Raw genomic sequence first — 101,989 nt, 5'->3', positions numbered from 1 at the left:
ACGAAACGAAGACGTTCCTCCATTTTGGACACCTCTTGCCACGGCATCTACACCTCCCGAAAAACGGAAAGTGTTACCCATGTGTCCGGAACGTTCTGTCACCTATGTCTCAGGTCGGGCACGATCCAATTCAATCCCCCCCCCCCTGAAACCCTGTCGCTCGAACCCCGATCAGAGTTGTTGGTGTCGCACGCGCAGCCGGACCGCCACCGTTATTGCCGACGATGGCAGCAAGCCAATGAGATTTTCTCCGAAGTCAGCGCCCTCGGTCTGCCGGTGATCGACCGTTGTGACGATGATGGCGACGGGGTGATCGACCGGCATTGGCCGCTCGCTTGTGCTGCATGAGTGCAACAGTCCACACGCCAGGCAGATTGGCGGCTCCGGCAAGGTTTTGAACCCGCAGCGGAAAGGGCTAATTTCCCGTTAAAAGTGTTGCCGGGTTGCTTGTCATATTTCCCGATGTTGCTAGTTTCCGGCCCCAACTCCGGGAAGAGGCGCCCGGGAAAAAGACAATAAGTCCGGCGTGGCGGCGCCGGGTAAAAAAGGGCTGCGCTCGAGGAGCGCGGGCAAGGGGTTAACGGGTGACGGATGGCAGCGGCCACACCTCAGGATATGCGCCTGCGCGCAGCGAAATCCCGGCGGCCGGAGTGGGCGCCGGGGCTGGGCCTACACGCAAACGCAACAGCGTGAAGCTCCGGCTCGCGGACGGCTCGGAAAGCGATTGCCGCGCTGGGATCCATCTCGCGCGGGAAGCGCATCTCAGGACGATCTTTCGCGATATTGCCTTCTCCGAAACAAAGGCCCGGGCGATCTTTGACAAGGCCATGGCTGAGCCGGAGCGGTTCGGGCCGATCTATGCCAATGTTCAGACCTAAAATATTGATCTGTATGTCAAATGAATGGGTATCACCTTCAAGGTAACAGCTAGCAAAAGTACACTTCGAGGCATTAATGAGATTTTTAAGCATAATCCTGAGCGCTACCCTGATGAATATCGGCGTAGCGACGTTTTCGCGTGCTAACGAAATCAAAATTGGGTTTGACGCATACGGAGTTTCTTACCTAATCGAGGAAAAAAGAGCTGAAGAACTATTCTATGTAACTCTGGAAGCTTTCTCATACTTAAACGAAGTTGAGTTAATCTATAGAGGTCGCGCCTCAAGAAGTATTTTGGCGATTTCTATACAAGATATTATCTCTAACGGTGAATTCAATTTAGATAAATTAAATAATGTTGACAGCGAGGTAAAGTCGATACTCGAGTTGTTCGAAGCTGGTGAGGAACAGTGCTTGGTCCGCGGCTTTAAGACCCGTGAATTGATGCCCGATAATGCTACGCTTGAGAACTGGAAAACGGTAGTAGTGTTCAATAATAAGAAAAATTCGATAGATGATCAGCTAAAATGCCTCTACATAGGTGTGTTAGTTAGCTTTGGTGTAGATTCAGAAAATATTGGAGCTCTATCCAGGTTAAATTCAAGAGAATTAGCAAAGAAAATTATTGATTTGGAGCTTTGATATGGACGAGAAGTTTGAGCTTAATATTGGTGGATACACAATTAGTATCCATGATCCAAAATATCTACCAAATCCGACATTGGACGCTGGAACGGTAATAGAAACAAAAACCAAAGTCGGAACGAATTTTTCTTCAAATGGAACTTTGTATGTTGATAGATATCAAAAAACCGTTACAAAACAATCATTTAAAGATTATGCGCCTGAAGTAACGACGTCGATAGGCTATGAGGCAGGGTCAAAGGCACTTGGCTCCCTGGGAGGAGCAGTCGATTCAAATGGCGATGTAAGCCTTTCTGTAGATCGTCGAATTGGCGCTGCGACCGCAGGCGTGACCGTTTCCACCAATGGATCAGTGAAAGGGAAAGTTTCCGTCTCTGATGCGGAAGTTGGACTTATGGGCTCCATTCACGGAAAAGCGGAAGCCACCGCTTTAATTTCCAAAGATGACAGGAAACTGGGCGTCTACGGAACCGTGGATGAACTCGGGAATTTGGTAAATGCACCACACAACATTAGCGAATTCGGTAAATTTGTCAGAGATTTTTTTCCGGGGTTAGTTCAGGCAACGAATTCGCATATTACAGACAGTATTATGCGAGGCGTTAGCCCATTTTCCACCTATTCAGGACCACAAAGCAACGGGAACTCGAGCGGGGCAAGTACTGATCACACTAGCGGCAACGATGGTGTATCAGCTGCTGCCACATCTGGGGCAGTTCGCAATGCAACTACCACAACTTCATATTCTGACACTGCAAAATACTTCGGCTCAGACTATGCTGGATACGGATATCGAGGTGTAGGCTCAAACGGGTATCCAGATGCATCCAACCCAAGTGGTTCAGACAACAGAGGTAACCGCGACAGCGGCAACCAAGGCAGCAACAACAACAATGGCGGCGGCGACCACGGAGATACAAACCCCGGTTACGAAGGCGGCGGCAGCCTTTCTGTCGGTGATGTTGGCAGCTACGACGGCCAGGGGGGATCGAGCGGCAGTTCCACGATTGGTGACCATGAGCAAGGCACCTGTTTTTCTGCCGGCACACTGATCCTGCTGGCCGATGGCTCGGAAAAGCCGATTGAACAGATCCAGCTTGAAGACAAGGTGATGGCCTTCGACGGTCTGGGCGCTTTGGAAGCGCGTGAGGTTGTCGATCTCATCGTCCATGACGACCAGCAAGTCTTGAACATCGATGGCATTCACGCCACGCCCAATCACCCGTTCCTGTTGCCGGATGGTTCTTTCAAGCCAATTGGCGATCTCTCCGTTGGCGATATGATCGTCCGTGCGGATGGGGCGTCGCATGTCATCGAAAACATCTCGCAAGCAGAAGGTCTTCATACGGTCTACAACTTCACGGTTGCCGGTTTGCACACCTATGTCGCCGCTGGTTTCCGCGTTCACAACAAGTTTGCTGCTCCAGTGATGCTCGACCTCGACGGCGACGGTCTCGAAGTCACCGCGCTGGACCGCTCAACCGTGTTCCTCGACACCGGCGGCGACGGGTTCCTGCATCGCACGGCCTGGGCCGGCGAAGGCGACGGGGTTTTGTATTTCGACCCGGACGGGCGTGAGGAAATCACCGAAAAACGCCAGTTCGTCTTCACCGAATGGGACCCGACGGCGACCAGCGACCTGGAAGCGCTGGCCTCGGTGTTCGACAGCAACGGCGACGGCGTCCTGAACGCGTCCGATACGGATTTTGCAAAATTCAAGGTGATGGTCACCCTGGCCGACGGCTCGACGGTGTCGAAAACGCTGGCCGAGCTCGGCATCACCGAGATCGACCTGACGGCGGATGCCACCAATATCGAGCTTAGCGACGGCTCGGTGATCACCGGCAAGACGACCTTCACGCGGGCCGACGGCACCACAGGCACGGTCGGCGACATGCTGCTGGCGGCGGAAAAACAGGGCCACCGGGTCACCCAGGAGGAATCCGTCGATGGCTCCGGCACGCGCAGCCTGACCACCACCGCCTATGCCGCCGATGGCAGCAAGGCCTATGAATTCTTCTCCGAGGTCAGCGCCGACGGGCTTTCGGTGACAAACCGCTATGACGATGATGGCGACGGGGTGATCGACCGGATCCAGACCATCGAGACGGTGGTGAATGACGACAACAGCCGCACGGAAACGGAACAGAATTATTCCGGCTCCGACCTTGCAACCGCCGTTCTGACCTCCCGCGAGATCACCACCAAATCCGCCGATCACTTGGTCGAGACCATCGAGCGGGATTCGATGGGCGGCGGCTGGGTCGACCAGCGCGAAACCCGGACGGAGGCCGCCGACGGCAGCCTGACGATTGAGGTCGTAAACCTTGCCCAGGACGAGAGGGTGATCACCAGCACCAGCGAGACGGTGTCGCTGGACGGCTCGGAGCGCATTGACGGACTGGACGCCGATGGCGACACCAAGGCCGACACCATCGAGACGCATCTCGTCGACAAACACGACGATGACAGCCGCACGGAAACCGTCACGGTCACCAACCAGGACGGCTCTCTGCGCTCCAAAACGATCGAAGAGGTCGAGGCCGACAACCGCTCCAAGGTGATCACGCGCGATCTGGACGGTGACGGTCAGATCGACCAGCGCGAGATCCTGGACATCACGGTGACACCGGCGGGCGGCAGCACGTCGCGGCTGGAAATCCGCAACGGCGACGGCTCGCTGAAATCCGCGTCCACGACCGTGACCTCGGACGACGCGCTGACAAAGACCACCAAGCTTGACCGGGACGGCGATGGCGACATCGACCTGACGACCGTGGATGCGACCACGGTCAACGCCGATGGCAGCCGTGAGCGGATCGTCACCGAGCGCAACGGCGACAATTCGATCCGGTCGATGCGCAAGGAAAGCCTCGACGCGGACAAGGTCGGCCAGGAGGTCTTTGCCGATCTCGACCGGAACGGGAGTTTTGAGGCCGACGAGAAGGTGTCTTCCGTCGTGGTCGATACCACCACCCAGGAGCGAACAGCGACCCAGTGGACACGTTCTGATGATGGGTCGGTCCTGGCGAAAGTGACAAGCGTCACCTCCGCCGATGGATTGACCCGGGATACGACGAGCGATCTCGATGGCGATGGCGACATCGACCTGAAGGTCAGCGACGTCACGGTTCAGAACGCTGACGGCTCGTCCACCCGGACGGTGACGACGAAGAACGGCGACAACTCGCTGAGGACCATTGTCGAGACGACAACCAGCGCGGACGGGCTCACCAAAACCGTACGCGAGGATGTCGACGGCGACGGCGTCTTTGAGAAGAAGAGCGTCAACACGCTGGTGCTGGAGGCCGATGGCGGCACCACCCGGACGGCCTCGGCCTATGCCGGCGACGAGACCACGCTTCTGTCGGAGACCGTGACGACGGAAAGCGCTGACCGGCGCACCAGAACCGTGACTGCGGACCGGGACGGCGACGGCAAGATCGACAGCACCTCGGTGCGGGAAAAGGGCACGGATGGCGCGGTGACGCTGACTGTTACTGAAACCGGTTATGACGGAACGGGCTCAGAAGTGGTTCTGGGCAAGACGGTCACCACCACGAGTGCGAATGGCCTGGATATCACAAAGGAAACCGATCTCGACGGCGACCAGGTCACAGATGTCACCCGCCACAGCACCACGACGCTGAATGCCGACGGCAGCAGGACGACGGTGAGCGCCACGAAAAACGGCGACGGCTCGCTTCGCAGCACGTCGACGGTCACCGTCAGCGACGACGGCCTGAAAACGGTGAGCAAAACCGATGCGGACGGCAACGGCACTTTTGAGCGCATTGTCACGGACGAAACGGTTCTGGACGCCGATGGCGGCACCACGCGCACGGTTGAGACCCGGTCGCAATCCGGCCAGCTTCTGAGCCGCACGCAGATCGAGACAAGCGACAACGGTCTGGTGACGGTCAAGAAAACCGACCGGGATGGTGATGGATCGTATGATGTTGTCGAGACCGCGACCACGGTTCTGGAAGCCGATGGCGGCACGGTGACGACGACCGAGTCAAGCGAAGGCGGCGTTCTGCGCGCCCGCACGACCCAAACCGTTACCGACAACGGCCGCTCCAGCGTGACGGAAAGCGACGTCAATGGCGACGGCGAGACGGATGTCAGGACCACGCAGACCGTTGCCATTGATGGCAAAGTGACAAACGTGACCCAGTCCCTTGCCGCGGACGGCACTCTGCAGAGCCAGAGCCGGACGGCGACCAGTGCCGATGGCCTGTCTGTGACAACCTCGCGGGATGCCGACGGCAATGGCGCTTATGAGACCCGCTCGGAATCCGTCCGGGTTCTGAACGCGGATGGTTCAACCACGACAACAGTGAGCGCCAAGGCGCAGAACGGCGCGCTTGAGAGCCGCGTCGCGGAAACCGTCAGCGCCGACGGTCTGACCACCACCCGTGCTCAGGACTTTGACGGCGACGGCAAGAATGACGAGACCTCCGTGCGCAAGGCGGTGATCGGTGCCGACGGCACCATCACCACCACCGAGACCGTAAAGGCGCGCAATGGCGATCTGCTGATGTCGTCCATGGAGACCGTCAGCGGCGACGGCCGGTCCTCGACGCTTGCGATCGATGCGGACGGCAACGGCCAGTACGACAGGGTCACCACGGTCACCGTCGGCGATGACGGTGTCACCACGACCACCGCGTCCAGCTATTCGGCAACCGGCGACCTGCTCGCCCGCACCACATCGAGCGAGAGCGGCAACGGACTGGAGCGTACGGTCTCCTTCGATCTGGACGGCAATGAAGCAGCGGACCGGACCTTGTCCGATGTCACGGAGCTTGCCGTGGACGGGTCAACCACCCGCACGGTGACACACGAAACCGGCAGTGGCCGACTGCTCGCGCGCGAACAGGTCATCAGCTCCGATGACGGCCTCACCGTGACCACCGCGCTCGATCTGGACGGCCAGGGCGGCAACGACTTTGTCACCACCAAGACCACCGCTTTTGCGCATGACGGCTCGACCAGCGAGACCTGGACCACAAGAGGCCCGGGCGGCCTCAAGGGCAGCGCCACGCGGGAGACCAGCGGCGATGGGCTTGAAGTGACAACGGAGGTTGATCTGGATGGCGACGGCGACATCGACCGCAGCACCAGTGTGACGCGAAACGCCACCGGCGGAACCACGGAAACCAACAAGCTCTTCGGCAACGGCACCAGCCTGGAGCGGTCGGAAACCACCGTCGTCAGCGCCGATGAACGCCGGCACACCGTTAATATTGACCGGGATGGCGACGGCGATCTTGATCTCAGCACGCATACGGCGATCGACCTCAGCGGCGACACGCTGACCACGTGGTCGGACCTTGCCGCCAATGGCGATGCCGAAGCGGTATTGACCCGACAGGCCAACGCCAACGGGACCAGCGACATTTACCGGCTGGACATTGACGGCGACGGCAGCACCGACATCACCCGCGAAACGGCGATTTCCTATGACGGCGCGGGCAATGAAATCCGCGTCTTTGAGGAAACGGAAGCCGTCGGCGGCCTCGCGTTCCGCTCCACCACGGTGACGTCCGGCAACGGATTGACCTCAATCACGGAGACAGACAGCGACGGCGACGGCAAAATCGACACACGCGCCGAAACCAAAACTGTCCTCAACGCGGACGGGTCGTCCACGACCACCAGCCGCGACTGGTATGAGCGCAGCGGCGTGGAGCGCTCCAGCTATGCCGAGACGGTCAGCGCGGACCGACGCACCATCACGGAAGTCTTCGACTTTGACGGTGACAACGTCACCGACAAGACCAGGGTAACCAAGACTGCCGCCGATGGCTCGGTGGTGGTGGTCGAGACCGGCTTTGGCGAGAACGGCGCCCAGAAGCGTTCCGTCACCACGACCTCGTCGGACGGCCTCACCACGAGCGTGCTGCGCGACGGCGTTACCCAGACCTTCTCCCGGTCCGAACTCGGCAACGGCAGCTACGACTGGGACAATGGGGTCACGGCGACCAGCTCCAAGGCTCATATCACCGTCTCCCACAAGGTAGACGCCGCAGGGGTCGAAACCTGGGAAATGACCTCGGTAAAAGGCAGCAGCACAACCACCTACAGCGAACGCTTCGACGCCGGTTCCAAGGCCCGTCTTCTCACGGAAGCCGCGCGGGTCTACGACGCTGTGCTCGACCGCGACATGGACACTTCGGAAATCGAGGTTCTGGTGCAGTTTGCCGATGACAGCCAGTTGATCCTGGAGGATCTGGCGGCCGCGTTGCTCGCTTCCGGCGAATATGAAGATCGCTATGGGGAACAGACCAACGCGGAATTCCTCGCGCGCGCCTATCAAAACACTCTTGGCCGCGAGCCAACGCTGGAGGAATGGAACGCGCATCTGGCGAAGCTTGACGACGGCACTGGCAGGGCCACGTTCATTGCGGAGCTTTCCGAAAGTGCAGAACATGTTGTCGTCGGAAACGGCCATGGCGAGTCCAACAATTACGATGTGTTCCTGCTCGATGTGGTCCAGGAAGGCGCGCTTGAGCGACCCTTCGGGGTCGACGAGCTGGCTCTGGTGGCGGATGATGACAAGGTCTATTTCGGCACCTCCGGGGCGAATGTCTTCAACAGTTCCGGCTACGATGCCCTGATCGGACGCGCCGGCGATGACCAGCTCTGGGGCGATTCCGGCAATCAGCTGGTCGTGGGCGGCACAGGTGACGATTATCTCCGCGCCAAGGGCGGCAACGACACCTATGTCTTCAATCGCGGCGACGGCGACGACGTCATCATCGATGAAGGCGGTAGCAGCGACATGCTGTGGTTCGGTAAAGGCATCGATATTGACGACTTGAAGTTCAGCCGGTCGGACGATCATCTGCGGATCGACTTTTATGGCGAGAGTTCCTCTAAGGCAGCCGAAGCGGCGGCCAAGGGGCTCGGCGCGCTGACCGGTTCGGTCACAATCCGCTACTGGTTCTCCGACAGCAACATGCGGATCGAAAACCTGGCGTTCGAAACCGGCGACGGCGTCTGGATCGGGCATCTGCAGAATTTTCAACAAGGAACGGATTTCAGCTTTGTAGGCCGCTCCACTCCTGTCTCAGCATCCGCCATAAACGATAACCCCGACCGCAGCTTGATTGGCGACTTCAACGGCGATGGACGTGAAGATGTCATGGTCACCTGGGATTCCACTGGAACAAACAGGTTGTTCCTCGGACGGGCGGACGGTGGCTTCGATCAACGCTCCGACACAATTGCCCCAACGGCGATCAACGGGAGCCCGGATCAGGCACTGGTCGGCGATTTTAACGGCGACGGTCGGGACGACCTGATGTTCACCTGGTCGGATACGGGCACCAACCGAGTGTATCTTGGACAGTCGGGGGGCGGGTTCTCCGGCTACAGCAACAAAATTCCGACGGCTGCGATCAACGGGTCTCCGGATAAGGTCTCCGTTGGAGACTATAACGGAGATGGCCGCGACGACCTGATGTTCACCTGGTCGGCAACCGGAACGAACCGTTTGTATTCCGGCCGAAGCGATGGCGGTTTCGACGGACATTCCAACTTGGTTCCAACCAATATTCTGGACGGAAATCCGGACCGGATCCTTGTTGGCGATTACAACGGCGACGGCCGGGACGACATGATGGTGACATGGTCGTCTACCGGAACCAACACCTATCTGCGCAGCCGGACCGGCGGCGATTTCAAGGGCTTGTTCAACACGATTCCGGTCGACTCGATCAACGGTAGTCCCGACGATGCGGTGGTCGGCGATTTCAACGGTGACGGCCGGGACGATTTGATGTTCTTTTGGACCGCGACCGGAACAAATCGATTGTTTCTGGGCCGGTCTGACAGTCAGTTCGACACGCGCGTCAATGCAATCGACCCGCAGGACATCAATGGCGGGCCGAGCCACATACTTGTAGGTGATTTTAACGGCGATGGTCGAGACGACCTGCAAATGACCTGGGCCAGTTCCGGTCAGAACCGGCTCTATCTCGGTCAGTCCGAGGGCGGATTTGAACGAAAATTCGATTTAATCGCCCGTGAGCAGATCAACGACAATCCCAACTGGGCTCTGGTTTTGGATGTGGACGGGAACGGCAATGATGACCTGTTGTCTGTTTGGACCGGATCCGGAGACAACAACGTCGCGCTGAGCCACACTGACGGATTGAATGTCATCAACGGCTCCGCGGCAAATGATTTGCTGAACGGCCTGCAAGGCAACGATGCCCTCGACGGTCTCGATGGCCATGACAGTCTTTTCGGTGGTGAAGGCGACGATGTTCTGCGTGGTGGCGCTGGCAACGATCTCATGGATGCCGGGACCGGCACCGGGGCCAACTGGCAGTACCTTGAAGGCCAGGAGGGCGACGATTTCTATCTGATCGGGTCAGATGCAGGCCTGGTTTGGTTGACGGACGACGCGGAATGGGAAAGCAGCGGCACTGATACAGTGCGGTTCAAGGAACTAACGCTAGCCGATCTGACCATCTCGTCGGAGAAGGCGGGCAATGAGCCGATCCTGCGCTTCCGCTGGAATGAGGACGGCAAGGCAGGAGAATTGCGGTTAGCCGACACGGGGGCCTGGATCGAGCGGATCGAGTTTGCTGATGGCAGCGTGCTCTCGGACATTGTTTTCGATGCTGAAGGCCGTCTCGATCTTCGCGGTAGCCCAGGCGACGATCTGATCGTCGGCGGCGCCGGCGATGACATCATTCGCACCGGTAACGGCAACGATATTCTAGATGCCGGCGCTGGAACCGGTTCGAACTGGCAGCACCTCATGGGTCGCTACGGAGACGATACATATCTGATTGCTGCTGACGCCGGCTTGGTGTGGATGAACGATCAGGCCGAGTTCTCCGATAGCGGTAACGACACGGTGCGGTTCAAGGACCTTAAGCTGTCCGATCTAACCATCGCTTCGGAAATCTCCGGTGATGAGCCGATCCTGCGCTTCCAGTGGAACGTGGGCGGCAAGGCCGGAGAACTGCGCCTGGCCGACAAGGGAGCCTGGATCGAACGCTTCGAATTTGCCGACGGGACATCGCTGAGCAAGATGTACACGGACGGCAATGGCCGGTCGCGCCTGTTCGGAACGGCAGAAGACGACTATATCCGTGCGACGTCCTTGTCTCCGGGAGACGGCAGCGGCCGCCTGACCGACGATCCCGTCGTCGAAGGAGGCGCCGGCAATGATGTTCTCGATGCCGGTGCCGGCGACTTTGCGGACAACGCCTTCCTTCGTGGTCAGGCTGGTGATGACACTTACATCATCAACAGCCGGTCCGGCAGCATCGTGATCGATGCGCCTGCAGAAGACGCTTCTGGTGGCACCGACACGCTTCGGTTCACGGATCTGAGCCTCTCCGACTTGTCCATCCAGTTCGAGGACCAGCAGAATGTCAACGGTGTCGCCCTATTCCTGTCCTGGTCGGCTGAAGGAGATCGTCCGGCAGGCCAGGTCATGCTGGCCAATGAAGGTCAGCATTTTGAACGATTCGAGTTTGCTGATGGGACCACGCTCTCGGCGATAATTGCAGAAGGCGAAGGCCGTCTCGATCTGCGCGGCACCGACGGCAATGACCTGATGATCGGCGGGGTCGGCGATGACATCATCCGCAGCGGCAATGGCAACGATGTCCTGGACGCTGGTGCGGGAACGGGAACCAACTGGCAGCATCTCAAGGGGCGCTACGGTGACGACACTTACCTGATCGGGTCAGATGCGGGTCTTGTCTGGATGACAAGCGACGCGGAACTGGCCGACAGCGGCGCAGACACCGTCCGTTTCAAGGATCTGATGCTGTCTGACCTGACTGTATCCAACTATGTTGACAATGGCACGTCCGTGCTCCGGTTCCAGTGGAACAAGGACGGTGTGACAGGTGAGTTGCGTCTGGCCGAGGGAGGCGCGGAAGTCGAGCGTTTCGAGTTCGCCGACGGGACAACGCTGAGCGAAATCAGCCTGGCAAGCGACGGCAGCGTGATCCTCACGGGCACCTCCGGCAACGACACAATCACCGGAACTTCCGGCACAGACACCCTCACCGGTGGAGCAGGCAACGACACCTTCGTCTTCACCGCGCTGAATTCCCAGATACCGCAAGCCACTCCGGCTGATATCGTCACCGACTTTGTCGCCGGCGCGGGCACGGACGATGTTCTGGAACTGTCCTCAAGCCATTTCTCCGGCTTCGACGATGTTCTGGCCCGGGCGGTGGAAAACGTTTCGGACGGCAGTGTCACACTCAATGTCGGCATGGATGCACCGCTTGTGGTGCTCGAAGGCGTTGCGCTTGCCGATCTGCACCAGGACGACTTCCGCTTCGTCTGATGCTGCCCCCTCCCCGTCACGCATCCTGCGTGGCGGGTTGCCCCGTCAGGAGCGACCTGGCGGCCAAGCGCTGCTGACAGGCCGTTTCACGATCTCTCAGGTCCCGCGGCCAGCGCCTTCGCGGCCCGCGAGGTTGCCAAGCTCGGCCAACAGCCGCGCCTCTTCCGTCTTCAGGGGCTCGCCGGAATAGGTGAAGATCGTATAGTCCAGGGCTGCCGCCCCGGTGCCGGAGGCCAGGAAGCTTTCGGCAAATTGATGAAACACGATTTTCTTGAAGAGGTCCGACCCGGTGAAGCCGCCATAGGCGCGGTCGAGCCTGGGCAAGAGTTCCTCGATGATGTCCGCGCCGGTTTGGCCGGGTTTGACGGCGACGCGGACATAGAGCAGCGTCTCCACCTCCGGGGTAAAGCCGTGCCGCTCGACCATGGCCAGGATCGCGGCGTTCTGGTGGACCTCGTGATCCATGTCCCAAAGACGCAGGAGGTTGGTGTAGGCGGGCACGAATACCGCATCCATGACTGCCAGATAGGTGAGTATGGCTTCGCCGAACTGGGTCTCGTCATGCTCCCAAAGTTCGCCTGCACGGTCCACAGTTCGTCTTAGCACGGTTTCAAGGCTTTTCACCCAACTCCTCACCCGGTCCCGGGTCCTGGGAAAGCTGCGGGCATTGTCCCAGAACTCGGGACAGAAGGTCTGCCACGGATCATATCCGTGGAGGATGCTTTCGATCTCCTCGGGCGCCGGTTCAGCGCCCTGTTCCACAATCAGGAAAGTCAAAAAGTCCGACCCGCCCGCCTCCGCCTTCTGCAGGATCAGGGACAGCGCAGCGTCCAGATCATCAAACGTCTGTTCAATCGTCTCTTCGGACCGTATGTCGCCGCAGGTGATTTTGACGACAAGCTGGCGCGCGTTTTCATTGTAAATCTCTTGCAACGGCATCGAAAATCCTTGGGCGTTCCGTTTCACGGCACCTAATGCCGCACTGGCGCATGGGTATGAGAGAGACCGATGAAGGGACGCTGCCTAGCGCCTGAAGTCCCCGAACCGTTTGAAAAGCACGTCTGCCTTGTCGAACAGGAAATAGAGCGGAAGCAGCAGCAGGATGGTCCAGGGAACTTTATGACCGGAGACCTCAACCATGTAGGACAAGTCCCCCATCACCAGCTTGGCCAGCTTGTGGAAATAGACAAAGGCCAGCCACAGGAAAAAGATCGCCGCCAAACCGAAGGCAAAAACAGATAAGGTTTGTCGGAAAGAAGGTATTTTCTTATCTTTGTTTTTAATGTGGTCCCTTTGAGCCAGAGATTTTCAATATGCGGCTCGCGAAAATAAACGTAAACGTTCGCAACCTGCGTGAGAACTGTAAAAAGAAGAAGAAGAATATACGCGATGGCAGCCAGGACGGAATTGACCGGGACAACCTGCACATAGGTCAATATTAGACAGCTAACAGCCGCACCCAGGTAAAAACACAACTTTGATATACGGGAGAAGAGGCCAAGTTCTTCCATGGTATCCCCTTTGGAAACCGCAGTGCGCTTGAACAGGAGCGAGCGTTCGGTATTCACTCGTTCAAGCGGGCGTAAGAGGCCCACCATGCATACCTGTGGTTTCAAATCTGTGAATCGCACCTGGAGCTCTTTCAGCGTTTCCGGAACCAAATCCCGTGGGCGACGTTTCCATTGTGGACCACACCGCATGCTCCCTTGGCCCGCGAGGTCAGTAGCATGTGGCCGGTCTCACCCAGGCTTTCTTGCCGCAAACAAACGAAGAGCGCCGTTCATGCCGGACACCATGACTTTCCAGACCAAATGCCACGCGTGTCCGCTTCGAAAGAAACAGGCGTTCCGTCCGTTCGAGGACAAGGAACTGAACTTCGTTGCGAAGTTCAAGACCGGCGAGCTCAAGGTCGAGGCCGGATCGACCATCGTCCTGGAAGAAAACAAGACGCCGCATCTCTACACCATCCTGGAAGGCTGGGCCTTCCGGCACAAATCGTTGCCGGACGGCCGCCGCCATGTGCTGAATTTTGCCCTGCCCGGCGATCTGGTCGGCCTGCAGCTTGCGATCCTGAATGAAATGCAGCACACGGTCACCGCGCTGACCGACACAACGCTTTGCGTCTTTCAGCGAGACAAGGTCTGGACGGTGTTCAAGGATTATCCGGCGCTCGCCTATTCCATGACCTGGATGGCCTCGCGCGAGGAACAGATGCTCGACGGGCACTTGTTGAGCCTCGGTCAGCGCAGCGCGCTGGAACGGCTCGCCTATCTGTTTCTGCATCTACATGACCGGGCCGAGGCCGTCGGTTATGCCAGCAACCACACATTCGACGCCCCGTTCACCCAGACCCATCTGGCCGAAGCGCTCGGCATCACGCCGGTCCATACCAGCCGGACCGTGAAGAAGCTGCAGCAGCAAAACCTGATCAACTGGAAAAAGGACCGGCTGCAGATCCTGAACCGGGAAAAGCTGGAAGCGATCGCCGCCTATGAACGCGACGACACAACCCGGCGGCCGCTTATCTGACGCGCTGGAGCATTATCCGATCAGCTTCTGGATCTGGTCCTTGGTATAGGGCTTGCTGAGGATCGCGTGATTGCGGAACATTTCGGGCATTTCCGCCATGTCGCTGTAGCCGCTGGCAAAGACGAATCTGGTGCCCCGGTCCAGAAGCATTTCGGCGAATTTGAGACTTGTGTCGTCGCCCATCTTCACGTCCAGGATCACGAAATTGTAGATCTCTCTGGCAATGGTCTCGATGCCTTCCGCGAGGCTGGTCAGCACCTTGACCGGAGCAAAGCCCAGATCCTCAAGCATGGTCTGGGTGTCCAGCGCAATGATCGGATTGTCTTCAACGATCAGCGCCGCGCCGAGTTGCCGCCGTTCGGAACTGTCAATTGAAAAGGGCATGAAAGGGCTCACTGACGCTCTGGCACGGGACCACAATCTTAAAGGGTCTGCGGATCTGCGCATTAACATAGGTTATGCCCTATCTCATATTTTCGTAGTGGGTCCAATAGCTTCCGCCGATTGGGTTACTATCGTTCCGTACCTCTCAAAAACGGCCAAACCATGATTTCGCGATTTGGCGGGGCTTGAGCGCAAACAGATTTCACCAGAGTTACTCAGCGCCGCGGCGGTTTTCGGCAAGAAAATGCAACCTTTTCTTAAGATATGCGTTTACGGGGCGGAGGTAACAAGATGATTACTTTTCACAAGCGTGTACTTGTCGCAGGGGCTCCTGCGATCATCGGCACGATCTGCCTGGCAACGGCTCTTGGAGCGGCGGAAACGTTGACCGAGGACGCCGAGGCCGTGGCACCGCAAAAGCCTGAGGTGACCGATGGTGTGGACACCGGCTCGTCCGGCAAGGGTGACCTGAAAATGGACCTTGCCGACACCCATAGCCGTCCGATGCGCTGTGTGTCGGGAAACAGCACCACCACTTGCACCGGGTGGCCCATCGCGGCCGGCATACTTGCCTATAAGAACTGATCGACAGACCCAAAAAATCGCCCGAAAGGGCGATTTTTTTGCATGGCGTTAGACAACTGCCTTCACCGTCACTCAGGGCCCGGCAGTTCGGTCCGCAGCTCGATGAGCGAGACGGCAACCAGCAGCAACGGCACCGCCACGAAGCCGCCGACAGGCCCCCAGAGCCAGATCCAGAAGGCAATGGTCAGGAACACCACAAAGGGATTGAGCGTCATGGTGCGCCCGAGAACCATCGGGGTCACGAACTGGGCCTCGATGAGGTTGAGGCCGAGATAAACCAGCGGCGGGGTCAATATGGCCGGGATCGTGTTGCCGGTCGCAAGACCGACGCCGGCCATGACCACGGTCATCAGGGCCGGACCGACATAGACAACATAATTCAGCATGCCCGCCAGCATGCCCCAGAGCAGCGCGGACGGCACATCCAGCAGCCACAGCGCAAACGCCACAGCACCTCCCAGAGCAAGGTTGATGAAGGTGATCGACAACAGGTAAGCCGACAACCGTTCCTCAATCGTCCGGAATGCCGCGGAAATGTACCGCCGGTTTTCCCGGACTTCGGTCAGTTCCAGCGCGGAGCGGCGCAGATAGGGCCGCGTCAGGATGAAAAAATAGAGGCTCGCCAGGAACAGTATGACCTGCGCCACGAAGGCGGGTGCAAAATAGAACACGCTCTCGACAGCTGACGTATCGTCGACGCTGACCTTCACCTGGCTCGCACTACCGGTCATGTTGCGCAGTTCTTCCTGGAGACTGCTGAGCGAGGTGAAAAAGCCCTGCCAGCTGATCAGTTGGGCCTGCAGCCGCGCCCAGATCAGAGGCAGCTTGTCGAGCCAGTCGGACAAGGGCACGACAAAGGCGGCCCCCGCGGTGAAGATCAGCAGGATGAAGAGAAGCACCATGGATGCGGCGGAGATCCAGGAAGCAACACCAATCCGCGCCAGCCGGTCGGCGGCGGGGCCGAACAGCGATCCAACCACGACCGACAGGCATACGGGTGCAAAAATCACCTGCCCGATATCGAGCGCGGCCGTCACGGCGATGGCCGCGAGCACATATAGGGCCGCGCGGGCAAGCGGCTCGTCCAAAAATCCGCTGCCCTGCACCGGATCGGGCACGGCATTGCCCCTGGTCGTCGCGTCAGCCCGTGCTGTCATTGAAATTTGCTCCAAAACCTCGATCCTGCCATTGGCGGATCAGACATCTTCCTCGCCGCCCTGGCTTCGGGCTGCCAGAAAGGCGAGACCGCCGATCGCGGCCAGTGCCAGCAGGCTCTTCGATCCTGTCAGCTGCGGCAGGATGGAAATCGCGGCGGCGGCAGCCAGGTTTTGCCCCGCGCGCCGGCGCGCGTTCCGCCTCTTGTCGCGCAGCTTGAGCAAGCTGAGAACGGCCAGCACGACAAGACCGATCACCGCCATGGCGGCGGCGATCAGCAAAGCAGACAGGGCCGGACCGTAAATCGGCGCAAGGAACGCCCCGGCGGCAATCAACCCGGCCACATAGGCGGTTGCGAAACAGATCCCGGAAACCACCATCAGCGCAGTGTTGCGCTTTGCGCGGCGGTAGATGCCGCGCATGTCGCGCGACACCGCGGAAACGGCCAGCGGGACGGCACGCATCATCATCAGCGGCGCACCAGAGTGGCCACCAGAAAACCGATACCTGCCGCGATCCCGAGCGACTGCAGGGGATGGCGACGAATTTCGTTCGTCAGGGCGCGTTCATAGCCCTGCAGCTCGGCGGTCAGGTCATTCAGTGCGTCCTGGGACTTCCGGCTGAGCTCTTCGCCCGCCGACGTCGCCCGTGACTTATATTCGCCGGTCTTGCCAGCGCCGTATTTCTTCAGGGATCCGGCAAGAGCCGCAATGTCGCTGCGGATGCGCTCGATGTCGTCCTCGATCTCGCGGGCCGAGACGGCATCGTCGGACGGTTTGGCGGTGGATGAGGTCGCGGTCTTGGCAGTTGCCATCATAACGCTCCAGTTGTTCGGATGGGGAATGGCCCGGGAAACCGAGCCATGTTTCTGTTCGCCGGCCGAGATGAGACGACCGGTCGGACCCGCGTTTCGCGCGGCTCGGACGGTAAACTTCCCCGCGCTCGATTGGTTCCAAGATTTTTTGCGCAGACCCGAAACGGGCCCTTTGACAGGTCGCAGCCGCCTTCCTCGGAACCAAACGCGCTCACGAAACTTTACATAACGTAATAGCGGATCACGACATCTCGCCGATGGACGCAAGCGGCAGCTGGCCAATTGAGCTGATAGTGCCGCTTTCCAGACGGCGACCAGACCTGATCTGCGAAAGAGACCGGAACCAAAGGAGCATTTTCATGTCCAGCGTTTTGACCATTGAAACCCCCAAGGTCGATCAGGTGCGCACCGGCGTGTCCGACCAGGCGCGGGAGCAATTGGCCGGGCACCTGTCGGTTCTGCTGGCGGAAACCTACCTGCTGACCATCAAGTCCCATCTTTACCACTGGAACGTGGTGGGACCGCTGTTCAAGCCCATTCACGACCTGACCGAAGCTCATTACGAAAACCTGTTCGCGGCAACGGACGATCTCGCCGAGCGCATCCGCGCACTCGGCCACCGCGCCCCTGTCAATGTCGAGGATGGCAAGTTGACCCTGACCGTCACCCTGCCGGCCGGCGGCATGCCGGACGCCCACGACATGATCAAGGACCTTGTCCAGTGCCACGAGATCCTGTCTGCGGAGATGCGCTATGTTGCGCGTTATGCCGGTGAGAACGGGGACATCGTCACCGAGGACCTGCTGACCGCGCGGATCACCTTCCACGAAAAGGCCGCCTGGATGCTGCGGGCCCTGATCACGGACTGAGGTGATTGCGTTCACCGGTCACCGGCCGCGAACCGCGGCCGGGCGCCGCTTCGGCTTCCGATTCATCAAGACCAGCACTGCAGAACGATGATTAGCGTACCACAAAGATTTGCGGGCTTTCGGTCAGCGTCGAGCGTCCTGGCCGACAAGGGGCTGTCGCGCACCCAAAAGCGTGCGGCACTCCTGTCCTGGCGCGAAGCGTTGAACCGGCAACCCACGACTGCTGCAACGGAAAACACGGTCCGGACCAGAATGCTCCGGGAGATTGACCAGGCATTGGCAACCCTGGATGCAGATCCAGGTGCACAGGACGAAAGGAAGTTGTCCCCCCGCCGGCATGCAAATGCCGGCGGCTGATGCGGAAACCCGGTTTCCCGGTTCAGCCTGACAGGTGCCTGGAAGGAAACTCGATCACACAGCGGACACCTTCGGGAAGGAACTCGATGGTGACCTCTCCGTCCAGCGACGGCCCCACCAGGCGTTCAAGCAGCATGCGGCCGAACCCGTTGCGTTCCGGCGGCACCACTTCCGGCCCGCCGGTCTCTGTCCAGGTCAGCCGGATGTTTTCCCCGACCTGTTCCCAGCACACGGTCAACTTGCCGTCGATCACCGACAGCGCGCCGTATTTGGCGGCGTTGGTCGTCAATTCATGCAGCGCGAGACCCAGGTTCTGGGCCGCATCCGCCGTAATCGACCGCGTGTCGCCTCGGACCTCGATCTGGGAACTGCCCGGGTCGATGGACTGCCCCAGATGGGTCAGGACAAGTTCCCGCAGATCCGCGCCGTACCAGGATTGCGACACAAGCAGATCATGGCTCGCGGCCATTGCCTGAAGGCGCGCGGAAAAGCTTTCCACGAAATCTTCCGTATTGTCCGATCGTGCCGCGGTCTGCCGCGCCATCGCCTGAATGACCGCAAGCAGGTTTTTCGAGCGGTGGGTCAGCTCGCGCATCACCAGATGCATCTGCCGTTCGTTTTCGCGTTTGTGGGTCAGGTCGACCGCGGTCCCGATGACCCCGGTCACCCGGCCTTCCCGGTCAATCGCCGGATCAAGCCGGACGTTGTAATTCTTCTGCGTGCCGTCCATGTCGACATCGACCTCAAGAACCGTGCTTTCGCCCGTTTCGATCAGCTTCTGCTTCGCCGGGATCAGCTTCAACTGGTCTTCTTCCGAAAACAGCTCCCGGTCGGTCTTGCCGACAAAGTGTTCCGCGCTCAATCCCGGCGGAGGATTGATCACGTGCAGATAGGTCAGGTTCCGGTCCTGCTCAAACACGGTGATCAGGGACCCGGCGAGAGCCTTTTCGAAACGCTTGTTCGCTTCCGCCAGCTGCGTTGCCATGGAGGCGAGCCGGATTTCGTAGAGGTTCTTCTCCGTCATGTCGACGGCGGTGCACAGGACGCCGTCGGTCTTGCCGTTCAGATCGGTCGTCCGATGGACGATCAGGTCCAGAAACACCGTTCCCGTCTCGTCATTTTCCAATGCGATATAGGTGGAAGCGGATTCACCTGTCTCCATCACCCGGCGTTTCAGAGTGACCACCTCTTCGGCGGTCTCGCTGTCGAGCACGTCCCGGTCACTCTTGCCGATGACTTCACCCGGTTCGAACCCGAACCTTGGATTGTGGATCCAGGTGTAGCGCAGGTCCCTGTCCTGGGAGAACACTGAGATGTTGGATCCTGTCAGCGCGGTTTCGAACCTGTCGGTGATCCGGTTGAGCTCGCTCTGGCTCCTGCCGACCTCGCTGTTCAGCTGCATGTTCTCCACCTTGAGCAGGTCATTGGCCCGCTCCAGATCCTGCAGCGACGGGATGGCCAGCAATTTGGGCAGCAACTGCCAGGCAACCACCGCCGTCATGATCGAAATGACCGCCGTCATCGCCTTGACCAAGCCCTGCGCCCCGTAGGCGGGCCACCACAATGTCATGAGCGCACTCAAATGAGTGACGGCACAGGCCAGGATGAAGGCGATGAACAGGTAGCCGATCTTGCGGCTGTTCCCCTTGATGTCCGGCCGCCTGCGCAGGAAGGTCAGCATGGCGGCGGGAATGGCGATATAGGCCAGCGCGATCACCCCGTCCGAGATCGCGTGCATGGCCACCAGGTCCGGCCGCCACAACAGGCAATAGCCATGCGGCATGAAGGAGGCCGCGCCAAACAGGTAGTGCAACAGGTCAGTCATGCGGTGCCGGCTCCATTCTCCGGATGTCTGAAAAAGAGGTCCCTCGCACCGGGCACATCACCGGGAAGGTTCCTGCCACGGACGGACATGTTGATCGGAATTCGTTGCCTTACCCTGGAACTTTCCGCCCGCCCCGCCGTTTTCCCCATGTCTGACAACAAAGGAGTATTGGACAGATGAATTGGGACCAAATCGCAGGCAACTGGAAGGAATTCAAAGGCAAGGCGGTTGCCCAGTGGGGCAAGCTGACCGGTGATGAAATCGACCGCGTTGACGGCCGCCGCACGGAATTGGCCGGCCTGATCCAGCAGAAATACGGCAAGACCCGCGAAGAAGCGGAGAAGGAAATCGATGCCTGGATGGCACGTCATTGAAGACAGGAGGCGGGTGATCCCCGCCTTCCCTTCGCCCCGATGATCGGATGCGTTACGCATCTTTAGCCCGCGCACCACAAGTGCCGGCTTGAAAGCCCCATCCATGCCACACGCCCCACAGAACGGCCGCCTCAGGCGGCGACCGCGTCGGACCCTTTGAAGAACAGAGCCTGGCTAATGCCGGCCTTGACCGTATTGGGATTGAACGGCTTGGTGATCAGGAAGGTCGGCTCGGGTCGTTCTCCTGTCAACAGACGCTCCGGAAACGACGTGATGAAAATCACCGGCACGGACATTTCCGCCAGGATTTCCTTGACCGCGTCGATACCCGATGACCCGTCGGCCAGCTGGATGTCGGCCAGCACGAGACCAGGAGGATTGGCTTTTGCCGCAACAATTGCGTCGGACGCCGTGCGGGCCACCGTTGTCACATCATGGCCGAGCGACTCAACAATATGTGTCAGGTCCATCGAGATCAGCGGCTCGTCCTCGATGATCAGGACGTCGGTCTTGGTCTGACGGTCGATCTCGTCAATCGCATCCTTGATCAGCTGACTAACATCATCTTCGCTTTTCTGAATGATGCGGGCAGTCTCGGAAATTGAAAACCCTTCAAGGGTCGACAGCAGCAGCGTCTGCCGGCTCTCCGGCGCCATCGACGCCAGCCGCTGCTGGGCGGTCTGTTCAAAAATCGAAGCCGTCCCGTCATCCGCGGCCGGCGGGATGACCGTGGCGTTCCAAAGCACGTGGAACAGCCGGTAAAGCCCGATTTTTACACCGTCGTCAGTATCGATGATCGACTGGTCGGCGACCAGCGCCTGCAGGCAGGCCCGGACATAAGCGTCCCCGCTTTTCTGGGTCCCGGACAAAGCCCGGGCGTAGCGGCGCAGATAGGGCAGAAGGGGGGCAACTTCCTTGGAAAGGCTCATGGACATTCAAAACTTCCTCAATCTGTCTGCCCTAGCCGCAAAGTTTCGCGGTTGGAGCGGGCGCGTAGGAGGGAAATGCACTTGGCAAAAAAAAGTTCCATACTGCCGGAACTTTTTTTTCGCCGCCGCGTTTACGCCACAAATCCCGGACCGTGTCCTAAACCAGAATTTCAGGAATTCGCAATGGCAAGCAAGACATTACCCAACCGGCCCGCCCCCGATTTCGGCATTATCAGGCCGGCCGCAGGAGCGAAGAGCAAAGAAGACTGGATCGGCAGCCAGCTGAAGCAGGTCTATGACGAAGCTTTGTCGGAAGACATTCCCGATGACATGCTTGAGCTGCTTTCCGCGCTGGATGACAAGGAAGTTTCGGAACAGGACGCTGACGAGGAGGCCGCGGAATGAGCGGCGCACAGTTCAAGAAGGAGCTCGTTGAGGCCATTCCGCGCCTGCGAGCCTTCGCCCGTTCGATCAGCGGCGACAGGGACCGCGCCGATGACCTCGTCCAGGAGACCCTTGCCAAGGCGATCGCCAACAAGGACAAGTTCACCGAAGGCACCAACCTGATCGCCTGGCTGATCACCATCCTGCGCAACCAGTATTATTCCGTCGGCCGCAAGATGCAGCGCGAGGTGGCCGATCCTGACGGCGAACATGCCGCGACGCTGGAGAGCCAGCCCCAACAGGCCGGACATCTCGAACTCAAGGACTTCCTAAGTGCCCTCCAGGTGTTGCCGGACGACCAGCGCGAAGCCCTGATCCTGATCGGCGCCAGCGGTTTTTCCTATGAGGAAGCCGCGGAGATCCTCGGCGTCAAGATCGGCACGGTCAAAAGCCGCGTGTCCCGGGCCCGCCTGCGTCTGGAAGAACTGATGAGCGGTCAGGAGTCGTTTGAACGGTCCGAGGTCGCGGTCGCGGAATCGGCCGCGCTTATCCAGGACGCGCTCTCCGTTTGAGTGTATTCCACGCCCTTCCTGCGCCGGCTCATCCCACTTTGGGGATGTGCCGGCACCAGGCCTTTTTCAGACATTGTAGCGACATGCTCTAACCGGCGGGAAATGGAATGCCACTTGCTTATCAGGACGGTGTTCGGGAACAAGCACTTTACAGGCTGATCAAGGGGTTCCTGTTCATCCCTGTCTGCATTGCGCTTTTCGGCGCTGCGCTGGCGATCCTGGCGCTTTCTGTCGACGATCTGAAACTGCTGACACCACTCTTCGAGGCGCTCGGCTACGAGTCCATCAGCGTCGAAGGGGCCCGGTCCGTTCTTTCGACGATCGCCGGCGCCATGATGTCGGTGATCAGCTTGGTCTATTCCCTGACCCTGGTGGTGTTCACACTCGCTGCCGGCAACATCTCGCCCCGGCTGCTGGAAACCTTTGCCAGCAACCGCACCACACAGATCACCATCGGCTTGCTGGGAGCGACCTTCCTCTATGCGCTCTTTGTCCTGTTCGTGGTCGATGACGGGCGCGAGGTCCGGGTCTCGGTCGGCTTCTCAGTCGTGCTGGCAGCGATCAGCTTTTTCTGGCTGGTCTATTTCGTTAACGACGTCGCTGGGCGGATCCGGGTCGATGCGGAAATCGGCCGTATCCAATCTTCGCTGCGTCACTCCATCGATATCCTGCTGGCGAGCGAACCCCGCGAAAAACCGAATGACCGGGACGAGATACCCGACCTGCCGACAACATCCGTGACGGCGAAGAGAAGCGGCTATGTCACCCTGATCGACAGCGATCGCCTCGCCGGTTTCGCGCGAAGCTGCGAGGGCTTTGTCGAAGTGCTGGTCCTGCCTGGCACTTTCGTGATCGAGGGCATGCCGATTGCCGAGGTCAGAACCGCGGACGATAAACCGGATCTAAAAGACCTCCCTCAAGCCTTCCGGATCGGCAAGGCACGCGCGCCTGAGGGCGATATCCAGTTTTCCGTCCATCTTATGGTCGAAATTGCTCTCAGGGCACTCTCCCCCGGCATCAACGATTCCTACACGGCGATCAGCGCGATCGATCACCTGTCCGCGAGTTTCGCAAGGATCCTGCAGCGCGGTGCCCCCTCCGCGCTGCTATGCGACGACGACGGCACGCCACGGGTCTGGCTGAACCTTCTCGAAGTCAATGACATCGTCTCCGGCGCGCTGCGCCCGCTCAGGCAATCCGCCAGGGCAAATGTGCTGGTGCTGGATCACCTGATCCAGGCCATCGGCAAGATGGCGCATGTGTGCAGGCAGGAACATCTTCCCCTGCTCAAACGTCAATTGCTGGACATTGCCATGGATGCAAGCCAGGCGCTCGCAAGCAAACCGGACCGGGCCCAGATCGCACAGCAGCTTTGGTCCGCCCACCGGATCTTTCTGAAAAGAACGCACTAGGGTCAGGACCCATTAATTTGAGTGAAATGGTAGGGATGAATTTGTTCGGATACGAGGCGCAAAGCTGCAGGAAACCGTCCGGTTTCCCAAGATTTGCAACGACGTTGCCGGGCAAATTCACCCTATCCCGGAGGGACGCAAAAACGGCTTTGATTTGCTGCATCAAACCGCTCAACCGGGCAGGAAGCCCGCTTTTCGCACTTTTCCTTGCAACTCGTTGCCGTTTGTTGCGCCATTTCGATCAAATTAATGAGTCCTGACCCTAAAAAAGGGGCGCTCAAGGCGCCCCTTTTTAGTCAGCTCAGGATAATCAGACCCTTCGGCCCCGAATGGCGTGCATAACCGCCGAAATCAGGAACAGGGCGATTGCCACGAAGAAGATCAGCTTGGCGATCGAAACCGCGGTTCCGGCAATACCGCCGAAACCCAGAACGGCCGCCACCAATGCAACGACCAGAAAAAGAATTGCCCAGGAAAGCATCGTTACCTCCAAGATTGACATCACGAACAATAAACGCCCGCGTGTTTTTTTGGTTCCGAAGTTTTCTCAAAATTTCCACCAAACCATCTTTCAGAAAAACCCTCTGAACGACGGAACCAGGTTGCGAGTCAGGCCGTTTGCAAGGCAGTTCCCACTCGGAGGTTCATCATGGAATATGGAATTTTAGGTTTGCTGGTGCTGATCCTGGACGTGGTTGCCGTGATCAAGATCCTCGGCAGCGGCGCTTCCACTGGAGCCAAGGCCCTTTGGGTTCTCGGCATCCTGATCTTCCCGCTGATCGGTTTCATCGTCTGGCTCCTCGCCGGACCGCGCAGTTCAGGCCGGCTTGCATAATACTTATTAAATACGCGCCTCTGGCGCGTATTTTTTATGGAACCAACTGCAATTTTATTTGTTTACATATTGCATCCAATAAACTCGAATAAAAATTCGAAAGGATAACAATTATGCTACGTCATTTCCTTACAACAACTGCTATCGTTGCTATGGTTTCGAGCACCGCAATTGCCGGCAATACGGCCGCCACAGGGACCGCTACACAGGCTGAAACCGGTGCTTCCGACGGCGTCTATGAGTTCGAATTCCACACTCTGGCACCGAGCGCAACGACCGGATTTCTGGCTTCCAACATGATCGGCAAAGCCGTGATGACCGGTGAAGCGGACGATGCCGAGGAAATCGGCGACATCAATGATGTCATCATCGGCCGCGACGGTCAGGTCCGCGCCGTTATTGTCGGCGTCGGCGGTTTTCTCGGCATAGGTGAGAAGGAAGTCGCAGTCGACATGAACCGTCTGACATTCGTGACGGAAAGCGACGACCAATTCACCATCGTAAGCGATGCCTCCCGGGCGGAACTCGAACAGGCCGCGTCCTTCGAACGCCCGGACTACATTCCGGACTGGATGAGCACCGAAACGGTTCGCGAGGAGATGAACGAAATTTCCAAGCGCGCCGAAGAGACTTATGAAACCGTGCAGACGGAAGCCGTCGATCCGGTGAAGAAGCGCATCGAAGACACCGTCGCCAGCGACTGGACCGCGGAAAAGACCGAAGTCAACACCCGCACGATTTCGACCGAGGCCCTGATCGACGCCGCCGTCTACACGGGTGAGGGTGTCGATATTGGTGAGATCTCGCAGATCCTGCTCGGCAAGGAAGGCAAGGCCCAGGCGGTTGTCATCTACGTCGGTGGTTTCCTTGGCTTCGGTGAAAAGCCGGTCGCCGTGTCCTATGACAGTCTGCGGATCTACGAGACCACAAACGGCGCCCTGCTGGTGACGGCTCCCTTCAGCAAGGAACAACTCGAAGAGGCGGCACCTTTCGAACCGGCTGCCTACAAGGAAAGTCCGGAGAGCTTGACCCTCAAGGGATGAGCCAATCCGGTAGACAAAAAAGACGGGCCGCAAACTGCGGTCCGTTTTTTGTGCCTTCTCGACAGATTAAAGGCGCTGCGTCACAGCGGAACAGTCAAACCGGCCCAGATTGCACCGCCAGCGAGGCTGAGGCCAAGCAGTGTCACCACACCATCCCGTGTCAGCAACCCCAGGGACAGGAGCATAATGGCGCCGCCCGGAAGGGCAACGGCGAAGGGAAACAGCGTCAGCGGATACACCAGCACCGCAAGCACCATGCAGAGACCTGCGATGGCCCGGGCCATCGCACCGCCGGCGAGGAAGGCCAGCCTTCGCCCCAGATACCGGTCAGCCCAGGCGGCCTTGGGCCGCAGCCAGTCAATGATCTTCTGCACCTTGTCTTCCGGTATGCCGCGCCGGACAAGAACGTCCGGCAGCCACAGGGACGAAGCCCCGGCCAGCACTTGTACCGAGACCAGCACGATCACCGTGGTCAGGACAATCGGCACTCCGGGAATGGCGCCGATTGGCGACACCATCACCAGAGCCGGGAGAAACAGCATCGGGCCGGCTGCCCGGCTGCCTGCCGCGCGCATGAGAGAGCCGACATTGGACGGCCCCTCCTGCACCTCCTCGCCCCAGGCTGTCAGGACGTCTTCAATGGTTGGACTGTGCGTTTCAGGCATGATCGGTCTCTTTTGGCCCTATTGGTTAGCCGGAAAAGGAAAAGGGCCGGCAAAGCCGACCCTGTTCCATTCTTATGCGGATATCGTTAGCTGACAGAGCGAAGGGTCAGGCTGGTCACGCCGAGCGTGAAGTTGGTGCCCGTCTGGCTTTCCAGGCTGACCGGGTTCAGCGCGATCGACTTGTCGAAACCGCCGATCAGGGCATTGGCCTTCAGGCCCGCCCCCAGGCTTGCGCCGGCGGTGACACCGCCATACTTGCCTTCAAGTGCACCTGTTTCCATATCGGCAGCCGGGGCAATAACGCCCCAGACAAGCGTGGCATCGCTGGTGGTGCCGATGTCCAGACCGAAGTCGGAAACGGTGCCGGTGTAATAGGCGGCCTTGCCACCATTGGCCGGGTCATAGGTGCAGTTCAAAGTCGCCTTGGAGCCCACAACGAAATTCGTTTCCTCTTCCACGGCGCAGGTCAGCGTACCGACCTTGATGCCGGCCCCCTTGTCTTCCGCCATTGCATTGGCGGCGACCAGGGTTGCACCAGAAAGCGCGAGGGCAAGTGTGGCGAAGCGTTTCATCGAAATCTCCTTGTGTTTTCTGCAGACCGAGCACGGTCCGGCAGCCAGACCTTTGTTCGGCCCCCGACTGTCCGACAGTGTCGGTGTCGAGATGTCCGGCAAACGGCCGGGGCGCCGGAGAGTTCCGAAAATTTTTCGGATTGAGGATGATGAAACACCGGCTTGAACAACCAGCCAGGCAGAAACCTGATCCGCGTGCCGGGGGAGCAGGTCCCCGCAACGCCCGTCTTCCCATGTGTCTTCGAGGCACAGTTCGGCCGACCAGGTTTCTCCCTGCCAACTCTCTTTGGTGTCGGGCTCAATAATGTGGTAAGCGCGGTCAAAACAACATCGGGAATGCACCAGTGAGCGAACTGACCGTAGCGGACGCGACGAACCGCGTTTACGACTCCCTCCAGGCGGACAATGAAGACATTGACCTGCACATCGCGGCTCTCAAGGCGGCGTTGAAGAACGAAGGCTTGAAAGAGGCCGTCCTGGATCCGACAAAGCTTGTCCAGAACAACCGGTCCGGCCGCAAGCTGCTCCAAGCCTACTTTCGCCAGCGCGGCGTGAAGGTCACCTTCGCGTCTACCTGACGCGAAGCCGCCGGGCCTTCAACGGCCAGCCTGTCACGAAGGTCTCTGGCCGCGCAAAATCCTGACCGGGCCAGAAACCACCGACGAAGCCGCCTTCACTTTTTTCACAAGGCGGCCGTCGGCTTTTTCGTCGGAACACCTTCAGCCGTCACTCGAAGACCGCGCGGCTCTTTTCCTGTTTTTTAAGCTGCACCTTTTCGGCGCGGCGAGCACCGCTGACGAACATGTAGCGTTTCAGGACCCAGGAAATCGCAAACATGAAGATCATCAGCGGCACCAAGAAGGTCAACAGCGGGCCAACGCCGTTCGCAAGTTCACCCTCGGACACGAGAGCCCAGATGAACAAGCCGCCAAGAACCACGGAAATGGCGATTTCCACGAGCGTCATCTGAAAGGAGGCGCTCCAGGCGAAACCGGCGTCAGGAACGACCTCGTAAGTCTTGTAAAATCTTTGCCCCGCGTCCGTTGCAGCCCCCATCACCGAAACAATCTGATTCACAGTTCCGCTCAGGCTGACGCCCGTGAAATACTCAAGCGCAAGACTGACGATGCCCATTGCGATCATGTATCCAGTGAAAACCAACGCAAATCTAATCAATCCAACGCTTTTCTGCACAACAGCCCCCGGCCTTCTCAAACGCACCTCAATCCGCCTGGGCACAACCGCCCCAAGCGCACAATCGCGAGCTGGTTTCCTGAATTCAGCAATCCCGGAGCCCGCAGAAAGACCTATAGGTCTGAAATCTTAAGTTGCAGTTTCGATGACCGGCATCCTGCGGGAGACCCAATACCGGACTGGGTTTCCCAGGGAAACCCAGTCCGGGCCTGTCAAAGCGCGGCCAGGTCCCGCAGCATCAAGGCGATGCCGGGGAAATAGACCAGCAGGACCGACATCAGGAACAGGATCACGAAGAACGGCAGCGTCCCTTGATCACTTCCCAATACGGCCTGTTGAAGATGGCGGTTTGGAGCGTCTTGGTAAAGTTGCCCAGGGCATCGTTCTTGTCATCTTCGGAAACGAACTTCCCGGCCCGCTCAGGCGGGCCCCTCTGAGATGATGACAAGGGGGATGAAGTCCTTGCCGGCTGGTATGTCGGGGATCTGGGTGCACAGGGCGCCGAACCCGGCGGCGCCTGACGGCGTGGTGGCGATGCCGAGGCCGGTCATGGCTTCGGCTGCAGCCGCGCCATCTTCTTCGCTGAGTGTCCGGTAGCTCACGTTGCAGCGCTCGAGCACGCGCCAGGCAACGATCGAGGGCTCCTTGCAATCCAGGCGGCCCATGTTCGAGTCCGGCCCGTCGGCCCGGGTCGGCCGGCCGGCTTGATGGCTTGCCTGGAGGCAGGCCGCCGCCTCGGGTTCAACAATGACGAGTTCGGGTTGAACGGCCCAGTTCAGCCGGATCATATGCGCCATTGCGGCGGCTAGACCGCCGACACCCGCCTGGAGATAAACATGCGTCGGCCAGTGATTGGACGCCTCGAAGGCGGCACGCAGCTCCTCGGCAATGACGCAATAGCCTTCCATCACCCATTTCGGGATTTCGGTGTAACCGGGCCAGGTGCCGTCGGCCAACAGAATTGCCCCAGTGCGATCCGCATCGGCTTTTGCCGCCTCTACGCTTTCGTCATAGACGTCCCCGGACCACACGACCTCCGCACCCAAGGCGCGCAGACGCTCCGCGAAATTCTGCGGGACGGTCCTCGCCAGATGGATGCGCGACCTGGCACCCGCGCTCCGGGCGCCTGCGGCAACGCCGAGGCCGTGATTACCGGCACTGGCGCAGACGAAGGTCCGGGTCGCTGAAAGAGCCCGCACGTCCGCATCCTTGAGGCGCGCAGAGGTCAGGATCTCTCCGGTCCTGGCAAACCATGCGTCGCTCAGCAGCCGGAACACCGCGTAAGGTGCGCCAAGTGCCTTGAACGCTCCGAGCCCCATGCGTGAGGTTTCATCCTTGGCCCAGAAGCAATGTCCGCCCGGCGCCAGCAAGGGCCGCAGAGGTGAGACCGCGTAGGTTTCCTGCGCCTCGAAGAAAGCCTGGGCGCGCTGGAAATCCGGTGCAAAATCGAGCAAATCTGTATGTTTCATGCCATTTGATATAGCATTTCAACATGATTTGATTTTTTCATAATCACGGATAAACTCGACCAAATTTACCGAACCGAGCCAAAGATTCGAGAATTCACATCATGGATGACAATTTGGACGATGCGGATCGCACGATCCTGCGACTAATGCAAAAAGATCGCCGGATCGGGCTTGAAACAATGGCCGAGGAATGCGGTTTGTCCGTTCCCTCGGTCCAGCGCAGGCTGAAGCGGTTAAAGGAAACAGGCATCATCCAGCAGGAGGTCGCCATTCTGGACGCAGCCCGGCTGGATTTCAAAATGACCCTGATCGTGCTGGTCGAACTGGAGCGCGAAAGCCTTCAGCAGCTGGACATGTTCCGCAAGCTCGCGCGGGCCGAGCCTCAGGTGCAGCAATGCTATTACGTGACCGGGGACGCGGATTTCATTCTGATCTGCACGGCGCGCGACATGCAGGATTTTGAAGAATTGACGCACAGGCTTTTTTTCGAGAACTCCAATGTCCGGCGCTTTCGCACATCCGTGACCATGGAGCGGACAAAGGTCGGGCTCAGCCTGCCGATTTGAGTGGAAAGACTTAGGGTCAGGACTCATTCATTTGATCGAAATGGCGCAACAAACGGCAACGAGTTGCAAGGAAAAGCGCGAAAAGCGGGCTTCCTGCCCGGTTAAGCGGTTTGACGCAGCAAATCAAAGCCGTTTTTGCGTCCCTCCGGGATAGGGTGAATTTGCCCGGCAACGTCGTTGCAAATCTTTGGAAACCGGACGGTTTCCTGCAGCTTTGCGCCTCGTATCCGAACAAATTCATCCCTACCATTTCACCCAAATGAATGGGTCCTGACCCTACAACACGTCCAGGGACACTTTGACCCTGTCCATCACGATCGCTGTCTTGAAGCGGCTGATGTTGGACTCGTCAAAGAAATGGTCCTGCGTGAACTGCTCGTATTCCTTGATGTCGCGGACGGTGAGGATCAGCGTGAAGTCCGCTTCCCCCGTTGTGTAGTAACACTGCTGGACGCAGGGCGCGTTGCGCATCTTGCGCTTGAACGCGTCCAGGTGACTGCGGCTTTCGCGTTCGAGGATGACATCGACGATAATCGTCATGTCGCGCTGAAGCTTGGCGGGCGACAGGACGGCAATGTCCCTTTCGATCACGCCGCTTTCGCGCAGCCGCTTCAAACGCTTTTGCACCGCCGGCGGCGACAGGCCGACATCCTGGCTGATCGCATCGGCGGTCAGGCGGGCATCGCGCTGTACCAGGCGCAAGATTTCCAGATCCTTGTCGTCCATTTTCCGAAATTAGTCGCGAGTTGTTCCTTGTTCAATTTTTTTCATCGCACTTCAGTTAGAAAGTTACTCCTGACCGCCAGCGGGACGGTGTAGATAGAAGAGGAAGAAACGGGAGGCGGACTCATGGAAACGTTTGAACAGCGTTTGACAGAGCGGCGGCGCGATTTTCACCGCAACCCTGAACTCGGATTTCAGGAAAACAGGACGAAGCGCGAGATTGCCCGCCAGCTGGAAGCGCTCGGACTGGAGGTCCATGTGGGCGCGGGTGTCGTCGGCCTTCTGCGCAATGGCCGCGGCAATCGCGCCATCGCCTTGCGCGCGGACATGGACGCGCTTCCGATCACCGAGACCTCCGCGCACGGTTATGTGTCCAAGACACCGGGTGTCATGCATGCCTGCGGCCACGATGGCCACATGACCATGCTCCTGGGTGCGGCGGAACGGCTCGCCGAAACCCCCGATTTCGACGGCACGGTCGTTTTCCTGTTCCAGCCCAACGAGGAACATGGTCTGGGCGCTCAGGCCATGATCGACGAAGGCGTGCTGACGCGGTTCCCGGTCGAAGAGATTTACGCGATCCATAACCTGCCGGGAGCACCCGTCGGTCAGGTCTCCACACGATCCGGCATCATCTGCAACAGCGAAACCCTGTTCGAGATTAGGGTCCAGGGCCGCGGCGGCCATGCTTCCATGCCGCAGGCCGGCGTGGATGCGATCACCGTGGCCTCGGAGCTTGTCCTTGCCCTTCAGACGATCGTCGCTCGAAAGCTCCCCCCCGCCGCCGGCGCCGTCGTCTCCGTCACCGAGATTCTGACGGACGGCCAGCGCAACGTCCTGCCCGGACAAGCCACCCTGAAAGGCGACTACCGGGCCCGGTCGCCGGAAGACCGGCGCGCCATTGAAACGTTCATGCGCCAGATCGCCGATGGCGTTGCCGCCGCCCATGGCGTGTCCGTGACTGTGAACTGCGCGACGGAATTCATCGAAACGATCAACGCACAGGCCCCGACAGAGGCGGTCTACCGTGCCGGAACAGCAGCTGGTTGCGAGACCGTCAGGGAGCGCCCGCCGATGAGTTTTTCAGAAGACTTTGCCCATTTCAGTGCGGCCGTTCCCGGATGTTTCCTGCTGATGGGCAACGGTGAGACCGGTGCCAACAGCCAACCGCTGCATGCGTCCGACTATGATTTCAACGATGCCCTGCTGCCTATCGGCGCAAGGTTCTGGGAAGAGCTGGTGCGTGACCGGCTCCCCTCGCGTGAGGGCGAACAATGACCGGGTTTCCAGAGCGCGGTTTTCCCGAGGCGGAGTTCGCGGCTCGCACCGAGCGGGCACAGGCGCGAATGGCGGCATCCGGTCTGGCGGGCCTGTTGCTGATGAGCGAGGCAGAGGTCCGCTATTTCAGCGGTTTTCACACGCTCTTCTGGCAAAGCCCGACCCGGCCCTGGTTTCTGTTTCTTCCGCTTTCCGGAAAGCCGATTGCCGTCATTCCGGAAATCGGTGCGGAACTGATGCGTGGAACCTGGCTGGACGATATCCGCACCTGGAGTGCCCCCTGCCCCGACGACGACGGCCTCAGCCTGCTGGAAGACCTGCTTGCGCCTCTGGCCGAAGCCGGAAAGCCCATTGGCGTGATGAAAGGCCACGAGACCTCGCTGCGCATGCCGCTCGGCGATTACGAGCGGCTGATGGCAAGACTGCCGAACCTTGCCATTGTCGACGCGACCGGGCTGGTTCGGGGCCTGCGTATGATCAAGTCCGAACGGGAAATCGAAAAGATCGCGCATATCTGCGCCATCGGCTCGCGCACCTTTGCGAAAGTTCCCGAGCTGGCACACGAGGGCCTGCCCCTGGAGGAGCTGTTTCGCGCTTTCCGCCGCGAAGGCCTTGCCGAAGGCGCGGACGATGTTCCCTATCTTGTCGGCGGCGCGGACCGGGGCGGTTACCGCGATGTGATTTCTCCGCCGTCGCGCCGGCCGCTGGCCCGTGGCGACGTGCTGATGCTGGACACCGGCGCTGTCTGGGATGGCTATTATTGCGATTTTGACCGCAACTTTGCCATCGGGTCGGCCGACGATGCCAGCCGCCGCGCCTATGACGTCCTCTGGCGCGCGACCGAGGCAGGGATAGAGGCGGCACGGGTGGGAACCACCTGCCGGCAACTGTTTCGGACCATGCAGGCCGTGATTGCGGAACTGGACAACCAGGGCGGCGATATCGGCCGGCTCGGGCACGGACTTGGCATGCAGCTCACGGAATGGCCGTCGCATGCCGCCTTCGACGAGACCGTCATTGAAGAAAACATGGTTCTGACTCTGGAACCGTCCCTGAGCTATGGCGACGGCCGCCTGATGGTCCACGAAGAGAACATTGTTGTGCGGAAGGACGGCGCCGAATTGCTGTCGGAGCGCGCGGAACGCGCCCTTCCCGTCATCTGAGGACATGCCATGAAGCTGGAGTTCGACACCGACGCCGGGAGTGGTTCACGGGCAAGAATGGGCGTGATCGTGCTCGAAACCGACGAGACGCTGGAACCGGAATTTGCCAGGATGATGGCGCTCGACGGCATCGCGCTTTATCACAGCCGCATTCCGATGGTTCCCGAGGTCAGTTCGGACACGCTCGCCAGAATGGAGCAGGACCTGCCGGCAGCAGCCCGGCTGTTCACGTCGTCGCTGGATTTCGATGTGATCGGCTATGGCTGCACCTCGGCTTCAACGGTGATCGGATCCGAAAACGTGGCCCGCGCCATCAACACCGTCTTTCCGGACGCCAAGGTCACCGACCCGCTATCCGCAATCATCGCGGCCGGACGCTGTCTGAAGGCCACCCGTCTCGGCTTCCTCACGCCTTATGTGCCTGAAGTTTCCATGCGCATGCAGCAGCGGCTGATCGACGCCGGATTTGACATCGCGGGGTTCGGCTCCTTTGAACAAGGCAACGACCGGATTGTTTCCCGGATTTCGGAGCGTGCGATCGCTGCCGCCGCGCAACGCGTGGCCGCGGCAGCTCCTTGCGACGCCATCGTGATTTCCTGCACCAGTCTCAGGACCGCAAGCATTCTGGAAACCATCGAAAGGACAGCCGGCGTTCCGGTCATCAGCAGCAACCAGGCGCTCGCCTGGCACATGCTGCACCTCGCCGGGGTCGACGATCCCCAGCCGGGTCTTGGTGCCCTGTTCAGAGCGTGAACCGTTTCTTGGCGGGCTGGTCGCTGTAAACGCATCTCCCCGCTCCGGCATCTCAATACGCCGACCGCCGCAATCTGACCGCGTCGCCGTGCCGGCTGATCAGAAAAAGCGGATGGACGCTTGGGCCGGATCAAAGGGAATGCTCACAAGGACAAGATTGGTTCCCTGATCCGATGACAGCTGGAACATGTTTGCCTTTTGTCCTGCCTGATGTCAGTTCGCTGGGCTCACGACATTGCGTTCCGAGATCAGATAGTGCGGTTTAGGCGACTTCCGCCCCTCATTGAACTGATAAGTCTTCAATACATGGAGAGTTTCCAACTCCGTCGTCAGTTCCTGTTCCGGGACGTGCACCATTCCGCTTACCTCGTAACAGGTGGAAGCATTGGCCGCCGTGGCGAAAACATCAACTTCGACATCCGCCTCCATGAGCGAGGCGATGATCCGCGCATCGGAGAATTCGATGCAATTGAAGGTGGTCTCCACCTCCTCGTAAATCCGGCCGGAGACGTAAGGCGGCTCGTCCGCAGAGGCAGGCAACGGTGCGATCAGGCAACCGGCCAGCGCGCCCAAAACCGATGCGGCCAAAATCCACATTGTTTTCTCCCGTGCGCTCCCCGGCCAGGGCTCCCCGCCGCGCGCCCAACTCCGGAGCGATCAACCGTGCCCCATATCCTGTTCTTGCCGAGGCCAGACGCCGGGTCAAGGTTTTGCCAGGCTGCATAACAGTCTGGCGCGAGGTCTGATCTTCCCAAGATGTCGATGAGACTTTGGCTGCGATCGCAATCATTTCCGGACAGGAACGATCCGTTTGACCAAGACCTCAGCGGGCCGGAAGAGATCGGTCGCTTGCCTTCCGGTCAGCGCCTTGGGCGAAACTTCAACGCCAAGGCATTGGCAAGATCAGAGATCGACCTCGATCACGCCTCCAGCGTCGGCGGCTCGGGACTGGCACAGGATGACCGCTGTCTCGCGTTGCTTTTTCGACAGGACAAAATCCCGGTGCTCCACCTCACCGGCCACAAGACCGCACTTGCAGACGCCGCAAATGCCGTCGGAGCATTTGACGTCCACATGAATACCGTGGGCCGCCAGCGCATCCGTCGCGCTTTCATCCGCCGCGACTTCGAGCTCCAGCCCAGACCTGGCGAGTTTCAGCGTGAAGGCATGGTTCTCGTAATCCGGCATTTCCGGAACGTTGAAATATTCCAGATGCCGCTCGTCCTCGGCAAAACCGCATCTCTCCGCCGCCGCCATCACCGCGTCCATATAAGGCACCGCGCCACAGCAATAAACGTGATCGCCGGGCCGGTAGCCTGCCAGCACCTTGTCGAAATCCGCGCGCGTGCCCTCGTCGCTGAAATGGCGATACACCTTGTCCGCCCAGGGAAAGCTTGCCAGGTCCTTGAGGTATCCGGCGCTTGCCCTTGTGCTGCAGGAGTAATGCAGCTCGAAATCGGCACCGATGGCATGAAGCCGATGGGCCATCGCGATCATCGGGGTGACGCCGATGCCGCCCCCCATCAGGAAACTGCGCCGGGCCGTCTCGACCAGCGGAAAATGGTTGATCGGCCTGGAGATAAAGATCTTGCGGCCTTCGGTAAAGATCCTGTGCAGCAGCTGCGACCCGCCGCGCCCATTCGGCTCGCGCAGCACCCCGATCTGGTACCGCGTCAGATCAGCGGGGTTTCCGGACAGCGAATACTGGCGCAGGAATTCCGGCGCCACCACGATGTCGATATGCGCGCCGGCGGTCCAGTCCGGCAAGGGCGCGCCGTCAAAAGAGGCGAACTCGTATTTGCTCACGTCGCCGGTCATCGCCTCCGCCTTGACGATCTGCACCTGGATCACCGGCGCGTCGCCGTCGATGCGGTATTCATGCGCGAGGCCTTTCGTGTCGCCGCGCGCGAGCCGTGCCTTGTATTCTTCTGCGGTGATCAGCGCCTGGTAGGCTTCGATGCCCTTTTCCCGGTCCATCGGATAGGGAAACGGCCAGGGATGGGGTGCCAGCGTGGCGGGATAGACGGCCAGGGTCTGATCCTCGAATTTCAGATCGAGATCCTTCTGCAGCGGACGGTCGTTGACCGGCTGCGAGGCCCGCCGGTAGGCGCCGTCGTCGCTGAGTTCCAGGTCCCACCACCATTTCTTGACGAGATTCTGTTCGCCATTGCCGACCATGTCGTCCAGCTTCGCCAGCAAGGGCGCTGCCTTGGGCAGGTTCATGGCAGCCCAGCGGAACGGCGCTTCGGCGAAGATGCCTTCCAGATTCCAGGGGCAGGTCTTCATGCAGCGCCCGCACATGGCGCCGCCTTCGTTGGTGATCCGGTAGGTGGTGCATTTCTGGCTGTCGGATTTCCAGATCTCGTAGCCGTTGAACATCAGCTTCGGCCCGGCGGTGATCGCCCCGGACGGGCATTCGCGGGCGCATTTGTTGCACGCCTCGCAGAAACTCTGCAGGCCGAAGGAAATCGGCTTGTCATGGGCAAGCGGCATGGTGGTGGTGACCGCGCCGGACTTCAGGCGCGGCCCCAGAAACGGATTGAGGATGACCTCGCCGATCCGGCTGACCTCGCCCAGGCCGGACAGCAGCAGCAGCGGCGGCTGCAGCACCTCGCCGTCGATCACCGTGTGCGCCTTGGCCTTGTAGCCGAGATTGCGGATCTGCTGCGCGACGATGCAGCCCAGTATGGAAAAGCGGAGATAGGCGCGCATCGACTGGGACACGGCAATCCAGTCGTCGCCCGACGCCCCTTCCATGGTCTCGTAGCCCTGGTCGATGACCATGGAAATCGCCTGATCGTGCGGCGGATCGATTGGCGCACCGGCGGCATCATGGGAATACCAGGTCCAGTCCGGGCAGCGGGATACACCGACCGCGTCGACACCGAGAAAATAAGACATGGCCTTCAGGTTTTGCGCGTTCTCCAGAGGATCGGAGCGAACCGGGTTGGCGGTACCCGGGTCGCCATCCTGGAGCAGCACAAAGGCCCCCAGCGCCCGCCGCTGCGCCATGGATGGCGCCGACTTGCGCACATATTGACCATTGGTCGAGGCCTGCTGGACCTTCTTGCCAAGATCCCCGAAAAGCGAGCGCGCGAACATGTCCGTGCGCTTGGGCACGCGCGGTACGCGCGCCTCGTCGATAAAGGTGGTCGGTTCGTCAACCCGCTTCAGCGTTTCGAACGGATGCGCGCCATCGACAAAGCGGCGCTTTTCATAAGGGTCCAGGTTGCCGGCACTCTTGGCGGTCCGGTAGCCGGCTTTCCAGGCTGGACCGTGGGTCTTCCACCGGGGTTGATCGGCGAGCGGCTTCAACGGCAGGTCATGCGCGAACGGCAAATCTGTGGTCACCACGGCAAGGGCGAAGCGGTCGCCAAGGTAGGGGCTCCGCAGCTGACCTTCTTCAACACTGGCAAGTCCCGAGGCAACGGCCAGCACATTCAGGTCGACATCGGACGCGGACAATCCATGCGCCCGCGCCTCATAGCCAAGCAATCGGATGTATTGGGCAAGCACCACAGCCACTTCCATTGCCCTCAGCGCGGATCGATGCCGCTCCGCCCCCTCCAGCCAGTCGAAGCCGGGTTCATCCGGGCGAACAGGCCGAGGTGTCTGGACCATGAACACCAGGGCGTGCCGATGATGCCTGATCGATTTTTCCGGCGCGTTCATGGCATCGCGCAGATCCGCCATGATCATCTCAATGCCGGACGCCAGCGACTTGTGCTGTCCGGTCCTGAGCTTCTCGGCCAGCCGCTCCATGTCGGGATTGCGCACGGGCCTCTCCAGAAGAGCGGCCGGTGACAAGGCGCAGGTTCCCGCCATCGAGACATCGGAGAAATAGCCGAAGGCTTTCAGATGGTTCTGCCGTTCGACCAGATCCTCCGGGATCTCCGCTTTTGCGCCATTGACAAGACCATCGCGAACGGCATCGAGCATGGCCTGGCTTTCGGTCATGGCATTGACGATGTTTTCCGGCCGGCCGGGCCTGGAAAAGACCAGGGGCTCGAAGGCCGGCACATCCGCCGGCAGGACGGGGCCCGCCTGCCGCGCCAGCCTTTCCATCGGAAACGGTCCCAAGTGAACCGGCCGGTTCTTGTCCGAAAAAAGCCTCACTATGTCCCCCCGGCGGCCTTCAGGACCGCCTCTCGTTTTCTGTTGCCGTCCCCGTCAAAGCCGGGTCAGCTGCACATCCTCGCCATCGGTCAACCGGTCGATCGCAGCCATGAAGACCTCATAGGTCTCCGCATCCAGTTTTTCGGAAAAATGCTGGTTCAATTCCCGCACCAGTCCATGACACGCGCTCAGCTTTTCACGGCCCAGGCCGGTCAGCTCGACCTCGGTGAACCGCTTGTCGTCATCAAGCCCTTTGCGCTTCACCAGCCCCTGTTCCTCCATCGACTTCAGCAGCCTTGAAACCGCCGGCCTGGCGATCCGGATGTAATCCGCAAGCTGCGAGGGTGAGGTAACGCCTTCCAGCCCGACACCGCGCAGGACACACCATTGCAGCCTGGTGACGCCATGCACGGAGAGCTGCTTTTCCAGGCGGCTTTCCATGATCCGGGCGAGGTGAGTCACCTTGAAGCCGATCCTCTGGTGAAGCGTGTATTCCGTGGCCATCGTGCACTCCGCGTGAATGGGCTTGACTCACGTTGGCCCATCTCTTCTAATCAGTTAACAATGATAATTACTAAAGTTAATTACCAATGTAAATCACCTCGGGGGAGGAGAGAATATGTTTGTGAAATCAAGGTCCGCGGTGACCGGGATTGCCGCCGCGCTCGCCGTTGCGGCCGCAAGTTTTTGCGCTCAGACCGCTGGTGCGACCGAGTTGAAGGCGGCCCATTTCATGCCGTCCATGCATCCGATGGACCAGGGCGTGATCACGCCGCTGTCGGAGGACATCAAGGCCGCCACGGATGGCGAACTGACCATCAGGATCTATCCGTCCGGCGAGCTCGGCAAAGGCCCGGTCCAGCAGTACAAGCGGGTCGTGACCGGCGTCGCCGACATCGTTTTCGGCATTCCCGAATACACGCCCGGGCAGTTTGCCACGACAGGCCTTGTCCATATCCCTGGCCTTTTTGCCAACGGCACCGCCGCGACCAATGCGCTTTGGGACAATATCGAGCTGTTCCAAGCCGAATATGCCCAGACCAAGCTGCTGGGCCTGTGGGCCAACAATCCGTCCGTGCTGATCTCCCGCGAAACCCCGGTCCGCTCCATGGCGGATATGAAAGGCCTGAAGGTCCGGACGCCGAACCCGGTCATGGCCAAGCTGGTCGAGGCCTGGGGCGGCATTCCTGTCTCCATGCCGACCACAGATGTCTTTAACGCCATGAACACCGGCGTCATCGACGCCGTCATGATCGGCCCGTCCGGCATTCGCTCCTACAAGCTCCATGAGACGGCCAAATACGTCACCACCAACATTCCCTCCGCGCTCGACAGTTTCTATCTGCTGATGAACAAGCAGAGCTGGGAAAGCCTTGGAGAGGACGAGAAGGCGGCGCTGGACAAGCTGACCGGCAGGGCGATCAGCCTCAAGGGCGCCAAGGCCTTTTACGAGGCGGGCCAGGCCGGGCTGAAACTCGCCGCCGACAGCGGGGTCGAGCTGATCGAAATCGATGCCGCCGCGGATGCCGAATTCCGCGACACCATGAAGCCGGCGATCGCGGCCATCCTGAACGACAAGAGCGAGGAAATCGGCAAGGACGCCGAAGCCATCGTCACATCCCTTGGCGCCAACTGACCCATGCAGCTTGAAAACCTGGGATCCTCCGGCGCGCCCACGGCGCGCTGGAGGTCCGTGCTTGAAGTCCCGCTGATCCTTTTGGGAGCCGCCGGCCTCTTCCTCCTGATGGGCCTGTCGGTCTCCGATGCCCTGCTCCGCTCCTTTTTCAACCGGCCGATCTTCGGCGCCAATGACTACGCCCAGATCCTTCTGTCCTTCGTCGTTGCCCTGAGCCTGCCGCTTTGCGTCCTGTCCGGGCGCCTGATCGCCATCGACACGCTGGTTGCCAGATTGCCGCGTGCGGTTCAGCGCCCGCTCGACTGGCTGACGACGGCGCTCGGTGCCGGCATCCTCGCCTATCTCGGCTGGCGCGCCTTCGTGAACGCACAGGAAGCCGCCCTTTTCGGCGAGACGACGCTGCTGCTGCAACTGCCCTTCGGCCCGTCCTATTACGCCATCGCCTTCGGCTGCGCGCTTTCGGCGCTCGTGCTGCTGGTGGAGAGACTCTTGAAATGAGCCCCGAATTTTACGGTTTTCTGGGATTCCTCGCCCTGTTTGTCCTGCTCGGGCTCGGTACGCCTGTCGCCATCTCGCTGCTGGTGGTCGGCTTTGCCGGCACCGTTGCCCTGTCCGGCTTCCAGGCCGCCGCCTTCACGCTGAGCGGCCAGATCTTCGCCACCGTCACCGTCTATGAACTGAGCATCATTCCGCTGTTCATCCTGATGGGCAATCTCGCCTCCGCCGCCGGCCTCAGCCGCGATCTTTTCGAGGCGGCGCACAAGGTCATCGGCCACCTGAAGGGTGGCCTCGCCGCGGCCACCGTCATGGGCTGCGCCGGCTTTGCCGCCCTCTCCGGCTCGTCGCTCGCCTCCGCCATCACCATGGGCAAGGTCGCCTATCCGGAAATGCGCCGCTTCAACTACGGCGACCGGCTTGCCACCGGGTCCATTGCCGCGGGCGGAACGCTCGGCATCCTGATCCCACCCTCGACCGGCTTTGTCGTCTACGCGGTGCTGACGGAGGAAAGCATCGGCCGGCTGTTCATGGCCGGCGTGCTGCCCGGCCTCTTGCTCACGGGCATGTTCCTGGTGGCGATTGCCTGCGTCACCCTGTTCTGGCCAGAGGAAGGTCCGCGCGGCCCGAAATTCTCCCTGAAGGAAAAGCTCGTTGCGCTCGTCCGGGCAACCGGGATCGGCGTCATCATCTGCATCACCATCGGCGGCATCTATACCGGCTTCTTCACGCCCGTGGAGGCAGCAGGCGTCGGTGCCTTTTTCGCCCTTCTCATGCTGGTTCTGCGCGGCAAATGCACGGCTGCAACGCTCTATTCGGTCAGTTCGGAGACGCTGAAAACCACTGGCATGGCCTTCTTCATTCTGGTCGGCGCCAATGTATTCGCGCCCTTCGTGGCATTGTCCCATCTGCCGGCCAGCATCGCCGAAGCCATGACCGGGCTCGCTCTTGGCACTTACGGCACGCTTGCCCTGATCCTGCTCGGCTATGTCATTCTCGGCATGTTCATCGAGGGGCTATCCCTCCTGGTGATCACCCTGCCGATTGTCTTCCCGCTGGTGATCGGGCTCGGCTTCGATCCGATCTGGCTGGGTGTCGTCATGGTCCTGGTTCTGGAAATGGGCCTGATCTCGCCCCCCGTCGGCGTCAATGTCTTCATCGTCAAGAGCGTCGTGCCGGATGTCAGGATCGAGACCATCTTCGCCGGCATCATGCCGTTCTGGCTGGCGATGATCGTCACCCTCGCCCTAATCGTCGCCTTCCCCGGGATCGCGCTGCTCTTGCCCAACGCGATGTATAATTAGCCAGCAAATTACATAACCCTATGCCGCCTCCATCTTCTGCTTGAAGGTGAGTACGATGAATTCGGCCGGACGCACGAGTTGCAGCCGGACCTGCACGATCATGTAACCGTCCAGGATGTCCTGGGCGGTCATGGTGGAGCCGAGACCGCATTCCACGGAATAGGCCTCCGAGGCTGTCGCACCCATCAGGCCGCCCTGCGCCCACACTTGCTGCAGAAAACTCGAAACGGCGGACACCACCGTGGACCACGTCTTGCCGTCATTGGCCGCGAACACAAAGGGCATCAGCCCCTGCTTGATCGACTGTTCGATATAGATGGCAGTCCGCCGTACCTGGATATAGCGCCAGTCCTGACTGTTGCCGAGCAGCGTACGCGCGCCCCATACCAGCGTGCCCCGGCCCGGAAACATCCTGATGGCATCGACGGCCTTGCCGTCCAGCGGCATGTTGAGATTTTCCTGCATCTCGTTGTTGATGGTGACGGTCGGCGCGATCACCGATGTCAGCGCGACATTGGCCGGCGCGGTCCAGACGCCTCCCGTGGTGTCCACTTGCGTATACCCCCCCGCCACGGCGCCGCTCGGCGGCAGGATGCCGAGATCGCGCGCCGCCTGATCTTCCATCTCCTTCAGGACCGGCAATGCATTCCTCAGGCTTTCGTTCAGGCGGGCAATGTCCTCCGCGCCGGTCGGCCCGGTGTCCGGGTCGATCTCGGCAATCATCTTCTGCACCGCTGTCAGGTTGGCACCACGGTAAAGGTTTGCTGCCTGCAGCCCCAGAACCTCGGACAGCGCGGACGGGTCGAACCAGGTGTAGTCGATGCCTGAGACCGGATAGGTCGTGGTCTTCAGGAAGGGAAAATAGGAAGCGGCGTAGGACAGGTCGTCCTGGCCGATCCCGTCTCTGAATTCGGCAATGGTCGCTGCCAAGGATTTTTCGAACACGGCGGGATCGGATTGATCGAGCGCTTGCGTGCCATAGACATCCAGCAGCGCAAAACGGTCCTGCAGCGCGCCGCATTGCGCGATCATCTGCTTCACGAACGCATAGTAGGCTTCGCACGCCCAGGGTTTTGCCGCATCGTCCGGCTTCAGGAGGACGGCATCGGGAACCGCCAGCATCGTCGGCCCCTTGACCTCCGCGATCTCCGCAAGGCCCTGTTTCAGCTTGTCCGGACTGATGCCGGCGCCGCCGGGCTCCGCGCCGTCATCGGTGTAGTCGCCGACCGAGACCACGTAACAGGTGCCGCCGCCATTATCGAAAAACAGCTTCATGCTCGCAAAGAGGTTGAACCGTTTCTCGTCCTTCAGGCCGATTGAATAGTAGAGCGTGTTGCCGTTCGCATCATTGATGGAGACATCGTAGCAATCCGGCTGGGACCGGACGGTTTTCGTATCGACGCTCTTGATCACCACCGCCGCCTTGAAGCCACGGCCAAAAATCTCGGTGAATTCGCGCAAGGAAGTGATCTTGACCGGTTTGAGATAGACCGGCTTCCCCTGAATGTTCGCCTGTTCCGTATAGCCGATGAAGGCCGGCACGGCGGTCTCGACTCCGATGATCGACGGCGGAAATGCGTCCATCTCGGTCACGTAGACACCAGGCGTTTTGATAGACGTGGCAACCATGACGCATGCTCCTTGATTGATGATCTCCGGCAAGCCGTGAGCGCGATCTTAAGCAGTGCTACAGCAAGGACGCAATCTTGACGCGACATCGTTTCCTAGCACGAGGCAACGTCCCGGTACACGACCCGCTTTCCGGGCGGACAACGCGTTCCTTTCCGGCTTCTCCGCCCTGATACAATTGATACACTCGCCAAGGCCAAACTGAAAAATCTTGGCCTTACGGATGGTGTGCGGGCTGTATCTTCAGCTTGGCAGGCAGGGGAAAGATGTTGCAGCAAACGCAGGACAAAATCGCCGGGACCGGGGAGGATCGGGTCCACCGGCAGCTGCTTGAAGAGGCCGTCGACGCCTTGCGGGAAGGTTTCGCCCTGTTTGACGACGGCCTGCGCTTCCAGACCTGCAATGCCCGTTTTCTGGATCTTTTCAACCTGGGAGAAAGAGACCGGCCGGTTCCGGGCGCTCCGGCACAGGCCGTGCTGCCCCATTTGGCTTCAGGCGCTGCGCTCAACGCCGCCGGCATTCCGGCAGCAGAGGTATTTCTGCAGGTGCTTGGCGAAAAGTCCCGGGACACGGAACTCTGGCTAGCAAATGGACGGGTCCTGTTGCTGTCGGCGACCGAGACCCGCCACGGCGGCACCCTTCTCTCCATCCTGGATGACACCGAGCGGCGCCAGGCCGCCTCCGCCGATCGGGCTTCGGCGGACCTCCTCAAAACAGTGATCGAGGCCTGTCCGGCCAACCTTTTGATGTCGCGCTTCGACGACGGCAAGGTGCTGTTCCGCTCGTCCGCCTCCGAGACCCTGTTCGGCGGTCAGGAGACTGCGCGCAGCCACTGGCAAGACCTCAGCCAGCGGGACAGCTATCTGGAGGCCTTGCGCAGGAACGGCCGTGTCGACGACATGTTCGTTGAGGGAAAACGTGCCGACGGCACGGTGTTTCCCTCGCAATTGTCAGCCCGGTTGATCCGCTACCGCGGCGAGGACGTGATCGTCTCGACCACCATCGACCTCACCGAAGCCTATGCCCTGCGCGCGGAAACCGACAGGGCCAATGCCAGCCTGCGCGGCGCGGTCGAGGCGCTGGAAGAAGGCTTCGTGCTGTACGACCGGGACAAGAAACTGGTCTTCGCCAACAGCCGCTATGCCGACATGCTGGGACCGCACAAGCGCCTTTTGGTGCCTGGAACGCCGATGCAGGAGATCATCGGCAGCGCAATCGGTAGCGGCCACATTTCCTTTGTCCGCGGTCCGGAAGGCGGGCTTCCTGGACTGTTCAAGACGCTCGACACCAAGGGCAGCCTCAAGGTCGAGATCGAGGTTGCCGACGGCTCCCAGCGGGAAATCACGTTGGCGCGCCTTGCCGAAGGCGGCATTGTCGCGACCGTGCTCGACATCACCCAGCAGCGCACCGCCGAAGCCCGCGCCCGTGCCCTGATGCATGGCGCCATCGAGGGCGTGGATTTCGGCATCGCGCTGGTCGACGACGACGAGCGGCTGGTCTTCGCCAACGCCAAGTTCCGGGAAATCGGCGATCCCAATGGCGACCTGCTCGTGCCCGGCCGGACCATGCGCGAGATCCATGCCGGGGCCATCTCCACCGGCCTGTTCCCGCTGCCGCCCTGGACGCCGAGCAAGGAGGTACTCGACGAGCTCGACCGGATGATCCGCCATGCGGCCAAGGGCTTTTCCGTACCCAACAACCAGGGCCGCGAGATTGTCGGCAACGTTTATGAGACCGCGCTTCAGGGCCGCTTGCTCACCATCGAGGACGTCACCGACCAGTTGCGCGCCGAGCGGCTGTTCACCGACGCGGTCGCCCGGCTGCCGGTCGGGGTCGCCATCGAGGGGGCCGACGGCCGCTTCACCCATTGCAACGACGCCTTTGCCGCCCCCTTCCACCTGACCGCGGACGAGATCCTGAACCTTAGCGGCGACGAGCGCATCGACGTGCTCTCTCCCGAAATTGCCACCGTCGCCGGCCAGCCCGTCGGCGGCAAGGCGGCACAGCTGTTCGGCGAGGCGGTCAAGCGCCAGCGCGACACTCTGGCGCCGATGGAGGTGAGCTTTCGCAACGGCCGTCATTATCTGGTCGAGCGCGCCATCACCCAGGACAATGGCCGGGTGGTGGTTGTCACGGACATTACTGCGCTGAAGGAAGCCGAAAGCCGCAGCCTGCAGACCCTCAACGACGCGATCCAGTCGCTCGACGAAGGCCTGGTCCTGTTCGACCGGGACCTGAATTTCGTGCTCGGCAATAAGCTTTACGACGAGATGTTCTTCAGCCGCATCGTCGCCCCGGACCCGGGTGAGAACCTCAATGGCATCATGGACCGGCTGATTGACGCCGGAGTCATGCTGGTGCCGGAGGGCGTCGAAAAACAGGCCTACATGGCCGAGCTCGACCGGCTGGTGCGCCACTATGCCAAGAAGGAAACCATCACCCTCGGCAATGGCCGCGTGTTCCTGGCCTCCGCACACCAGACCGAACTCGACGGCTTTCTGGTCTCTTTCATCGACATCACCGAGCAGCGTCGCGCCGAGGAGGAGCAGCGCGAGGCCGACCTTCTGCTGCGCAAGATCGTCGAGGCCTGCCCGGCCAACTTCCTGGTCTCGCGCATCGAGGACGGCAAGATCATCTATTGCCCGCCGGCCTCGCGCGAGCGCTTCGGCAAGATCGACTCCACCCTGAGCTTCTTCCTCTCTCCCGACGACCGCAGGCGCTATCTCGACGCCCTTCTGCCGACGGGCGAGCTCGACGATTACAGGGTTCAGTTCCGCCGCGCCGACGGTTCGATCATGGAAGGCCTGACGGCCGCCCGCGTCACCGATTACAAGGGCGAGAACGTCATTGTCTCCTCGACACGGGACATTTCCGACCTGCTCGCCATGCAGGACGAATTGCAGAAGCAGCGCGACATCGCCCACCAGAGCGAGAAACTCTCCGCCCTCGGCGAATTGCTCGCCGGCGTTGCCCATGAACTCAACAACCCGCTGTCGATCATTGTCGGCTATGCCCAGATGCTGGAAGGCCGGCTGGAGGATCCTGTGCTTTCCAAGCGTGTCGACCGCATTGCCGAAGCCGCGAACCGCAGCGCCCGCATCGTCAAGACCTTCCTCGCCATGGCCCGCCAGCGGCCGGCTCTGATCGAGCCCTGCTCTCTGAATGAAATCGCGACGATTGCCCTGGACGTCGCCGGCTATGGCTTGCGCGCCAACGGCACACATGTCGTCACCCGGCTGGACGAGGATCTGCCGGCGATCTCCGGTGATGCCGACCAGCTCATCCAGGTGGTGTCCAACCTGATCGTCAACGCCGAGCATGCCCTTGCGCCGCAAGGTCAAGCGGGCACCCTCACCCTCGCCTCCTCCTATGATGTCGACAGCGACCGGTGTGTGCTCGAAGTCAGCGACAACGGCCCCGGCATTGCCGAGGACATTCTGGCGCGCATTTTCGAGCCGTTCTTCACCACAAAGGAAGTCGGCGAAGGCACCGGCGTCGGCCTTGCCTTCAGCCACCGCATCATCGACACCCATGGCGGCCTGCTGGAGGTGACCTCCACACCGGGTGAAGGCACACGCTTTTTTGTCAAGCTCAAGGCCGTCAAGCCGGAGGCCGGCGAAGCCCCGGAGACGGCAGCACCCGGTGAGGGTCTCGATCAAAAGCGCGTCCTGGTGGTCGACGACGAGGCGGATGTCGGCGAATTGATCTCCGACCTTCTGACGGATCTCGGCTGCCGGGCGACGCGTGTGACCGATGCGCGCGAGGCGCTGAGCTTGCTGTCGCGCAGCCCGTTCGACCTGATCCTCAGCGACTTCAAGATGCCGGGCATGGACGGCGAGGCCTTTTTCAAGGTCCTCCAGGAACGACTGCCCAGCTATACCGGCCGCATCGGCTTCATCACCGGCGACAGCATGGGCAAGGCGGTTGACCGCTTCCTGGCCGCCAGCGGCCGGCCCTTCATCGAAAAACCGATCCTGAAAGAGGATCTGGCAAACCTCGTGCGCACGCTCAGCGGCGGAGACCAGACATCATGACAAGCCCCTCTTTGGACCTCGCGCAAAAACAGATTCTGGTCTGCGATGACGAACCTCATCTGCGCGAGATGGTCGCCGAATACCTGAGCGAACGCGGCTACGCGGTGTCCGAAGCGCCGAATGCCGACGAAATGGCGAAGCTCCTGGAAACCTTGGAGCCCGCCCTGATCATTCTCGACGTCAACATGCCCGGCACCGACGGCCTGACGGCCCTGCGCAATCTGCGCGCCAGCTCGACCGTGCCGGTGATCATGCTGACGGCGGCGAGCGAAGTGGTCGACCGGATCGTCGGACTGGAAATGGGCGCCGATGACTATGTCGGTAAGCCGGTGGACCTGCGCGAACTGGAAGCCCGCATCAAGGCGGCCCTGCGCCGCCAGACCTTCGCCGGCGCCGAGCAGCAGCAAAAGGACCGCCAGACCGGCACGGTCCCCTTCGGCCCCTGCCGCCTCGACCTCGACGGCGCCAAGCTTTATGCATCCACCGGCGACGAGATTGCCATCACCGCCATGGAATTCAGCCTTTTGCGCGTCTTCGCCGAAAACCGCGGCCGCGTCCTAAACCGCGACCAGCTCCTGGAACAGGCCCATGACAAGGGTTGGGAACCCTTCGACCGCTCCATCGACCTGCGCATCTCAAGGCTGCGCCGCAAGATCGAGATGAACCCGACCAAGCCGGAAACGATCCGGACGGTCCGGGGGATCGGGTATGTGTTTGATTGAGGGGCGCGCGCAAGCGGATTTGGAAGGAACGGGTGCTTTGCGCTGTCATAGTGACGCAGCCGGAAGATCGTGTCGATCTGATCGTAGACTGAAAGTGAATAATCTACCCGTTCCGCACAACTGCTCCAATAGGCACGACCAATCGACGACTTTCGCGTCAGGACACTTTCAGGCCTGACGGGCTTTTCGATTTGCATAGCGCCGGTCGCGTTCAGCTTTGCGGGCTGCTTCGTCTTGCAGGACGCGTTCGATACGGTTCTTGTCAGCCAACTCGCGCGCATCGATTTCAGCTCTGGCTGCAGCAGCAACGGCGGCATCTCGTGCAGCAGCTTCAGCGGCAACACGATTACGTTCGTCAAGCTTCACCTGCTCGCGCTCGACACGGCGCTTATCACGAGCTTCCGCAATCAAGCGCCGCTCCGTCTGTCTGGCTTCGCGGGTCGGTTCGGCAGCTTCCTTTGCGGCACGAAAGGCCTCAACTAGGGCTGCCTTTGCATCTGCCGCAGCGCTGCGGCGGTCGGAGTGTTCGTTGTTTTTAATATTTTTCAAATCTCAATTCCATTTGATGGGTTACGCTTAGCGACTTAAAGACTTTTTGCACGTTTCGAAACGGGCTTGGTTGCCGAGGCCACGCTGTCTTGCAATTCTTTGGCAAGCCGAGCCTCTCGCAGCCTCTGGGTTTTTTCTTCGCGGGCGATTACGATCGAGTTCAGGTCTTCAATTGCACGTTGGCGTTCGAAGAACTGCGACTGGGTTTTACCAAAAGCAACTTCAGCCCGCTGGCGGACCTTGCTGTAATTCTCGGTCATGGCTTTCCTCGTGGAGGACGCTCCCCGGTGAGCAGCTACGAAAAAGGCCAGGCAACTTGCCTGACCTCACTTGGTCTCATGCTTTCGACAGTGCCAGTACATCCGTGGTCAAGGGAAAGCAGAGTCCGGATCTTTCAGGCGGCCTGCAGATTGCAGGCGGACATCTTGCCCGACTTGGTGTCACGCTCCATGTCGTAGCCAATTTTCTGGCCTTCAACGATTTCCTGCATGCCAGCACGCTCGACAGCGGTGATGTGGACAAATGCGTCCGGGCCGCCGTTGTCAGGCTGAATGAAGCCGAAGCCTTTGGTGGAATTGAACCATTTTACTGTGCCAGTGGTCATGATGAACCCTTTCATAGCATAGAGAGAGGAACCGACGAGCCAAGGGCTCGCGGCTGATGAAAACGATGCTTTAAAGGGAGTTTCGCTCAGAACGCGGTGCTAATCGCGTTGCAACCATAGCTCAGCAAGAAAATATCGATGGATCGTCTCTATGGGTTTTCAGGGAAGATGTCAACTTTTAGATGAGGGAAAAAATTTCACTTGCAAAAGTCGCGACACAGGCTGGTCCAAGGTGCCAGCTTTGGATCGGCTCCACAGCTGTGCCCTCCGGCATATGCAAATTCAATAACCTGCGGCGCCGACCGGCATTGAGCCCCATCGCCAATTCACACTCCTCCAGCGCTGGCTCATGGCATCGCACACCTTGGTCTCGCAGTCCTGCCAGTTTTCCGGTTTTGGCATTCCTTACCCTGTGCGATCAGCATCAGTCAGCACTTATTCCTTGTTCTAACGCTGCGGCAGGTAAGTCGCGGCGAGGCCTTGAATTAGGTCAGTGTCCACATCGGGCCGGGACCGAAAGACCTGCCCTTCAGGATTGGCCGACCTGGAAATACTCGCAAACACTCAGAACGCTTAAATGGGCCGGATGCGGAACGGCAGTCATCAACACTCCGCATCTGAAAGCAGACCTTCTGAAAGCGGCGCAAGCCGACCCCAACGGCCTCATCCAATGATGTCCGCGATCAGCCCGGCCCGGCCCTCTGTTGTTGAGCTCAAACCAAGTCTACCCGCGCCAATTTCCGGTACCCGGCAGTGTTCCTGATGCGACCTTCCCTGTGGCCGGAACGTCGCTAAATACATCTCTCCCATATTTCAATCGATTAGCCTTCAAACGGCTTATGGACATTGCGTTTGCACTGGAGATAAACACCGGGCGCAGGCGAAAGACTTGCCGATTAATGCGCTGGAAAGACCATAAGGAGTTGTTGGGTATGGCGGCTATGGATAATCACTTCGATAACTGGAAGGAACAGCAATCCGCCGCCGAGCAGATGATCCCGCTGGTCGGTCATCTCTACCGCGACTACGGCATCAACATCCGGATTTTCGGACGCCGGCTTTTGAACAATTCCGCCATCGAGATCATCAAGGCGCACCGTTATTCCCTGCAGATCACCGGCCAGGAGCTGGAAGTTTCCAAGAGCCTCGACATCGTCAAGGCGATGCTCGAGATGGACCTTGCCGCCTCCCGTGTCGATCTCGGCAAACTGTGCCACGGCTACATGGAAAAGGGCGGCGACGTTAAGAGCTTCCTGGAAGAGCAGCTTGCCAGCATCAACACCGGCAAGACCTCCATCCTGCAGGAACCTCAAGACGTCGTTCTTTACGGTTTCGGCCGCATCGGCCGCCTGCTCGCCCGCATGCTGATCGAACGCGTCGGCGCCGGCAACAAGATGCGCCTGCGTGCGATTGTGGTGCGCGGTGGCAAGGACGGCGATCTGAAAAAACGCTCCAGCCTGCTGCGGCGGGATTCCGTCCACGGCGCCTTCAGCGGATCGATCACGGTGGATGAAGAGCAGAACGCCATCATCGCCAACGGCAACTATATTCAGGTAATCTACGCCAGTTCGCCCGCCGAGGTCGATTACACCAAATACGGCATCAAGAATGCGCTGGTGGTCGACAACACCGGCATCTGGCGCGACGAGGCCGGCCTTGGCCAGCATCTGAAATGCCCGGGCGCGTCCAAGGTCATTCTGACCGCCCCGGGCAAGGGCAACATCAAGAATGTCGTCTATGGCGTGAACCACGGTGACATCACCGAAGACGACGACATCCTGAGCGCCGCCTCCTGCACCACCAACGCGATCACCCCGGTGCTCAAGGTGATCAACGACGAGTTCGGGATCGAGAACGGCCACGTCGAGACCATCCACGCCTTCACCAACGACCAGAACCTGATCGACAACTATCACAGCGGCGACCGCCGTGGCCGGTCCGCGCCCTTGAACATGGTGCTGACAAGCACGGGCGCCGCAAGCGCCGTGGCAAAATGCCTGCCCGAAATGAAGGGCAAGCTGACCGGCAACGCAGTTCGGGTGCCGATCCCCAATGTCTCGATGGCCATCCTCAACCTGAACCTCAAGCGCGAGACGACGGCTGCGGAAATGAACGACTACCTGCGCGGCGTTTCCGTGCAGTCGCCGATGCAGGACCAGATCGATTACACGTCCTCGACCGAGCTGGTCTCCTCCGACCTGGTCGGCTCCACCCATGCCGGCGTGGTCGACAGCCAAGCCACCATCGTCGACGGCAACCGTCTGGTTCTCTACGTCTGGTACGACAACGAAGCGGGCTACAGCACCCAGGTGATCCGCCTGATGCAGGAAGTCGCCGGCATGAAATACCCGTCGGTCCCTGCCTGAAATTGACGTGAACGACCTGAAGGGGCCAGGCCATGTCCTGGCCCCTTTGTTTGTAGCGACCACCGGCCCTGTTTGACCAGGCCCCGCACTGGTGTCTGCGTGAAGAGGGTGCTCTACTCCCGTCAGATTTGTCCCGTCGGCCATGAAGTCCGTAGCGATACTTCAAGACCCGGTTCCGGTCAGCGACACACCTTGCCACCGGTGTCTTTCCGATGGCGTTCACAGCTTAGCCCGCTTCACGCCTCCTGCCGCCTCTGCCCCGGCTCTTCCAGAAACCGCATTAGATCCGTAAACGCCATCGGCCGGGCAAAATAGAACCCCTGCAGGCGGTCGCAGCCAAGGCCGGCGAGGATGTCGGCCTGTTCACGGGTTTCGACGCCTTCGGCGGTGACACCCAGTTCCAGCGCGTGGCCGATCTCGATGATCGAGCGGAGCAGGCGCAGGCCGCTGCTGCCGCTGCCGACCAGCGCCGACAGGCGGCGGTCGATCTTCAGCCGGTCCGGGTTGATGCGCTGCAGGGCAACCACCGACGCCCGGCCTCTGCCGAAATCGTCGACCTCGATGGCGATGCCGAGCTTGCGCAGCTGACCGAGGCGCTCCAGGAAGTCGTCATCCTGCTCCTCCAGGAAAATCGTTTCCAGAAGTTCGAAACTGACCTGGCCGGAATAACCGGCCACCTGCCGGCGGATCGTCTCCATCGTGCCCGGATTGATGCGGTCCTCGCTGACATTGAACGACAGCGACGGCGGCCGGGACCAGCGGCCGAAAGCTTGCTGGCACTCGGCGATCGCCCGTTCGAACACCTGCCGGTCCAGATCCGCGGCGACATTCAGGTCAGTAGCGATGGGCAAAAACGTGCCCGGTAGCTGGATACCCTTGCTCGGGTGACGCCAGCGCGCCAGTGTCTCAATGGCAACGGTCAGGCCGGACTTGGCATCGACGATCGGCTGGTAGAACGGCTCGAATTCACCCGCCTCAAGCGCGCGCAAGACATCATCTGCCAGCGCCTTGTTGCGCTGAACCTCTTCCAGGTCGGAACGGTCGAAGATCCCGAGACGGCCCCTGCCCTGACGCTTGGCCTTGTAAAGGGCCAGATCGGACGTCGTCAGCAGCTGATCGGGCCGAGCGAGCGGTGTGCGCGCCAGGCCGACAGACGCGCCAAACCGGCATTCCTTGCCTTCGAAGAGAAGCGGTCGCGCCAGATCCGCAAGCAGGGTCTCGGCCAACTGTTCCGGCCTGCGGCTGTCACCGGCGATTGGCATCAGGATGACAAATTCATCGCCGCCGATCCGGGCGACGCTGTCCTCAGGCCCGATGTGTCTCAGGATGCGGCGGGCGATCGTCAGCAACACCTCGTCGCCCGCAGCATGTCCCATCGTGTCGTTGATTGTCTTGAACCGGTCGAGATCGATATGGAGGGCTGCAATTTCTCCACCGCTCTCAAGGCGCGCTTGTTCAAGCTCCTCGAATTTCTGTGCCAGATATCGGCGGTTCCCCAAACCGGTCAGGTCGTCGTGAAGCGCCATATGCGTGATCTCGCGGTTTGCCTGCTCCAGGGCACGGCGCTGACGCACGACCTCTGTGAAATTCAGCCGAAGGACCACAAACTCACCATTTTCGGTTCGCGAGCGCACCACGCGGTGATGCTGATCGTCCGCCAGCTCGATGTCTTCGATCCCCGGTGCCGTCAGGCGCGGCGACGCGGCGTACTCCTCCGCCCATTCTTCTTCGCGGCCGACTGCGGCCGGGATCCTGCCAGACCAGGCCACGCCTCTCAGGACGTCCTTCAGCCTGGTGCCTGCTTTGAGTGGTCCGTCGTTGCTGGCCATTGCCTCTTCGTAGGCCGGATTCCAAACCATAAGCTTGAGGTCGACATCGTAGATCGCGAAGGGATCTGGATAGGCCCGGATCGCCGACACCAGACGGTCCTGTGCGGCCTCTAGCGCCCGGCGCTGACGCACCAGCTCGGTGGTGTCGATCCGCAAGATGACCAGATCGCCGTTTTCGACGCGGGAGCGCAGCAACCGGTGATGCACGTCGCCGGGAAGCTCCAGATCCTGAACAGGTTTCGCCAGCTCGGCCTGTTGATGTTCATCGGACATCCATTCTTCTTCGCGGCCAATAGCATTGGCGATCTTGCCGGCGCGGATGGCGATACGGCCCACCTCGGTCCGGTGCATCCCGACTTTAAGATCCGACGGATCGTTCGACATCGAGGCACGATAGGCGTCGTTGCAGACCACAAGGCAATCGTCGGAATCGTAGATCACGAAGGGCGACGGATAGGCATTGAGGGCGGCGATCAGGCGCGCCTGCGCCGCCTCCGCTGCCCGCTTCTGCCGGACCAACTCGGTCGAATTCAGCCGGATGACGACATGGTCGCCAAAAGAGCTGCGGGAGCGCAACAGGCGGTGATGGACGTCGCCATCGAGTTCGACATCTTCCCACCGGCTTTCCAGGAACTCGGGCGAAAGGATCCTGTTGATCCAGTCCTCTTCCCGGCCAACCGCATCCGGATAGCGTCCGTCGCGCACGGCCAGTTCCAGCACCTCCCTGAGATGCATGCCTTCCGATAGCTCCCGCGGATCGTCCGACATGGACGCTGCATAACCGTCATTGCAAAAGACCAGTTTCAGATCCTGGTCGAAAATGACGATCGGGTCCGGATAGGCGTTCAGCGCTGCGACCAGTCGCGCATACCGGTCCTCGCCGCCAGCCTCGGAAAGAACACGGTAGCTGGCGCAGACATAATGACCACCGCCCTCGTCATCCTCGACGAGGAACACCGACCGGCTTGCCCAAATTTCTCCGCCATCAGACCGGGAAAGCCGAACGTCCGTTGTTTGGGGAACTTCAATCCCGTCAGAGGGAAACCAGTTTTCACCCGACTGAGCGGGCATATCATCGAGCCCAAAACCGAATGTATCCGCGAAGGCCTTGTTCAGATAAACGGGACGCACGCAGTCCGCGCCAGGGCTCAGATGCCCGATCGCAATGGGATCGCTGGTCAGATCCAGAAAACTGCTTTTTAGCGCCTCGAACCGCATGCCTTCCTCAACACTCTTCACTCTCGTGTAGAGCGTATGGGTTAGACAAGCATGAATACGTAAAAATAAACAGAGACGTAGACGTGTAGAAACTGTGCGGAAAGAGGGCTCGCGCCGGTTTCTATTTCATCGAGCAAGTGGTCGTTCGCGCAACAAACCTGTTTCACCCAGAAGGAAACCCCGCGTTTCCTCGGAAACACGGGGTTATCTTGAACGGTCAGGTCAGATCATGACCTTGGCCGGCTCTCAGTTGCCGAGGCACTTCTGCAGAAGCGCGTCATCCGGGTGGGTGGCGTTCGGGCCGAACTCGGCGTAACAGCCGGCGGACCAGGCAAGGGCCTTGTTCTTGCCGCCATAGGACCCGTCCGGAACGGCATTCTGCTGAGCGCCATTGCCGGAAACACGCACCGGCTTGGCCGGCTTGACCGTCATGCCACGGGCCTTGATCTTGCTTGCCTTGAACGGCGAAGCCGGCTTGACACCGCCGTGATTGGCGCAGGCAACTTCGTTGCCGATCGCATCGTCCGGACCGAAATCAAAGACTGTGCCGTCGTTGCAGGTAACGGTGCGATCAGCAGCCTGGGCTGCGACCGGCAGGGTCACGGAAGCGACCGTGCCGACTGCCAATGCCGCCAGAGCGGTCAAAAGGGTGGTTTTCACTTTCATGCGTTTTCTCCATCTTGGTTGCGTCAGTCTCTCTGCTGACACCAGGAAGATAGGAGCCCTGCTTATCTGGTTGATTTCGCAAAAGATTTCAACTGTATCAGCGGCATTTCAATTCATCGCCATTGCCAAACAAAAAAGCGGCGCCGAAGACCTTGGCCTTCAAACGCGGCAGTTTACGGAGCAATGATCGGGTGGCAGTCGCCACCGCCACCTAGTGTGGTGAATTTGAAATTCGCCTCATTGTTGCAGCGACCATCGAAGTGAATTTCAAATTCGAAAACCACACTAGAAACATATGCTTGCTAGTCACCCTTTTGAATCTGAAGCTCGTTCCGAGTGTGCCGGGAAATAAGACGAACTTCAGATTCGGGTGACTAGTGTATGAAAAGTCAGACCAGGAACAGGTCGTTCACCGTCAGGTCGACATGACCGAGAACCTGGAAGGACAGGTCCACGTTCAGGCCGAAACCGTCCCGGACATAGACATTGGTGACGTCGCCAAATTCATCGCTTTGGCTCTGCTCGTAATAGGCCTCGGCGCCGGGCGCATTCGAAAACCCGCTCTGTTCGCCAAGGAAGTTCGCAAAGAAGCCTTCGACAACGATCAGGTCGCCGCCTTGGGTGAAGTCGCCGATCACGTCCATCGGGTCCGAAGCGCCGCCACTGTCGCCATCGGCAAAATAGAAGACGTCGAAACCGGAACCGCCATGCAGGTAGTCGCCGATGTCGCCCGCTGTATTGGCACCACCATAAATGTGGTCGTTGCCGGCGCCGCCATGGATATAGTCGTTGCCACCATCGCCATAGAGCCAGTCGGCATCGGCACCGCCCTTGACGATGTCGTTGCCGTCACCGCCATGAATGGTGTCGTTACCGGCATCGCCTTCCATGTCGTCATTGCCGGCACCACCATCCATGGTGTCGTTGCCGTCGCCGCCGGTCATCAGGTCCTGGCCATTGTCGCCGGACATCATGTCATTTCCAGCGCCGCCGTTCATGACATCGTCGCCATTGTCTCCGACCATGGAGTCGGACCCTGCACCGCCTTCCATCTGATCATTGCCCTGACCGCCCTGCAGGAGGTCGTTGCCAAGGCCGCCGAAGAGCTGGTCGTCGCCGTCGCCGCCCAGGATCGTGTCCCGGCCGTCGTCACCCCAGAGCGTGTCGTTGCCGTCTTCACCCTCAACCGTATCGTCGCCGTCTCCGGCCCGAACCACATCCCGGTCAAAGCCACCCTTGATCCGGTCATTGCCGGAGCCGCCAAAGATCAGATCCTTGCCGTGACCGCCCAACAAAGTGTCGTTGCCGGAACCGCCATCCAGATAATCGTCGCCGACATCGCCGGACAGCACATCGTTGCCGGTCTGGCCATAAAGCCTGTCATTGCCGCGCCCGCCAATGAGAAGGTCGTTGCCCGCTCCGCCATAAGCCGTGTCGTTGCCGTCGAACAGGAAGATGTCGTCATCGCCCCACAGGCCATAGGCCCGGTCAACGCCATTGGTGCCGAAGAACTCGTCCTCGTCGGCATAGTCAAACCAGAAATTGACCGGCGAGACGCCGAGGCCAAGACCGAAACCGTTCTGGAACACAGGACCACCGAGAAGGCCGTTGCCGCCGTAGCCCCCGAAGGACCAGGACATTTCCGCAGCTTCACCACGCTCCATCGTCCGCGTGCCGTCGGCGCCGCCTGCGAGGTCGCCGCCGCGGCGGCCGGATCGCTCTTCGTCGTCTTGCCCGGAGGTCGGCTCGCCAACCGGCTGGTCGTCACCACGCGTTGTGGTCAGTGCGTCCGGCGTTGCCGAGGCGCCGGCATCCGAACCGTCCATCCAGTTGGACCAGGTCGGTCCGAGTTTTTCATTCCAGCCGAGTGTCTTGGAATAAGGGGTCAGCAATCTGAATGTCATGTCGTCAATCCTCTGTGTCTCGTGGCCTTCGGCCGAAATCGGTTGGTTCGCAGTCGGGCCGGCGCCCGGTGCCCACTGACAGAAAGATCGGGGATCGACGTATCCGCTGAACGTCACAGAAAGGGAAAGAACGTAAGAATTGTATCACCCGGCCTGTCGGACCGGTGTGTGCCGATACATCTGATACGGACGGCAAAAAGGCTGACACATAGCGAAAGGCAGGCTGCCGCCTTGCCTCGTCTACGCGTTCCCGGAGATGGAGCGGAGAACGGCTTTCGCTGCCGCGCGCAGGGCGGGGACGGTTCCGGACAGGATGTCGATCCGGTCGAACTGCTCCGGATGCTGCTCCAGCTGGGCACGCAGGGCGTTGCCGAAGGACTGGCGCAGCTCGGTTCCGAAATTGAACTTGCACACGCGCGTCTCTCCGGCCAGACGGATCCGGTCCGCATGCGGAATGCCGCTGCCACCGTGCAGAACCAGCGGCTTGGTCGTAACGGCCTCGATCGCCTGGAGAGCCCGGTAATCGATGCCGTCCGTCGGGCCGGTCTGAAGATGAATATTGCCGACCGAGATCGCGATGGCGTCGGCGCCACTGTCTCGGTCGAAGCGGGCTGCCTCTTGCGGGTCGGTGAACCGCGATGCAGCGCCCGCCGCATAACCGACAAAACCAACCTCGCCTTCCACCGAAGCGCCTGCCGCATGCGCGTCTTCTGCGAGCCGTGCGGTCAGGTCAATGTTCTGATCGATCGGCAGCGCGGAGCCGTCGAACATCAGCGACGTGAACCCGTGTTCGAGCCCGGCGCGGCATTCGTCGATTGCATAGCCATGATCCAGGTGGCAGACCACGGGAACACGCGCCTGATCGGCGAGATGGCGCAGCATTGGGCCGATAACCGGCAAAGGCGTGTGTGCCCTGCAGCCTGGACCCGCCTGCAGGATCAGCGGACACCCGATTTCTTCCGCCGCCTCGACAAAGGCCACGCCGTCCTCCCAGCCGAGCACCACCAGTCCGGCGACCGCATAGCCGCCCAAAGCCGCCGGACGCAGGACCTCCGCGAGGTTGACCGCCGTCATTTGAACTTGGCGATCATGTCTTTGATGCCGGGTATGGTCTCGATCTGCCAGGCGTGATCCGGCTGGAAAAACTGCACCAGGGACCGTTGCGACAAGCCGCCGAGGATCGTGAAATAGTACATCTCGTAACCCGGTGCGACCACACAGGGATGGAAGCCCTTGTCGAGAACGATCGTCGAACCATCAACGATATGATAGGCATCGCCGACGGCGCCGTCCTCGCGCTGGACCAGCTGCAGCCCGAAACCCTTGTTGGGCCGAAAACGGAAGTTGTAGGTCTCGTCGTGGCGGGTCTCGTCCGGCAGCCTGTCGGTGTCGTGTTTGTGCGGCGGAAAACCCGACCAGCCACCCTGGCCGACCGTGAACAGTTCCGAGACCAGCAGGCGGCCGACCTTGTCGTGATACCTGGTGCCGAGGATGTGCTTGATCTTGCGGTGGGTCTTGGTGTCGTCCGACCCATATTGCACCAGATCGATATCCTGCGCGCGGACCTCGAAGGGTTCCAGCACCTTGTCGTACCGCGCGCCCGCAATGAAGACCTCCGCCTTGTCGCTGACACAGACGAGCTGCGCCCTGGCGCCGGACGGAACATAGGCGCCTTCTGGTTCGCCGTCCCAGACATCCGTTCCGCGCTTGCCGAGCGCCGGGAAATCCACACCTTCGATGGACACGTCGACACTGCCGGTTGCCGGCACGATTGCGGTTTCATAACCCGGCACCGCGTAGTCGAAGGCCTGGCCCCTGGTCAGCTTGACGATGTTGAAGTAGTTCAGCGGCACCCGCGCATCATCCACATCGATGATGGCCTTGTTGGAATTGTCGAACGGTGGAATATGCATCACGGCCCCCTCAGGTCTGCGGCGCGGTGGTCTGGCGAAGAAAATCCTCAAGCTCGGCGGGTGACGGCATCGCCGGCGCGCATCCGAACCGGGACACCACCATTGCGGCGGCCGCGGATCCGCGCAGCACCGCGTCCCGCATCGAACGTTCCTCGGCAAGCGACGCCAGCAACTGGGCCAGAAACGCATCGCCCGCCCCCATCGGCTTGATCGCGGTCACGGGGAAGATGCCGGTCTCGAAGCTTTCAACGCCGTCGAAGACAATCGAGCCCTTCTCGCCCATCTTGTAGACAACCGTTTTCTGCCGCCCGAGCTCCCTGGCAAGAAGCCTGCCGCCTTCCGTGGAACCGTCTGCGACAACGGCAAATTCATCGTCGTTGCCGACCACAAGATCCGACAGATCGATGGCCGACCGGTAGGTGTCGGACGCCTCCCGGCTGCCCGGCCAGGAATAGGGCCGGTAATCGAGATCGAGCACAACAAGACCGCCAGCATCCTGAGCCCGCTCCATCGCCTGAAGGGTCGCCCGTCTGGAGGGCTGCGCCGCCAGCGCCGTCCCGGTCACCACCAGCGCGGCAAAGGTCTTGAAATCGACTTCCGCGATCTGCGCTTCGTCCAGTAGCAGGTCCGACGCGTTGTTCCGGTAGAGCGTGTTCTGGGTGTCTTCGATCCGCGTTTCGGTCACCGCAAGCGACGTGCGCGACCCGTCGGCAAGCATTTTCACGTGGGTGGTGTCGACACCGTAGCGCTCCAATTCACGTCGCACGAAACGCCCGACACTGTCGTCGGACACGCAGGTCAACAGGCTGACCGCGAGGCCCTGCCGTGCGAGACCCGCGGCAATATTGCCCGACGATCCGCCCAGCGCGGCGGCGAAACGCGTTGCCGTTTCCGCGGCGCTTCCCGGCGGATCGGCATAAAGGTCCATGCCGGCCCGGCCAAGCACGAGAAACCTGGAACGTGGTGTCAGGCCATGACGCATGCAGATCGCCTCTCCGTGACTACGCCCATCTTGATCGGGCAGCCAGCCACGCCATTCGCGTCCTGGCGTTGTTCCAGCTCGGTCATGAATTTCGTCCCCTCCCGGAATAGACCTCTTGCGGCGGCATGGGCTCTTGACGGGACAAGCTAAGCGGTGTTTAGCTGTTTTGCAAGCGGTTGCAAAAATTGGATCGATCGGGATGGAAACGCGCAAAATTGGTGTCGGCATTGTCGGCGGCGGCTATATGGGCAAGGCCCATGCAGTGGCGATGCAGGCGGTCGGCGCGGTCTTCGACACGCGCCTGCGCCCGTCGCTGGAGATGGTGTGCACGACAACGGCCGAAGGCGCCGCGCGCAAGGCCCGCGAACTCGGCTTTGCAGCCGCGACCGACGATTGGCGCGTGCTTGTTACCAACCCGGCCGTGGAAGCCGTCGTAATCGCATCGCCGCAAGACACGCATCTGAAAATCGCGGCGGCGGCTTTTGAGCTGGGCAAGCCGGTTTTTTGCGAAAAACCGCTGGGCAAGGATCTTGCGGACAGCCGGGCGATGACCGCTGCCGCCAAGGCGTCCGGCTGCATCAACATGGTCGGCTTCAACTATATCCGCACACCGGCCTCACAGCTGGCTCGGGAAATCATCGAGGCGGGAGAGATCGGAGAGATCACCTATTTCCGCGGCGAACACACCGAGGATTTTTATGCCAACCCGGCAATCCCCGCCACCTGGCGAGCCAAGGGCCGGGCCACAGGCGCCCTGGGCGATCTCAGCCCTCATATCATCAATGCGTCCCAGGCCCTCGCGGGGCCGATGGAAAAGGTGTTGGCCGAAATCGAAACGGTGGTGACGGAGCGCCCCGGCCAGGACGGTCCGAAGACCGTCACCAATGACGATCATGCCCAGCTCATGTGCCGCTTCTCGTCCGGCGCACTCGGCGCCCTATACATCAGCAGAACGGCCTTCGGCCGCAAGATGGGCTATGCCTATGACATTTATGGCACCAAGGGCTCCATCCGCTTCGACCAGGAAGACCAGAACGCGCTCTGGCTCTATGAAGGCGGCCAGTCCCCCTCCCGCGAGGGCTTCCGGAAGATCCTCACCGGGCCGCACCATCCCGACTACGCTCCTTTCTGCCAGGGAGCCGGTCACGGCACCGGCTACCAGGACCAGATCATCATCGAGGCCAAGGATTTCCTGAAGGCCATTGAGACCGGCACCAATCTCTGGCCGGCCTTCGAGGACGGTCTCTATGTCAACCAGGTCATCGAGGCGGCCTGGCAGTCTTACGAAGCCCAGAGCTGGATCAAGCTCGCAGACGTCTAGGGTTACGACCCGACATTTTCCGGAACCACATCATGACAATCAAGATCGGCAACGCCCCCTGTTCCTGGGGCGTCGAATTTGCGGACGATCCGCGCAACCCCGCCTGGCAGGACGTGCTCGACCAGTGCAGGGACGCAGGTTACCGCGGCATCGAACTCGGTCCTGTCGGCTACATGCCGGAAGATCCGGTTGAACTCGGCGACGCGCTCGCCGCGCGCGGGCTCGAACTGATTGGCGGCGTCGTCTTTCGCCCCTTTCACGATCCCGGCAAATGGGACGAGGTGCAGGACGGCGCGATGCGTACCTGCAAGGCCTTGAAGGCCCATGGCGCGACGCATCTTGTGATCATCGACAGCATCTCGCCGCGCCGGGCGCCAACGGCCGGGCGGCCAGACGAGGCCGTCGCCATGACGGCTTCCGAATGGTCCGGGTTCCGCGACCGCATTCTGGATGTCGCCAGGATGGCAAGCGAGGACTATGGACTGACCCCGGCCATTCACCCTCACGCAGCCGGCTTCCTGGATTTCGAACCTGAGATCGAAAGGCTTCTGGAGGAGATTGATCCCGCGCTGCTCAAGATCTGCCTCGACACGGGCCACAGTCTTTATGCGGGATTTGACCCACTCGCCTTCATGGACCGCTACATGGAGAGGATCTCCTACATGCATTTCAAGGACATCGATCCCGTTGTGCGGGCCAGGGTCATTGCCGCCAGAACGGATTTCTACCAGGCCTGCGGCGACGGCATCTTCTGCAATCTCGGCAAGGGAGCGGTTGACTTTCCCGCGGTGAAGAAGCGCCTGGAGACGGCCGGCTTTGGCGGCTGGTGCACCGTCGAGCAGGACTGCGACCCGGACAAGGCGCAGTCTCCGCTGGACGACGCCATCGAAAACAGAACCTATTTGCGCACCATCGGTTTCGAGGCCTGACCATGAGCAAACTGACCTGGGCAATGATCGGCGGCGGCAAGGGCTCGCAGATCGGCCCGACCCATCGCATCAGCGCCGGACTGGACGGCCATTTTCATCTGGTGGCCAGCGCGCTCGACGCCGATCCGGAACGCGGCAAGGCCTTTGCCATTGACCTCGGCATCGCACCCGAGCGCGCCTACGGGTCTTGGCAGGAGATGCTAGAGGAGGAACGCGACCGGTCCGACCGCCCGGATCTCGTGACCGTGGCCACCCCCAACGCCACGCATTACGAGATCACGAGCGCCTTCCTGACGGCAGGCTTCGACGTCTTGTGCGAGAAGCCGCTCACCATGACCACGCAGGAAGCCGAACGGATCGTCGCGATCACCCGCGAAACCGGACGCGTCTGCGCCGTCAACTACGGCTACAGCGGCTACCCGCTGGTACGCCAGATGCGGGCCATGGTCGCTGCCGGCGATCTCGGCCGGATTCGTCTGATCAAGGCCGAATTTGCCCATGGCTTTCATGCAGATGCCGAAGAGGCGGACAATCCGCGTGTCCGCTGGCGCTACGACCCCGCACAGGCCGGCGTTTCCGCCGTCTTTGCGGATGCGGGCATTCATGCCTTTCACATGGCCTGTTTCGTGTCCGGACAAGCCCCGAGAGAAGTTTCGGCGGATTTTGCATCGCTTGTCGGCGACCGCCAGCTTGAAGACGATGCCATGCTGAACATCCGCCTCGATGGTGGCGCGCTCTGCCGGCTGTGGACCAGTGCGGTGGCGATCGGGCGCATGCATGGTCTGACCCTGCAGGTCTTCGGGGAAAAGGGCGGACTGTCCTGGCAACAGCAGCATCCCGAGCAGTTGCTGTTCACCCCGCTCGGAGGCAGAACCCAGATCCTGGAACGCGGCGATGCGGGTCTATCGGCCGAAGCGGTGCGGGCCTCGCGCATCCCGATCGGCCACGCGGAAGGCATGCCGGTCGCCTTTGCCAATATCTATCATGATCTCGCCGACGTGCTGCGCGCCAAAAAGGCCGGTCGCGCTCCGGATCCTTTGGCGCTGCATTATCCGACCGCGGAGGACGGCCTCCTGTCGATGCGCGCCATCGCGGCAGCGGCAAATTCGGCAGGATCCGGAGGTCGCTGGACCGACATCTGATGCGAACCGCTCCACACCTTGGATTGGCCACGACACCCGTTTGCTAAGGCGCCCCGCGCAGCGATCCGCGCTCGATCACCGAGCAGGGGAACAGCCGGATCTCCGGACCGCTCGCGGGCGCCTCCACCATGGCGACGACAAGTTCGACGGAACTCATGATAATGTCGCGGATGGGCTGCCGGATCGTGGTCAGCGCATAAGCATCCCAGCCGGCCATGGCAATGTCGTTGAAACCGAGGATGCCGATATCCTCTGGCACCTGCCGGCCCGCGGCCCGCGCCGCATCGATGGCTCCGATCGCAATCAGGTCATCGCCGCAGAAGACCGCCTCGACCGCATCGTCCGCCAGCACGGCATGCATCGCCTGCCGTCCGGCCTCATAGGAGTAGGTTTCCGCATAGCAGACCTTGACGACCCGCAGACCAAGCTTCTCCGCTTCGGTCAGGAACCCCTTTGCGCGGTCCTGTGTGGACGTCGCCGTTTCCGGCCCGCCCAGAAGGGCGGTGGTCCGATACAAGCGCTCAGCCAGGCATCTGGCCGCCATCGCCCCGCATTGCACGTTGTCGATCCCCACAACATGCACCGGGGTATCGCCCTGATGCTTGCCGAAGGTGTGCACGACGGGAATACCGGCCTCCTGGAACGCGGCGGCAAAGCTGGGCGGCAAGGTCGATGAAGCAACAATAACCCCGTCGACACTGTACTGACGAAGCAGGTTGAGCGACTGCTGCGGCGAGGTTTCTTCCGAAAGATTGACCAGGAGCGGCCGCAAGCCCCGCTCCTGCAAGGCACTTGTGAACAGGTCGAACACATCCAGAAACGCCGGGTTCTGGAAATTGTTGGCAACCAGGCCGATCAGTTTGGTGCGATTGGTCGCCAAGCTTCGGGCAATCAGCGACGGGCTGTAACCGAGTTCCGCGGCGGCTTTCTCAACCTTCTCCCGCGTCTTGGCAGAAACGCTCGCTCCGGGCGTGAATGTGCGCGACACGGCGGACCGCGAAACACCCGCCAGTTCGGCGACTTCCTTGAGTGTGACTGCCAATTCTCTTTCCAGCTGCTGTCATCAGAGGTCGGGACGACGTTACACGAGCAGCCGGTTCGGTCAACCAGATTGCAATCGCTTGCAAAAAAACTTGAAACCCGTGGCTGCGATACGTCTGCCCAGTTGACTTTGATCAGGTCAACGTTCCCGAAACCACGGCATGCTAGGCTGGTTGTCAAAGAACGAGACATCAAGTCGACCAGACTTCGCGAGAAGGCCATGTGGATCTCATGGTTCGGCAAAGCGTTGCCCTGTGAGGGGTAGAGGAGACCGTCAGCAAATGTGCCTCGGCAGAGCAATGCTAATCGCCGGTTTTCTCGTGTTCGGCATGCTTCTGCCCGGACACGCCTCCTCAAGTTCCGATTGCCGCAGCTTGAACATCGCTGCTGCGGAAATTCCGTTTTTCATAGAAAGCGCGGACAAGGGCGCGTTCATTGACTTGATAAGAACCGCAGCCAGACGCGCGAACCTGGATGCCCAAATTGAAGTGTTTCCAAAAATCCGTGCCTTGAGCCTCTTTCAGAACGGCCGGGTAGATGCGCTCCTGCCGCATTCAAGCGCGGGGCAACCGGTGTCTGCCTACAAATCCGTCCCAATCCTGACCAAGCGGGACTTTGTGTTTGTCAGAAAGGGAACCGAAATCCCGCGAACGGTGAAAGACCTTGAGGGAATGCGGATCGGCCTGACCCGGCAATACGCCTACCCCGACACCTTGACCTCAAACGACAAGATTGACTTCAGCCGCGAGCCGAGTTCCGATCTTGAAAACATCCGCATGCTCGCATTGGGTCGTTTCGACGGCGCCATCGTTGAGGAGCGCTCCGGCCTGGAGGCCATTCAGCAGACGGGTCTGGGCATGATCGTCTACGACAAGAACTACCCGATCAATGAACTGCTCGTCTGGTTGCTGTTCACCAAAACTGACTGTGGTCGCTACCAGATGGAAAGCATGAATGTTGAACTCCGGCACATGCAATCCAACGGAGAATGGAGCGCCATTTTGCGCGGCATTCCACCCGAGAGCTGACCCTCCCGGAAGGTCCGCGTCGACCGGTAAAAAACCGGCTCCGCTTTTTCCCAAAACACGTTTTGCCTCCCCGTGTCGTCGCGAATATGCCGCCATGACGCAATTACGCTATTTGGCCCCGTTTTCAGTCGCGATACTGGTGGTCACACATGGGATTTCGAAGCACGCGCCGATGACGAAACCGGGTTCCGCATTTCGATCAATCGCCGCAAGCCCCTGAACGAGAGTAGACTGCAGGACGGAAGGTTCTCACGTCCGGCTGATGGAAAAGGAATGAGACATGTCAGCATTTCCTGACAAGGCACAAATCGTCATCGTCGGTCTGGGCGGCATTGTCGGCGCGTCCATTGCGCATCACCTGATCGAACGCGGCTGGACCGACATTGTAGGCATCGACAAGTCCGGCATTCCGACCGACATCGGCTCGACGGCCCACGCCTCCGACTTCTGCTACACCACCAGCCACGACTACCTGTCGGTCTGGACCACACAGTACTCCATCGAGTTCTTCGACAAGATGGGCCATTACGCCCGCGTCGGCGGCCTGGAAGTCGCTCGCACCGGTGACGACACCTGGATGGAAGAGATCAAGCGCAAGGTGACCTCCGGCAAGGCCTTCGGCACCAATGTCCGCCTGGTCACCCCCGCCGAGATCAAGGAAAAATTCCCGCTGATCGAGGAAGACATGGTCCAGGGCGGCATGTGGGATCCGGATGCCGGCCTCGTCATTCCGCGCTCGCAGACCGTCGCCGGCAAGCTGGTCGACGAAGGCGAAAAGACCGGCAAGCTGAAATCTTTCGCCAACACGCCGGCCCAGTCGCTGATCGTCGAGGACGGCCACATCAAGGGCGTGAAGACCCACCGCGGGACGATCATGGCTGACCATGTCATCGTCTGCGCCGGCCTCTGGGGCCGCCTGATCGCAGAAATGGTCGGAGAAGACCTGCCGGTGATGCCGGTCGACCACCCGCTGACCTTCTTCGGTCCGTATAACGAGTTCGAAGGCACCGGCAAGGACATCGGCTACCCGCTGATGCGCGACCAGGGAAACTCGGCCTATATGCGCGATACGGGCGATCCGAAAACCGCCGAGGGCGGCCAGATCGAATGGGGCTATTACGAGCCAAACGAGCCTCGCATGTGCCATCCGCGCGACCTTCTGGAAAAGGACCAGGCCCGCCTGTCCCCGTCCCAGCGCGACCTGGAAATGGAACAGGTCATGGAGCCGCTCGAACGCGCCATGGAGCTGACCCCGATCCTCGGCGAAATCGGCTACAATGAAGGCCATTCCTTCAACGGTCTGCTGCAGGTCTCCGCCGCCGGCGGCCCGTCCTGCGGCGAAAGCCAGAAGGTGCGCGGCCTTTGGTACTGCGTTGCCATCTGGGTCAAAGACGGTCCGGGCTACGGCAAGCTGATCGCCGACTGGATCACCGACGGACGCACCGAGATCGACCACGCGACCATCGATTATTCCCGCTTCTACGGGCACCAGCTGACCGAGGACTACATCGAAAACCGCTGCTATGAAGCCGCGCAGAAGATCTATTTCCCGGCGATCCACCCGCGTGAGCCCTATGTCTCCAGCCGCGGCGTCAAGCGCTCGCCCTTCTATGAGCGCGAAGTCGAGCTCGGCGGTTACTTCATGGAACTCGGCGGCTGGGAGCGTGCCCATGGCTATGCCGCCAACGAGCATCTCCTGGAGAAATACGGCGACCGGGTACCGGTGCGCGAGAACGAATGGGACAACCGCCACTTCTGGCGCGTCTCCAACGCCGAGCAGCTGGCGCTGAGCGAGGATTGCGGCATCATCAACCTGTCGCATTTCTACATGTTCGATGTCGAGGGCCCGGACCATGTCGAACTGCTGGAATGGCTGTGCGCGGCCAAGATCGGCGGCGACGCCAACATCGGCAAGGGCATCTACACCCACTTCCTCGATGACGAGGGCAATGTCCGCGCCGACCTCACCGTCTTCCGCATGGAAGACCGCTGCCGCATCGTCGACGGCGCCGATGCCGGTCCGCGCGACTATCACTATGTCAAGCGCATCGCCGAGGACAAAGGCTTCAACGTCACCGTCACCGATGTCAGCGAGAAGTTCACCACCATCGGCATCTGGGGTCCGAATGCCCGCGACAATCTGAAGAAGGTCGTATCGGATCCGGCCGCGCTCGATCCGGAAAACTTCCCGTTCGCGGGCATCCGCCAGATCGAGATCGCCGGCAAGTCCGTCATGGCGCTGCGGCTTTCCTATGTCGGCGAGCAGGGCTGGGAATTGCACATGAAGTATGAGGACGGCCTGGCCGTCTGGGACGCGCTGCGCTCGACCGGCGTGATCGCGGTCGGCGTGGAGACCTATGCAAACTCCCGGCGCATGGAAAAATCCCTGCGTCTGCAGAATGCCGACCTCCTGACCCAGTACAATCTCTACGAGGCGGACCTCGCCCGTCCGAAGGTCAAGGAAGCCGACTTCCGCGGCAAGGCCAAACACCTGGAATACCGCGCCCGCGACAAGCAGCCGGCCATGCTCTGCACCCTGGTGATGACGGACAACACCGATGCCAATGGCGTCAAGCGTTTCCCCGTCGGCGCCATGCCGGTGCAGGATCCGGACACCGGCAAGACCCTGGTCGACAGCCTGGGCCGCATTTCCTATACGACCTCGGTCGCCTATGGCCCGACCATCGGCAAGAACATCGCGCTCGCCTACCTGCCGCAGGAATACTGCGAAGTCGGCCGCAAGCTGACCGTGGAGTATTTCTCCGAGACCTACCCGGTGGAGGTTGCCGGCGTCGGCTACGCGCCGCTCTATGACCCGGAAAACACCAAACCGCGGTCCTGATCTCAACAAAAAACGGCGGGCACATTGCCCGCCGTTTTCTTTCAAACTCCGATGAGTTGCGTCACGTTGTATACCCCTTGCCCTTCTCCGCCAGGCTCGACAGCGCCTCGAAGGCACCCGGGCCGGCAGCAAGAACAGGACCACTTTCCAGAATGGCGCTCCCGTCCACCGGAAACGGGCGGTAACGACCACCGGCTTCCGAAACCAGGCAGTAGCCGGCCAGACAGTCCCAGGCATGCATCGACGGCTCGAAGAAACCGGCCAGGCGTCCGGCCGCGACCATGGCCAGCATCTGCGCGCCCGAGCCCGTGCGGATGTAATTGCCGCCCAATGCCATAAGGCCGGAGATCAGCGCACCGACACGTTCCGGCGGCACCGACTGGTTTGCGCCGATGCCGGTCAGGCTGTTCTGCAGCGTCATCGACATATCCAGCTTCAGCGTCACGCCGTTGAGGGTTGCCCCGGCCCCTTTCATCGCCTTAAAGGTCTCGTCATCGCAAGGCACCCGGATCACGCCGATTACAGGTTCCCCGCCGAAAAGCAGCGCAATGGACACACACCAGTTGGTATGGCCGTGAACGAAGGCAGAGGTGCCGTCGATCGGGTCGACCACCCAGGTGTAACCACTGCCGCTTGTCTGAAAGCCGTGCTCCTCGCCCAGAATGCCGTCTTCCGGAAAGGCTTCGGCGATCCGCGCCCGGATCAGCGTTTCGACAGTGCGGTCCGCGATCGAGACGACATCCTGAAGACCGCCCTTGACCTCGATTGTCAGCTCCTTGCGGCGGCGGAAATAGTCGAAGGCCATCGCCCCGGCATCCACCGCGATGTCTGTTGCCAGCCGAAACCGGGCTTCAAGATCGCGGGTGACAGAAGCAAGGTTCGCAATCTCTGAAATCATGTCAGGCCTCGATCAGCGCCAGGCCGCGGTTCCGGAACCCGAGGGACACAGTGGACTTAGGCGCCAAGGAGCGCTCGACCGCGTGGTCGATGACGAAGAAATTTCCGACCTTTGTCTCGACCTCATATTCGACGTGATCGCCGAGATAAGCCGCCGTCAGGATCTCGCCGCCGAGCCCGGATGTCGCTTCCGGGTTAAGCACAACCGCCCCGGGCCGGACCGCCAGCCGAGCCTTGCCCGTGGTGGCCTGGCGCGCGCGCAGCCGGTGCTTGAGGCCGCCGACGTCGATCAGGGCATCGTCCCCGTCCCGGCCGACAATCTCGCAGGAGACCACATTCGCCTCACCCATGAAATCGGCGATGAACTCGGAAACCGGTTCTTCGTAAAGCGCGCGCGGCGCGCCCTCCTGGGCAATCTCTCCGTCCTTCATCACCACGATCCGGTCGGAAACAGCCAGAGCTTCGTCCTGATCATGGGTGACATAGACGGCGGTGAAACCGAGCCGCTGTTGCAATTCGCGGATTTCGGTCCGCACCCGGCGGCGCAGGCGCGCATCGAGATTGGAGAGCGGCTCGTCCAGCAGCAGCACCTGCGGATTGAGCACCAGCGCGCGCGCGACGGCGACGCGCTGCTGCTGGCCGCCGGAGAGTTCCGCCGGCAGGCGGTGGCCCATGCCGGAAAGACCGACCTGATCAAGCCCCTCCTCGGCGCGTTCCCGAGCCTCCCTTTTTTTGAAGCCGGACGATTCCAGACCGTAGGCGACGTTGTCGAGCGCGTTCATGTGCGGGAAAAGCGCGTAGGATTGGAACACCATGGAGACGTCCCGCTCATGGGCCGGCATCAGGGTGACATCGCGCCCACCGATCAGGATCCTGCCTGATGTCGGATGCTCCAGCCCGGCCAGCATGCGCAAGGTGGTGGTCTTGCCGCAGCCTGACGGCCCGAGCAGGGTTACCAGCGTGCCCGGCTCGATGGTGATGGATAGGTCCGGGATGGCGGTGAAGGTGCCGAAGTCCTTGCGGACGTTTTCAAAGACGACGGAACCGGGTTTGAGCTCGCTCATGCGGTTTTCTCCTGCGTGAAGCGGATTTTCTGGGATTTGGAGACGCCGGCGACCCGGTTTTCACGGCGCAGGCGCCGTTCACCGACCAAGAGCTGGAAGCCGGCAATCACCGTGATCATCACGAAGATCAGCATCGAGGAATAGGCGATCGCGATGCCGTATTCGCCGTTCTCGACCAGGCCGACAATGTAGGAGGTCGCCATGTTGTATTCTGCGCTGACCAGGAAGATCACCGCACTGATCGAGGTGATCGCCCGGACGAAGGAATAGACCAGCGCCGCGGTGATGGCCGGCCGGAGCAGCGGCAGGATCACCTTGCGCAGGGTCCGGGCGCTGTTGGCGCGCAGCGTCAGCGAAGCCTCGTCCAGGCTCTTGTCGAGCTGGCTCATGGCCGCGATGCCGCCGCGCACACCGACCGGCATGTTCCGGAACACGAAACAGGCGACCAGGATCAAAGCCGAACCGGTCATTTCCAGCGGCGGCAGGTTGAAGGCCATGATGTAGCTGATGCCGATAACCGTGCCGGGAATGGCGAAGCTCATCATCAGCGCGAATTCGAAGGCGTTCTTGCCGGCGAATTTCTGTCGCACGATGATATAGGCGGTCAAAAGTCCGACGGCCGCGGTGAGCGGCGCCGAGATCAGCGCGATCTCCATGGTGGTCCAGAAGGAATTCCAGGCAACGCCGGTCCAGACCAGACCGTCTTCCCCGAAGCTGACCGAGAAGGCACGCGCGTAGTGTTCCAGCGTCAGGGAATTGTCGAGACCCCAGGTCTTCACGAAACCACCGACCAGGATCATGCCGTAGACGACGACGGTGAAGCCCATCCAGGGCAAGACGAGGCCGTAGACGGAGATCGACAGGCTTTTCGGCAGGCCGGCATGTGCGCCGCTGTCGCCCTTGCCGGTGACGGTTGCGAAGTTCTTGCCCGACAGCCACAGGCGCTGCGCCAGGAAGGCGGACAGGGTGAAAGACAGCAGGATGATCGCAAGCACCGCCGCCCGCGACGGGTCGATCTGCGATCCGACAACCGCGAAGAAGATCTCGGTGGAAAGCACCCCATGGCTGCCGCCGAGCACCAGCGGATTGCCGAAATCGGCCATGCTTTCGATGAAGCCGATCAGGAAGGCGTTGGCCAGCCCAGGTTTCATCAGTGGCAGCGACACCCGCCAGAAGGTGCGCCAGCGGTCGGCGCGCAGCGTTTGGGAGGCTTCCTCCATGGACGGGCTGACACCTTCGACGACACCGATCAGCACCAGGAAGGAAATCGGCGTGAAGGACAGCACCTGGGCGATCCAGATGCCCGTAAGGCCGTAGAGCCAGCGGCTCGGTTCAATGCCGAACAACGTGTCCAGTGCCTCGGTGACGACACCGGACCGGCCGAACAGCAGTGTCAGTGCAAGACCGATCACGAAAGGCGGCGTGATGATCGGCAGAACCGTCAGGAGCCGCAGGCCTTTCTTGAACGGAAAACGGGTGCGTGTGGCCACGAGGGCGAAGGCGAGACCCAGAATGGTCGATCCGAGACCCGACATCACCGCCAGAAACAGCGTGCGCCAGGCAACGCCGCAGCGGTTGCCGCCGACGACACAGTCCAGGCTCCAGATGGCCGGGTCCTGCATGTTTTGGATGAACCCGTCGGGCTTGAACGACCCGTCGAAATCCTGAACCGACCCGGCGAACATCGAACCGATCGGATAGAAGATGAACACGGTCACCAGGAAGATCAGGATTGTGATCGACCCGACGACAAAGGCATCGCCCTTCATGAAGCCGCGTTCGGCCAGGCCGAACGCGATAAAGAGAACGAAGATCAGGGAGACCAGGATGGCGCCCGCGCCCATGGCGGGTTGCCCGAGCGGCAAGGCTCCGAACATGGTTTCAGGAAAGGTCCAGGCCCAGCCGATGAAACTGATGGCAAGCCCCTGCAGCGCCATGAACACGATGCCGGCCGCGCCGGTTGCCACCAGCAACTTGCTGCGTGTATCGGCGGACACAACAAAACGCGCGCTGGCGCCGATCAGGAACAGGAGCAAGGCCACCGCCAGCCAGGAACGGCCTTCAGAAAGGATCTGCAGCAGACCCGGCGCGAGATCGGAGCCGGTCGGAAACGCCGACAGCCACTCAAAGGCGTAGAAGCCGCCTTCCACCCGGTACCAGGGCACGAAGAGAAAAGCGAACACGCCCAGCCCGAGCAGCACGTTCAGCCGTTTGTTGCCACTGTGCATGGCCACCCCGTTTGTCATTTTGATTGGAAAACCCGCATCTTAATCCATGCGCGCGCGAGACCCGCGGGAGAAGGGATCGTTCCCCCGCGGGCTGCTTCGGAGTTCGGGATCAGTTGGCGATGGCGCCAATCTCGTTGTCCCAACGCTCCAGGAGACGCTTGCGTGTTTCCGGGTTGCCGTAAGTCGCGAAGTCGTAGTCGATCAGCTTGATGTCTTCGAACTTCGGTGCTTCCGGCGGCACTTCGGCAGCCTTGTTGGACGGCAGCTGGAAGGACTTGGCGTCCTTCATGCGCGACTGGACTTCCGGTGTCAGTGCCCAGTCGTACCAGATCTTGGCATTGTCCATGTTCTTGGCGCCCTTGACGATCGACATGGAGCCGATTTCGTAGCCGGTACCTTCACACGGCGCGATGGCCTTGACCGGGAAACCGGAAGCGGCCTGGGCAATGGCGTCATGCATGAAGACGATGCCGAGACCGGTCTCGCCGCGCGCGGCCGCCTTAACAGGCGCCGAACCGGATTTGGTGTACTGGGAGACATTGTCGTTGAGCTTCTTCAGGTATTCGAAAGCTTCGTCCTCGCCCATGATCTGGACCAGCGACGCCAGCGCCGTATAGGCGGTGCCCGAGGAGTTCGGGTTGGCGACCTGGACTTCGCCCTTCAGTTCCGGCTTCAGGAGATCGGCCCAGCAGCCCGGCTCCGCGATGCCCTTGTCCTTCAGGATGTCGGTGTTGTAGCCCCAGCCGAGCGCACCGGCATATACGCCGACGGTCCGGTGACCGGAGCTGGCCGCCTGAAGCTGCGCCCAGGCATGCAATTCGCCGAGTTTCTCCGACTCGTATTTTTCGGTCAGGCCTTCGGACGCCGCCTGCAGATGGGGATCGCCGGTGCCGCCCCACCAGATATCGGTCTTCGGATTGCGGGCTTCGGCGCGGATCTTGGCGTAGCTTTCACCCGACGACAGGCGGACCATATTGACCTTGATGTCGTGCTTGGCTTCGAAGTCGCCCTGAAGCTGCTCGCAGATCACCACATCGGCGGAGCAGATGACATTCAGGTCGCCTGCCGCTTGGGCTGCCGATACGGTCAAGGTGGCCGCTGTCGCAAGCATGGCGATGGAAAGGGATTTCAGTGACATGGTTTCCTCCACTTTTGGCTTTCAGCCAGGTGTCCGCCTGTATCCGGCAGACTGTTGTTCAGCCCTCGGGCTGGGGTCGTAACCGGGCACAGTTTTCCTGTTCGGAGCCGTTGGAACGGTCCGTTGCCGGTCAGATTCAAATGTCGAAGTCCGGTCCTCTACTGGGTCTCGACGGAACTGGCGCCCTCCAGCACCTCCTTGTCGAAACGGTCGAGCAAACGTCGCCTTTGTTCAGGTGAACCGAATGTGGCGAAGTCATAATCGACCATACGGATGAGCGAGATATCGGGCGCGGCCGGCGGCAGCGCGGCCCTGGCGTTTGACGGGATCTGGTTCTGGCCCGATTGAGCTCCGGTTGCCTGGCCTTCCGGGCTCATCGCGAAATCGACAAAGCGCCGCGCATTGCCCATATTCCTTGCGCCCTTGACGATGCTGACGGCGCCGATCTCATAACCAGTGCCCTCGCAGGGCGCGACGATCACCAGCGGCGCGCCGGCCAGTTTCTGGGTCACGGCGTCATGAATGAAAGAAATGCCGATCCCCGCCTCACCGCGCGCGGCCGCCTTGACCGGCGCCGCGCCGGACGTGGTGAACTGGGGAATGTTCTTCGCCAGTGCCGCCAGATAGGCGAAGGCCTCGTCCTCTCCCAGTAGCTGAATGAGGGTGGCAAGCACGGTAAAGGCAGTGCCGGAGGTTTTCGGATTGGCCATCAGAACCAGGCCGCGATAGCGCGGGCCTGTCAGGTCCTTCCAGCAGGACGGTGTCGGCACGTCCCTGTCTTCCAGGATTTCGGAATTATAGGCAAATCCGAGCGCGCCCGCATAAACGCCGGAAGCCTTGCCCCCGGACATCTGGAAAAAATTGTGCGCCCAGGGCAGTGCATCTTCGGAATGGGCCGGCTGGTAAGCTTCCAATAGCCCTTCCGCGGCCCCCTGCAGATGGGTATCGCCGGTACCGCCCCACCACACATCGACATGAGGTTCGTCCTGTTCGTCCCGGATCTGGTCGAGGATCTCGCCGGTGCTTCTGCGTTCCATGGCGACCCGAAGACCGGTTTCGGTCTCGAACGCGGCTTCCATGGTCGCGCACCAGTCTTCGTCAACGCCGCACAGGACATTGAGGTCCTGCGCCGAAGCATTGGTAAGCGCAGCACACAGCCAGAGGGCCGCACCCGCTCCGAGTGACGTGACAAGCTTCATGGTTCCTCCCAGACCGAGGCAGCGCCCCGGTTGCTCATTACCATGGCAGAAGCCCCCGTCATCGCAACAGATGTTTGGTTACCGTTGTTTCGCCGGGAAAGAAAAAGAGTTACAAATATTACAAGCCTTACAATTGTGACAAGCACTTGAAAAACCTAGGCTTTGCATATTCGAGCGGCATGCATATGATGTCCCGCGGGAGGACACAAGTTTGCTGAATGAACGCATCAGTATCCTGATCGTGGAGGACGATCCGGATATGGCGGAACTGATATCGGACCTGGTCGAGGCGGAAGGCTGGCAGCCTGTCGCCGTACGCTCGGCGGAGGACGCTGCCGGCCGTCTCGCCGAACGGGCGTTTGACCTGGTTCTGGTCGATCACAATCTGCCGGGGATGTCCGGCCGGGTGTTTGCCCAGAAACTGCGTTCCACGACCGATATCGGCATTGTCATGGTCACGGCGGCAGGCAGCGCCGCCGAGCGGGTTCTCGGTTTGGAGACCGCTGCGGACGATTATGTCGTCAAGCCGTTCGAGCCCATCGAGCTCACGGCCCGCATCAAGGCCGTGCTGCGGCGTTTGCACCCGGCCCTGAAAGGCGAACGCGATCCGCTGACGGTTCACCATGAGCCGACCGCGCTGCGGCTCGGCGACTGGGTGATCGATCTGGTGAACCGCAAGGCGGTGTGTACATCGCACCCGTCCCGGACACTGACCTCCTCGGAGTTCTCGCTTCTGGAAATCCTGGCGGCGACCCCCAATGAACCGGTCAGCCGGACGACCATCCTGGAACAGCTGGGGGCGGAAACCGACCGGCTGATCGACCGCAATGTCGACGTGCTCGTCTTGCGCCTGCGCCGCAAGATCGAACGCAACCCGGACCTGCCGCAACACATCAAGACCCGCCGCGGAAAGGGCTATATCCTGCATCAGGATCCGGCCCGCCTCACCGGATGATCACCCGCCCGCTTCTCTCCTCGATTGCCTTCCGGCTGCCGGCGGCCATCGTCCTGATCTGCGTCGTTGCCTTCGCGCTTTCGGCCATCGCGATCTACGGCCTGCTGAAAGCGCGGGAGGAAACCGCCGCCTATGGCCTTCAGGCCTATTCCAGCCTCGCCGACGCGGCCCTGGTCTCGCGCCAGGTCTCCGACCTGGTGTCCAGCGCCCCCTTCCTCATGAACGCGACCTCGCCCTATACGGTCTCCTCCAAGAGCCGGGCGCTCGTCGCGCAGGTCGATGCGCTGCTCGGCGCCCTGCCCGAGTATCCACCGGACAAGCAAGCCTACAGAAACGCCAATGCCCAGGTCTCCTCCCTGCTTCAGCAGATCCGGACCCAGACGCTTGCGCTCGCGTCTCGGGCCGAAACGGCCCAGGGGCACAAGGAAGAAGTGTCGTCCGCGCTCGGCGTCATTGCCGTTGGCGAGACACTCGCCCAGAAACGGCTCAGCCAGCGGCTCAACGCCATCGTCCATTCCGTTTCCAGTGCAGGTTCCCTGTTTCAGCTCGGTGAACTGCGCCGCCGATATGTCGCCGAAACCAGTCAGCTGTCTCTGCAGGAAGAGGCATTGCAGCCTTATGAGCGGGTCTTTGCCGCACAGACCAGGTATCTCATGGAAATGTTCGGCGTGCGCACCGCCATCGCGCAATTGCACACCATCGCCCGCGAGTTGTCCTTCGCCACCGAGACCCAGTCCGAAAGGGTGACGCAAACGCTGAACGAGGATTTCCAGTCGACCTCCGCAACCCTGCAGCAGCTCCTGGTCATCGTCGCGGCAGCGTCCCTGCTGGTGCTGACCATCGCCGCCCTGTCGATCCGCTCCGCGATCCGCGTCTCCAGGGGCATCGTGTCTCTTTCCAGTGGCATGAACGCCCTCGCCAAGGGCCAGAAGGATGTCGGACCTCCTGTCTACCAGGGCGATGAAACCGAGCTGCTGGACCTGCAGCGCTCCTTTCAGGCGTTCAAGGAAAGTGTCGACCGTGTCACCCGTCTGAGACGAACGGCGGAGGCGGCCGCCCGTACGATCCGATCCACTTTCAGGAGCATGAACGAGGGCATCGCCATCTTTGACGCCAGCGGCCAGCCTGTAACCATGAACCGGCGCGTGATCGAGCTGATCGGCCACAAGGGCTCCGCTCGCAAGTTGTCACTGGTTCAGTTTCTGTCCCCGATCCCGGAAATCGAGGCCGGGACATTGCCGGGCGGACCGGACGCCCGGCCGCTGAGCAAACCGGTTTCCGTCCGCCACCGGGCCTCGGACGGCTCGGTCACGGAAATCTCCCTCTCCCGGCAAAGCGACGACGGTGTCGTCCTGCTCGCCCGTGACGTCACCCTTCTGGACCGGCAGGAGGCCGAGTCGGCCAAGGCCATGCGCCTCGACGGCATCATGCGGCTCACCCATCAGCTCAGCCATGAAGTCGGCAACACCATCGGCATCATCACCGGCAGCCTGGGCCTCCTGGAGAGAGAGGGCGGTTTCAACGACAAGCAGCAGCGCAACATCGCCCGCATCCGAAAGGCGGCCGACAGAGGCCGCTCGCTCGCCAGCAGCATGCTCACCATCGGCCGCCAGCAACCGATCAATTTCAGCCGAACCGAGATCTCCCCGGTTCTGCGCGCCATGGCGGACATCCTGGAAATTGCCATCGGCGAAAGCTGCAAGCTGACGCTGGAGCTGGACAACGACCTGCCGCAACTTGTCCTGGACCCGGAACTCTTCGAACAGTCCGTGCTCAACCTGTGCCTCAACGCAGCCGCCGCCATGCCGAACGGTGGTCCTGTCGTCGTCAAGACCTTTGCCCAGGAAGACAACGTTGTCGTGTCCGTGACGGATACGGGGATCGGCATGACCGCGGAACAGGTCGACAAGGCTTTTGAACCTTATTTCACCACACGGACGGATGATGGCGGCGCTGGCCTGGGCCTTGCCGTTGTCTACGGATTTGTGCGCCAGAGCGGCGGACGGGCGACCATTCTGTCCACGCCCGGAGAAGGCACAACGGTCGAACTGCGCTTTCCGGTTGGGCAGGATACAGTTTAAAGGCAAGTCGCACATTCAATGGCCGCCAATTATCTGGACGACTTGAAATCGCAATCATAAAAGAAAACTATGCGTTTGCTTCGCGATCCGGAGTGGCTTTGCTCGAAGAGCATAGATCGCTGGAAAGCTAATCAGCCTGCCCGAGCCGCTTCCAGTTTTCATCAGCCTTGGTGATGACCGCTTCCGGATCGGCGGACATTACCTTGGCGTCCTGTTTGTTGAAATTTAGATAGAGCTTGCCGTCGACAATCACAAAGGCTTCCGGATCGACCGGTGACGTCCGTCCCAGAGCAAGTCCTCCGGCGCAGAAGCCGCCGTAGCGGGGCGCGTATTTCGTGGGGTTTGCGGCAAAGGCTTCCTGGTTGGCCTTGTTTGAAAACCGCCAGCGCACGTCGCGCCAGACATATTCGAATTCCGCTTTTCCAGGCGTCGGCTCGCCCGGGGTGAAATAGGCAACGACGTCATATCCTTTAACCGCAACCCCGCCGGGCTCGGCGTTGATCCGCTCGCCGGCAAGCGCGGCGGCCGTGGCAGCCACGCTCAAAAGCACCGAAGCCAAAACATGTTTTAACAACTTGCCAAGCATTACGCATCGCATTCCCTTGCGTCACAAGATGATGTTACCATGACTACAAATCCTTGGGTAAGCACCAGAACGGGATAGTCGCGGAGTTGTGACTGAACAGCCTTCTCAGCCGATCCGCCGCCTTGCAGCGATCCTGCATGCGGATGTTGTGGGATACAGCGCTTTGATGGCCGCCGACGAAGACGGCACCCAGGCTGCTGTCTCCCGATCCATGAAACGCGCAAAAGAGCTCGCGCTCGGCCATGGCGGCCGTGTGGTCGGCACGGCGGGCGATGCCTTTCTCGCTGAATTTCCGAGTGTGCTTGAGGCGGTACAGGCCGCCAGACACTTTCAGGAAGACGAGCAGACCTCTTCCGCTGCCGGCGAGAATGGACCAGCCCTGAAATTTCGCATCGGCGTCAATCTGGGAGACGTGATCGCGGAAGGGGAAGACATTTTCGGCGACGGTGTCAACGTTGCTGCCCGCGTACAGGCCTTGGCCCCGGCGGGAGGCATTGCCATCAGCTCGGCGGTGCATGACCAGCTCGGAAACCGGGCTGGCATGGCTTTCGAAGATGGCGGCAAACACACCGTCAGGAACATTCCGACACCCGTGCGTATCTTCACCGCGGCGCCTCCGTTCAAGTCACAAGTCACCGCCGTTTCACGCGGAAAAAGAGACCTTTTCAAGAGGCTCAGATGGCAGACCGTCATGGCAGTCTTTTTGGTGGCAGCAGTGACGGCGGGAGCACTCATCTATCGGTCAAACCTGACCACACAACCAACCGACCCGATCGCGGACGCAGGAGGCAGCAGACCTGTTGTCGCTGTTCTGCCGTTCCGGGAACGCGGCGTCCCTGAGACCTATTTCGCGGACGGTTTCACGGAAGACGTCATCACCAATCTCGGCCGGTTCGGCGAACTTCTGGTTCTTTCCTGGGGCGCGGTTTCGCCCTATCGCGACGGTTTTCAGAAAAATAGCGAATTGAATGCGCGCTACGTCATCGACGGAACAATCCGCAGGAATGACGATCATTTACGCGTTTCCGTTCAGTTGACCGACGCCAGGGATGGGGTGCTGCTCTGGTCGAGAAACTACGAATCCTCCCTGACTGACCTATTCAACATGCAGGACCGGATCACCGGCGAAGTTGCCGGATCCATGGCGCGCGGCCTCTACAGGCTTGAACAGGCTAAGGCGCTCGGCCGGCCCACGGACAAGCTGGGTGCCTACGATCTTGTTCTACAGGGACGGGCAGCCTTGCGACGCGTCAACCGTAATGACAATCTGCAGGCGCGCGACCGTTTTGAGGCAGCCCTGGCTCTCGATGCGAAATACTCGGACGCACTCGCGGGCCTCGCATGGACCCATGTAAATGACGCCTGGTGGGGCTGGAGCGAGTGGCCTGGAAAAAGCCTTGAAGAGGCAGAGAGCCTTCTGAATGAAGCCCTGCATATCGATCCAAACAACACCAGCGCCATATCAGCCCTGGCGGAGTTGCGATGGATGCAGAACCGGCTGGAAGAAGCCCGGGCGACCTGCCAGAAGGCGATCCGCATCAATCCAAACGATGCGCGCGCCTATGCCACCTGTGGCGGTGTCTCCATTTTCGGAGGCTGGATCGAGTCAGGCATTGAATATGGCGAGATGGCGCTGGAACTCGATCCGGAACCGAAGTCCTGGCTGTTTACAAACCTCGCCGTCGGTTATTTTTCTCAAGGTCGCTTCGAAGACGCTGAAGCACTGCTGAAATCGGCAACGCTTTCCGAGAACGAAGACCCCGCGCCGCACGCTGTGCTCGCCGCCGTTTATGCGAAATTAGGCAAGACGGAACAGGCCAGGTATGAGGTCGAGGAAGCCCTGCGACGCTCACCGTTTTTCAGCGCGAAGATCTTCGCGGAAAATCTCGCGACCACGGGCTATTCCGAAGTCCTTCTGAGCGGAATGCGCGAGGCAGGGTTCAAGTGAGAAAAAGGGGCAGCGCGTAACGCGTCTGGCAGGTTACGCGGTCACATCCCCGTTTGCCCTTGCCCAGGCCAACAACTCGTCCGCGGGCATTGGCTTGGCAATGAAATACCCTTGAACAATCTCCACCCCCAGACTTTCGATCAAATCCCATTCTTCCTGGGTCTCAACCCCTTCGGCAACGATGCTCAGGTCCAGTTTCTTCGCGAGCGCAATACTGGACTCCAGCATCGCACGGGCTTCGTCATCCGTCGGCGCGCCGGCCACGAAGGCCCGGTCGATTTTCAGTTCGGTGAAGGGAATGCGCTTGAGCTGTTGCATGGACGAGGCACCCGTACCGAAGTCGTCAATGGCAAGCCCCGCGCCCTTGATCCTGAGCCTTGTCAGGATTTCCAGCGGCGTGGTCACCTCCTCCATGATCCGGCTTTCGGTGACTTCCAGGATCAGCTTGTCAGGATCGATGCCTTTCTCGCGCGCCGTGTCGATCAGGAAATCGACCAGGTCGAACCGGTTCAAGGACTCGACCGAGAAATTGACGGCGACCTTGATGTTCAAACCGTCTTTCACCCACCCGGCGGCAGCTGAAACGGCAATCTGAAAAACCTGCGCGGTCAATTCGTCGATCAGGCCGTTCTCTTCGACAACCGGCAGGAATGCGATGGGCGGGATCAACCGGCCATCTTCCGCGCGCCAGCGCACCAGGGCCTCGACACCGGCCAGGCGCCGGTCGGGCACTGTGACCTTGGGCTGGAAAAAGACATCGATACAACCGTTCTGGAGGCCGTTCCGGACGGTATCCAGCGTCAGCAAGGTGATTGAGCCGCGCCTGGAACCGCTCTGCTGGGCGTCGAACCTGTCGAGCAGCACCTTGAGCGGTTCCGGCTTGATCGGCTTCTGCAAGGAGCCCAGGACATTCAGGTGATGCGCCTTGGCAAGCTGGGTCGCGGTTTGCAGCACCCGCTTGTCCTCACCACTGACCAGGATGATCCCGCTTTCGATCCTATCCTCGCCGAGGTAACGCAGAAACTCCAGACCGTCCATGCCGGGCATGTTGAGATCGCACAAGATGATATCCGGCTTGCGGGCGCTGATCGCGTGCAGGCCCGCGTGACCGTCCACGGCAGAACCGACTTGCTCAATGCCGAGTTTCTTCAACATCCGAATGGTCAGATTGGTAATAAACGTGTCGTCATCGACGATCAGCACTGTCATGTCTTGCATGTGACGTTCCATCTGCCGCTCAGATCTGGTCGATATAGTCCGCTACGTCATTCATTAATGGACGAAGATTTGGAAACTCTGCGTTAATTGTCGCCCAATCATGAGATTTACCGGCCTTTTCCAGGCGTTGACACAGATCGGAGAGTGCGTTTGCCCCGACCGCCCGGGCGGAGGATTTCAGCTTGTGGCAGGCCGCCGTGATCTGGGAAGCATCCTTTAAAGCCACGGCCGCCTCGACCTCGGCGACGATCTCCCAGGCAGGCGCCACAAAATCCGACAGGATCTCCATGACCGTTTCGGCATCGTCCCCGAAGATGTCCGTCAGCGCGGACAGGTCGACCGGCGCTGTCTCAGCTGCGTTTTCGAAAGTTGCCGCTTCCTCGACTGTTGCATCCTGCCCAACGCCGCTCTCCTCCAGGACATGCGGCAGCCAACGGTGCAGCAGGGCCTTCAGCTTCTCCAGTTCGAGCGGCTTGGTGAGAAAATCATCCATGCCGGCATCGAAGCAGCGCTTGACCTCGCCCTGCATCGCGTTCGCCGTGATGGCGACGATCGGAAGACGCGGACTGGCCGATTTCTCGGCCTGTCGTGCCCTCATGGTCATTTCCAGACCGTCCATTTTCGGCATGTTGACATCGGTGAGCACGATGGCATGACGCCCGGAGCGGATCGCCGCCAGCCCTGCTTCACCATCCTCGGCAATTTCGGACTGAAAACCGAGCAGATGCAGTTGCCGCCGGATCACATCCTGGTTGGTTGTGTTGTCCTCAACCACCAGAACGAGTTCATTGTTTTCAACCGCCTCTTCGACACCGGGCGCTTCCCGCCGCGCCGGCTGGTCTTCACGTGCCGCCGTGGGCTGTGCCGTTGCCACCTTGCCGGCGGCCGCGGAGATCGCGTGGATCAGGTTGCGCCGGGTCAAAGGCGTGGCCGCGACATTGGTTAGGCCGGTTCGCGTCGCCGGGGTCGAGACATCGGAAGACCGGCGCTCAACAAACAGCCTCGTCCGGTGCAAGGCCCTGTCGTGGCCGATTGCCTCGATCAGTGCGTTTTTCGCCTGCTCTTCCAAAGCCAGACCGATGGCCACGACGTCAAAGGCCTGCCCGCTGTTTGCAGCGCCGCGCATCCTGGCCATGGCCTCGTCCGGATTGTCCGAGATCTCGACATTCGCCCCGAGAGGCTCGAGATAGCGGCTGTAGATCTGCGCCTCCAATCCATCGGCGGGCAGGACACACAGGACTCGTACGCCCTCCAGATCGCAAGGTCTGTCCGCAGCCGTGTCTCCGGTCAGAGCATGATCCAGATGCAGGGTAAACCGGCTGCCCTGGCCAGGAACGCTGTCCACCTCGAGGCGGCCGCCCATCAGATCGACCAGACGCCGCACGATGGTCAGACCCAGACCCGTACCGCCAAACCTGCGCGTGGTCGTGGCATCTGCCTGTTCGAAAGGCCTGAACAGGCGCGCCAACTGTTCCCCGGTCATGCCAATGCCCTGATCCTCGACCCGGTATCGCACCCGCACCCTGGTTTCGCGGATGTCCACCATGTCGGCACGCAAGGTGACCTGTCCTCTTTCGGTGAACTTCACCGCATTGCCGAGCAGGTTGAACAGGATCTGGCGCAATCGCACCTGGTCCCCGAACACCTGCCCGGGAATGTCCGGATCGCAATAGGTCACCAGCGACAGGGATTTGGCACAGGCATTGGGTCCCATCGTTTCACCGACACCATCGACTATGTCCTGCAGGCAGATCGGAATTTCCTCCAGGTCCATCTTGCCCGCCTCGATCTTGGAAAAGTCGAGGATGTCGTTGAGGATCGTCAGCAGGGACAGCGCGGACTCGCGAATGGTCGTTGCCATCTGGCGCTGGTCCGGATCGAGCGAGGTCTGGGTCAGAAGGTCGATCATGCCGACAACGCCGTTCATGGGCGTTCGGATTTCGTGGCTCATCGTCGCCAGGAAAGAATCCTTCGCTTTTGTCGCGCTCTCCGCCTTTTCCCGAAGGTCCTCCGCGCGCCGCCGGTTGGCTTCCGCTTCCGACATCATGCGCAGGGTTTCCTGACGCGCTTCCTTCAGATCCTCCATCTGCTGCAAGAGCTGCTGCCGTGCCCTCACCCGCTCGGTGATGTCGGAATAGGTGCTGACAAAGCCACCACCCGGCAACGGCCCGCCCTTGATTTCGATGTAGCCGCCGTCCGGGCGTTGGCGCTCCAGCGCATGCGGCCGGAACCGGCGCGCGACGGCAACACGCTCAGCGACAATCGCTTCGATATCGCCCTCCCCGAACTCGCCGCGCTCGGCGTCGTAGCGCATCAGCACCTCGAACTTCTGGCCTTCGAAAATCAGGTGGTCCGGGTATTCCCGCAGAGCCCGGAACCGGGCATTCCAGGCGACCAATGTCAGGTTCTCGTCGAAAGCGGCCACACCCTGATCGATGCTGGACAAAACACCTTCCAGCGCCGTCACCCTGTCGGCGAGATCGGTCACGCTTGTCCTCCTGGCTGAGGCCCATGTGCGGTCCTGCGGCCTGGATCAAAAACGCGTCGGGAAATGGCTTGGCCGGCAAGGCTTTCAGCCTAAGTCGGAATGCCTGCAAGTGGCAAGACGGCCAGTTCTACCGATGGTCGCAGCAAGACAAGCGGCTGACTCTGTGCTTCGGACAAGGTGTTGCTCATGACGCCAAAGTGTCGAGAACCTTCCGGAGGGAAAGCTGTGTGCCGGACCAGTCCGGACCGACCGGCTTCACGATCCGCTCGATGCTTGGATACCAGCTGCTGTGGCTGCCCTCGCCTGCCCAGTACCAGTCGTGGTTTTCCTGCAAGAGCGCAACGCCCCTGCGTCCCAGGGCGCCCGCGACATGCAGCGGAATCCCGTCCGGTCCCGCGACCATGTCGAGGCAATCGACCAGATTGACCAGATCGCCAACGCTCTCCAGCGCCTTGCCGGCGTCGAGCACGCCGGGCCAGGACCGCAGCTGGTGGCGGCTGCCGTCGAATTGCAGGCTGATCACATGAACCGGCAGATCCGCCAGCGCCTCCCGCAAATGGTCCATCAGCAGCCCCGGCGCCCTTGCGTCCCAGTAGATGCCGAGTCTCGGCCGACCGTCCGCGGGCAGCGCTTCCTCCCACAGAGCGCGCCGTTCCGGGTCCGGGCTCAGATAGGGGGCGAAATCTGCCTTTTCCGGTGCGTAAAGAACGGTGCGGGCGGCGAGATCGGCCAAAAGTTCGGGCTGCGGATCGGAGCGCTGCGTCCTATGAACCTCCGAGCTGGCCGACAAGTGCTGCCACATGCTTTCCAGACGCGTTTCACCACATATTTCAACCGGGCCGTCCCCAGCCCAGGCATTGACGAAGCGCATCAACACCAGCTCATCCAGCAACGGCGCGCGGACGGGCAGGCTTATCTTGACGGGAGGTCCTGGAGGTCCCTTAGGCAGGTTGCGGCGCTCGGCCCAGGCGGCCCAGCCGTCCTGCGACCGGCCGAGCGCGTGAAAGGCCTCTTCGCGCAGGCTCCGGACAGCATCGCTGCCGGCAACCTCGGCGGGGAGCTTGCCGCTGAGATCGAGCAGCTGCTGCCAGGCACCGGCGCTTTTCAGGACCTTCAGGAAACCGGCCACGCGGCCACTGTCCCTCGGTGCCTTGCGCAACCATTTGGCACCGTCGGCGAGCGCCCCGGCGACGTTGCCCCGGGCAATCGCAACTTCAGCGGCGCACAAAACGATCGGTGTAAAATCGGGATAACGGGTCTTGAACCGGTCCATCAGTTTCTGCGCTTCCCCAAGCGCGCCGGAGGCCAGATAGACCCGAGCCAGCGTGACGGCGATATCCGGGTCCTGGGGCGCTTCCAGATGCGCCCTGGCCGCCAGTGCCGCAGCCGTTTCGAAATCGCCGCTCAGAGCCCGGACATGCGCCAGCGACGTGAGCGCGCGCGCATGCTCAGGGTCGATCTCAAGGGCCTTGTCGAGCAGGGCGGCGGCTTCCGTGAGGTTCTGGCAGGCCAGCGACAAACTCGAGCAGGCGACCAGCACCGACGGATCCGCAGGCGCCATTGCGGCAGCGCGCGAAAGCCATTTTTGCGCTTCGCCGAGATCGCCCCTTTGAAGGTTTATCTGGCCTAGCAGCAAAATGGCGGGCAGATGATCCGGAGACTGGGCAGCCACTGTCTGCAAGCGCTCCAGCGCTTCAGGCAGACGATTTTCAAACAGGGCGAGGCTCGCGAGATTGGTCAGGATGACCGGATCGTCCGGGTCCAGTTGAAAGGCAGCCTGCAGAAGATGCTTTGCCTCGGCAACGCGGCCCGCCTTGAGCTGCAGGCCGCCCTTCGCGATGAGCGCGCCGGTGTTTTGTGGATGGCTTTCCAGCACCTGTTCCAGCAGGAAACCGGCGTCCTCGAACTGGCCCTTCTGGATCAGCTTTTCGGCGGCCCGGCATTTTTCGGAAGATGTCAGGTTCATGGGTCGCAATCGCCGTCGGTCATCAGGTCAGGATGTTCATGCCGGTTGCGATCTTGATGCTGGTTGCGCTGAGCACTGCACTGGCGTCCTTGACCTCGGCTTCCTTGGTCTTCACCTCGACCGCTGTGGCGGCAACTTCGATATTGGTTGTCTCGATCTTCAGGTTGGTCGCGCCGATCCCGATGCCGGTCGCGCCGATCTCGATCGCTGTCGCGCCGATTTCGGTATTGGCCACCGAAATGCCCACCAGCAGACTGATTTCGATGCTCACGGCGAAGGAAATCGCAAAGGCGCCGGCAATCTGGAACTCAAATTTGCCACCATAGAATTCTTCCGTGCTCCAGCCGCCAAACCGCTCGTGGGTCGTGCCGGTGGTGACCTCGATGGCATCCTTCAGCTGCGTTTCCCAAAGACCTTCGCCGCTGAGTTTTGCCCAGTAGCTGCTGCCGACCGACATTTTGACGCCATCGTCGCTTTCAAGGTAAATCTTTTCGTTGGACTTCAGCAAAATGTCTTTATCGGAGCCTGGATCCTGGTCCGTGTAACTGCCCGTTGAGATCACGTATCCTTCGCCCGAATGCCGGCTGAGCCCAGTTGTTTTCACATCGTTTGTACCGGATATCGTCGTGCTGCTGTTGCCGTCGATGGTCTCGTCCAGGTTGCCCTCGATATAGATGTCCAGATTGGTCTTGTACTGGTGATAGGCATCTTCATTGACCAGGAAAAACAGGCCGCCGGTGGTCTGGATCAGCGCACCGCGCGCGGCCGCATCCATATGGTCGGGCGACCGGTCGCCCTCTTCCGAGGCATCGTATTGACCGATCCTGAGGAAACTCGAATTGTCCTTCGTTTCCGTGCTGTCGTCCGACGAGGACGAACTGGTGTCCGGAATGAGAACCGTTGCGTTCAGGGCCTCGTCCGAGCTGCTGCTCACTTCATAGTCGGCGTCGTCAACTGTTTCAGAGGAGCTCATGCCGGTTTCCTTTCAATCATATGCCGGGTCTCTTCGGTCGCGACGGGCGATCAGGACAGGACCAAACAAGTGAACTGTGCCGGGGTCAGGGTCATACCGGCGGAATTGGTCGAATTCTGAATGGTGGTGTCGGTCAGGCGCGTCGCCGGGGAGACCCCCATGAACACGTTGACGGAACTGGTGACATGCGTGCTGGGGCCCACAATGGTTCCGGACGCGACACCAAGCATGGCGCCGGTTTCATCACCGCTCGTCACCGTCGTGGTGGTCAAAAGGTTGTGCGCAAATCCCGCCCCAACGATCACCGTATAAGCATTGGGAATCGCTACCGACGACACGGCGATATTGACATAGGGAGTCGGCACGGTTGCGGTGCCGACATAGGTGTTGCAGACATCCATAATGCCGAGGCTCATGCATCCGAGCTGGTTGTTTACAAACACTGTGATCGCTCCTTGGGCCGGGACCTATTGGTCCGTCGCGACGGTGCGCGGGTTGTAGATTTCGCGGATCAACCGGATCTGGTCCGTCTGCCGCACCGATCCATGCGCACCGGCGGTCAGGGTCGCGTGGACGCTGGCATTGTGGAAGTCGGCGAGATCCAGCAGGGTGCTCGACAGATCGGCGCCATCTAGATTGCTGTTGGCGAAATTCGCGATTTTCAGATCGCTGCCGGCAAATTTCGCGCCGCGGCAATCCGCATGATCGAACTGGGCCTTCTCGGAAGCACTTGCGGTCAGGTCCGCTTTTCTGAGGTCGCTGCCGCTGAAATTCGCCATCGACAGGCGCGCGCCTGTAAAAACAGCGTTCTGCAGATTGGCATCGCAGAACAGCGCCATGTCGGCAATGGCCTGCGCAAAAGAGCACCCGGCCAGCTGGCTGCCCATCAGCAGGCTGCCGGTAAGATCCGCACGCTCGAACTTGCAGCCTTCCATGTCGGTTTCCATGAAGGTGCATTGCATGATCGGCGTATCGGAGAAATCGAGGCCGGCCATGTTGCACTTGATGAACATGGCGGACTGGCAGATGACGTCCTCAAAGGTGGCATCCGACAGATCGATGCCGACAAAAACCGTTGTTTCGAGCAAGGCATCGGACAGTTTGATGCCCGCCGTATCACATTCGACCATGGCGCTGTTCAACAGCGCCACCCCACCCAGATCCGCGGCTGTCAGGTCGGACTTCACGAACTGACAGGCAATCAAGTTCGCCCCGCTCAAGGAGCTTTCACCAAGCGCCGTTTCAACAAAGGAGGTTTTCTCAAAGCGGCAATTCGCCAGGTTCGCCTGCGCAAGGTTGCATTTGACGAAAATGGTTCTCTCGGTTTCGACCCCGTCCAGCACCACCCCCTGGAGATCGCATTCGGTGAAGACGCTGCGCGTCAGGTCCGCGCCTTGCAGGTTGGCTCCGGAGAAATTGGTTCTCAGAAAGGTTCCGCCGGCCAGGCTCACACCGCTGAGATCCGCGCCGGAGAAATCGGCCTCCAGCACCGGTTCCTGATACCGGATGAAGTTCGCCAGCTCGTCCAGGGACATCATGCGCGGACCTCCAGGTTGGTGAGCACAAGATTGGAGTCCGAAAGGTCCGCGAAAGCGAGCTTGGCTTCGGAAAGATCCGTCCTGAAAAAATTTGCGGCGCGCAAGCTCGCCTCGGAAAGGTCGGCCCCGTGGAAGTTGGCTCCCAGCAGGTTGGCCCCGAAGAAATCCGCCTTTTTCGCAGTCGAGAAGGCAAACATCGACCCGGTCCAGGACGACAGCCGCATGTCCGCCAGGGTCAGGTCGGTGCCGGACATGTTGCATCCGGTGAAAATCGCCTTAAAGAAACCCGCGGTGCTCATGCGCGCATCCTGAAAGCCGCATTTGGTGGCATGCGCTTCCAGAAAATTCACGCCGAGCATGTCCGTTTTGCCGAACCAGCCGCATTCGTCGAGCAGCGAATGACACAGTTTCACGGCGTGGAAATTAACGCCGGCAAAGGTCGCCTTCTTCATCATGGCGCCGCAGCAGTCGGCATGATCCAGGTTGCAGGACAGGAAATTGCTTCGATCGACGTGGATCTGCTCCGCATGAAGGTGGCTCAGATCGCAATTGACGAAAGAACAGGTGTCGAGCGCAGCCCCGGTCATCCGTGCCGCCGTGAAGGTGCAATTGACGAAGGTGCAGTTCTTGAGAACGGCGCCGACAAAGTCGCAACCGGAAAAGTCGGCGCCGATCACCTTGCAGCCTTCGAGCCTAGATTTGCCGAAACCCGCCCGCGCGGCCTTGACCCCGCAAAGGTTGGTCCGGGTGAGCGTGGCGGCGGAAAGATCGGCGCCTTCCAGCAATGCTCCCGCGAAAACCGTCTCCTCGCATTGCGCTGCCCGCAGGTCCGCTCCCTCAAGAGAACAACGTTCCAGAAAACTGCCATTGAGATCCGCTGTGGACAAGGCGGCACCGGACAGCAACGCCCCTGCCAGATCCCGCCCGGTCAGCGATCCGCCTCCGGCAATGTGCTCTCTGACAAACTGGCCGAACAGCTCGGCGGCTTCCGGTCCAAGAGGTTCTAACGGCGCCACCGGTTCCCCCGCCATGCGACGGGACGTCGCCAGCACGGTGTCGACATTCTCCCGGGCCTGATCCAGCTGCGCGCGCATCGCGCTCTGAGGATTCTCAGGCGGCCTATCCAGCGGCTTTACGGATGTGATTGCCGACTTCAGCGACTCTGACGGCTTGCCGTCACCGGCAAGCCCCGGAAAAGTCGTTGCCAGGAAGTCTTCCAGATCGTCTGAATCCACCGCAGCCGCGACACCGCTGTCATCGGCGACGGCACCTTCCTCCGGTGAAGGAGCAACGGCGTCCTCGCGTCCTGCAAGCGCGTCTTCCGGCAAACGTTCAAGCATGGCCATGGCAGGCGCCAGAAGCCCCACCCCGGCGCTTTCTTCAAACCGCATCTTCGCGGCTTGAAACTCCGCCTGCGGATCCGTTGCGCTCAACGCGGCAATATCCGGTGTCGGCGCGGCCTCGTATTGCGCAAGGAACCGGTCCAGGTCTTCCTGCGGCACGAGGTTTTCGATGGCCGGCAGAAAGCCCTTGTCCGAGCTGACGGAATGTCCCAGCTCCTCCATTTCACCCAAGGTAGCGGGCGGCTTGACCGGCAAGGCGACACCAAGCTGTTCGACCAGGCCGGCAAGCTCCGCGCTGACCATGTCCGCCTTCAGTTCCGCCTCGCGGCGCAGGTCTTCCGCATCCGAAATCAGGCGGGCGAAATCGACGTCACCCCGGGCAATATCTTCTTCGGTCGGCAGGATGAACGGCTTCAGGTCCGGCGGCTCGATGGCGGGCACAAGGGCTGCCGGCAGTCCCTGCTCGGCGAACTGGCGTTCAAGGCTCCATTGCCGGCCCTCGACCCAAAGATCCTGACGCTCCTGCGCGGCCGCGAGCCGGTCGGCCTCGCGCCGCTCCACGTCCTCCGGCGCTTCTTCCGGCGACAATTGCCCGTCCGCGAGCAGATACTTCTTGCCCTCGTCCGGATCGGCCCGAAGCGCGTAGACGGACTGATAGTGTTCAGCGGAACGGGGCGCGTCCTTCAACCATTCATAGGCCACCATGACATCGCTGACGTCCTGGCCGTCCCGGTCGTCGACCGGCATGACGCCACGGTTTACGACAACCCCTTTGTGTTCCGATCCGAGGATCCAGACCGTGTCGGTATGCATGGAGAGTTCCGTCAGCCGGTCGGGCGCGGTCTCCAGCTTGACAAAGGCTCTCGCCCGGACACCCGGCAGATGCGAGCGAAGATCGGGATGGGTCGCGGACATTCCGACCACCCGGATCGGCTCCGTTCCGGCGAAAAAGCCGCTCATCCGTTGCTCGTGGGCGGCGGACATGAAATAGCGCGGGTCGAAGTCCTCCGGCCAGTCCGGCATCCGATGGGCCACCCAGGCCTTGTCATAGGTCCCGGCCAGCGCGATGCGCGCCGGGTCGTCCATCGCAACCGGACCGACCAGGGCCGGCGCCGGCCGGTCGTCGATTTCACGGATTTCCGAGCCCGCCAGTTCGATGTTGGGCAGAGGCAGGTGCGCAACCTCGCCATAGAGCTCCGCTGCCGCCGCGCCGCGGCCGGCCGGGTTTGCCGCGAACCCCTCGCCGCCGAAGGCTCTCTCCGGTGTCAGCGGCATTTCGGTGAAAGGATGCGGATCGGAAAAGACCGGCCCGTCCAGCGACACTTCCCAGGTCCGGTCGCCAAAGACCGACAGCATCCGGCTCTTGTCGCCGACGGTGACCGCGACATGCATGGCCTTGACCGGGTCACGCGACATGGCCTGGCCTCCAATCAGGAACTCTCCGAAGGGTTTCGGATAAGCGGCATCGAAAATTGTCCCCTTCGGCAATTCCTTGGCAACCAGCGGCCACATGGCGGCTTCCGCCAGAATATCGGTCGGATCCAGCAGGTCGAACATTGTGAAGGTCGTGACAATGAAGAGCCCCTTGCCCTTGTGGGGCATGGTTTTGGTCAGAAGACCAAGTCTCAGGGGTTTCATCACACGCATAGGCAAATCCTCGAATTCATCTCGACAGAGTGGGCAGGGACAATCCGGCCCCGGTTGGGGCCCGTCAGCCCATGGAGATGCGTTTGCCGTCGAGACGAATGTCTTCCTTGGCCACAAAAACGGCTGATTCGGCCTGTGTCAGCGCCACGGTGTCGGCCTGCGTCTGGATGCTGCCGGCCTTGAGCTGATCTGTTTCCGTCACCCGGTCGATCCGGTTCCTCGCCTTGGTCGAGGTGGTTTCGAAGCTTGCCATCCGGGTCCTGGCGTTGGTGACGATGTCCAGCATGGAGGTCATCAGCTTCTTGCCGACGAGAGCCAGCTGCTGGCTGGTCATCAACATGCTGTCAAATCGGAACGACAGGCGTTTTCCGCTTGCTTCCAGGCCGTCCTCGGCATCGATCCGCAGGTTACCTGCCGAAAGAACGATGTCCTGCTGTTTGCCGTCCGCGCGCTCCGCGTTGATCCGCAGGGGCTGTTCAGTGTCTTCAGGCCGCGCCAGAACGTCGGTGATGAAGAGACCTTCCGAGGTGGAGAGCAGCGCCACCGTATCGGATGCCTGAGGCGCGATCAGGCAGGAGACCGCGCGGCGCCCGCGCATTTTATTGCCGCTGACGAGAAGTTCGAATGCACCGCCGTCCCGGCCAATGACCTTGCCGGTGGCGGTCTGGTGCAGGCGCTCTGCCGGTGCTGGAATAAGGTTTTGCGGAAAGGCCGTATCTTCGGCTTCGAGCGCGTCTCCACAGGCTTCCGCTTTGGTCTGCAATCCCATATTCACCTCCAGCGCTGTTTGGAACCGCACGCTCTAAAGCCAACGGCAAAACCGGTAATCCGGCCGCAAGACCAAGAGTTCCCCAGACCGCTTATAAAGGTCAAGGGTTATCAGGAGCTTTCGGGGGAAAGCCGGACAGGATTTTTCACAATGGAGTGAATGCGGAAGTCTTTAATTTAATTGTCAAAACCGGTTCACGAAGGGGACAGCACCCTCTCTTGCCTACCCTCGCGGAAAGATCCGGCACTCAGGACGGCTTCACGGTACCATCCGCAACCCAGGCATCGAACACGTTCAACGCAGCCTCGCAGAACGCACTGTCGTTGATGTGAGCGTCGACTTCCGTCATCGGGATCCGGTCCGCAGCCGCCTTGCGGGTCTCGTCGATAAAGGCGGCCAGGCCTTCCGAATCATGCGCCTCTTCGCCTTCCCTGTCCCAGGCCTCGATGCCGCCGAGCGGCAGCAACAGATGCGCCGGACCGGTTGCCTCTTCCAGGCGGCCGACCAGCTCCCGGGCCCATTGACGCCGCTCCTGCGGGTTGAAGACCGAACTCTTGATCAGGCGGTTGTGCTCATGGAACGGCCGGTCGGCATATTGCGCCGGGATCTCCTGCCAGCCGGCGAAGTCGACCAGGTCAAGCGCGCCCGGAGCGACAATCTGAGGCGTACCGCTCCGGCCGGCATTCCTCAGCCGGTCCGGACCGCTGCTCACGAGAGATCCGGCCAACATGTTGCCGAATTCCTGCTGGCAGAAATCCATGACGCAGCAGAACGCGCCGTCTCGGGCCAGGCTTTCAAAGGCCATGCCGCCCATGCCGGTGGAATGGAACACGGCGACCTCAAAGCCCCGCTCTTCCAGCGCCGGTTTCAGCACCTTCATATAGGAGAGGCAGCTGGAACCGAGCGAGGTCATGCCGACCAGCGGCTTTGAGCGGTCCGGCGGCTGCGCGGCTTTTGCCGCCCCCAGAACGGCACCCGCCGCCTGGGCGAGCGAGGACTTGCAGATACCATTGAGACCATAGAGCCCACCGGCCCACAGGATCATCTGGATGTCCGGCGCCAGGCGCTCCGGCGGAATCAGCGGCGAGAAGCTGACCGTCGAGACGATGAATTTGGGAACGCCCATCGGCAGCGCCTGTGCGCAATCAAGCGCCAGATCCGTGCCCATGGTGCCACCAAGGGCGATCATACCGTCAAACTTTCCGGCGGCGTAGCCCTCGGCCACCAGCTTCGCGGCGCCGCGCGCCATCACCTGGAAGGCCTTGTTCTCGTCGCCCTGTTCGATCACTTCCTCGATCGACATGCCCCCGGCCCGCGCCACGTCATGTTTGGAGATCGCTGTCGGTGTCTCCGGATCGCCGAGTACACTGACGTCCATGGTCAGCACCTGCCCGCCCTGTTCGCGAATGGTCTCTTCGATGAATTCCAGCTCGGCATTCTTGGTATCGTAGGTGCCGATGGAAAGGATCGTCTTGGTCATTCTGGTTTGGCCTTCTTCAGAGCTGGATCCAGGCGGTTTTCAGATCGACATATTTGCCGAGCGCGTGCAGCGACTTGTCGTGGCCGTTGCCGGACTGCTTCATGCCGCCGAGCGGCACGGTCATGTCCGCCCCGCCATAGGTGTTGACGTGAATGACGCCGGAACGCACCGCCTTGATCATGCGGTGGGCGCGGCCGAGATCGGCTGTCCAGACACCGGCGGCCAGGCCATAGTCCGTGCTGTTCGCGATACGGATCGCGTCTTCCTCGTCCTTGAAGCTCGTCACAGCGAGGACAGGTCCGAAGACTTCCGTCTGGGCGATGCTGTCCGTGGGTTTCACGCGCGTCATCACGGTCGGCGCCATGTAATAACCGCCAGTCTCTTCGAGAATGCGAGTGCCGCCGGTGCGCCGCTCGGCGCCTTCGGATTCCGCGGTGGCGACAAATCTCAGATGTGCTTCGAGTTGCGGCAGGGAATGCACGGCGCCTATCTGGCTGGAAAGATCGAGCGGATCGCCGACCTTCAACGCCTCCGCCTCCTTGCAGAGCGCGGCGACGAAGTCGTCGTGAATGTCTTCTTGAACCAAAAGACGTGACCCGGCGACACAGACCTGGCCGGAATTGCGGAAGATGCCGGCGGCCGACACCTTGGCGGCCTTGGCAAGGTCCGCGGCATCGTTGAAGACGATGTTGGGCGACTTGCCGCCGAGCTCCAGGTAACAGCGTTTCAGGTTGGAGCGCGCGGAATATTCCAAGAGACGCCGTCCGGTGGCACCGGACCCGGTGAAGACCAGAATGTCGACCTCCATGGACAGCGCCAGCGCCTCGCCGACCACCGCGCCCGGGCCGGTGACCACATTCAAAACCCCGTCCGGAAGTCCCGCCTCGGACGCCAGCTCGGCGATCCTGAGCAGGCTGAGAGAGGCACTCTCGGCCGGCTTCAGCACAACGGAATTGCCCATGGCCAGCGCCGGCGCCAGTTTCCAGGCGCCGATCATCAGTGGGAAGTTCCAGGGCACGATGGCACCAACCACCCCGACCGGCGCTTTGTGCACCAGCCCGAGCACGTTCTTCGCCGTCGGTGCGATCTCGCCATAAACTTTGTCGAGCGCTTCGGCGTAGTAGCGGAAGGTCCCCGCTGCCGACAGCGCCTCGGCCTTGAAGGCCATATTGATCTCGGTGCCGTTGTCTCGCACGCCCAGAACGGCAAGTGCCAATGCTTCCCGCTCAATCAGCTCGGCAAGTTTCAAAAGCACCTTCTTGCGCTCTGCGGGGGCGGCAGCGGACCAGCGGCCGTCCTCGAAGGCAATGCGCGCGGCTGCGACCGCCTGTTCGACATCGTCCACGCTTCCAGAGGCAACGCGGGTGAAGACCTTGCCGTCGATGGGCGACAGCACGTCCAGCGTCTTGCCGTCCTGGGCAGTCACGAACTGGCCGTTGATGAAATGGCCCCGGTCGGACACGGGCGTGTCGCGCAACTGATTGATGGCGGCTTGATCAAGCATCTTTGGATTACCCTTGCTGCGTGGACGTGTCTGAAGCGGCTTCGGTCAGTTCGCGTACCCGCCGGGCCTTCTGCTCGCGGATCACAGTGCGCACATGAAGGACAAGGATCAGGAGGATCATGACGAACAGGAAAGCGGCGATCGGCCGGTCGATGAAATCGAGCGGCGATTTCACCCGCGCCATGGCAGTGCGCAGCTTCACTTCCATGATGCCGCCGAGCACCATGCCGAGAATGATCGGCACGATCGGAAGGTTGAGCCGCTTGAGCACCAGCCCGAACACGCCGAACCCGGCGGCGAGCGCGCAGTCGGTGACCGAGTTGCGCAGCGAGAAAACGCCGACGAAGGACAACGTCAGGATCATCATGCCGAGGAACCGTGTCGGGATCTGGATGATCTTCAGAAGCAGCCCGGTCGAGGACAGCAGGAAAGCGAGCACGATGAGATTGAGCAGGATTAGCGCCAGATAAAGCGCGATCACGAAATCGAGCTGTCCCTGGAACAGCTGCGGACCCGGCACGACATTGTGCACGTAGAAGACCGACAGCATCATCGCCGTCAGGGCCTCGCCCGGAATGCCAAGCGCCAGTAGCGGGATCATCGCCGCGCCGGGCACGGCATTGTTGGCGGCCTCAGAGGCGATAAGCCCTTCCGGGGCGCCCTTGCCGAAGAGGTCCGGCGTCTTTGACGTCTTCTGGGCATAGGTATAGGACAGAAACTGGGCAGTGAATTCGCCGACACCCGGGATCATGCCCATCAGCACGCCGAAGCTCGACGAGACAAAGGCAACCCGCTTGAAGGCAAGGAGTTCCTTCAGCCCGGCAAAGAGATTGCCTTCGACCTTGGCCTCGCCCGGATGGTGTTCCTTGTCGACCAGGAGCAGCAGTGCCTGGGAAATCGCGAAAAGACCGAGCACGACCACGATCAGGTCGACGCCGGAAGTCAGCCAGCTCTGGTCGAAGGTGAAGCGCTTGGTGTATTTGGCCGGCTCCAGACCGATGGTGCTGAGGAGAATGCCGAAGCAGGCCAGCATGCCGGCGGCGAAGACCTGGCCGCGATGGGCGACGACCACCAGGATGATCCCCATCAGCGCCGCCAGAAAAATCTCGCGGCTGCCGAAATGCGGCGCGATCATCGCCAGCAGCGGCGACAGCACGATCAGGCACAGGATCGAGAAAATGCCGCCGAAGAAAGACGCCGAATAGGCCAGCGACAGCGCCCGGTGGCCCTGCCCCTTCTTGGTCATCGGATAGCCGTCATAGGTGGTCAGCGCGTTGACCGCCGTGCCGGGCGTGTTGATCAGAACCGCTGGAATGGCACCGCCATACATGGACGAGCCATAGACACCGAGCAGCAGCGTCAGGCCGACGATCGGCTCGAAGGCGAAGGTGGCGGGCAGCAGGATCGCGATGGCGACCGCCGCGCCGACCCCCGGGATCGCGCCGATGATGACACCGCCGATGGACCCGATGAGCAGCGCCAGCAGCACCTGCCATTGGGCCAGCATGGCCAGGCTGGAGAGAAGAATGTCCATCCGGTCCTCACAGATAGGTCAGAGCGAAGGCGCGGATGCCGTCGGGCAACACCTCGTAGATGTGACCGGCGGGAATCTTGACCTGCAGGAAGGCCCGGAAGATCACGACAACCGCGATGCTGAAGCCAACCGCGGCGGCCAGATTGACCTTGGTCGCCTCGCCGACCCGAATGGTCAGGAAGATCGTGAAAGCGAGCGTGGCCGGCAGATAGCCGATCTGCGGCACAAGCACGACATAGATCAGGAAATAGAACACATATTCGAGCGACGTCAGCCAGAAGCCGACCTCGCGCCAGCGCCCGGGAATGCGTTCGGAACACAGCGAGCCGATGAAATGCAGGCCGGCGAAGACCACCATGCCGATCACGGCGACCGCCGGCCAGAAGCGCGGCTGCGCGAACCATTTGGTGCGTTTGGCCCAGACCGTTTCACCCGTCAGCTGTGTCAGGAGAAAAAGGGCAAAAGCCAGAAACAGGACCGCGAAGACGATGTCCCCCGGCCGGCGATAGCGCCTGAACAGTTCCTGAAGCGTCTTGATGCGTGCCACGTCCGAACCTCCAGAGACAGCCGGCGCCTTTAGGCGCCGGCCGGCATGCGTCATCCTTACTGCTCGAGCAGCTCGGAGATCTTACCCAGGACCGCGGCATCTGCCTCGATCTGCTGCTCGGACTGGACCGGGTCCTGCCAGTAGATCAGGACACCGGTCTGCCCGATCAGGTCAAGCGCTTCGGGCGATTTCAGAGCCGCCTGGGCCGCGTCGGAAATCTTGATGCGTGCGTCTTCCGGCACGTCCTTGTGCACGAAGAGCCCGTTCCACAGCGACACGGAGAGGTCCGGATTGATTTCCTGAACCGTCGGCACGCCAGGTGTCAGCGCCGTGCGTTCCTTGCCGATGCTGGCCAGGATCTTGATGTCGCCGAGGCAGGGCTGAACCAGCTGCAGCGTCGTGTTGATGACGTCGACATCACCGGAGGCCAGCGTGTTGCAGTTCAGCTCGTCGAAAGCCGCTTCGCTGGCAAAATCGAAGCCGGAGGTCTTGGCCGCGGCAAAGGTGATCTGGGTCGGCGGCAGCGGCGCGCCGAAGTGACCGAGCGCCACGTCATTGTCCTTGGCATAGGCGGCCAGCTCTTCCCAGGTGCCGTAAGGAGCATCGGCCCCGGCGGCAATCACGAACGGATAGGTCATGAAGATGCCGATCGGCTCGAACGGGTTCGGCGTCAGCTCCGGAATGCCGATCTGCGGGCCGCCGATCGGCACGTCGGTGACAAAAGAGCCGATTGTGTAGCCGTCGGCCGGGGCCGTGGCGACTTCAACCGCACCCGGGAACGGACCACCGCCGCCGCCCGGTTTGTTCACCACGGCAGCCGGCACGCCGTACATCTCCTGGAACTTGTCCGCAATCAGGCGCGTCAGCACATCCTCCAGATCGCCCGGAGGCCAGGGCACGATGAAGGAAACGGGTTTTTCCGGATAATCGGCCATGGCGGCCGTCACGGACATCAGGGTCGCCGCCGTCAGGGCGATGGCATGTTTCTTCATTTCAAGTCCCTCTTTCTGGTCTGGTGACAGCCGGACTTTGGCGCCGGTCTTGATCTGTTTTTATTTATTTTGTTAAATATTGTGATCTTAAATAATATTGTGTCAACCTCCAATTTGCGAGAGGATGCCTCACCTTAACCTCTCAATTGGTTTGAATAACAAACCGTCGGTATCAAAAATATATTGTTTCAAATGCAACTACATGTCAAGATCAATACGACGGATGCGACCACGGCTTTCGCGCCGAAGTCCGCGCATCACCAGAAGGACGGAAGTTTCCAGCGATGGGCACCATCACCAAGGCATTGACCCTGTTGAACCATTTTTCCGCCAGCCGCCCGGAAATCGGCCTGACCGAATTCCGCAAGCTGTCGGGTCAGGACAAGGCGACCGTACACAGGCATCTGGTGGAGCTCGCCGCCAATGGCTTCCTGGAACAAAACCCGGGCACCAAGGGCTACCGGCTCGGCCCGGCCATTCTGCGGCTCGCAGCCGTACGTGAGCGCCTGTTCCCCGCCCGCACACTGGTGGCGCCGCTGGTGGAACAGCTGGCCGCCGACCTTGGTGAACTGGTGCATGTCTCGCTCCGCGAAGGCGATCACATGTCGCCGCTTTATCACTATGATGCCCTAATCCACGGCACCAGAGTGTATTTCGACGAGGCCGAATTGCTGCCGCTCCATGCAACGGCCTCCGGCCTTGCCATGCTTGCCTTCGGTCCGGACCGGCTGCTCGCCGATCTTCTGAAAGCCCCACTAAAGGCCTGGACGCGTCATTCGATCACCAATCCAAAACAGTTGAAGGACAGCGTCGACAGGGTCCGCGAAGACGGCATCGCCTATGTCGACCAGGGCTTCGAGGACCATGTCTCGTCCTTTGCCGCGCCCGTTTTCGGCGACCGGCTGGAGGCGATCGGCACCATCGCCGTCGCCGCACCCACTGTGCGTATGACAGAGGATCTGAAGTCCAGGATCCGCCGGGATCTGCCCCGGACCGCCTCTGAGGTCACCGACAAGCTGGGCGGTCTCGTTCCCACCGACCTGAAAAGGATCTGGCACAATGTCGCGTGACGCCAGGGCCCTGGTCCTCGACTTCGGCGGCGTTGTCACCCGCACCCTGTTCGAGACCCACGATCTGACCGAACAGGTCCTTGATCTTGCCCCTGGAACACTTACCTGGCGCGGGCCGTTCGACACCGCGACCGACCCGCTCTGGCGGGCCATGCAGGCCGACGAGATTTCCGAGCGAGACTACTGGCGTCGGCGCACGGCGGAAGTGGCCGGGCTAACCGGCCGGCCGTTCACCGAGATGGCCGATTTCGTCAAGGCCGCGCGTGGCGCGGACCCGGATGCCGTGATGCGCCCGGAAGCGCTTGCCGCAATCGAGACCGCGCGCCAGGGCGGCTGCAAACTGGCGATCCTCTCCAACGAACTCGATCTCTTCTACGGCGCCGAGTTCCGGGAAAAACTCGGTTTCCTGAAAGATTTCGACGTCATCGTCGACGCCACCTATACGAAGATCCTGAAACCCGACCCGCGCGCCTATCAGCTTTGCCTGGACGAACTGGGCCTGCCCGCCGGGTCTTGCGTCTTTGTCGACGACCAGGAACGCAACATCCGCGGCGCCGAAGCCGTTGGCATGCCTGCGGTCCACTTCGACGTCCTGAACCCACGCAACTCATATGACGACGCGCTCGGCCTGCTCGGCCTGCCGCTGCTCAGCCAAGGAGAATTGACATGAAGGATTCCAACTTCCTGAAGGAAAACAACGCCCGCCATGTCTGGCATCCGATGGCGCATCCGGCCGACAGCCAGACCAACCTGCCGACCATCCTGACCGGTGGCCGCGATGTCTTCATCACCGATGTCGACGGCCACGAGGTGATCGATGCGGTCGGCGGACTGTGGAACGTCAATCTCGGTTATTCCTGCGCGCCGGTAAAAGAAGCGATTGCCGCGCAGCTGGAGGCCCTGCCCTATTATTCGATCTTTCGCGGCACCTCGAACGACAAGGTCATCGAACTCTCCTATGAGCTTGCCGATTTCTTCGCCCCGGACGGGCTGACCCGCGCCTTCTTCACCTCCGGCGGCTCGGACAGCGTCGAGGTTGCCCTCAAGCTTTCCCGCCAGTATCACCGCATCAGAGGCGAGGCCGGGCGGACCAAGTTCATCAGCCTGAAGAAGGGCTATCACGGCACCCATTTCGGCGGCGCCAGCGTCAACGGCAACGGCAAGTTCCGCAATGCCTACGAGCCGCTGCTACCGGGCTGCTTCCATATTCCGGCGCCCTATACCTACCGCAACCCGTTCAACGAGAGCGATCCGGCAAAGCTGGCCCAGCTCTGTGCCGCCGCGCTGGAGGACGAGATCGCTTTCCAGGGCGCGGGCACCATTGCCGCCTTCATCATGGAACCGGTGCTTGGCGCCGGCGGTGTCATGCCGCCCCATCCGAGCTTCATGCCGATGGTGCGCGAGATCTGCGACCGGAACGGCATCCTGCTGATCTCCGACGAGGTCATCACCGCCTTCGGCCGCACCGGTTCGGAAAGCGGCGCCCGCCACTGGGGTGTCCAGCCGGACTTGATGTGCACCGCCAAGGCGATCACCAACGGCTATTTCCCATTCGGCGCCGTGATGATCTCCGGCAAGGTCGCCGAGGTGTTCGAGAAGGACACGTCCGGCATTGCCTCCATCGACACCGGTTATACCTATTCCGGTCACCCGGTCGGCGCCGCGGCGGCGCTTGCCGCGCTCGCCGAAATCAAGCGCCTCAAGGTGCATGAAAACGCCGCCGCCCGCGGACCGGAGCTGCTTGGCGGCCTGAAGGGGTTGCAGGAACGCTATGAGGTGATCGGAGACGTGCGCGGCGAAGGCCTGATGTGCGCCATCGAACTGGTCTCGGACCGCGCCAGCAAGAAGCCGGTCGGCAAGGATGTGCCGCTGACCTTGCAGAAGGCCTCCTATGAGGATGGCGTCATGATCCGCGTCTCCGGCAACAACGCCATCTTCTCGCCGCCGCTGATCCTGACGGCGGATCATGTGGCGAAGATCCTGTCGGCGGTGGAAACGGGACTGAAGGCGGTATCGGGCTGAGGTTCGCGCAAGGCCCCATACCGCTCCTGCTACAGATAAAAGCGTCATCCTGAGGAGGGCCGGTAGGCCCGTCTCGAAGGATCCGCTGCTTACTCCGGTGCGTTCCGCCGATCCTTATCTGTTTGAATTTTTGTAGATTGGTTTTGGGAGGGCCGGTTGCTGCCCTCCCAAGTGGGCCGGAGACCGTACGATCCGCGGTACGTGGCAGTCCGTTCGAAGCAAGGCTCC

The 101,989-nt window shown here is 60.9% G+C and carries 83 protein-coding genes and 1 pseudogene; 37 read left to right on the top strand and 47 right to left on the bottom strand.

Annotation, left to right across the window (positions count from 1 at the left end; all coding sequences use genetic code 11):
- The 5 genes and pseudogenes from M0H32_RS23375 to M0H32_RS23355 all read left to right on the top strand — a co-directional run.
- On the top strand, positions 1–348 hold a 348-nt coding region (locus tag M0H32_RS23375; RefSeq protein WP_248158099.1), incomplete at its 5' end, for a hypothetical protein.
- A gap of 236 nt (positions 349–584) precedes the next feature.
- A complete protein-coding gene (locus tag M0H32_RS23370; protein WP_248158097.1) occupies positions 585–878 on the top strand; it encodes a hypothetical protein in 294 nt (97 codons plus the stop codon).
- A 112-nt stretch (positions 879–990) separates the two neighbouring features.
- On the top strand, positions 991–1,521 hold the full coding sequence (locus M0H32_RS23365) for a hypothetical protein (RefSeq protein ID WP_248158092.1): 531 nt from the start codon (positions 991–993) through the stop codon (positions 1,519–1,521).
- Between the two features lies 1 nt (position 1,522).
- A pseudogene (locus tag M0H32_RS29780) lies at positions 1,523–2,632 on the top strand (hypothetical protein); the annotation flags it as partial.
- Positions 2,633–2,635: 3 nt separating this feature from the next.
- Entirely contained in the window at positions 2,636–11,854 is a 9,219-nt protein-coding gene (locus M0H32_RS23355) for an FG-GAP-like repeat-containing protein (protein ID WP_248158090.1), read from the top strand.
- Between the two features lie 96 nt (positions 11,855–11,950).
- Here the strand turns inward: M0H32_RS23355 and M0H32_RS23350 are convergent, their stop codons facing one another.
- Positions 11,951–12,793: a hypothetical protein gene (locus M0H32_RS23350; protein WP_248158089.1), complete on the bottom strand. Its 843-nt coding sequence runs from the start codon at positions 12,791–12,793 to the stop codon at positions 11,951–11,953.
- 84 nt (positions 12,794–12,877) lie between these two features.
- Complete coding sequence (locus M0H32_RS23345) at positions 12,878–13,075, bottom strand: hypothetical protein (RefSeq protein ID WP_248158088.1); 198 nt, start codon at positions 13,073–13,075, stop codon at positions 12,878–12,880.
- Between the two features lie 561 nt (positions 13,076–13,636).
- Between M0H32_RS23345 and M0H32_RS23340 the strand changes: the two genes are divergently transcribed.
- Positions 13,637–14,383 (top strand): Crp/Fnr family transcriptional regulator, encoded by a 747-nt coding sequence (locus tag M0H32_RS23340; RefSeq protein WP_248158086.1) that lies wholly within the window; start codon positions 13,637–13,639, stop codon positions 14,381–14,383.
- Positions 14,384–14,395: 12 nt separating this feature from the next.
- Here the strand turns inward: M0H32_RS23340 and M0H32_RS23335 are convergent, their stop codons facing one another.
- Positions 14,396–14,767 (bottom strand): response regulator, encoded by a 372-nt coding sequence (locus M0H32_RS23335; RefSeq protein ID WP_248158084.1) that lies wholly within the window; start codon positions 14,765–14,767, stop codon positions 14,396–14,398.
- Positions 14,768–15,058: 291 nt separating this feature from the next.
- On the opposite strand from M0H32_RS23335, the gene M0H32_RS23330 reads away from it, so the two are divergent.
- The gene (locus tag M0H32_RS23330; protein ID WP_248158083.1) at positions 15,059–15,352 is read left to right on the top strand and encodes a hypothetical protein; all 294 of its coding nucleotides are present in this window, start codon (positions 15,059–15,061) and stop codon (positions 15,350–15,352) included.
- Positions 15,353–15,420: 68 nt separating this feature from the next.
- On the opposite strand, the gene M0H32_RS23325 is transcribed toward M0H32_RS23330, so the two are convergent.
- The 3 genes from M0H32_RS23325 to M0H32_RS23315 are packed head-to-tail and all read right to left on the bottom strand — an operon-like array spanning position 15,421 to position 17,321.
- Complete coding sequence (locus M0H32_RS23325; protein WP_248158082.1) at positions 15,421–16,509, bottom strand: AI-2E family transporter; 1,089 nt, start codon at positions 16,507–16,509, stop codon at positions 15,421–15,423.
- Between the two features lie 39 nt (positions 16,510–16,548).
- The gene (locus M0H32_RS23320) at positions 16,549–16,977 is read right to left on the bottom strand and encodes a hypothetical protein (RefSeq protein WP_248158081.1); all 429 of its coding nucleotides are present in this window, start codon (positions 16,975–16,977) and stop codon (positions 16,549–16,551) included.
- Positions 16,977–17,321, bottom strand: coding sequence for an ElaB/YgaM/YqjD family protein (locus tag M0H32_RS23315; RefSeq protein WP_248158080.1), 345 nt, complete (start codon positions 17,319–17,321; stop codon positions 16,977–16,979). Before M0H32_RS23315 ends, M0H32_RS23320 begins: the two co-directional genes overlap by 1 nt.
- 359 nt (positions 17,322–17,680) lie before the next feature.
- Here M0H32_RS23315 and M0H32_RS23310 point away from each other — a divergent pair, with 359 nt between their 5' ends.
- Positions 17,681–18,190: a Dps family protein gene (locus tag M0H32_RS23310; RefSeq protein WP_248158078.1), complete on the top strand. Its 510-nt coding sequence runs from the start codon at positions 17,681–17,683 to the stop codon at positions 18,188–18,190.
- 379 nt (positions 18,191–18,569) lie between these two features.
- Here the strand turns inward: M0H32_RS23310 and M0H32_RS23305 are convergent, their stop codons facing one another.
- Positions 18,570–20,372, bottom strand: coding sequence for a sensor histidine kinase (locus M0H32_RS23305; protein ID WP_248158077.1), 1,803 nt, complete (start codon positions 20,370–20,372; stop codon positions 18,570–18,572).
- A 176-nt stretch (positions 20,373–20,548) separates the two neighbouring features.
- On the opposite strand from M0H32_RS23305, the gene M0H32_RS23300 reads away from it, so the two are divergent.
- On the top strand, positions 20,549–20,746 hold the full coding sequence (locus M0H32_RS23300; protein WP_248158076.1) for a CsbD family protein: 198 nt from the start codon (positions 20,549–20,551) through the stop codon (positions 20,744–20,746).
- Between the two features lie 131 nt (positions 20,747–20,877).
- Here the strand turns inward: M0H32_RS23300 and M0H32_RS23295 are convergent, their stop codons facing one another.
- Entirely contained in the window at positions 20,878–21,675 is a 798-nt protein-coding gene (locus M0H32_RS23295) for a response regulator (protein WP_248158103.1), read from the bottom strand.
- 81 nt (positions 21,676–21,756) lie between these two features.
- On the opposite strand from M0H32_RS23295, the gene M0H32_RS23290 reads away from it, so the two are divergent.
- The 3 genes from M0H32_RS23290 (at position 21,757) to M0H32_RS23280 (ending at position 24,043) form a co-directional block, all read left to right on the top strand.
- A complete protein-coding gene (locus M0H32_RS23290) occupies positions 21,757–22,080 on the top strand; it encodes a NepR family anti-sigma factor (RefSeq protein WP_248158074.1) in 324 nt (107 codons plus the stop codon).
- Positions 22,077–22,631 (top strand): sigma-70 family RNA polymerase sigma factor, encoded by a 555-nt coding sequence (locus M0H32_RS23285; RefSeq protein ID WP_248158073.1) that lies wholly within the window; start codon positions 22,077–22,079, stop codon positions 22,629–22,631. The genes M0H32_RS23290 and M0H32_RS23285 overlap by 4 nt, the downstream gene beginning before the upstream one ends.
- 107 nt (positions 22,632–22,738) lie before the next feature.
- A complete protein-coding gene (locus M0H32_RS23280; RefSeq protein WP_248158072.1) occupies positions 22,739–24,043 on the top strand; it encodes a DUF2254 domain-containing protein in 1,305 nt (434 codons plus the stop codon).
- A gap of 310 nt (positions 24,044–24,353) precedes the next feature.
- On the opposite strand, the gene M0H32_RS23275 is transcribed toward M0H32_RS23280, so the two are convergent.
- Positions 24,354–24,524, bottom strand: a complete 171-nt coding sequence (locus M0H32_RS23275; protein ID WP_248158071.1) for a DUF1328 domain-containing protein — start codon at positions 24,522–24,524, stop codon at positions 24,354–24,356.
- Between the two features lie 168 nt (positions 24,525–24,692).
- Between M0H32_RS23275 and M0H32_RS23270 the strand changes: the two genes are divergently transcribed.
- Both M0H32_RS23270 and M0H32_RS23265 read left to right on the top strand, forming a co-directional pair.
- Positions 24,693–24,878 (top strand): PLD nuclease N-terminal domain-containing protein, encoded by a 186-nt coding sequence (locus M0H32_RS23270; RefSeq protein ID WP_248158070.1) that lies wholly within the window; start codon positions 24,693–24,695, stop codon positions 24,876–24,878.
- Positions 24,879–24,991: 113 nt separating this feature from the next.
- Positions 24,992–25,921: a PRC-barrel domain-containing protein gene (locus tag M0H32_RS23265; protein WP_248158069.1), complete on the top strand. Its 930-nt coding sequence runs from the start codon at positions 24,992–24,994 to the stop codon at positions 25,919–25,921.
- Between the two features lie 80 nt (positions 25,922–26,001).
- Here the strand turns inward: M0H32_RS23265 and M0H32_RS23260 are convergent, their stop codons facing one another.
- Both M0H32_RS23260 and M0H32_RS23255 read right to left on the bottom strand, forming a co-directional pair.
- Positions 26,002–26,586, bottom strand: coding sequence for an exopolysaccharide biosynthesis protein (locus M0H32_RS23260; protein WP_248158068.1), 585 nt, complete (start codon positions 26,584–26,586; stop codon positions 26,002–26,004).
- Between the two features lie 86 nt (positions 26,587–26,672).
- Positions 26,673–27,158: a DUF992 domain-containing protein gene (locus tag M0H32_RS23255; RefSeq protein ID WP_248158066.1), complete on the bottom strand. Its 486-nt coding sequence runs from the start codon at positions 27,156–27,158 to the stop codon at positions 26,673–26,675.
- A gap of 344 nt (positions 27,159–27,502) precedes the next feature.
- Here M0H32_RS23255 and M0H32_RS23250 point away from each other — a divergent pair, with 344 nt between their 5' ends.
- Positions 27,503–27,736 (top strand): hypothetical protein, encoded by a 234-nt coding sequence (locus M0H32_RS23250; protein WP_248158064.1) that lies wholly within the window; start codon positions 27,503–27,505, stop codon positions 27,734–27,736.
- 148 nt (positions 27,737–27,884) lie between these two features.
- Here M0H32_RS23250 and M0H32_RS23245 read toward each other — a convergent pair whose 3' ends face one another.
- Positions 27,885–28,352, bottom strand: coding sequence for an ABZJ_00895 family protein (locus tag M0H32_RS23245; RefSeq protein WP_248158062.1), 468 nt, complete (start codon positions 28,350–28,352; stop codon positions 27,885–27,887).
- A 419-nt stretch (positions 28,353–28,771) separates the two neighbouring features.
- The gene (locus tag M0H32_RS23240; RefSeq protein WP_248158060.1) at positions 28,772–29,821 is read right to left on the bottom strand and encodes a pyridoxal-phosphate dependent enzyme; all 1,050 of its coding nucleotides are present in this window, start codon (positions 29,819–29,821) and stop codon (positions 28,772–28,774) included.
- A 101-nt stretch (positions 29,822–29,922) separates the two neighbouring features.
- Here M0H32_RS23240 and M0H32_RS23235 point away from each other — a divergent pair, with 101 nt between their 5' ends.
- Positions 29,923–30,387, top strand: coding sequence for an Lrp/AsnC family transcriptional regulator (locus M0H32_RS23235; protein WP_248158058.1), 465 nt, complete (start codon positions 29,923–29,925; stop codon positions 30,385–30,387).
- Between the two features lie 276 nt (positions 30,388–30,663).
- Here the strand turns inward: M0H32_RS23235 and M0H32_RS23230 are convergent, their stop codons facing one another.
- Positions 30,664–31,113 (bottom strand): Lrp/AsnC family transcriptional regulator, encoded by a 450-nt coding sequence (locus M0H32_RS23230; RefSeq protein ID WP_248158056.1) that lies wholly within the window; start codon positions 31,111–31,113, stop codon positions 30,664–30,666.
- Positions 31,114–31,236: 123 nt separating this feature from the next.
- Here M0H32_RS23230 and M0H32_RS23225 point away from each other — a divergent pair, with 123 nt between their 5' ends.
- Genes M0H32_RS23225 through M0H32_RS23215 form a run of 3 tightly spaced genes read left to right on the top strand, consistent with a single transcriptional unit; the run spans position 31,237 to position 34,304 of the window.
- Positions 31,237–32,388 carry an amidohydrolase gene (locus M0H32_RS23225; protein ID WP_248158054.1) on the top strand — a complete coding sequence of 384 codons (1,152 nt, stop codon included), beginning with the start codon at positions 31,237–31,239 and terminating at the stop codon, positions 32,386–32,388.
- The gene (locus tag M0H32_RS23220; RefSeq protein ID WP_248158052.1) at positions 32,385–33,551 is read left to right on the top strand and encodes a M24 family metallopeptidase; all 1,167 of its coding nucleotides are present in this window, start codon (positions 32,385–32,387) and stop codon (positions 33,549–33,551) included. Before M0H32_RS23225 ends, M0H32_RS23220 begins: the two co-directional genes overlap by 4 nt.
- Positions 33,552–33,560: 9 nt before the next feature.
- A complete protein-coding gene (locus tag M0H32_RS23215; RefSeq protein ID WP_248158051.1) occupies positions 33,561–34,304 on the top strand; it encodes a maleate cis-trans isomerase family protein in 744 nt (247 codons plus the stop codon).
- A gap of 213 nt (positions 34,305–34,517) precedes the next feature.
- Here the strand turns inward: M0H32_RS23215 and M0H32_RS23210 are convergent, their stop codons facing one another.
- The 3 genes from M0H32_RS23210 to M0H32_RS23200 all read right to left on the bottom strand — a co-directional run bounded on the left by M0H32_RS23210 (position 34,518) and on the right by M0H32_RS23200 (position 38,924).
- Positions 34,518–34,901, bottom strand: a complete 384-nt coding sequence (locus tag M0H32_RS23210; RefSeq protein WP_248158049.1) for a hypothetical protein — start codon at positions 34,899–34,901, stop codon at positions 34,518–34,520.
- A gap of 306 nt (positions 34,902–35,207) precedes the next feature.
- Positions 35,208–38,369, bottom strand: a complete 3,162-nt coding sequence (locus M0H32_RS23205; RefSeq protein ID WP_248158047.1) for a 2Fe-2S iron-sulfur cluster-binding protein — start codon at positions 38,367–38,369, stop codon at positions 35,208–35,210.
- 105 nt (positions 38,370–38,474) lie between these two features.
- Positions 38,475–38,924 (bottom strand): MarR family winged helix-turn-helix transcriptional regulator, encoded by a 450-nt coding sequence (locus tag M0H32_RS23200; protein WP_248158042.1) that lies wholly within the window; start codon positions 38,922–38,924, stop codon positions 38,475–38,477.
- 115 nt (positions 38,925–39,039) lie between these two features.
- Here M0H32_RS23200 and M0H32_RS23195 point away from each other — a divergent pair, with 115 nt between their 5' ends.
- From M0H32_RS23195 to M0H32_RS23185, 3 genes are read left to right on the top strand one after another with little or no spacing between them, the layout of a single operon-like run.
- Complete coding sequence (locus tag M0H32_RS23195) at positions 39,040–40,056, top strand: TRAP transporter substrate-binding protein (RefSeq protein WP_248158041.1); 1,017 nt, start codon at positions 39,040–39,042, stop codon at positions 40,054–40,056.
- A 3-nt stretch (positions 40,057–40,059) separates the two neighbouring features.
- Positions 40,060–40,554, top strand: coding sequence for a TRAP transporter small permease (locus M0H32_RS23190; protein ID WP_248158040.1), 495 nt, complete (start codon positions 40,060–40,062; stop codon positions 40,552–40,554).
- Positions 40,551–41,855, top strand: coding sequence for a TRAP transporter large permease (locus M0H32_RS23185; RefSeq protein ID WP_248158038.1), 1,305 nt, complete (start codon positions 40,551–40,553; stop codon positions 41,853–41,855). The genes M0H32_RS23190 and M0H32_RS23185 overlap by 4 nt, the downstream gene beginning before the upstream one ends.
- Positions 41,856–41,873: 18 nt before the next feature.
- Here M0H32_RS23185 and M0H32_RS23180 read toward each other — a convergent pair whose 3' ends face one another.
- Positions 41,874–43,484, bottom strand: coding sequence for a phage tail sheath family protein (locus M0H32_RS23180; RefSeq protein ID WP_248158036.1), 1,611 nt, complete (start codon positions 43,482–43,484; stop codon positions 41,874–41,876).
- A gap of 266 nt (positions 43,485–43,750) precedes the next feature.
- On the opposite strand from M0H32_RS23180, the gene M0H32_RS23175 reads away from it, so the two are divergent.
- Together M0H32_RS23175 and M0H32_RS23170 are read left to right on the top strand one after the other, a co-directional pair.
- Positions 43,751–47,518 (top strand): PAS-domain containing protein, encoded by a 3,768-nt coding sequence (locus tag M0H32_RS23175; protein WP_248158034.1) that lies wholly within the window; start codon positions 43,751–43,753, stop codon positions 47,516–47,518.
- The gene (locus tag M0H32_RS23170) at positions 47,515–48,240 is read left to right on the top strand and encodes a response regulator (RefSeq protein WP_248158032.1); all 726 of its coding nucleotides are present in this window, start codon (positions 47,515–47,517) and stop codon (positions 48,238–48,240) included. Before M0H32_RS23175 ends, M0H32_RS23170 begins: the two co-directional genes overlap by 4 nt.
- A gap of 168 nt (positions 48,241–48,408) precedes the next feature.
- Here M0H32_RS23170 and M0H32_RS23165 read toward each other — a convergent pair whose 3' ends face one another.
- From M0H32_RS23165 to M0H32_RS23155, 3 genes are all read right to left on the bottom strand, one after another.
- On the bottom strand, positions 48,409–48,789 hold the full coding sequence (locus M0H32_RS23165) for a DUF6481 family protein (protein WP_248158030.1): 381 nt from the start codon (positions 48,787–48,789) through the stop codon (positions 48,409–48,411).
- A 35-nt stretch (positions 48,790–48,824) separates the two neighbouring features.
- Positions 48,825–49,049, bottom strand: coding sequence for a hypothetical protein (locus tag M0H32_RS23160; RefSeq protein WP_248158028.1), 225 nt, complete (start codon positions 49,047–49,049; stop codon positions 48,825–48,827).
- A gap of 134 nt (positions 49,050–49,183) precedes the next feature.
- Complete coding sequence (locus M0H32_RS23155; RefSeq protein WP_248158027.1) at positions 49,184–49,393, bottom strand: cold-shock protein; 210 nt, start codon at positions 49,391–49,393, stop codon at positions 49,184–49,186.
- Between the two features lie 932 nt (positions 49,394–50,325).
- Here M0H32_RS23155 and M0H32_RS23150 point away from each other — a divergent pair.
- Positions 50,326–51,759 (top strand): glyceraldehyde-3-phosphate dehydrogenase, encoded by a 1,434-nt coding sequence (locus tag M0H32_RS23150; protein ID WP_248158026.1) that lies wholly within the window; start codon positions 50,326–50,328, stop codon positions 51,757–51,759.
- 236 nt (positions 51,760–51,995) lie between these two features.
- On the opposite strand, the gene M0H32_RS29665 is transcribed toward M0H32_RS23150, so the two are convergent.
- On the bottom strand, positions 51,996–54,545 hold the full coding sequence (locus M0H32_RS29665) for an EAL domain-containing protein (protein ID WP_248158023.1): 2,550 nt from the start codon (positions 54,543–54,545) through the stop codon (positions 51,996–51,998).
- 507 nt (positions 54,546–55,052) lie between these two features.
- Positions 55,053–55,472, bottom strand: coding sequence for a hypothetical protein (locus tag M0H32_RS23140; RefSeq protein WP_248158022.1), 420 nt, complete (start codon positions 55,470–55,472; stop codon positions 55,053–55,055).
- Here M0H32_RS23140 and M0H32_RS23135 point away from each other — a divergent pair.
- Positions 55,471–55,659, top strand: a complete 189-nt coding sequence (locus M0H32_RS23135; protein ID WP_248158021.1) for a hypothetical protein — start codon at positions 55,471–55,473, stop codon at positions 55,657–55,659. The two genes, M0H32_RS23140 and M0H32_RS23135, sit on opposite strands and share 2 nt — an antisense overlap.
- Before the next feature lie 202 nt (positions 55,660–55,861).
- On the opposite strand, the gene M0H32_RS23130 is transcribed toward M0H32_RS23135, so the two are convergent.
- The 4 genes from M0H32_RS23130 to iolC all read right to left on the bottom strand — a co-directional run bounded on the left by M0H32_RS23130 (position 55,862) and on the right by iolC (position 60,271).
- Positions 55,862–57,376 carry a calcium-binding protein gene (locus tag M0H32_RS23130; RefSeq protein WP_248158020.1) on the bottom strand — a complete coding sequence of 505 codons (1,515 nt, stop codon included), beginning with the start codon at positions 57,374–57,376 and terminating at the stop codon, positions 55,862–55,864.
- A 240-nt stretch (positions 57,377–57,616) separates the two neighbouring features.
- A complete protein-coding gene (locus M0H32_RS23125) occupies positions 57,617–58,450 on the bottom strand; it encodes a class II fructose-bisphosphate aldolase (protein WP_248158018.1) in 834 nt (277 codons plus the stop codon).
- Entirely contained in the window at positions 58,447–59,289 is an 843-nt protein-coding gene (locus M0H32_RS23120; protein WP_248158016.1) for a 5-deoxy-glucuronate isomerase, read from the bottom strand. The genes M0H32_RS23125 and M0H32_RS23120 overlap by 4 nt, the downstream gene beginning before the upstream one ends.
- A gap of 10 nt (positions 59,290–59,299) precedes the next feature.
- The gene (gene iolC / locus M0H32_RS23115; RefSeq protein WP_248158014.1) at positions 59,300–60,271 is read right to left on the bottom strand and encodes a 5-dehydro-2-deoxygluconokinase; all 972 of its coding nucleotides are present in this window, start codon (positions 60,269–60,271) and stop codon (positions 59,300–59,302) included.
- A 199-nt stretch (positions 60,272–60,470) separates the two neighbouring features.
- On the opposite strand from iolC, the gene M0H32_RS23110 reads away from it, so the two are divergent.
- Genes M0H32_RS23110 through M0H32_RS23100 form a run of 3 tightly spaced genes read left to right on the top strand, consistent with a single transcriptional unit; the run spans position 60,471 to position 63,663 of the window.
- A complete protein-coding gene (locus M0H32_RS23110; RefSeq protein ID WP_248158012.1) occupies positions 60,471–61,592 on the top strand; it encodes a Gfo/Idh/MocA family protein in 1,122 nt (373 codons plus the stop codon).
- Between the two features lie 32 nt (positions 61,593–61,624).
- On the top strand, positions 61,625–62,521 hold the full coding sequence (locus tag M0H32_RS23105; protein ID WP_248158010.1) for a TIM barrel protein: 897 nt from the start codon (positions 61,625–61,627) through the stop codon (positions 62,519–62,521).
- Between the two features lie 2 nt (positions 62,522–62,523).
- The gene (locus tag M0H32_RS23100; protein WP_248158008.1) at positions 62,524–63,663 is read left to right on the top strand and encodes a Gfo/Idh/MocA family protein; all 1,140 of its coding nucleotides are present in this window, start codon (positions 62,524–62,526) and stop codon (positions 63,661–63,663) included.
- Between the two features lie 43 nt (positions 63,664–63,706).
- Here M0H32_RS23100 and M0H32_RS23095 read toward each other — a convergent pair whose 3' ends face one another.
- Positions 63,707–64,705, bottom strand: a complete 999-nt coding sequence (locus M0H32_RS23095) for a LacI family DNA-binding transcriptional regulator (protein ID WP_248158006.1) — start codon at positions 64,703–64,705, stop codon at positions 63,707–63,709.
- A 373-nt stretch (positions 64,706–65,078) separates the two neighbouring features.
- Between M0H32_RS23095 and M0H32_RS23090 the strand changes: the two genes are divergently transcribed.
- Both M0H32_RS23090 and M0H32_RS23085 read left to right on the top strand, forming a co-directional pair.
- A complete protein-coding gene (locus M0H32_RS23090) occupies positions 65,079–65,732 on the top strand; it encodes a substrate-binding periplasmic protein (protein ID WP_248158004.1) in 654 nt (217 codons plus the stop codon).
- A gap of 280 nt (positions 65,733–66,012) precedes the next feature.
- Complete coding sequence (locus M0H32_RS23085) at positions 66,013–68,574, top strand: GcvT family protein (RefSeq protein ID WP_248158002.1); 2,562 nt, start codon at positions 66,013–66,015, stop codon at positions 68,572–68,574.
- A gap of 61 nt (positions 68,575–68,635) precedes the next feature.
- Here the strand turns inward: M0H32_RS23085 and M0H32_RS23080 are convergent, their stop codons facing one another.
- From M0H32_RS23080 to M0H32_RS23060, 5 genes are all read right to left on the bottom strand, one after another.
- The gene (locus M0H32_RS23080) at positions 68,636–69,472 is read right to left on the bottom strand and encodes an inositol monophosphatase family protein (protein ID WP_248158000.1); all 837 of its coding nucleotides are present in this window, start codon (positions 69,470–69,472) and stop codon (positions 68,636–68,638) included.
- A 1-nt stretch (position 69,473) separates the two neighbouring features.
- Entirely contained in the window at positions 69,474–70,535 is a 1,062-nt protein-coding gene (locus M0H32_RS23075; RefSeq protein ID WP_248157998.1) for an ABC transporter ATP-binding protein, read from the bottom strand.
- On the bottom strand, positions 70,532–72,763 hold the full coding sequence (locus tag M0H32_RS23070) for an ABC transporter permease (RefSeq protein WP_248157997.1): 2,232 nt from the start codon (positions 72,761–72,763) through the stop codon (positions 70,532–70,534). The genes M0H32_RS23075 and M0H32_RS23070 overlap by 4 nt, the downstream gene beginning before the upstream one ends.
- A gap of 109 nt (positions 72,764–72,872) precedes the next feature.
- The gene (locus tag M0H32_RS23065; RefSeq protein ID WP_248158101.1) at positions 72,873–73,874 is read right to left on the bottom strand and encodes an ABC transporter substrate-binding protein; all 1,002 of its coding nucleotides are present in this window, start codon (positions 73,872–73,874) and stop codon (positions 72,873–72,875) included.
- A 185-nt stretch (positions 73,875–74,059) separates the two neighbouring features.
- A complete protein-coding gene (locus M0H32_RS23060; RefSeq protein ID WP_248157996.1) occupies positions 74,060–75,100 on the bottom strand; it encodes an ABC transporter substrate-binding protein in 1,041 nt (346 codons plus the stop codon).
- A 259-nt stretch (positions 75,101–75,359) separates the two neighbouring features.
- Between M0H32_RS23060 and M0H32_RS23055 the strand changes: the two genes are divergently transcribed.
- Both M0H32_RS23055 and M0H32_RS23050 read left to right on the top strand, forming a co-directional pair.
- The gene (locus M0H32_RS23055) at positions 75,360–76,055 is read left to right on the top strand and encodes a response regulator transcription factor (protein WP_425607358.1); all 696 of its coding nucleotides are present in this window, start codon (positions 75,360–75,362) and stop codon (positions 76,053–76,055) included.
- Positions 76,052–78,136 carry a sensor histidine kinase gene (locus M0H32_RS23050; RefSeq protein WP_248157994.1) on the top strand — a complete coding sequence of 695 codons (2,085 nt, stop codon included), beginning with the start codon at positions 76,052–76,054 and terminating at the stop codon, positions 78,134–78,136. Before M0H32_RS23055 ends, M0H32_RS23050 begins: the two co-directional genes overlap by 4 nt.
- A 127-nt stretch (positions 78,137–78,263) precedes the next feature.
- On the opposite strand, the gene M0H32_RS23045 is transcribed toward M0H32_RS23050, so the two are convergent.
- Positions 78,264–78,674 carry a YHS domain-containing (seleno)protein gene (locus M0H32_RS23045; protein ID WP_248157993.1) on the bottom strand — a complete coding sequence of 137 codons (411 nt, stop codon included), beginning with the start codon at positions 78,672–78,674 and terminating at the stop codon, positions 78,264–78,266.
- Positions 78,675–78,810: 136 nt separating this feature from the next.
- Here M0H32_RS23045 and M0H32_RS23040 point away from each other — a divergent pair, with 136 nt between their 5' ends.
- Positions 78,811–80,670, top strand: coding sequence for an adenylate/guanylate cyclase domain-containing protein (locus M0H32_RS23040; protein ID WP_248157992.1), 1,860 nt, complete (start codon positions 78,811–78,813; stop codon positions 80,668–80,670).
- A gap of 33 nt (positions 80,671–80,703) precedes the next feature.
- Here the strand turns inward: M0H32_RS23040 and M0H32_RS23035 are convergent, their stop codons facing one another.
- From M0H32_RS23035 to M0H32_RS22975, 13 genes are all read right to left on the bottom strand, one after another.
- Positions 80,704–81,888: an EAL domain-containing response regulator gene (locus tag M0H32_RS23035; RefSeq protein WP_248157991.1), complete on the bottom strand. Its 1,185-nt coding sequence runs from the start codon at positions 81,886–81,888 to the stop codon at positions 80,704–80,706.
- 19 nt (positions 81,889–81,907) lie between these two features.
- Positions 81,908–84,376 carry a PAS-domain containing protein gene (locus M0H32_RS23030; protein ID WP_248157989.1) on the bottom strand — a complete coding sequence of 823 codons (2,469 nt, stop codon included), beginning with the start codon at positions 84,374–84,376 and terminating at the stop codon, positions 81,908–81,910.
- A 184-nt stretch (positions 84,377–84,560) separates the two neighbouring features.
- On the bottom strand, positions 84,561–86,342 hold the full coding sequence (locus tag M0H32_RS23025) for a tetratricopeptide repeat protein (RefSeq protein ID WP_248157987.1): 1,782 nt from the start codon (positions 86,340–86,342) through the stop codon (positions 84,561–84,563).
- 22 nt (positions 86,343–86,364) lie between these two features.
- Entirely contained in the window at positions 86,365–87,315 is a 951-nt protein-coding gene (locus M0H32_RS23020) for a hypothetical protein (RefSeq protein WP_248157986.1), read from the bottom strand.
- Positions 87,316–87,365: 50 nt separating this feature from the next.
- The gene (locus tag M0H32_RS23015; protein WP_248157985.1) at positions 87,366–87,758 is read right to left on the bottom strand and encodes a DUF4150 domain-containing protein; all 393 of its coding nucleotides are present in this window, start codon (positions 87,756–87,758) and stop codon (positions 87,366–87,368) included.
- Between the two features lie 24 nt (positions 87,759–87,782).
- Positions 87,783–88,853, bottom strand: coding sequence for a pentapeptide repeat-containing protein (locus M0H32_RS23010; protein ID WP_248157984.1), 1,071 nt, complete (start codon positions 88,851–88,853; stop codon positions 87,783–87,785).
- Positions 88,850–91,843: a DUF2169 family type VI secretion system accessory protein gene (locus M0H32_RS23005; RefSeq protein WP_248157981.1), complete on the bottom strand. Its 2,994-nt coding sequence runs from the start codon at positions 91,841–91,843 to the stop codon at positions 88,850–88,852. Before M0H32_RS23005 ends, M0H32_RS23010 begins: the two co-directional genes overlap by 4 nt.
- Positions 91,844–91,907: 64 nt before the next feature.
- Entirely contained in the window at positions 91,908–92,612 is a 705-nt protein-coding gene (locus M0H32_RS23000; RefSeq protein ID WP_248157980.1) for a DUF3540 domain-containing protein, read from the bottom strand.
- Between the two features lie 247 nt (positions 92,613–92,859).
- Positions 92,860–94,092 carry a Tm-1-like ATP-binding domain-containing protein gene (locus tag M0H32_RS22995; protein WP_248157978.1) on the bottom strand — a complete coding sequence of 411 codons (1,233 nt, stop codon included), beginning with the start codon at positions 94,090–94,092 and terminating at the stop codon, positions 92,860–92,862.
- A gap of 16 nt (positions 94,093–94,108) precedes the next feature.
- Positions 94,109–95,596: an aldehyde dehydrogenase gene (locus M0H32_RS22990; RefSeq protein WP_248157972.1), complete on the bottom strand. Its 1,488-nt coding sequence runs from the start codon at positions 95,594–95,596 to the stop codon at positions 94,109–94,111.
- Between the two features lie 7 nt (positions 95,597–95,603).
- Complete coding sequence (locus M0H32_RS22985) at positions 95,604–97,130, bottom strand: tripartite tricarboxylate transporter permease (RefSeq protein WP_248157970.1); 1,527 nt, start codon at positions 97,128–97,130, stop codon at positions 95,604–95,606.
- A 7-nt stretch (positions 97,131–97,137) separates the two neighbouring features.
- On the bottom strand, positions 97,138–97,677 hold the full coding sequence (locus tag M0H32_RS22980) for a tripartite tricarboxylate transporter TctB family protein (RefSeq protein ID WP_248157968.1): 540 nt from the start codon (positions 97,675–97,677) through the stop codon (positions 97,138–97,140).
- 56 nt (positions 97,678–97,733) lie between these two features.
- On the bottom strand, positions 97,734–98,669 hold the full coding sequence (locus M0H32_RS22975; protein WP_248157966.1) for a tripartite tricarboxylate transporter substrate binding protein: 936 nt from the start codon (positions 98,667–98,669) through the stop codon (positions 97,734–97,736).
- Positions 98,670–98,953: 284 nt separating this feature from the next.
- Between M0H32_RS22975 and M0H32_RS22970 the strand changes: the two genes are divergently transcribed.
- From M0H32_RS22970 to M0H32_RS22960, 3 genes are read left to right on the top strand one after another with little or no spacing between them, the layout of a single operon-like run.
- A complete protein-coding gene (locus M0H32_RS22970; protein ID WP_248157964.1) occupies positions 98,954–99,739 on the top strand; it encodes an IclR family transcriptional regulator in 786 nt (261 codons plus the stop codon).
- Positions 99,729–100,409: an HAD family hydrolase gene (locus M0H32_RS22965; RefSeq protein WP_248157963.1), complete on the top strand. Its 681-nt coding sequence runs from the start codon at positions 99,729–99,731 to the stop codon at positions 100,407–100,409. Before M0H32_RS22970 ends, M0H32_RS22965 begins: the two co-directional genes overlap by 11 nt.
- Positions 100,406–101,761 carry an aminotransferase class III-fold pyridoxal phosphate-dependent enzyme gene (locus tag M0H32_RS22960; RefSeq protein WP_248157962.1) on the top strand — a complete coding sequence of 452 codons (1,356 nt, stop codon included), beginning with the start codon at positions 100,406–100,408 and terminating at the stop codon, positions 101,759–101,761. The genes M0H32_RS22965 and M0H32_RS22960 overlap by 4 nt, the downstream gene beginning before the upstream one ends.
- Positions 101,762–101,989: the final 228 nt, after the last annotated feature.

Source organism: Roseibium sediminicola, from assembly GCF_023156505.1.
Lineage (GTDB): Bacteria > Pseudomonadota > Alphaproteobacteria > Rhizobiales > Stappiaceae > Roseibium > Roseibium sediminicola.
This window is presented reverse-complemented; position numbering and strand designations above follow the sequence as displayed.

What these genes read in the sequence shown, in the direction of transcription:
- M0H32_RS23180 (WP_248158036.1), bottom strand. Translation starts at nt 43,484, where the DNA reads ATGGTTGCCACGTCTATCAAAACGCCTGGTGTCTACGTGACCGAGATG.
- M0H32_RS23275 (WP_248158071.1), bottom strand. Translation starts at nt 24,524, where the DNA reads ATGCTTTCCTGGGCAATTCTTTTTCTGGTCGTTGCATTGGTGGCGGCC.
- M0H32_RS23075 (WP_248157998.1), bottom strand. Translation starts at nt 70,535, where the DNA reads ATGAGCGAGCTCAAACCCGGTTCCGTCGTCTTTGAAAACGTCCGCAAG.
- M0H32_RS23085 (WP_248158002.1), top strand. Translation starts at nt 66,013, where the DNA reads ATGTCAGCATTTCCTGACAAGGCACAAATCGTCATCGTCGGTCTGGGC.
- M0H32_RS22995 (WP_248157978.1), bottom strand. Translation starts at nt 94,092, where the DNA reads ATGACCAAGACGATCCTTTCCATCGGCACCTACGATACCAAGAATGCC.
- M0H32_RS22970 (WP_248157964.1), top strand. Translation starts at nt 98,954, where the DNA reads ATGGGCACCATCACCAAGGCATTGACCCTGTTGAACCATTTTTCCGCC.
- M0H32_RS23125 (WP_248158018.1), bottom strand. Translation starts at nt 58,450, where the DNA reads ATGACGGCGGTCAACCTCGCGGAGGTCCTGCGTCCGGCGGCTTTGGGC.
- M0H32_RS23025 (WP_248157987.1), bottom strand. Translation starts at nt 86,342, where the DNA reads ATGAACCTGACATCTTCCGAAAAATGCCGGGCCGCCGAAAAGCTGATC.
- M0H32_RS22990 (WP_248157972.1), bottom strand. Translation starts at nt 95,596, where the DNA reads ATGCTTGATCAAGCCGCCATCAATCAGTTGCGCGACACGCCCGTGTCC.
- M0H32_RS23120 (WP_248158016.1), bottom strand. Translation starts at nt 59,289, where the DNA reads ATGCATATTCCACCGTTCGACAATTCCAACAAGGCCATCATCGATGTG.
- M0H32_RS23205 (WP_248158047.1), bottom strand. Translation starts at nt 38,369, where the DNA reads ATGGAAAGGCTGGCGCGGCAGGCGGGCCCCGTCCTGCCGGCGGATGTG.
- M0H32_RS23100 (WP_248158008.1), top strand. Translation starts at nt 62,524, where the DNA reads ATGAGCAAACTGACCTGGGCAATGATCGGCGGCGGCAAGGGCTCGCAG.
- M0H32_RS23325 (WP_248158082.1), bottom strand. Translation starts at nt 16,509, where the DNA reads ATGACAGCACGGGCTGACGCGACGACCAGGGGCAATGCCGTGCCCGAT.
- M0H32_RS23110 (WP_248158012.1), top strand. Translation starts at nt 60,471, where the DNA reads ATGGAAACGCGCAAAATTGGTGTCGGCATTGTCGGCGGCGGCTATATG.
- M0H32_RS22975 (WP_248157966.1), bottom strand. Translation starts at nt 98,669, where the DNA reads ATGAAGAAACATGCCATCGCCCTGACGGCGGCGACCCTGATGTCCGTG.
- M0H32_RS23020 (WP_248157986.1), bottom strand. Translation starts at nt 87,315, where the DNA reads ATGAGCTCCTCTGAAACAGTTGACGACGCCGACTATGAAGTGAGCAGC.
- M0H32_RS23005 (WP_248157981.1), bottom strand. Translation starts at nt 91,843, where the DNA reads ATGCGTGTGATGAAACCCCTGAGACTTGGTCTTCTGACCAAAACCATG.
- M0H32_RS23350 (WP_248158089.1), bottom strand. Translation starts at nt 12,793, where the DNA reads ATGCCGTTGCAAGAGATTTACAATGAAAACGCGCGCCAGCTTGTCGTC.
- M0H32_RS23235 (WP_248158058.1), top strand. Translation starts at nt 29,923, where the DNA reads ATGGATGACAATTTGGACGATGCGGATCGCACGATCCTGCGACTAATG.
- M0H32_RS23265 (WP_248158069.1), top strand. Translation starts at nt 24,992, where the DNA reads ATGCTACGTCATTTCCTTACAACAACTGCTATCGTTGCTATGGTTTCG.
- M0H32_RS23295 (WP_248158103.1), bottom strand. Translation starts at nt 21,675, where the DNA reads ATGAGCCTTTCCAAGGAAGTTGCCCCCCTTCTGCCCTATCTGCGCCGC.
- M0H32_RS23210 (WP_248158049.1), bottom strand. Translation starts at nt 34,901, where the DNA reads ATGTGGATTTTGGCCGCATCGGTTTTGGGCGCGCTGGCCGGTTGCCTG.
- M0H32_RS23160 (WP_248158028.1), bottom strand. Translation starts at nt 49,049, where the DNA reads ATGACCGAGAATTACAGCAAGGTCCGCCAGCGGGCTGAAGTTGCTTTT.
- M0H32_RS23285 (WP_248158073.1), top strand. Translation starts at nt 22,077, where the DNA reads ATGAGCGGCGCACAGTTCAAGAAGGAGCTCGTTGAGGCCATTCCGCGC.
- M0H32_RS23175 (WP_248158034.1), top strand. Translation starts at nt 43,751, where the DNA reads ATGTTGCAGCAAACGCAGGACAAAATCGCCGGGACCGGGGAGGATCGG.
- M0H32_RS23140 (WP_248158022.1), bottom strand. Translation starts at nt 55,472, where the DNA reads ATGAAAGTGAAAACCACCCTTTTGACCGCTCTGGCGGCATTGGCAGTC.
- M0H32_RS23315 (WP_248158080.1), bottom strand. Translation starts at nt 17,321, where the DNA reads ATGGCAACTGCCAAGACCGCGACCTCATCCACCGCCAAACCGTCCGAC.
- M0H32_RS23185 (WP_248158038.1), top strand. Translation starts at nt 40,551, where the DNA reads ATGAGCCCCGAATTTTACGGTTTTCTGGGATTCCTCGCCCTGTTTGTC.
- M0H32_RS23070 (WP_248157997.1), bottom strand. Translation starts at nt 72,763, where the DNA reads ATGCACAGTGGCAACAAACGGCTGAACGTGCTGCTCGGGCTGGGCGTG.
- M0H32_RS23320 (WP_248158081.1), bottom strand. Translation starts at nt 16,977, where the DNA reads ATGATGATGCGTGCCGTCCCGCTGGCCGTTTCCGCGGTGTCGCGCGAC.
- M0H32_RS22985 (WP_248157970.1), bottom strand. Translation starts at nt 97,130, where the DNA reads ATGGACATTCTTCTCTCCAGCCTGGCCATGCTGGCCCAATGGCAGGTG.
- M0H32_RS23010 (WP_248157984.1), bottom strand. Translation starts at nt 88,853, where the DNA reads ATGATGTCCCTGGACGAGCTGGCGAACTTCATCCGGTATCAGGAACCG.
- M0H32_RS23150 (WP_248158026.1), top strand. Translation starts at nt 50,326, where the DNA reads ATGGCGGCTATGGATAATCACTTCGATAACTGGAAGGAACAGCAATCC.
- M0H32_RS23000 (WP_248157980.1), bottom strand. Translation starts at nt 92,612, where the DNA reads ATGGGATTGCAGACCAAAGCGGAAGCCTGTGGAGACGCGCTCGAAGCC.
- M0H32_RS23365 (WP_248158092.1), top strand. Translation starts at nt 991, where the DNA reads ATGAATATCGGCGTAGCGACGTTTTCGCGTGCTAACGAAATCAAAATT.
- iolC (WP_248158014.1), bottom strand. Translation starts at nt 60,271, where the DNA reads ATGCGTCATGGCCTGACACCACGTTCCAGGTTTCTCGTGCTTGGCCGG.
- M0H32_RS23270 (WP_248158070.1), top strand. Translation starts at nt 24,693, where the DNA reads ATGGAATATGGAATTTTAGGTTTGCTGGTGCTGATCCTGGACGTGGTT.
- M0H32_RS23130 (WP_248158020.1), bottom strand. Translation starts at nt 57,376, where the DNA reads ATGACATTCAGATTGCTGACCCCTTATTCCAAGACACTCGGCTGGAAT.
- M0H32_RS23200 (WP_248158042.1), bottom strand. Translation starts at nt 38,924, where the DNA reads ATGGCCACGGAATACACGCTTCACCAGAGGATCGGCTTCAAGGTGACT.
- M0H32_RS23330 (WP_248158083.1), top strand. Translation starts at nt 15,059, where the DNA reads ATGATTACTTTTCACAAGCGTGTACTTGTCGCAGGGGCTCCTGCGATC.
- M0H32_RS23035 (WP_248157991.1), bottom strand. Translation starts at nt 81,888, where the DNA reads ATGCAAGACATGACAGTGCTGATCGTCGATGACGACACGTTTATTACC.
- M0H32_RS22960 (WP_248157962.1), top strand. Translation starts at nt 100,406, where the DNA reads ATGAAGGATTCCAACTTCCTGAAGGAAAACAACGCCCGCCATGTCTGG.
- M0H32_RS23355 (WP_248158090.1), top strand. Translation starts at nt 2,636, where the DNA reads ATGGCCTTCGACGGTCTGGGCGCTTTGGAAGCGCGTGAGGTTGTCGAT.
- M0H32_RS23080 (WP_248158000.1), bottom strand. Translation starts at nt 69,472, where the DNA reads ATGATTTCAGAGATTGCGAACCTTGCTTCTGTCACCCGCGATCTTGAA.
- M0H32_RS23280 (WP_248158072.1), top strand. Translation starts at nt 22,739, where the DNA reads ATGCCACTTGCTTATCAGGACGGTGTTCGGGAACAAGCACTTTACAGG.
- M0H32_RS23260 (WP_248158068.1), bottom strand. Translation starts at nt 26,586, where the DNA reads ATGCCTGAAACGCACAGTCCAACCATTGAAGACGTCCTGACAGCCTGG.
- M0H32_RS23230 (WP_248158056.1), bottom strand. Translation starts at nt 31,113, where the DNA reads ATGGACGACAAGGATCTGGAAATCTTGCGCCTGGTACAGCGCGATGCC.
- M0H32_RS23135 (WP_248158021.1), top strand. Translation starts at nt 55,471, where the DNA reads ATGCGTTTTCTCCATCTTGGTTGCGTCAGTCTCTCTGCTGACACCAGG.
- M0H32_RS23060 (WP_248157996.1), bottom strand. Translation starts at nt 75,100, where the DNA reads ATGAAGCTTGTCACGTCACTCGGAGCGGGTGCGGCCCTCTGGCTGTGT.
- M0H32_RS23065 (WP_248158101.1), bottom strand. Translation starts at nt 73,874, where the DNA reads ATGCTTGCGACAGCGGCCACCTTGACCGTATCGGCAGCCCAAGCGGCA.
- M0H32_RS23155 (WP_248158027.1), bottom strand. Translation starts at nt 49,393, where the DNA reads ATGACCACTGGCACAGTAAAATGGTTCAATTCCACCAAAGGCTTCGGC.
- M0H32_RS23190 (WP_248158040.1), top strand. Translation starts at nt 40,060, where the DNA reads ATGCAGCTTGAAAACCTGGGATCCTCCGGCGCGCCCACGGCGCGCTGG.
- M0H32_RS23105 (WP_248158010.1), top strand. Translation starts at nt 61,625, where the DNA reads ATGACAATCAAGATCGGCAACGCCCCCTGTTCCTGGGGCGTCGAATTT.
- M0H32_RS23255 (WP_248158066.1), bottom strand. Translation starts at nt 27,158, where the DNA reads ATGAAACGCTTCGCCACACTTGCCCTCGCGCTTTCTGGTGCAACCCTG.
- M0H32_RS23240 (WP_248158060.1), bottom strand. Translation starts at nt 29,821, where the DNA reads ATGAAACATACAGATTTGCTCGATTTTGCACCGGATTTCCAGCGCGCC.
- M0H32_RS23220 (WP_248158052.1), top strand. Translation starts at nt 32,385, where the DNA reads ATGACCGGGTTTCCAGAGCGCGGTTTTCCCGAGGCGGAGTTCGCGGCT.
- M0H32_RS23225 (WP_248158054.1), top strand. Translation starts at nt 31,237, where the DNA reads ATGGAAACGTTTGAACAGCGTTTGACAGAGCGGCGGCGCGATTTTCAC.
- M0H32_RS23310 (WP_248158078.1), top strand. Translation starts at nt 17,681, where the DNA reads ATGTCCAGCGTTTTGACCATTGAAACCCCCAAGGTCGATCAGGTGCGC.
- M0H32_RS22965 (WP_248157963.1), top strand. Translation starts at nt 99,729, where the DNA reads ATGTCGCGTGACGCCAGGGCCCTGGTCCTCGACTTCGGCGGCGTTGTC.
- M0H32_RS23050 (WP_248157994.1), top strand. Translation starts at nt 76,052, where the DNA reads ATGATCACCCGCCCGCTTCTCTCCTCGATTGCCTTCCGGCTGCCGGCG.
- M0H32_RS23305 (WP_248158077.1), bottom strand. Translation starts at nt 20,372, where the DNA reads ATGACTGACCTGTTGCACTACCTGTTTGGCGCGGCCTCCTTCATGCCG.
- M0H32_RS23340 (WP_248158086.1), top strand. Translation starts at nt 13,637, where the DNA reads ATGCCGGACACCATGACTTTCCAGACCAAATGCCACGCGTGTCCGCTT.
- M0H32_RS23170 (WP_248158032.1), top strand. Translation starts at nt 47,515, where the DNA reads ATGACAAGCCCCTCTTTGGACCTCGCGCAAAAACAGATTCTGGTCTGC.
- M0H32_RS23195 (WP_248158041.1), top strand. Translation starts at nt 39,040, where the DNA reads ATGTTTGTGAAATCAAGGTCCGCGGTGACCGGGATTGCCGCCGCGCTC.
- M0H32_RS23300 (WP_248158076.1), top strand. Translation starts at nt 20,549, where the DNA reads ATGAATTGGGACCAAATCGCAGGCAACTGGAAGGAATTCAAAGGCAAG.
- M0H32_RS23055 (WP_425607358.1), top strand. Translation starts at nt 75,360, where the DNA reads ATGGCGGAACTGATATCGGACCTGGTCGAGGCGGAAGGCTGGCAGCCT.
- M0H32_RS23335 (WP_248158084.1), bottom strand. Translation starts at nt 14,767, where the DNA reads ATGCCCTTTTCAATTGACAGTTCCGAACGGCGGCAACTCGGCGCGGCG.
- M0H32_RS23215 (WP_248158051.1), top strand. Translation starts at nt 33,561, where the DNA reads ATGAAGCTGGAGTTCGACACCGACGCCGGGAGTGGTTCACGGGCAAGA.